The sequence below is a fragment of the Thioalkalivibrio sp. ALM2T genome, from assembly GCF_000381505.1.
Classification (GTDB): Bacteria; Pseudomonadota; Gammaproteobacteria; order Ectothiorhodospirales; family Ectothiorhodospiraceae; genus Thioalkalivibrio; species Thioalkalivibrio versutus.
Genome location: NZ_KB906562.1, coordinates 1 through 113,285, shown reverse-complemented (window position 1 = coordinate 113,285; position 113,285 = coordinate 1). Strand labels below are relative to the sequence as shown.

Annotated in this window: 107 protein-coding genes, 1 tRNA gene and 1 pseudogene (1 of these 109 running past the window's edge); 58 read left to right on the top strand and 51 right to left on the bottom strand. The window is 66.4% G+C overall.

Annotation, left to right across the window (positions count from 1 at the left end):
- From F816_RS0108855 to F816_RS0108805, 11 genes and pseudogenes are all read left to right on the top strand, one after another.
- A protein-coding gene (locus F816_RS0108855; RefSeq protein WP_019594436.1) for a GntR family transcriptional regulator crosses the window boundary here: on the top strand, window positions 1-319 show its 3' portion. The gene continues 473 nt to the left of window position 1, outside the view; 319 of the gene's 792 nt are visible here — the last part of the coding sequence; its start codon lies off the left edge, out of view; it ends in the stop codon at window positions 317-319.
- Window positions 316-2,061, top strand: a complete 1,746-nt coding sequence (locus F816_RS0108850) for a fumarate reductase/succinate dehydrogenase flavoprotein subunit (RefSeq protein ID WP_019594435.1) — start codon at window positions 316-318, stop codon at window positions 2,059-2,061. Before F816_RS0108855 ends, F816_RS0108850 begins: the two co-directional genes overlap by 4 nt.
- A gap of 12 nt (window positions 2,062-2,073) precedes the next feature.
- Window positions 2,074-2,307, top strand: a complete 234-nt coding sequence (locus F816_RS0108845) for a ferredoxin family protein (RefSeq protein WP_019594434.1) — start codon at window positions 2,074-2,076, stop codon at window positions 2,305-2,307.
- A gap of 11 nt (window positions 2,308-2,318) precedes the next feature.
- Complete coding sequence (locus tag F816_RS0108840; RefSeq protein ID WP_019594433.1) at window positions 2,319-3,278, top strand: HEAT repeat domain-containing protein; 960 nt, start codon at window positions 2,319-2,321, stop codon at window positions 3,276-3,278.
- 51 nt (window positions 3,279-3,329) lie between these two features.
- Window positions 3,330-3,653 (top strand): ferredoxin FdxA, encoded by a 324-nt coding sequence (gene fdxA, locus F816_RS0108835; RefSeq protein ID WP_019594432.1) that lies wholly within the window; start codon window positions 3,330-3,332, stop codon window positions 3,651-3,653.
- Window positions 3,654-3,659: 6 nt separating this feature from the next.
- On the top strand, window positions 3,660-3,884 hold the full coding sequence (locus F816_RS0108830) for a hypothetical protein (protein WP_026333209.1): 225 nt from the start codon (window positions 3,660-3,662) through the stop codon (window positions 3,882-3,884).
- Window positions 3,884-4,231: a gamma-butyrobetaine hydroxylase-like domain-containing protein gene (locus F816_RS0108825; RefSeq protein ID WP_019594430.1), complete on the top strand. Its 348-nt coding sequence runs from the start codon at window positions 3,884-3,886 to the stop codon at window positions 4,229-4,231. The genes F816_RS0108830 and F816_RS0108825 overlap by 1 nt, the downstream gene beginning before the upstream one ends.
- Window positions 4,232-4,236: 5 nt before the next feature.
- On the top strand, window positions 4,237-5,013 hold the full coding sequence (locus F816_RS0108820) for a ferredoxin--NADP reductase (protein ID WP_019594429.1): 777 nt from the start codon (window positions 4,237-4,239) through the stop codon (window positions 5,011-5,013).
- A 28-nt stretch (window positions 5,014-5,041) separates the two neighbouring features.
- Window positions 5,042-6,679 (top strand): annotated as a pseudogene (locus F816_RS0108815) (electron transfer flavoprotein-ubiquinone oxidoreductase); the annotation flags it as partial.
- A gap of 50 nt (window positions 6,680-6,729) precedes the next feature.
- The gene (locus F816_RS0108810; RefSeq protein WP_019594427.1) at window positions 6,730-7,479 is read left to right on the top strand and encodes an electron transfer flavoprotein subunit beta/FixA family protein; all 750 of its coding nucleotides are present in this window, start codon (window positions 6,730-6,732) and stop codon (window positions 7,477-7,479) included.
- A gap of 1 nt (window position 7,480) precedes the next feature.
- Window positions 7,481-8,458: an electron transfer flavoprotein subunit alpha/FixB family protein gene (locus F816_RS0108805; protein ID WP_019594426.1), complete on the top strand. Its 978-nt coding sequence runs from the start codon at window positions 7,481-7,483 to the stop codon at window positions 8,456-8,458.
- Between the two features lie 57 nt (window positions 8,459-8,515).
- Here the strand turns inward: F816_RS0108805 and F816_RS0108800 are convergent, their stop codons facing one another.
- Window positions 8,516-9,271 carry a GntR family transcriptional regulator gene (locus tag F816_RS0108800; protein WP_019594425.1) on the bottom strand — a complete coding sequence of 252 codons (756 nt, stop codon included), beginning with the start codon at window positions 9,269-9,271 and terminating at the stop codon, window positions 8,516-8,518.
- A gap of 437 nt (window positions 9,272-9,708) precedes the next feature.
- Between F816_RS0108800 and F816_RS0108795 the strand changes: the two genes are divergently transcribed.
- From F816_RS0108795 to F816_RS0108780, 4 genes are all read left to right on the top strand, one after another.
- Window positions 9,709-11,055 carry an ABC transporter substrate-binding protein gene (locus tag F816_RS0108795; RefSeq protein ID WP_019594424.1) on the top strand — a complete coding sequence of 449 codons (1,347 nt, stop codon included), beginning with the start codon at window positions 9,709-9,711 and terminating at the stop codon, window positions 11,053-11,055.
- A 177-nt stretch (window positions 11,056-11,232) separates the two neighbouring features.
- Window positions 11,233-12,105, top strand: coding sequence for a DMT family transporter (locus F816_RS0108790; RefSeq protein WP_019594423.1), 873 nt, complete (start codon window positions 11,233-11,235; stop codon window positions 12,103-12,105).
- Between the two features lie 315 nt (window positions 12,106-12,420).
- Window positions 12,421-13,071, top strand: coding sequence for a 2OG-Fe(II) oxygenase (locus F816_RS0108785; RefSeq protein ID WP_081622685.1), 651 nt, complete (start codon window positions 12,421-12,423; stop codon window positions 13,069-13,071).
- Window positions 13,072-13,387: 316 nt separating this feature from the next.
- Window positions 13,388-14,371, top strand: coding sequence for a DUF4382 domain-containing protein (locus tag F816_RS0108780; protein ID WP_038085658.1), 984 nt, complete (start codon window positions 13,388-13,390; stop codon window positions 14,369-14,371).
- 266 nt (window positions 14,372-14,637) lie between these two features.
- On the opposite strand, the gene F816_RS0108775 is transcribed toward F816_RS0108780, so the two are convergent.
- From F816_RS0108775 to F816_RS0108705, 15 genes are all read right to left on the bottom strand, one after another.
- Window positions 14,638-16,968 (bottom strand): S8 family serine peptidase, encoded by a 2,331-nt coding sequence (locus tag F816_RS0108775; RefSeq protein ID WP_019594420.1) that lies wholly within the window; start codon window positions 16,966-16,968, stop codon window positions 14,638-14,640.
- A 529-nt stretch (window positions 16,969-17,497) separates the two neighbouring features.
- A complete protein-coding gene (locus F816_RS0108770) occupies window positions 17,498-18,211 on the bottom strand; it encodes an outer membrane protein assembly factor BamD (RefSeq protein WP_196801681.1) in 714 nt (237 codons plus the stop codon).
- Window positions 18,187-19,005, bottom strand: a complete 819-nt coding sequence (gspN, locus tag F816_RS0108765; protein ID WP_019594418.1) for a type II secretion system protein N — start codon at window positions 19,003-19,005, stop codon at window positions 18,187-18,189. Before gspN ends, F816_RS0108770 begins: the two co-directional genes overlap by 25 nt.
- Window positions 19,006-19,273: 268 nt before the next feature.
- A complete protein-coding gene (gspM, locus tag F816_RS0108760) occupies window positions 19,274-19,768 on the bottom strand; it encodes a type II secretion system protein GspM (RefSeq protein ID WP_019594417.1) in 495 nt (164 codons plus the stop codon).
- Window positions 19,765-21,063, bottom strand: coding sequence for a type II secretion system protein GspL (gene gspL / locus F816_RS0108755; RefSeq protein ID WP_026333206.1), 1,299 nt, complete (start codon window positions 21,061-21,063; stop codon window positions 19,765-19,767). The genes gspM and gspL overlap by 4 nt, the downstream gene beginning before the upstream one ends.
- Window positions 21,064-21,110: 47 nt before the next feature.
- The gene (locus F816_RS0108750; RefSeq protein ID WP_019594415.1) at window positions 21,111-21,911 is read right to left on the bottom strand and encodes a general secretion pathway protein GspK; all 801 of its coding nucleotides are present in this window, start codon (window positions 21,909-21,911) and stop codon (window positions 21,111-21,113) included.
- Window positions 21,908-22,594, bottom strand: a complete 687-nt coding sequence (gene gspJ, locus F816_RS0108745) for a type II secretion system minor pseudopilin GspJ (protein WP_026333205.1) — start codon at window positions 22,592-22,594, stop codon at window positions 21,908-21,910. The genes F816_RS0108750 and gspJ overlap by 4 nt, the downstream gene beginning before the upstream one ends.
- Window positions 22,581-22,973: a type II secretion system minor pseudopilin GspI gene (gene gspI / locus F816_RS0108740; RefSeq protein WP_019594413.1), complete on the bottom strand. Its 393-nt coding sequence runs from the start codon at window positions 22,971-22,973 to the stop codon at window positions 22,581-22,583. Before gspI ends, gspJ begins: the two co-directional genes overlap by 14 nt.
- A 2-nt stretch (window positions 22,974-22,975) precedes the next feature.
- Window positions 22,976-23,548: a GspH/FimT family pseudopilin gene (locus tag F816_RS0108735; RefSeq protein ID WP_019594412.1), complete on the bottom strand. Its 573-nt coding sequence runs from the start codon at window positions 23,546-23,548 to the stop codon at window positions 22,976-22,978.
- 8 nt (window positions 23,549-23,556) lie between these two features.
- Complete coding sequence (gene gspG, locus F816_RS0108730) at window positions 23,557-24,027, bottom strand: type II secretion system major pseudopilin GspG (RefSeq protein ID WP_019594411.1); 471 nt, start codon at window positions 24,025-24,027, stop codon at window positions 23,557-23,559.
- A 2-nt stretch (window positions 24,028-24,029) separates the two neighbouring features.
- A complete protein-coding gene (gene gspF / locus F816_RS0108725) occupies window positions 24,030-25,259 on the bottom strand; it encodes a type II secretion system inner membrane protein GspF (protein WP_019594410.1) in 1,230 nt (409 codons plus the stop codon).
- Between the two features lie 266 nt (window positions 25,260-25,525).
- Complete coding sequence (gspE, locus tag F816_RS0108720; RefSeq protein WP_019594409.1) at window positions 25,526-27,082, bottom strand: type II secretion system ATPase GspE; 1,557 nt, start codon at window positions 27,080-27,082, stop codon at window positions 25,526-25,528.
- Window positions 27,083-29,002, bottom strand: coding sequence for a type II secretion system secretin GspD (gene gspD / locus F816_RS0108715; RefSeq protein WP_019594408.1), 1,920 nt, complete (start codon window positions 29,000-29,002; stop codon window positions 27,083-27,085). It lies immediately after the preceding gene.
- A complete protein-coding gene (gene gspC / locus F816_RS0108710) occupies window positions 28,999-29,883 on the bottom strand; it encodes a type II secretion system protein GspC (RefSeq protein WP_038085650.1) in 885 nt (294 codons plus the stop codon). The genes gspD and gspC overlap by 4 nt, the downstream gene beginning before the upstream one ends.
- Before the next feature lie 561 nt (window positions 29,884-30,444).
- Window positions 30,445-31,827, bottom strand: coding sequence for a VWA domain-containing protein (locus F816_RS0108705; protein ID WP_019594406.1), 1,383 nt, complete (start codon window positions 31,825-31,827; stop codon window positions 30,445-30,447).
- Window positions 31,828-32,563: 736 nt separating this feature from the next.
- On the opposite strand from F816_RS0108705, the gene F816_RS0108700 reads away from it, so the two are divergent.
- A complete protein-coding gene (locus F816_RS0108700) occupies window positions 32,564-32,992 on the top strand; it encodes a hypothetical protein (protein ID WP_019594404.1) in 429 nt (142 codons plus the stop codon).
- Between the two features lie 244 nt (window positions 32,993-33,236).
- Here the strand turns inward: F816_RS0108700 and F816_RS0108695 are convergent.
- From F816_RS0108695 to aroB, 7 genes are all read right to left on the bottom strand, one after another.
- Window positions 33,237-33,313 (bottom strand) — tRNA-Ile (locus F816_RS0108695).
- A 102-nt stretch (window positions 33,314-33,415) separates the two neighbouring features.
- Entirely contained in the window at window positions 33,416-35,365 is a 1,950-nt protein-coding gene (rpoD, locus tag F816_RS0108690; protein WP_255349501.1) for an RNA polymerase sigma factor RpoD, read from the bottom strand.
- 177 nt (window positions 35,366-35,542) lie between these two features.
- Window positions 35,543-37,324 carry a DNA primase gene (gene dnaG / locus F816_RS0108685; RefSeq protein ID WP_019594402.1) on the bottom strand — a complete coding sequence of 594 codons (1,782 nt, stop codon included), beginning with the start codon at window positions 37,322-37,324 and terminating at the stop codon, window positions 35,543-35,545.
- A 344-nt stretch (window positions 37,325-37,668) separates the two neighbouring features.
- Complete coding sequence (gene gltB / locus F816_RS0108680; protein WP_019594401.1) at window positions 37,669-42,132, bottom strand: glutamate synthase large subunit; 4,464 nt, start codon at window positions 42,130-42,132, stop codon at window positions 37,669-37,671.
- A 191-nt stretch (window positions 42,133-42,323) separates the two neighbouring features.
- Entirely contained in the window at window positions 42,324-44,204 is a 1,881-nt protein-coding gene (locus F816_RS0108675) for an SPOR domain-containing protein (protein ID WP_019594400.1), read from the bottom strand.
- Between the two features lie 11 nt (window positions 44,205-44,215).
- A complete protein-coding gene (locus F816_RS0108670; RefSeq protein WP_038085675.1) occupies window positions 44,216-45,385 on the bottom strand; it encodes a deoxyguanosinetriphosphate triphosphohydrolase in 1,170 nt (389 codons plus the stop codon).
- A 4-nt stretch (window positions 45,386-45,389) separates the two neighbouring features.
- Complete coding sequence (gene aroB / locus F816_RS0108665) at window positions 45,390-46,499, bottom strand: 3-dehydroquinate synthase (protein ID WP_019594398.1); 1,110 nt, start codon at window positions 46,497-46,499, stop codon at window positions 45,390-45,392.
- A 180-nt stretch (window positions 46,500-46,679) separates the two neighbouring features.
- On the opposite strand from aroB, the gene rpsU reads away from it, so the two are divergent.
- The 4 genes from rpsU (at window position 46,680) to hemE (ending at window position 49,927) form a co-directional block, all read left to right on the top strand.
- Entirely contained in the window at window positions 46,680-46,895 is a 216-nt protein-coding gene (gene rpsU / locus F816_RS0108660; RefSeq protein ID WP_018144550.1) for a 30S ribosomal protein S21, read from the top strand.
- Between the two features lie 39 nt (window positions 46,896-46,934).
- Window positions 46,935-47,381 carry a GatB/YqeY domain-containing protein gene (locus F816_RS0108655; protein ID WP_018144549.1) on the top strand — a complete coding sequence of 149 codons (447 nt, stop codon included), beginning with the start codon at window positions 46,935-46,937 and terminating at the stop codon, window positions 47,379-47,381.
- A gap of 75 nt (window positions 47,382-47,456) precedes the next feature.
- A complete protein-coding gene (locus F816_RS0108650) occupies window positions 47,457-48,863 on the top strand; it encodes an FAD-dependent oxidoreductase (RefSeq protein ID WP_019594397.1) in 1,407 nt (468 codons plus the stop codon).
- A gap of 8 nt (window positions 48,864-48,871) precedes the next feature.
- A complete protein-coding gene (hemE, locus tag F816_RS0108645) occupies window positions 48,872-49,927 on the top strand; it encodes a uroporphyrinogen decarboxylase (protein ID WP_018168288.1) in 1,056 nt (351 codons plus the stop codon).
- A 30-nt stretch (window positions 49,928-49,957) separates the two neighbouring features.
- Here hemE and F816_RS0108640 read toward each other — a convergent pair whose 3' ends face one another.
- Entirely contained in the window at window positions 49,958-50,587 is a 630-nt protein-coding gene (locus F816_RS0108640; RefSeq protein ID WP_019594396.1) for a hypothetical protein, read from the bottom strand.
- Complete coding sequence (locus F816_RS0108635; RefSeq protein ID WP_019594395.1) at window positions 50,588-52,966, bottom strand: penicillin-binding protein 1A; 2,379 nt, start codon at window positions 52,964-52,966, stop codon at window positions 50,588-50,590.
- A 143-nt stretch (window positions 52,967-53,109) separates the two neighbouring features.
- On the opposite strand from F816_RS0108635, the gene F816_RS0108630 reads away from it, so the two are divergent.
- From F816_RS0108630 to F816_RS0108605, 6 genes are all read left to right on the top strand, one after another.
- Window positions 53,110-54,177, top strand: coding sequence for a pilus assembly protein PilM (locus tag F816_RS0108630; protein WP_038085646.1), 1,068 nt, complete (start codon window positions 53,110-53,112; stop codon window positions 54,175-54,177).
- Window positions 54,174-54,737, top strand: coding sequence for a PilN domain-containing protein (locus tag F816_RS0108625; protein WP_018144543.1), 564 nt, complete (start codon window positions 54,174-54,176; stop codon window positions 54,735-54,737). The genes F816_RS0108630 and F816_RS0108625 overlap by 4 nt, the downstream gene beginning before the upstream one ends.
- Window positions 54,737-55,318 (top strand): type 4a pilus biogenesis protein PilO, encoded by a 582-nt coding sequence (locus F816_RS0108620; RefSeq protein ID WP_019594393.1) that lies wholly within the window; start codon window positions 54,737-54,739, stop codon window positions 55,316-55,318. The genes F816_RS0108625 and F816_RS0108620 overlap by 1 nt, the downstream gene beginning before the upstream one ends.
- Window positions 55,318-55,860 carry a pilus assembly protein PilP gene (locus F816_RS0108615; protein WP_038085642.1) on the top strand — a complete coding sequence of 181 codons (543 nt, stop codon included), beginning with the start codon at window positions 55,318-55,320 and terminating at the stop codon, window positions 55,858-55,860. Before F816_RS0108620 ends, F816_RS0108615 begins: the two co-directional genes overlap by 1 nt.
- A 19-nt stretch (window positions 55,861-55,879) precedes the next feature.
- The gene (gene pilQ, locus F816_RS0108610) at window positions 55,880-58,012 is read left to right on the top strand and encodes a type IV pilus secretin PilQ (protein WP_019594391.1); all 2,133 of its coding nucleotides are present in this window, start codon (window positions 55,880-55,882) and stop codon (window positions 58,010-58,012) included.
- 104 nt (window positions 58,013-58,116) lie between these two features.
- Window positions 58,117-58,659 (top strand): shikimate kinase, encoded by a 543-nt coding sequence (locus F816_RS0108605; protein WP_018144539.1) that lies wholly within the window; start codon window positions 58,117-58,119, stop codon window positions 58,657-58,659.
- Window positions 58,660-59,078: 419 nt separating this feature from the next.
- Here F816_RS0108605 and F816_RS0108600 read toward each other — a convergent pair whose 3' ends face one another.
- Both F816_RS0108600 and F816_RS0108595 read right to left on the bottom strand, forming a co-directional pair.
- Window positions 59,079-59,540 (bottom strand): nuclear transport factor 2 family protein, encoded by a 462-nt coding sequence (locus F816_RS0108600; protein ID WP_019594390.1) that lies wholly within the window; start codon window positions 59,538-59,540, stop codon window positions 59,079-59,081.
- The gene (locus tag F816_RS0108595) at window positions 59,516-59,926 is read right to left on the bottom strand and encodes a nuclear transport factor 2 family protein (protein WP_019594389.1); all 411 of its coding nucleotides are present in this window, start codon (window positions 59,924-59,926) and stop codon (window positions 59,516-59,518) included. The genes F816_RS0108600 and F816_RS0108595 overlap by 25 nt, the downstream gene beginning before the upstream one ends.
- Window positions 59,927-60,050: 124 nt before the next feature.
- Between F816_RS0108595 and F816_RS0108590 the strand changes: the two genes are divergently transcribed.
- Window positions 60,051-60,941, top strand: coding sequence for a PfkB family carbohydrate kinase (locus F816_RS0108590; RefSeq protein WP_019594388.1), 891 nt, complete (start codon window positions 60,051-60,053; stop codon window positions 60,939-60,941).
- 54 nt (window positions 60,942-60,995) lie between these two features.
- Here the strand turns inward: F816_RS0108590 and F816_RS0108585 are convergent, their stop codons facing one another.
- The 15 genes from F816_RS0108585 to F816_RS0108515 all read right to left on the bottom strand — a co-directional run bounded on the left by F816_RS0108585 (window position 60,996) and on the right by F816_RS0108515 (window position 72,530).
- Window positions 60,996-61,265 (bottom strand): HPr family phosphocarrier protein, encoded by a 270-nt coding sequence (locus tag F816_RS0108585; RefSeq protein ID WP_019594387.1) that lies wholly within the window; start codon window positions 61,263-61,265, stop codon window positions 60,996-60,998.
- The gene (locus tag F816_RS0108580) at window positions 61,237-61,662 is read right to left on the bottom strand and encodes a PTS sugar transporter subunit IIA (protein ID WP_019594386.1); all 426 of its coding nucleotides are present in this window, start codon (window positions 61,660-61,662) and stop codon (window positions 61,237-61,239) included. Before F816_RS0108580 ends, F816_RS0108585 begins: the two co-directional genes overlap by 29 nt.
- A gap of 51 nt (window positions 61,663-61,713) precedes the next feature.
- A complete protein-coding gene (rapZ, locus tag F816_RS0108575; RefSeq protein WP_019571649.1) occupies window positions 61,714-62,586 on the bottom strand; it encodes an RNase adapter RapZ in 873 nt (290 codons plus the stop codon).
- Window positions 62,587-62,593: 7 nt separating this feature from the next.
- Window positions 62,594-63,625 (bottom strand): HPr(Ser) kinase/phosphatase, encoded by a 1,032-nt coding sequence (hprK, locus tag F816_RS0108570; protein WP_018144532.1) that lies wholly within the window; start codon window positions 63,623-63,625, stop codon window positions 62,594-62,596.
- A gap of 48 nt (window positions 63,626-63,673) precedes the next feature.
- Entirely contained in the window at window positions 63,674-64,141 is a 468-nt protein-coding gene (locus F816_RS0108565; RefSeq protein ID WP_018168278.1) for a PTS sugar transporter subunit IIA, read from the bottom strand.
- A gap of 3 nt (window positions 64,142-64,144) precedes the next feature.
- On the bottom strand, window positions 64,145-64,483 hold the full coding sequence (hpf, locus tag F816_RS0108560; RefSeq protein WP_018144530.1) for a ribosome hibernation-promoting factor, HPF/YfiA family: 339 nt from the start codon (window positions 64,481-64,483) through the stop codon (window positions 64,145-64,147).
- A gap of 16 nt (window positions 64,484-64,499) precedes the next feature.
- Entirely contained in the window at window positions 64,500-65,984 is a 1,485-nt protein-coding gene (locus F816_RS0108555; RefSeq protein ID WP_019594385.1) for an RNA polymerase factor sigma-54, read from the bottom strand.
- Window positions 65,985-66,072: 88 nt separating this feature from the next.
- Window positions 66,073-66,843, bottom strand: a complete 771-nt coding sequence (gene lptB / locus F816_RS0108550) for an LPS export ABC transporter ATP-binding protein (RefSeq protein WP_019594384.1) — start codon at window positions 66,841-66,843, stop codon at window positions 66,073-66,075.
- Complete coding sequence (gene lptA, locus F816_RS0108545) at window positions 66,840-67,379, bottom strand: lipopolysaccharide transport periplasmic protein LptA (protein ID WP_019594383.1); 540 nt, start codon at window positions 67,377-67,379, stop codon at window positions 66,840-66,842. The genes lptB and lptA overlap by 4 nt, the downstream gene beginning before the upstream one ends.
- Window positions 67,360-67,941 carry an LPS export ABC transporter periplasmic protein LptC gene (lptC, locus tag F816_RS0108540; protein WP_081622683.1) on the bottom strand — a complete coding sequence of 194 codons (582 nt, stop codon included), beginning with the start codon at window positions 67,939-67,941 and terminating at the stop codon, window positions 67,360-67,362. Before lptC ends, lptA begins: the two co-directional genes overlap by 20 nt.
- Window positions 67,938-68,477, bottom strand: a complete 540-nt coding sequence (locus tag F816_RS0108535; RefSeq protein WP_019594381.1) for an HAD family hydrolase — start codon at window positions 68,475-68,477, stop codon at window positions 67,938-67,940. Before F816_RS0108535 ends, lptC begins: the two co-directional genes overlap by 4 nt.
- The gene (locus F816_RS0108530) at window positions 68,477-69,454 is read right to left on the bottom strand and encodes a KpsF/GutQ family sugar-phosphate isomerase (protein WP_019594380.1); all 978 of its coding nucleotides are present in this window, start codon (window positions 69,452-69,454) and stop codon (window positions 68,477-68,479) included. Before F816_RS0108530 ends, F816_RS0108535 begins: the two co-directional genes overlap by 1 nt.
- Complete coding sequence (locus F816_RS0108525; RefSeq protein WP_019594379.1) at window positions 69,451-70,428, bottom strand: calcium/sodium antiporter; 978 nt, start codon at window positions 70,426-70,428, stop codon at window positions 69,451-69,453. Before F816_RS0108525 ends, F816_RS0108530 begins: the two co-directional genes overlap by 4 nt.
- Before the next feature lie 57 nt (window positions 70,429-70,485).
- Entirely contained in the window at window positions 70,486-71,418 is a 933-nt protein-coding gene (locus F816_RS0108520) for an NAD-dependent epimerase/dehydratase family protein (RefSeq protein WP_019594378.1), read from the bottom strand.
- An 11-nt stretch (window positions 71,419-71,429) separates the two neighbouring features.
- On the bottom strand, window positions 71,430-72,530 hold the full coding sequence (locus tag F816_RS0108515; RefSeq protein ID WP_026333204.1) for an LLM class flavin-dependent oxidoreductase: 1,101 nt from the start codon (window positions 72,528-72,530) through the stop codon (window positions 71,430-71,432).
- A 393-nt stretch (window positions 72,531-72,923) separates the two neighbouring features.
- Between F816_RS0108515 and F816_RS0108510 the strand changes: the two genes are divergently transcribed.
- From F816_RS0108510 to hisC, 11 genes are all read left to right on the top strand, one after another.
- Window positions 72,924-73,571, top strand: a complete 648-nt coding sequence (locus tag F816_RS0108510; RefSeq protein WP_026333203.1) for a hypothetical protein — start codon at window positions 72,924-72,926, stop codon at window positions 73,569-73,571.
- Between the two features lie 81 nt (window positions 73,572-73,652).
- Window positions 73,653-74,486 carry an ABC transporter ATP-binding protein gene (locus F816_RS0108505; protein WP_038085638.1) on the top strand — a complete coding sequence of 278 codons (834 nt, stop codon included), beginning with the start codon at window positions 73,653-73,655 and terminating at the stop codon, window positions 74,484-74,486.
- Window positions 74,479-75,261 carry a lipid asymmetry maintenance ABC transporter permease subunit MlaE gene (gene mlaE, locus F816_RS0108500; protein WP_019594374.1) on the top strand — a complete coding sequence of 261 codons (783 nt, stop codon included), beginning with the start codon at window positions 74,479-74,481 and terminating at the stop codon, window positions 75,259-75,261. The genes F816_RS0108505 and mlaE overlap by 8 nt, the downstream gene beginning before the upstream one ends.
- A gap of 33 nt (window positions 75,262-75,294) precedes the next feature.
- Window positions 75,295-75,753: an outer membrane lipid asymmetry maintenance protein MlaD gene (gene mlaD / locus F816_RS0108495; protein ID WP_018144517.1), complete on the top strand. Its 459-nt coding sequence runs from the start codon at window positions 75,295-75,297 to the stop codon at window positions 75,751-75,753.
- A 25-nt stretch (window positions 75,754-75,778) separates the two neighbouring features.
- Window positions 75,779-76,447 carry a phospholipid-binding protein MlaC gene (locus F816_RS0108490; RefSeq protein ID WP_019594373.1) on the top strand — a complete coding sequence of 223 codons (669 nt, stop codon included), beginning with the start codon at window positions 75,779-75,781 and terminating at the stop codon, window positions 76,445-76,447.
- Window positions 76,444-76,761 carry a lipid asymmetry maintenance protein MlaB gene (locus F816_RS0108485; protein WP_019563233.1) on the top strand — a complete coding sequence of 106 codons (318 nt, stop codon included), beginning with the start codon at window positions 76,444-76,446 and terminating at the stop codon, window positions 76,759-76,761. The genes F816_RS0108490 and F816_RS0108485 overlap by 4 nt, the downstream gene beginning before the upstream one ends.
- A 101-nt stretch (window positions 76,762-76,862) precedes the next feature.
- Window positions 76,863-78,122 (top strand): UDP-N-acetylglucosamine 1-carboxyvinyltransferase, encoded by a 1,260-nt coding sequence (gene murA, locus F816_RS0108480; RefSeq protein WP_019594372.1) that lies wholly within the window; start codon window positions 76,863-76,865, stop codon window positions 78,120-78,122.
- Window positions 78,123-78,160: 38 nt separating this feature from the next.
- Entirely contained in the window at window positions 78,161-78,811 is a 651-nt protein-coding gene (hisG, locus tag F816_RS0108475; protein WP_018144513.1) for an ATP phosphoribosyltransferase, read from the top strand.
- Between the two features lie 11 nt (window positions 78,812-78,822).
- A complete protein-coding gene (locus F816_RS0108470) occupies window positions 78,823-79,890 on the top strand; it encodes a 3-deoxy-7-phosphoheptulonate synthase (RefSeq protein WP_018168264.1) in 1,068 nt (355 codons plus the stop codon).
- A 14-nt stretch (window positions 79,891-79,904) separates the two neighbouring features.
- Entirely contained in the window at window positions 79,905-81,206 is a 1,302-nt protein-coding gene (gene hisD / locus F816_RS0108465) for a histidinol dehydrogenase (protein WP_018144511.1), read from the top strand.
- The gene (hisC, locus tag F816_RS0108460) at window positions 81,203-82,297 is read left to right on the top strand and encodes a histidinol-phosphate transaminase (RefSeq protein WP_019594371.1); all 1,095 of its coding nucleotides are present in this window, start codon (window positions 81,203-81,205) and stop codon (window positions 82,295-82,297) included. The genes hisD and hisC overlap by 4 nt, the downstream gene beginning before the upstream one ends.
- A 450-nt stretch (window positions 82,298-82,747) precedes the next feature.
- On the opposite strand, the gene F816_RS0108455 is transcribed toward hisC, so the two are convergent.
- The 4 genes from F816_RS0108455 to F816_RS0108440 form a co-directional block, all read right to left on the bottom strand.
- Window positions 82,748-87,268 carry a DNA glycosylase AlkZ-like family protein gene (locus F816_RS0108455; protein WP_019594370.1) on the bottom strand — a complete coding sequence of 1,507 codons (4,521 nt, stop codon included), beginning with the start codon at window positions 87,266-87,268 and terminating at the stop codon, window positions 82,748-82,750.
- Between the two features lie 24 nt (window positions 87,269-87,292).
- On the bottom strand, window positions 87,293-87,595 hold the full coding sequence (locus tag F816_RS0108450; RefSeq protein WP_019594369.1) for a hypothetical protein: 303 nt from the start codon (window positions 87,593-87,595) through the stop codon (window positions 87,293-87,295).
- A gap of 64 nt (window positions 87,596-87,659) precedes the next feature.
- Entirely contained in the window at window positions 87,660-88,781 is a 1,122-nt protein-coding gene (locus F816_RS0108445) for an alkaline phosphatase family protein (RefSeq protein ID WP_231363395.1), read from the bottom strand.
- A 70-nt stretch (window positions 88,782-88,851) separates the two neighbouring features.
- Entirely contained in the window at window positions 88,852-89,175 is a 324-nt protein-coding gene (locus F816_RS0108440; RefSeq protein WP_018144506.1) for a BolA family transcriptional regulator, read from the bottom strand.
- 169 nt (window positions 89,176-89,344) lie between these two features.
- Between F816_RS0108440 and F816_RS0108435 the strand changes: the two genes are divergently transcribed.
- The 5 genes from F816_RS0108435 to F816_RS0108415 all read left to right on the top strand — a co-directional run bounded on the left by F816_RS0108435 (window position 89,345) and on the right by F816_RS0108415 (window position 93,761).
- Window positions 89,345-89,650, top strand: coding sequence for a hypothetical protein (locus tag F816_RS0108435; RefSeq protein ID WP_019594367.1), 306 nt, complete (start codon window positions 89,345-89,347; stop codon window positions 89,648-89,650).
- An 86-nt stretch (window positions 89,651-89,736) separates the two neighbouring features.
- Window positions 89,737-90,249, top strand: coding sequence for a YiiX/YebB-like N1pC/P60 family cysteine hydrolase (locus tag F816_RS0108430; protein ID WP_231363394.1), 513 nt, complete (start codon window positions 89,737-89,739; stop codon window positions 90,247-90,249).
- 98 nt (window positions 90,250-90,347) lie between these two features.
- Complete coding sequence (locus F816_RS0108425) at window positions 90,348-91,019, top strand: haloacid dehalogenase type II (protein WP_019594365.1); 672 nt, start codon at window positions 90,348-90,350, stop codon at window positions 91,017-91,019.
- Between the two features lie 95 nt (window positions 91,020-91,114).
- Complete coding sequence (locus F816_RS0108420; RefSeq protein ID WP_019594364.1) at window positions 91,115-92,284, top strand: GNAT family N-acetyltransferase/peptidase C39 family protein; 1,170 nt, start codon at window positions 91,115-91,117, stop codon at window positions 92,282-92,284.
- Complete coding sequence (locus F816_RS0108415; RefSeq protein ID WP_019594363.1) at window positions 92,277-93,761, top strand: RimK family protein; 1,485 nt, start codon at window positions 92,277-92,279, stop codon at window positions 93,759-93,761. The genes F816_RS0108420 and F816_RS0108415 overlap by 8 nt, the downstream gene beginning before the upstream one ends.
- 58 nt (window positions 93,762-93,819) lie before the next feature.
- On the opposite strand, the gene F816_RS0108410 is transcribed toward F816_RS0108415, so the two are convergent.
- Entirely contained in the window at window positions 93,820-94,365 is a 546-nt protein-coding gene (locus F816_RS0108410) for a glycine cleavage system protein R (RefSeq protein ID WP_019594362.1), read from the bottom strand.
- 348 nt (window positions 94,366-94,713) lie between these two features.
- Between F816_RS0108410 and F816_RS0108405 the strand changes: the two genes are divergently transcribed.
- Together F816_RS0108405 and F816_RS0108400 are read left to right on the top strand one after the other, a co-directional pair.
- Window positions 94,714-95,391, top strand: a complete 678-nt coding sequence (locus tag F816_RS0108405) for a c-type cytochrome (RefSeq protein ID WP_019594361.1) — start codon at window positions 94,714-94,716, stop codon at window positions 95,389-95,391.
- Window positions 95,388-96,389 (top strand): c-type cytochrome, encoded by a 1,002-nt coding sequence (locus F816_RS0108400; RefSeq protein WP_019594360.1) that lies wholly within the window; start codon window positions 95,388-95,390, stop codon window positions 96,387-96,389. The genes F816_RS0108405 and F816_RS0108400 overlap by 4 nt, the downstream gene beginning before the upstream one ends.
- Before the next feature lie 94 nt (window positions 96,390-96,483).
- Here the strand turns inward: F816_RS0108400 and F816_RS0108395 are convergent, their stop codons facing one another.
- Together F816_RS0108395 and F816_RS0108390 are read right to left on the bottom strand one after the other, a co-directional pair.
- A complete protein-coding gene (locus F816_RS0108395; RefSeq protein WP_026333202.1) occupies window positions 96,484-97,254 on the bottom strand; it encodes an SDR family oxidoreductase in 771 nt (256 codons plus the stop codon).
- Window positions 97,247-98,068, bottom strand: coding sequence for a TatD family hydrolase (locus F816_RS0108390; protein WP_019594358.1), 822 nt, complete (start codon window positions 98,066-98,068; stop codon window positions 97,247-97,249). The genes F816_RS0108395 and F816_RS0108390 overlap by 8 nt, the downstream gene beginning before the upstream one ends.
- A gap of 396 nt (window positions 98,069-98,464) precedes the next feature.
- Between F816_RS0108390 and pepN the strand changes: the two genes are divergently transcribed.
- On the top strand, window positions 98,465-101,098 hold the full coding sequence (gene pepN, locus F816_RS0108385) for an aminopeptidase N (protein ID WP_019594357.1): 2,634 nt from the start codon (window positions 98,465-98,467) through the stop codon (window positions 101,096-101,098).
- A 204-nt stretch (window positions 101,099-101,302) separates the two neighbouring features.
- Here pepN and F816_RS15140 read toward each other — a convergent pair whose 3' ends face one another.
- The gene (locus tag F816_RS15140) at window positions 101,303-101,545 is read right to left on the bottom strand and encodes a hypothetical protein (RefSeq protein ID WP_369773345.1); all 243 of its coding nucleotides are present in this window, start codon (window positions 101,543-101,545) and stop codon (window positions 101,303-101,305) included.
- Between F816_RS15140 and F816_RS14990 the strand changes: the two genes are divergently transcribed.
- The 5 genes from F816_RS14990 (at window position 101,435) to F816_RS0108360 (ending at window position 106,486) form a co-directional block, all read left to right on the top strand.
- On the top strand, window positions 101,435-101,815 hold the full coding sequence (locus tag F816_RS14990) for a hypothetical protein (protein ID WP_369773343.1): 381 nt from the start codon (window positions 101,435-101,437) through the stop codon (window positions 101,813-101,815). The two genes, F816_RS15140 and F816_RS14990, sit on opposite strands and share 111 nt — an antisense overlap.
- 147 nt (window positions 101,816-101,962) lie before the next feature.
- Window positions 101,963-103,684, top strand: coding sequence for a TolC family protein (locus tag F816_RS0108375; RefSeq protein WP_019594355.1), 1,722 nt, complete (start codon window positions 101,963-101,965; stop codon window positions 103,682-103,684).
- Window positions 103,684-105,093: a multicopper oxidase family protein gene (locus F816_RS0108370; RefSeq protein WP_019594354.1), complete on the top strand. Its 1,410-nt coding sequence runs from the start codon at window positions 103,684-103,686 to the stop codon at window positions 105,091-105,093. Before F816_RS0108375 ends, F816_RS0108370 begins: the two co-directional genes overlap by 1 nt.
- A gap of 109 nt (window positions 105,094-105,202) precedes the next feature.
- Window positions 105,203-105,574 (top strand): copper resistance CopC family protein, encoded by a 372-nt coding sequence (locus tag F816_RS0108365; protein WP_018952170.1) that lies wholly within the window; start codon window positions 105,203-105,205, stop codon window positions 105,572-105,574.
- Window positions 105,575-105,577: 3 nt separating this feature from the next.
- Complete coding sequence (locus F816_RS0108360; protein WP_019594353.1) at window positions 105,578-106,486, top strand: CopD family protein; 909 nt, start codon at window positions 105,578-105,580, stop codon at window positions 106,484-106,486.
- 322 nt (window positions 106,487-106,808) lie between these two features.
- On the opposite strand, the gene F816_RS0108355 is transcribed toward F816_RS0108360, so the two are convergent.
- On the bottom strand, window positions 106,809-107,930 hold the full coding sequence (locus F816_RS0108355) for a S1C family serine protease (RefSeq protein WP_019594352.1): 1,122 nt from the start codon (window positions 107,928-107,930) through the stop codon (window positions 106,809-106,811).
- Between the two features lie 42 nt (window positions 107,931-107,972).
- Here F816_RS0108355 and F816_RS0108350 point away from each other — a divergent pair, with 42 nt between their 5' ends.
- The 7 genes from F816_RS0108350 to F816_RS0108320 all read left to right on the top strand — a co-directional run.
- Complete coding sequence (locus F816_RS0108350) at window positions 107,973-108,722, top strand: Nif3-like dinuclear metal center hexameric protein (protein WP_019594351.1); 750 nt, start codon at window positions 107,973-107,975, stop codon at window positions 108,720-108,722.
- 316 nt (window positions 108,723-109,038) lie between these two features.
- On the top strand, window positions 109,039-109,641 hold the full coding sequence (petA, locus tag F816_RS0108345; protein ID WP_026287943.1) for a ubiquinol-cytochrome c reductase iron-sulfur subunit: 603 nt from the start codon (window positions 109,039-109,041) through the stop codon (window positions 109,639-109,641).
- Entirely contained in the window at window positions 109,641-111,050 is a 1,410-nt protein-coding gene (locus F816_RS0108340; RefSeq protein WP_019594350.1) for a cytochrome b N-terminal domain-containing protein, read from the top strand. The genes petA and F816_RS0108340 overlap by 1 nt, the downstream gene beginning before the upstream one ends.
- On the top strand, window positions 111,050-111,793 hold the full coding sequence (locus tag F816_RS0108335; protein WP_018176154.1) for a cytochrome c1: 744 nt from the start codon (window positions 111,050-111,052) through the stop codon (window positions 111,791-111,793). Before F816_RS0108340 ends, F816_RS0108335 begins: the two co-directional genes overlap by 1 nt.
- Window positions 111,794-111,899: 106 nt before the next feature.
- Window positions 111,900-112,526, top strand: a complete 627-nt coding sequence (locus tag F816_RS0108330; RefSeq protein WP_019594349.1) for a glutathione S-transferase N-terminal domain-containing protein — start codon at window positions 111,900-111,902, stop codon at window positions 112,524-112,526.
- Window positions 112,523-112,951 (top strand): ClpXP protease specificity-enhancing factor, encoded by a 429-nt coding sequence (locus F816_RS0108325; RefSeq protein ID WP_019594348.1) that lies wholly within the window; start codon window positions 112,523-112,525, stop codon window positions 112,949-112,951. The genes F816_RS0108330 and F816_RS0108325 overlap by 4 nt, the downstream gene beginning before the upstream one ends.
- A 112-nt stretch (window positions 112,952-113,063) precedes the next feature.
- Window positions 113,064-113,285: transposase family protein (locus F816_RS0108320; RefSeq protein WP_019594347.1), on the top strand; the 222-nt coding region annotated here is incomplete at its 3' end.

The window sequence follows — 113,285 nt, the reverse complement described above, 5'->3', positions numbered from 1 at the left end:
GGTCATGGTCAGCGAGAGCTTTCTGCCGCTCGCCATCGGGCGGCGCATATTCAGCCGTGACCTCGACATGGACACCCTGACGGTTCTCAAGGACCGACTGGGAATCGGCGTTCGAGGCGCCCGCATCGAGATCGAGGCGTGTCACCCGGGGCCGGCTGTCGGCGCGGCGCTCGCGCTGCCCGTACGCGCTTCCATCCTGAAACTCACGCGTGTCTTTATGGATCGGTCCGGCCGTCCATTTGACGTGGAATGCCTGTCGTTTCGCGAAGACACGTTCAACTGCAAGTTCCGTACGGATCCCAATGAGGAGTACCTATGAAAGTCAGCGAAATCAAAACAGTCGAGATGGATGTCCTGGTGATCGGCGGCGGGACCGGTGGGCCTCTGGCGGCGGTAACGGTCAAGGAGGAAAACCCGGAACTGGACGTGATGCTGCTGGAAAAGGCCAACGTAAAGCGCTCCGGGGCGATCTCCATGGGGATGGATGGCCTGAACAACGCCATCATCCCGGGCCGGGCCACGCCCGAGCAGTATGTAAAGGAGATCACCACGGCGAATGACGGCATCGTCCATCAGAAGGCCGTGCTGGCCTATGCCGAGCGCTCCTACGACATGATCCAGAAGCTGGACTCCTGGGGCGTGCACTTCCAGAAGGACGAGACCGGCGATTACGACGTGAAGAAGGTCCATCACATGGGGAGCTACGTGCTGCCCATGCCCGAGGGCCACAACGTCAAGAAAATCCTGTATCGGCGCCTGCGCCGTAACCGGGTCAAGGTGGAAAACCGCTATCAGGCTACCCGCCTGCTGAAAGATCGCGACGGCAAGATCGCCGGGGCCTTCGCGGTGAACACCCGCACCTCCGAGCCGATGCTGATCCGCGCCAAGGCCGTGATCATGGCGACCGGCGCCGCGGGACGCCTGGGCCTGCCCACCTCCGGTTATCTGTACGGCACCTACGAGAACCCCACCAATGTGGGCGAGGGGCATGCGATGGCCTATCACGCCGGCGCCGACCTGGCGAACCTGGAGTGTTATCAGATCAACCCGTTGCTGAAGGACTACAACGGTCCGGCCTGTGCCTACGTGACCGGCCCGCTGGGCGGCTACACGGCGAATGCCCAGGGCGAGCGCTTCATCGAGTGCGACTACTGGTCGGGCCAGATGATGCTGGAGTTCTACCGCGAGCTGGAAGGGGGCAAGGGCCCGGTCTACCTGAAGGTGGATCACCTCGCCGAGGAGACCATTCAGGAGATCGAGACGGTCCTGCATACCAACGAACGCCCGTCGCGCGAACGCTTCCACGCCGGACGCGGTACCAACTATCGCGAGCACATGCTGGAGATGCACATCTCCGAGGTTGGTTTCTGCAGCGGCCACTCGGCTTCCGGGGTGTGGATCAACGAACACGGCGAGACCACGGTGCCGGGCCTGTATGCGGCCGGGGACATGGGCTCGGTGCCGCACAGTTACATGCTGGGCGCATTCGTGTACGGCCAGATCTGCGGCGAGAGCGCGACGCGCTACGTCAGTGACTGGACCGACGCCCCGCTGGACGAGTCGCTGATTGCCGCGGAACTCGAACGCGTGATGGCACCGCTGAATGCCGAGGACGGCATTCCGCCGGAGCAGATGGAGTACAAGGTGCGCCGCCTGGTGAACGACTACCTGCAGCCGCCCAAGGTCACCAAGAAGATGGAGATCGGGCTCAGCCGCATCCTGCAGGTGCGCGAGGACCTGGCCAAGCTCCACGCCCGGGATCCCCACGAACTGCTACGAGCCCTCGAGGTGCATGCGATTGTCGACTGCGCCGAGATGGCGGCGCGCGCCTCGATGGCGCGCAAGGAATCCCGCTGGGGGCTGTACCACTACTCCATCGACTACCCCGAGCGCGACGACGAGAACTGGTTCTGTCACAGCCGCCTGTACAAGGGCGAAGACGGGTCCATGTGCACCGGCACGCGTGCGGTGGATCCCTACATCATCCCGCTGGATGACGACGAGCTGTCGGCCTACCAGTCCATGCGGATCGAAAACACCGATGAAGTCCCGGCTGAATAAAGGGGAAGTGACATGCCTGTAGCCAACCACAAGACGACCGTCCCGGTGGTGGTCGATGAAGAAAAGTGCATCGCCGACAAGGGTTGCCGGGTCTGCATCGACGTCTGTCCGCTGGATGTCCTGATGATCAACGAGGCCACGGGCAAGGCCCACATGCGCTACGACGAATGCTGGTACTGCATGCCGTGCGAGAAGGACTGCCCGACCGATGCGGTCACCGTGAACATTCCCTATCTGCTCAGCTAAAGGTGGACAAGATGAGCCAATACGACGATCCCGAACTGCAGGACATCGCGGACAAGTTGACCTCCGATGATGTGGAGATGCGCCGCGTGGGCGTCCTGGCCCTGGTGGACAGCGCCGAGCCCGAGGCCGCCGGTTTGCTGACCCAGGCCCTGAAAGATCCGGACCCGTCGGTCCGGCGCGAGGCCGCCAAGGTGGTGGATGAGTTCGAATCCGCCGACATCGCGGATGCCTTGCTGGCGGCGCTCGGCGATAGTGACGAGGCAGTGCGCAATGCGGCCGCCCATGCGCTGGCGGATCTCAAGGATACTGACGCGGCCCAGCCGCTTCTTGATGCCCTGCAAGGCAGTGACGACCCGTTCGTCATCGTCGGCATTCTGGGCGCGCTCAAGCCGATGCGGCTGGCGGAGAGCGGCGAGCCAGCCCTCGCCTTCCTGCAGCACACCGATGCCGGTGTCCGCCGCGAGGCGGTCTCGGTGCTCGGATGGCTGCGTTCACCCGCCAATCTTCCGGTCTTGATGGAACGGGCGCGCGAGGATGTCGATCCCGAAGTGCGGCGCGTGGCGGTAAGTGCCCTGTCGTACGGCGACCCGGACTCGATCGGTGGTGCGCTGCTCGCGGGGCTCCAGGACGAGAACTGGCAGGTCCGTACCGAGGCCGCTTCCATGATCGGCAAGCTGCGCTTGAAGGCCGCGCTGCAGACCCTGATCGAGGCCACTCGCGACTCGTTCTGGCAGGTGCGCGAGAAGGCGGTAGAGGCCCTGGGCACCCTGCGCGATCCGCAGGCGGTCGAGGCGGTTGGCGTGTGCACCGACGACCCGGTATCGAACCTGCGCAAGGCCGCCGTCGGCGCGCTGGGCGAGATCGGTGATTCGCGGGCGCAGGCGTACGTGGAAAGTGCGCTGGACGATCCCGACCCCGATGTCCGCAAGACCGCCTTGTGGGCCCAGTCGAAACTGCGCGTGGCGAGCTGATTCGCCGCGCGTTTTTCCCCGAGTGTGACCTGTAGCCGAACGGAGGCGACCGTGACCTACGTAGTGAACGAGAACTGTATCCGGTGCAAGTACACCGATTGCGTCGAGGTATGCCCGGCGGACTGCTTCCACGAGGGTCCCAACATGCTGGTGATCGACCCGGTGGAGTGCATCGACTGTGACCTGTGTGTCCCCGAGTGTCCGCCCGAGGCCATTCAGCCGGAAGGCGAGTTGACCGAGGATCAGCAGCATCTGTTGGCGCTGAACGCCGAGCTGGCGGGCCTGTGGCCCGTGATTACCGCGGCCAAGGACCCGCTGCCGGATGCGGAAGAGTGGATCGAACGCTCGGGCAAGCTGGCCGAGCTGGCACGCTGATTCGTTATGTCTCGTCTTGTCATTACAGGTTGGGCTATGCGGGGCGCATTTCTTGGCGCCTGGTTGACCGGTGTTGCGACGCTGCTCGGCGCGCGGCCGGTGGATGACCCCGAGAGCCCGTTGGTCTCGCCCCCGGTGAGCAGCCTGGCGATCGAGGAATCGGTGCTCGCGCAACTCGCGCGCACTTGCCCCGTGAACGGTGGCCCCCGGGCCAACAAGGAGATGGCGTGATGAACATGCAACCGCCGAACGAGATTCGCCTTCAAGGGAAGGAGGGCGCGGTCCAGTTTTGCTGGCCGTCCGGAGAGGTCACCGGCAAGCGCTTTGAGGCATTACGCCTGGCCTGTCGCTGTGCCCATTGCACCGCGGCGCGGCGGCGTGACGAGCCGGTTACCAATGCCGTGCAGGTGAAGGTGCTCGACATCGTCCCGTTCGGCGTGAGCGGGGTGCGCTTCGTATTCTCCGACGGCCACGAGCAGGGCATTTATCCGTGGCGCTACCTGTGGGAGATCAGCGCCCAGGCCCCGGCTCATTCAACCAATGATGGAAGCACAACCCGACTGGAATCTGGGAGGTAGACCCCATGGCAGCCTGTGACCCACAAGAAGTGCTGAGCGTGCACCACTGGAATGACACGTTATTCAGCTTCAAGACCACGCGCGATCCGGGCCTGCGCTTCGAGAACGGTCATTTCGTGATGATCGGCCTCGAGGTGGAGGGTAAGCCCCTGCTGCGTGCCTACAGCATCGTGAGCCCGAATCACGAGGAGTACCTCGAGTTCCTGAGCATCAAGGTGCCGGATGGCCCGTTGACCTCGCGTCTGCAGCACATCAACGAGGGTGACCAGCTCCTGGTAAGCCGCAAGGCGACTGGCACGCTGGTGATCCACGATCTGCTGCCGGGCAAAAACCTGTATCTGTTCGGTACGGGTACCGGACTGGCGCCCTACATGAGCATCATCCGCGATCCGGAGACCTACGAGCGTTTCGAGAAGGTCATCCTGGTCCATGGTGTGCGTTTCAAGAGCGAGCTGGCTTACCACCAGTACCTGACCGAGGAGCTCCCGAACCACGAATACCTCGGCGAGCTCGCGCAGGAGCAATTGCTCTATTACCCGACGGTCACGCGCGAGGACTTTGTTCACCAGGGCCGCATCACGGACCTGATCGAGAGCGGAAAGATGACCGATGACCTCGGCCTGCCGCGGCTCGATCCGGAACACGACCGCGCGATGATCTGCGGCAGTCCGGCGATGCTCGAGGACCTGTCGAACCTGCTCGATCAGATGGGGTTCACCGCCTCACCCAAGACGGGCGTGCCGGGTGAGTACGTGATCGAGCGGGCCTTCGTCGAGCAGTAGCCCATCCACGCCGACTGAGCGGGAGACCACCATGGAACGCGAGCAGATCGAAATGGATGTGGTCATCGTGGGCGCGGGTCCTTCGGGCCTCGCGGCCGCGATCCGGCTGCGCCAGTTGGCGCAGGACCAGGGCCGGGACGACCTCTCGGTCTGCGTACTGGAAAAGGGGCCCGAGGTCGGGGCCCACATTCTTTCCGGTGCGGTGATTGATCCACGCTCGCTGGACGAGTTGATCCCCGACTGGCGCGATCTCGGGGCTCCGTTGAAGACGCCGGCGGTCGACGATCACTTCCTGTTGCTGCGCGAGCAGGGAAGCCTGCGACTGCCCACCCCGGGCGCATTGCGCAACGAGGGCCACTATGTGGGTTCGCTGGGCAACCTGTGCCGGTGGCTGGGCGAGCAGGCGGAGGCGCTGGGGGTGGACATCTACCCGGGCTTCGCGGCGGCCGAGGTGCTCTATGACGAGCAGGGTTCCGTGCGGGGCGTTGCCACTGCGGACACCGGTTTGCAGCCGGACGGTAGACCCGGCCCGCAGCACGAGCCCGGTGTGGAGATCGTGGCGGGGCGGACCCTCCTGGCGGAAGGTTGCCGGGGTTCGCTGAGCCAGCAGGTGATTGCCGCCTACGAGCTGGATCGCGATGCCGATCCGCAGACCTACGGCATAGGCATCAAGGAGGTCTGGGAAGTGGACGAAGCGGTCCACCGCCCGGGCACCGTGGTGCATACCGTCGGCTGGCCTCTGGACGCCCGGACCTACGGCGGCGGCTTCCTGTATCACTTCGACGAGCGCCGCGTGTCCGTGGGGTTCGTGATCGGGCTCGACTACGCCAACCCGAACCTCTCGCCCTACCAGGAGATGCAGCGGTTCAAGACCCATCCGGAGATTCGCCGCCATCTAGAGGGCGGTCGCCGCCTGTCCTATGGAGCGCGAGCCTTGGTGGAGGGTGGGGTTCAGTCCTGCCCCAAGCTGGAGTTCCCCGGCGGGATGCTGGTGGGGGATGCCGCGGGCCTGTTGAACGTGGCCCGCATCAAGGGCACCCACACCGCAATGAAATCCGGGATGCTGGCGGCGGACGCGGTGTTCGAGCACTGGGCGAACGCATCCGAACCGATGGAGGCTACCGGTGTCGACCGGGCCCTTGCGGACTCCTGGGTCTGGTCCGAACTTCGGCGCGCGCGCAATATCCGCCCGGCCTTTGCCCGATGGGGCTTGTGGGGTGGGCTGGCGTATGCCGCCGCGGACACGTACCTGTTCGGTGGCCGTGCGCCATGGACGTTTTCCCAGCACGCGGATCACGACCAGCTGCAGCGACAGTCGGATGCCTCGCCCATCGAGTATCCGGCGCCGGACGGGGAGCTTACGTTCCCGTTGTTGTCATCGGTGCACCTGTCGAACACCAATCACGACGAGAACCAGCCCTGCCATCTGCGGCTGCGTGATCCCGACGTCCCGATCCAGGTGAACCTGGCCGAATTCGGGGCGCCCGAGACACGTTATTGCCCGGCGGGGGTGTACGAGATCGTCGACGGCGACCAGGGACCGCGCCTGCAGATCAACGCAGCGAACTGCGTGCACTGCAAGACCTGCGACATCAAGGACCCCACCCAGAATATCCAGTGGCAGGTACCGCAAGGCGGCGAGGGCCCGATCTATTCGGGCATGTAAGGCCTATCGAGGCCGTATGCCGGGCCGCAAAGTCAACGGGAGTGAATGCGATGAAAGTATTGGTCGGCGTAAAGCGAGTGATCGATTACAACGTGAACATCCGCGTGAAGTCGGATGGCAGCGGTGTCGAGACGGAAAACGTCCGGATGTCCGCCAACCCCTTCGACGAGATTGCGCTGGAGGAGGCCGTGCGCCTGAAAGAGGCCGGCGTCTGCAGCGAACTGGTGGCGGTGACGGTCGGTGATGAAGCCAGTCAGGAGGTCCTGCGCAGCGCCCTGGCGATGGGCGCGGACCGCGCGATCCGGATCGATGTGCCGGAATCGCCGCAGCCCCTGAACGTGGCCGCGCTGTTGGCTGCGGTCGCGCGCGAGGAGGCCGTCGACCTGGTGCTGCTTGGCAAGCAGGCGATCGACGACGACGCCAACCAGACCGGACAGATGACCGCTGCCCTCCTGGGCTGGCCCCAGGGCACCTTCGCGTCCGAGTTGACCATTGAGGATGGCCGGGCACGGGTGGCGCGCGAGATCGATGGCGGGCAGCAGACCGTCGAACTGGACCTGCCCGCCGTGGTGACGACGGACCTGCGACTTAACGAGCCCCGATTCGTGAAACTCCCCGCGATGATGAAGGCGAAAAAGCGTCCCATCGAGGAGCGCACACCCGAGGCCCTGGGCGTGGACATGCGCCCGCGGGTGGAGCGCATTGAAGTCACCGAGCCCGTCCCCCGCGACGCGGGCGTGAAGGTCGCGAATGTGGACGAGTTGCTCGACAAGCTACGCAACGAAGCGGGGGTGATCTGAGATGACGAACACGATACTGGTTGTAGCGGAGACGGCAGGGGAGACCCTGGCCGCCAGCACCTTGTCCACCCTGACGGCTGCCCGTGAACTGGACGGCCCCATCGACATCCTGGTTGCAGGTGCACGCCCCGCCGCGGCGGCCGAAAGCCTCGCCTCAATGGCCGGGGTCCGTCGTGTGCTGGTCGCCGAGGCGCCCCATCTGGCAGGCGGCCTTGCTGAGGATCTTTCTGGGTTGGTGGCCAGACATGTCGAGCACTACAGTCATGTGCTTGCGCCCGCCACCACGTTCGGGAAAAACCTGCTCCCCCGGGTGGCGGCGCTGGTCGACATCCAGATGGTCTCGGATGTCACCGTGATCCAGGACGCGGAGACGTTCGTGCACCCGATCTACGCGGGCAATGCCAACGAAACCTTGCGGGTGCTGGAGCCGTACAAGCTGTTGACCATACGCCCGACCGCGTTCGCCAAAGAGGCGGTGGGCGGCGGTGAGGGCCAGATTGAACGCATTGAGGCCGGCGAGGCCCACGGGCAAGCCCGCGAGGTCGAACTCCAACTCGACGAGTCGGACCGGCCGCAACTGGAATCCTCCGGGATCGTCGTCTCCGGTGGCCGCGCCTTCGGCAGTGTGGAGAAATTCCGTCTGCTGGAGGAGCTGGCGGCGGATCTGAACGCCGCGGTTGGTGCTTCCCGCGCCGCCGTCGATGCCGGTTATGCTCCCAACGACTGCCAAGTGGGACAGACCGGCAAGGTGGTCGCACCCGAGCTGTACATCGCGGTGGGGATCTCCGGAGCTATTCAACACCTTGCCGGGATGACGGGGTCCAAGGTCATCGTCGCGATCAACAAGGACCCCGACGCCCCCATCTTCGGTGTCGCCGACTATGGTCTGGTGGGTGACCTGTTCGAGATCCTTCCAGAGCTGCGCGAAAAGATGCGTTTGCTTCGAGGCGCGTCGAATCCCGAGCTCGCCGAGGCCTGACCCTTCAGGAAGCGAGCCCGGTGCCTGCAGGAAGCACTGCGGGCACCGGCCCCCGTGTCACGAGCGGTCGATCTCGAAGCGGTACTTGAACGAGTCGCCGACGAAGAACAGGAATTCGAAGTCGATCGGGCGCCCGGCCCGGTCGTGTGTAAGGCGCTCCACCTGCAGCACCGGGTCTGCTCCAGACAGTCCCAATTGTTCCTGTACTTCGTCGTTTGCGAGGCCGGCATCGATGCTGATGTTGGCCGCGCCCAGCGGGATGCCCGACAGGTTTTCCAGCAGCGGGAAGATGTCGCCGGAAAGGTCCTGGTTGAACAGCGGGCGTCCGACATCCAGGGGGAAATAGCTGATCTCCAGGGAGACCGGTACCCGGTTCAGATAGCGCACGCGTTTCACTTCCACCACGGAGCCGGTCTGTGCGCCACTGAGGTCGAGCGCCTCGCGCACGTTCTTGGGTGGCACGATCTCCTCGATTGATACGACCCGGGCCGTCGCCTCGTAGCCCTGGGCGGCCATGGCCTCGCCGAACCCTTCCAGACGGCGGACGTTCTGTACCGCCTTGGGTTTGCTGACGAAGCTGCCCTTGCCCTGCGAGCTGAAGATCAGTCCTTCGTTATGCAGGTCGCGAAGCGCCTGGCGGATGGTGATGCGGCTGACCCCAAAGCGGCGCGTGAATTCGCTCTCCGACGGAAGTTTCTGGTGCGGCTGATAGGTGCCGTCGAGGATCCGCTGACGCAGGGTTTCCTTGATCTGGACATAAAGTGGCTGCGGGGATTCCTGAAGCGTTTGGCGGTCCGGGGTGCTGGATTCCATGGGCGCGTCTCGTTCCTCGATTCAACTCATCATATCGTGTCATAGAAGGGGTGAGATGGGTAGTGGAACGAAGGATGTGGCGGGAAGACGAGACCCCGCAGCGGGGGGACTGCCTGCGACAGGTGTATTGCTTGTCATGATTGGGGGCGCTCGGTCCCGTGATCTGGCACTCCAATGGCGCAGGTATTCCCCAGGTTGGGGCGGTAGAGCAAGTGATGGCTGATACCAATGCATTGCGGATAGAGAGAGGTAACCAAGCAAAAACAATGAATTGAAGTTTATTTTCTCCCGAGTGACCGGTACGGCACGGAACCTGCTGCATATCCGGTAGATCAGTCATGGCCTGTTAGTACAGGCAAGTCCCCATGCAGGGGGCGATCGACTGATCAAACGTTGGATGCGCCATTTTGGCGGACACTCTTGAAGGGAGAAGAACCATGCGTTGGAAGCCAATCGTTGCCGGTGTAGCAATCGCGGCATTTTCCGGGGCTGCGGTGGCCGAGACGGTCCAGATCCGGGTCGGACACCAGAGTCAGGTTACCAATACGGTATCGGGTGGGGTCGTCATCGAACGCCTGCGTCTGTTCGAGGAACATTTGCCTACCGATGGCAAGTACGAGGATGTCGAGTTTGTCGTGCAGTACGCGGACTTCGATTCCGGGCCGCCGATTACCAACCGAATGATCGCGGGGCAGCTCGAGTTCGGCGTGATGGGGGACTATCCCCTGATCGTGAATGGCGCGACCTTCCAGAACACCGGTCGTGCCGAGTCCCTGTTCGTTGCCATGACCGGGTACAACGCCCGCGGTACAGGCAATGGCATCGTGGTCCCGGTCGATTCCCCTGCGCAGAGCCTGTCGGATCTCGCCGGCCAGCAGCTTTCGACGCCGTTTGGCAGTGCTGCCTGGGGCATGACCCTGGATGCACTGAGCCAGGCGGGGATCCTGGATGACATCCAGCTCCGCGACCAGGGCCCGCCGGTCGGGGTTGCGAATATTCGGACCGGTAACATCGATGCCCACTCGAACTTCACGCCGTGGTCCGAGGTAATGGAGTATCGCGGCTTTGGCCGCAAGGTGTTTGACGGTAGCGAAGTCGGCCAGCCGACGTTCCACGGGACCGTGGTCCGGGATGACTTCGCGGAAGAGCATCCGCGCGTGGTCGAGGCGTACATCGCCGCCACCATGGAGGCCCAGGAATGGATCATGGAAGACCCGATGCGGGCGGCGACCAAGCTCGAAGAATGGACCACCATCGAGAAAGAGGTGCTGTACCTGTACTTCAGCGAGGGGGGTATTACCTCGGTCGACCCGACCCTGAAGCCCGAGTGGGTGGATGCGCTCAAGTACCACCACGCGACGCTGCAGCGGGAACGCTCGGTCCCGGACCTGGACTTCGATCGCTGGGTGGATGACAGCTTTGTCCGCGCGGTCTTCGAGGCCCAGGGCAAGGACTATGAAGAGCAGCTGGGCAAGATCGTCCTGTCCGAGCCCGGTGCCCCCGGGTTCCCGCCGGCCGAGGTTTGGTTCGCCGAAGAAGGCATCGTGAAGTACGACTCCATCGGCGAGATGCTGGCCGCTGTGGAAGAAGCGGAGGACTCGGGCGTCGAGGTCCGCGCGACGTACGTATACGACCACGGTACGGGCCTCAAGCTGTTCGGTCACGTCGCCTCGTACGTCGAGACTGACGATGACTACGTGGCCTTCATGCGGGCCGGCGACGCCGAGCAATATGCCAGCGAAAATGGCGGTACACCTGTCGAACTCGCCGCCCTGCGTTACTAGACCTTCTATCCATTTTGCGGGTCATCCGACCCGTTTCTCTCTGAAAAAGCCATGGCCGATCGGCCATGGCTTTTTCATGCCTGGAGCGACGATGATCGTCTCCCTGTGGGCTTGGCCTCGAGCCTTGTGCCTTCCCATCGCTACTCGCCTTCCACGCTGCAAAGGAGCCTGACGCCGATGCGGGTCCGCGTTGTACTGCTGATGTCGTTGGCGCTCATTGCGTTCGCTGCCAATTCCGTCCTGACGCGCGCCGCGTTCACTTCGACGTCAATCGATCCCGTCAGCTTCACCGCTATCCGGCTCGTTTCCGGTGCGATCATCCTGTGGCTGATCGTTCGCGCCCAGCCGGCGCTTCCCGAAGGACGGGGCACTTGGGGTTCGGCAGTCGCGCTATTCGTATACGCCATCGCGTTCTCGTTCGCCTATATCGCCCTGACGGCAGCGACCGGTGCGCTGCTACTGTTCGGCGCGGTTCAGGTCACCATGGTCAGTTGGTACCTGGCGACTGGCGAACGTTTGACATTCCGCCAATGGACCGGCTTTTCCCTGGCACTCGCAGGGCTCATTTGGTTGCTGTCGCCTGGACTCTCGGCACCGCCACCGATCCCTGCTGCACTGATGATCGCGGCGGGTGTTGCCTGGGGTATCTACACGCTGCGGGCGAGCGGAAGCGGTGATCCCACCCGGGTGACGGCATCGAATTTCCTCCTGGCGAGCCTGCCCGCCCTGGTCGTAGTGATGGCGTGCATTCCAGGTGTCGTCGTGGACGGCTTGGGAGCTCTATTGGCCGTTTTATCGGGGGCACTAGCCTCCGGTCTCGGATACGCAGTCTGGTACGCCGCACTCAAGCTTATCCGGACCTCTACAGCTGCGGTTGCCCAGCTGAGCGTGCCCGTAATCACCGCCATCGCGGGAATCGGCCTTCTGGCAGAACCGTTAACCTTGCGTCTGGTGCTCGCCGGTATCGCCGTGCTGGGTGGTATTGCATTGGTGCTCGCAAAGCCAAAGAGGATGGGAAAATCCGAAAACCTGAAGTCAGAAGAGCTCTGAACGCTGGATGTCTCAGCGACTCTGAGAAACACCAACGAACCTCGCCGTCGGTGGTCATCCTTCCGGCCATTCTGGTGTATAAGCGATGGATGTGTTGGATGGCGGAGCAACAGGGACCTCGGTTCTTTTGATCCGCCATCCCGGGACCTCTGGCGTTTTTTGGACAGGGCAGGTATCGACCTGACTGATCGCACACCCCGTGCGGTGTTGGATATTGAACGAGGCTAAAAGGGTTTGAAGACTGAATTGGCGGCGCGTGCGCCCACAATGACGATCCCGCCGATAGCGGTGCCCGGTGGTATATCCCCAGCGTCAATGCCCGGGGAGGGCCAGCTCGACGCGGCTCCTGTTCCCGATTGGCTGGATCGGCTCGCCGCCGGAGAGCCCGTGGTTTGGCCACGATTCCTGGAGGCCGCTCAGGTCGACGCCCTGCGGGGAGAGCTCTATGCCCTGCGCGATGCGAGTAGCCTGCAACAGGCACGGATCGGCCGCGCCGGTGAACGCCATCGCGACCGGTCGACGCGAGGAGACTGGATCCACTGGCTGGACGGCGAGAGTGCGGCGCAGCAGGTTTTTATGGCGGCGCTGGACCAAGTGCGTCTAGAAGTGAACCGAGCGTTGGTCCCGGGGCTGTTCGAGACGGAATCTCACTTTGCCCTTTATCCACCTGGGGCCCATTACGCCCGCCATGTGGATGCGTTTCAGGCGGGTAACTGCCGTCGCTTGTCGCTGGTGTTTTACCTCAATCGCCACTGGCGTACCCGTGATGGTGGGGAGTTGGCCATCTACGACAGGGACGCGCGCGAGATCCAGCGCATCCAGCCCCGTGCCGGCACCTTGGTGATGTTCCTCAGCCAGGACGTGCCCCATGCGGTCCTCCCGACCCGCCGCTGGCGCGCCAGCATCGCCTCCTGGATGCGCGTACGCGATCCCGCAGGCCCTCTGGCCAGCCTTGACCGCTACTAACGTCATGTTTTTAATTGGGTCTTAATGAATTTCAGTGACGGTTTGTTCCTTGGTTCAGGAAAGTGCCGTGCGTGAGTTAGAAAACATCGTGTGGCGTGTATCTTGCTGATACGCCCGAATCGCACTAGCGACCCTGGGTAATGCCTTGCGGCCCGGCGCAGATCCTGGCGTTCGGGACCGAGTGGACCGATTCATGTGACGCCTTTCCGGTTTTCTGGTCTTGGTCTTTCTTCAAACGGCCTTGCGCCCCAATGAGCTCATCAAAGTGGCTAGGCTTTGATCGGACATCTTTGGATAAAGGGAGGCTGTGACGCACATGATGGGGAATTTCACGCGTTGGGTGGGCTTGGGGATTGCAACGGCAGGGCTCGTTGCCTGTGGCGGCGGCGGGAGCGGCGGTTCGGACAGTGGCGGGACCGGGCAGATGAGCCTGGCCGTGACGGATGCCCCGGTCGATTCGGCCAGCCGAGTAGTGGTCCGCTTTACCCATATCGAACTCCAGCCCTCCGACGGTGAACGCATTCGCATCGATCTGGGCGAGGACGAAGAGGTTCGCGAGATCGACTTGCTCACGTTGCAGGGCGAGGACTCCGAATTCCTGTTCGAGGACGAAGAGGTCCCCGCTGGTGAGTACGCATGGCTCCGTTTCCATCTGGAGGAGAGCGAGGAAGTGGTGGACTTCCCCGGCTCCCAAGGAGGCATCGCAACCACATCCTTCATCGAGTTCATGGATGGCAACGAAGACCGCCTGATCATCCCCGGGGGCAACCAGGCTGGGCTACAGCTCTCGGGTGGTTTCTCTGTTCCCGAGGATGGCGAGGTTTCGTTCACTGTGGACTTCGATCTGCGCAAGGCCATTGTTGAGGACTCGCGCGACGGTTTTCATCGCATGCGCCGCTCACTGCGGCTCGTGGACAACGATGCCGTGGGTGCCATCACCGGCACGGTCGACCCTACGTTGTTCCCTGACGATTTCACCTGTGAAGAGCGCGAAGAGGGGCTACACGCCTGTCCGGGTGCGGCGGTTTATGTCTTCGAGGGTCTCGACCGTGAGCCTCGGGATCTCCGCGACGACGATGACGATGCAGTGACCACGGCCAACGTGCAGTACCGCCATATAGAGGAGACCGGTGACTGGGAGTATCGCTACACTGCAGGCTTCCTGGAGGCGGGCGAGTATACGGTGGCCCTGACCTTCGAGGCCGGTGAGGACGATCCGGAAGAGGAGACGCCAATCGAGTTCGTCGATCAGGCCAATGCCGAAGTCGAGGCGGGCGAGACGACGGAGGTGAATTTCTAGGATCGCTCCTCACGACCGTTCGATTGGGCCCCGATTGTGGGCTCATCCCCTGCAGCAAGCAGAGGCAGGAAAAGGGGTGCCGGGCGAGAACCCGGCGCCCCTTGCTGTTTATGGGGGTGAATCGTCTTCGGCATCACGCTCCGAGGCTCCGGAAAGCCGTTCGCGAGTGAACAGTGGTTGTATCCATGGACCCACGGGACCCGGGCGCTCGGCGCTAGGGAAACACTGATCAATGAACGCGTTCGCGTTCATTGATCAGTGTTTCCCTAAAGGGGGAAGCCATCGTCTGTGAACGGTCGCCAGGCGATTTCGAAGTCGATGCTGGTACGGTCGCGATCGACCTGGAAGGTCTCTGGGACCCCATGGCGGGGCCAGGCTCCGCAGGCCTCGGCGCCGTGGCAAATCCGGTCGTCGCCCGCGATGTTGGTGCCCGCGACCACGCGGTATTCCCCGGGGGGCACTCCTTCGAAGCGATAGCGGTAGGTCCCGTACTCGAATTCCAGTGCCGTTTTTTCCACGACGCGATCGTCCTGATCGAGCAGCAGCACATATACCCGTCCCACGGTGTCGCGTTCCGGGTCGCGTTCGGCTACCCGGATGCCGACCGGGACATCGCGCGGGTCGGCATTTGCGGCGGTGATGCGCAAGCGAGATTCGTAATCGCCCGGACTCAGGGCATCCCGCTGCCCGAGCGCGCGGTACAGACCCAGGCCGTCTTCGGTGATGTCCTCCGGCTCCACGGTCAGCCATGTCGCTTGCGTGGCGATGCCTTCAATCTGCAACGAGCCATCGCCCCCGTTGCGCAGGCGCAGATCACGGCTCGTTCCCGTAAAGCCGAAGTTCAGCACTTCGGGGGTGACCGAGATCCGGGGCGCCAGTTCTCCCGAGCCGGTCCGATTCGCGATCGCCTGTACGGCTTGATACGCGTCGATTTCACCCCAGCCGGTTTCCAGATCCCAGCCTGCGGGTCCAAGGTCCCGGGTGAGCTCGCCCGATTCGAGGAGCTCCAGCAACAACCCCGGAGACAGCCCCGGATTCAGTGCGTGGCCGAGCGCAAGAACGCCGGATACCACTGCCGTGGACATTGACGTGCCCTGAAGGAATTCGTAGTCCGATTCAAGACCTCCGGCCGTGTCCTTGACCCAGGTGCTCAGGATGCCGTCATCGCGGCGATCGAACTGAAGGACACCCCCAGGGGCGACCAGGTCCAGGCGAGGACCATAGTTGCTGTACCAGGTACGTTCGCCATCGCGGTCCGTGGCGCCCGCTGCAAGTACCGATTCGTAGGCCGCGGGGTAACCGACCGTGCCGACTCCATCGTTGCCCGAGGACGCGACTACCAGGATCCCGAGCTCGCGCACCTCTCGGAAGAGGTCATCGGCCTCCGCGCTGTAACCACCGCCCCCAAGGCTCAGGTTGATGATATCGGCCGTTTTGTCGGGGACATTGCCGGAGTCGTTCGGCAGCCCGGCGGCGTAGCGAATCCCCTGTAGGGTGTCGTTCAGGGTCCCGGTTCCATTCAGTGTCCAGACAGGGAGGATATCCACACCCCAGGAGATACCGGCGACGCCGAGGCTGTTGTCGGTCGCCGCTCCGATGATTCCGGTGATGTGCGTGCCATGCCAGGAGCGATCGTCATCGCAGGTGCTGGCGGCCGGGTCGCAGACAAACCGCTGCGTCGGGAAGAGCCGGCCCTCGTCCAGGTCTTCGTGTTCGCGGTAGACGCCGGTGTCGATCACCGCCACGACGACCGCTTCATCCGGTGGCTGGCCGGTGGTGAGGTCCCAGGCTTGTGGCAGGTTGATTGCCTCGTGGAACCACTGTTGCGCCCAGCGCGGGTCGTTCGGCGTCAGCAGGGGGGTCATTCGGTAGTTGGGCGAGGCCGAAGCGATATCCGGTCTCGCGCGCAGTGCCTTGATCACGTGCAGGGTGTCATGGCGAGCGGCGTGTTCCGGGGTACGCCAGGCCACCGCGGGCGCGATCGAGGGTGCGCGCAGGCCCAAGGTGCTGATGACCGCCTCCGCTTGATTCTCGGGGATCCGCCAGAGCTGTTCCCGACCCGGGGCTCCGGAGGCCCTTTGCATGCCCATGTCGGCCGGGTTTATATCCAACGGGCCCATCTCGTCCGCGCTGCGCACCAGGACCTCGCCCGGTACAAAATCGTCTGCGACACGCAGGCTTGCCGCGTACGCGGGGTCGAGCATCTGCGAGGAGTCGAGACGCAAGTGATACGCGGACTGCCCCGAAAAGGCCTCCACCTGGACATAGTAGCGCCCGGCCTCGGGCGCGACGACGCGCTCGAAGCCATCGATGCCAATGGAGGCATCCACCAGGTTCCCGGCGTCATCGATCAGGTACAGGTCGAGATCGGCCTGCGATGGATCCGGAAACTCGAGCAAGGCCTGGTCACCCGCGTCGAACTCGGCCACGAACACGTCATTCGGGTCACCGGCCGAACCGAAGCGGCTGTCGGTCCCGGGGCTGGCCACAAACCCGCCGATGATGGCGGGCATGCGCACCGCTTGTGCATTGGCAAGGTCGTCGTTGCTCGAGATCCGGCTGCCCGGGTCGTTCGTATTGGAGTCGACATGGTGCAAGGCCTGAACCTCAAGGCTCCCGGAAACCACAAAGCCCCCGCCTCCGGAGCCGGACGATCCGCCGCCCCCGCATCCGATGGTCAGAAGCGCCGAGCACAATGCCAGAGCGGCCCATGCAAGAGCTGGGTTCGTCCTTTCTCCTGGACCCTGGCGAAGCAACTCACCAGTTGATGGTCCGAATAGCTGCTCCGCTTTCAAGAGTTCCTCCAGATCGCCAGAATGCCCGAGGGCAGCAGCGAATTCGAAAGGCGCGCTATTCCGCGATGTTGGCGCGGGCCGTACACCGAACCCTCCTCATGGGTCGCTCGCCGATCAGAAGGGAAGCCGGTTATCGACCAAGAGTCGCAGGTCCGAGGAGGATGGGGCCGTCAACCCTGCCCGATGCAGTCTTTTTCGATCGGTATCGGGTGCGAGGGGTGTGTGCTGTGAGGGCCCTGCCTGGGCATTAGGCATGGTGATGCCATGCTCGGCCAAGACCACGTGGGTCTTTCCGGGGGCAATGGGAGCAGTCCCCCGGGTGTTCGGACGCTCAGTCTGGGGCGGTGTCTTCGTCGTTCGAGGTGTCCAGGCGCTCGGCTGCGGTCTGGCCGGCCGTTGTTCCTGGGTAGTAGTCACGCACGTATTGCACTCTGGCCAGGGCCTCTTCGCTGCGTCCTTCCGCAGCCGCCTGATCCGCAATTTGGAGTTCGATGTCGGCCAGGTTTTCGCGCAGGCGGGCGAGGCGCGGAGCAACGGATTCCGTGTATTCCGACATGGGGTGGTCGTTGAGGAAGGCAGCCAGTTTCAGGAAGACCTGGCGACCCTGTTCACTGCGCTGCTTCGGCGGCGCGGACGAGGCCCGGTTCCACGTTCCCAGATGCGCCAGGGCCCCGAGATACGCGGCATAGTCGATATCCGGATGTTTCGGGTTTTCCTGGTGGATGGCATCGGTGAGGTTGCGGGTGCGCGCGAATTCCCCGCGCTGCAGGCATACCCGGGCGACCGACAGACGGATGTCGACCGCGGCGGGCGTATCGCCCGCGTCCAGCGCACTGTAGGCCGCACGGCAGTCCCCGCGCTCCAGGGCATAGCGGATATCCTCTGCCGGGCGCTCGGACCCGTTTGGCGGGGTGGTGGCACACCCCGCCAGGATCAGGCCGAACAGTGCGCCGGCCGTCAGCGCGGCGGTCGGGGAGGCATGCCGGACCCGGCGGGGGGGTATCGCGGTTTGTTTGGGTGTCACGGAGCTGATCCTGCGGTCCATAGATACCGTCCCTGATCGTCACGACGAAGATTATTATCGAGTAGGCGCTGGATCGCGGCATCGGCGTGGGCGCGCGGGTCCAGCAAAACCCGCGCATCCATGCCCGGAGGATCCGTGCGCAGGTCCAGGCGCATTGTGCCGGTGATCCCCAACTCGGCATCCGGGGAGCCATCCAGGTCGATTCCCAAGCGCTGGTCCTCTTCGCGCAGGGTGGCGCGTTGCTCGCCCAGGGGCAAGGGTTGGGGGAGTCCCGCGGCTGCTTCCTGCCAGTTGACCCGGCCTGAGGCGTGTTTCACCGCTCCGTCCCGCTGGATGCGGAGGTGCAGGCCGCTCGTCTGCAGCCGACCGTCCAGAACGAGGGGAATGCCGGTGTCCCACTGATGCAAGGCAGCAGCGGGCAGGGAGCCTTCAACCCCGGAGAGCTGTACGCTGTCGAGCCCAAGCCGAATCCCGCCACGGAGTTCGCCGCCGCCGGGCGGGACCCAGTGGATGTCCGCGCCCAGCCCGCCGCGAAGAAGCTCGCCGGGCCGCACATCCCAGTGCAGCCGGCCCAGTGGCCCCACCGGCGATTGAAGCCCCTCGACGCTTCCCTGCCAGATGGACCCGTGGACCTGTTCCCAGGTGATCGTTTCCGGTAGCCCGCCCCACCGCTCGGCGGCCGCCAGCGCGACGGAGGCTGGCGCGCGCACGACCAGTGCAAGCAGCAGGACGAAAAAAAAGAGCGCCCCCAGCGCGAACCATGCAGGGCGATCCCGGTGGTGTTCGTCGACGTGGTTGTCGGCGGCGCTGGTCACGCTAGTGGTCCTTCAATGTGATCATTACGGGTTCAGCGTTTCGGTGGCGTTTCGCTGCAAGGCGCGGTGTGCGGGCAATGGCCGTAGCCCTTGGCAAGCGCCGCAACGCCGCAGCGGAGCGCCACCGAAACGCCCGAAGGGTTGGTCTGTCAACGTCCATGGCAGCGTCCCGGCTCTTGTAAAGGGCTAAGGCCATTCACCGCGCGCCGCGCCTTGCCCTGGACGATGACAGACCAACTGAACCCGTAATGGTCATATTGAAGGACCACTAGGGCTCACGGGTCAGGAAGAGTTCGGCATTGATGCGCCCCGGCTCGACGACGCGTTCCAGCAAGATGCGTCCGGGGGCGACGCCGTCTTCGCGTTCCAGTTCGCCGAGCCAGCGCATCAGGTCGCTGTAGGGCGCCCCTTCGAGGTGTACGGTCACGCCGGCCTCGCCAGGACGCGCGCGCGCCAGGTATTCGCCTAGACCGAAGGCCCGCGCGGAGGCATCCACGTGGGCGATCAGCGAGCGGCCTTCAAGGCGCGGTTGCCGATTGTCCTGTGTCGGTTCGCGGCTACGGGCGGTCGCGACTTCGGGGGCATTGGCCTGCATCCAGGCCAGCTCCGCGCGCGCCTCGGCGAGCCGGTCGCGGGACTGTTCGCGGCTTTCCAGCAGGGGCTCGACGACCCCCAGGAACACGACCGCGATCAGCAGGACCAAACCGCCTGCCAGCAGGATCCGTTGCTCGCGTGTCTGCAGGGCGTCCCAGTAGGCCTTCATGGTTCTTTCTCGATGGTCATGCGTGCCCGGACACCCTGCTCGCCGGTTTCGGCCGAGACGATCCGGACACGCGCGGTCATGGCTTCGCGCAGGCCCTCGCGCAACTGTTCCAGTTCCGCGATGCCGCTGCCCTCCAGCTCGAGCTCGAGGCGATCTGGGTCACCCCGCAGGCGATGCAGGGTGAGGTCGCGCGCGGCGAGGCCCTCCATGATGCTGGCAAGGGCTTCGCCGAGCGGGCTGTGTACCGTCGCAGTAGTCGTGTCCGGTCCGGCCTGTCCCAGCAGGCTCTCGAACTGGGCCACGGGGTCGACCATGCGGGCCTGCGGCAGGGTTTCCTCGAACAGGGCCGCGATGTCCCGTTCGGTCGCCCGGTATTCCCGCTCGAGCTGCCTGACCTCCAGCCACACGGACCCAAGCCAGACTGCGGCCAGCACGAGCGCCAGTGCTGCCGGTGCGCGCCATGGTGCGGGAAGGGCGCCGAGCGAGGTCGGGCTTTCGGCGGGCGATGCGAAGTCGAAGGCCAGTGCAGCCCGCACGGCGCGTTGCAGCTCGGGCGGCGGGAGGCTACCCGATTGCACCCCGGCCAGCAGGAGTTCGAGGACGTCGCCGGACCATTCGGGTGGGGGCTGGAGGGGTGCGCGTGGGTCGGGTTCGGCGGACGGATCCACCACATGAACCGCAGCCTGGGGAGACTGCGTTTCGTTGACGCTGGTGTCGTCGGAGGCCGTGGTGACGGCGGAGCGCTGCTGCAACCACCAGCTGGCGACTTCCCGGGGCATCGCGAGGGGTTCGGCCTCGGGAGAAAGCACGATGCTGCGTTGCGTTCCCGAGAGCAGGAAGACCTGATCGCCCGGGTCCAGGCTTCGCAGTAGCGCAAGGTCCGGGATCATGTGCGATACGCGGATGCCGTGCTCGCGAAGCCAGTCTTCCCAGCGGTCCAGGTCTCGATGCGCGACCACGCCGGCCAGGGTCTCGATGCCGTGACGAGGGCCGGCAACGATCCTGAGCTGTTCCAGATCCTCGCTGAGGCGGTCCTCCAGGGCGAACGGCAGCGCGCGGCGACGCACGCGCCCCGACTTCCCGGGCACGAACACCCGATGGAGCGGCACGCGTTCCCCGGGGAGCAGCGCAACCGCATGGTCGTCCGCGGCGAGCAAGGCGCGCAGCTCGTCCGGCGCCGCCTCGCCGTGATCCACGAGCGCTCCGTTTCTGCGTAGCCGAAGCCAGCGCACCCGAAGCGGCGTGTCCGCGCCGAGCATTTCGGGTTCTGGCAGCTGGAAGAGGAACCAGTTCATGCCGAGTCCGGTGAGTGAAAGGCGTCTGCAAGCATCCGGTTTTCTTGTCAGGGTTCGCAGGGAGCGTGTTCGCGAAGAATGGTACGCCCGTTGGGGCCATCGAGGATCGCGCAGTGAAAATAATCCCGTCCGGCGATGCGGACAACCAGTTGCAGACGGAAATAGCGAATGTCGCGGCTCTGTTCGGTCGCCTGACCCGGCGCCGCGGTGGTGACGGGGTCCGGGGCGCGATCCATGTCGATGGCGTTGTCCGTGCCCGGCCGGGCCACGACCCAGGGCGCCAGTGCCTGCCAGAGGTCCGGATCGAACCCGTGTACCTGGAGCAATTCCGACGCGAGGCGCATCGGGCGGTTGCCGCTGAGCCGGGGCGGTTCCAGGCCGCGGTAAATCGGGTCGTCCGTTTCCGGGTTCATCCAGTCGTGTACGGCGACCGCCAGGCGCTGGGCGTTACCGGATTGACTCTCGGTTGCCGCGATGGCCTGTTCGATCAGGCCGGCGAAGGCCTCAAGGGGTGGGTCATCGGCGCGTCCGAGACTGTTGAGGTTGAAGCGGCAGTGAAGATTCTCCAGGCGGGCGCGCACGCCGACACCTTCCAACTCCAGTGGCAATGTCGGAGACGCGCAGCCCTCCCACGGCAGGTCATCGTAGTTTGGCAGCCTTTCCAGCATGTGCAGCGCGACGGTTTCGGCCCCCTGGGTGAGGTGCCGCGCCCGATCCTGGTCCTGGATGGTGGCCGCGCGGAAGACCTGCTGATTGTCACGCATGGTCATGGTGACCGCCGTTACGCTGGCGATCGCGACCACCAGCAGGGCGGTGATCAGCGCGGCACCTGAATTTCTCCCCTTCACCGGGCACCCGGCAGGGCAATGCGGCGCTCGACGGGTCCGAGCCCCGGCACGACCAGGCGGACGATCACCTGCGCCGGTCGGCGGTCGCCGGCATCCAGCGGCGGCCAGCTGTCGGTGACCTCCTGGGTGTCGCCATCGACAAAGTCGAAGCGGATCTCCAGTTCATCGCCTGAGTTCCGCGCCATCCGGCCGTTCGCCGTGGACGCTCTCCCGGCATGTGCGCCCCGGCCCAGAAACAGGCGCACCTGCTCGGATTCCGGCAGGGCACCGTCCAGCACCGGCCAGGTAACCCGTTCCAGCCCCCGGTCACTGACTCTCCAGGCGACCCGCGCCAGGCGGCCGTATTCTCCGCTTCCCGCCCGTACCAGCTCCAGTTGTCGCGGGTCCGTGACCGGGCTGTAACGCAGGGCCGGGAGGCGGTCGCCGTAGCCGTCGCGGGGGTGCAGCTCGATGCTGTGGCGTAGGTCGCGTTCCAGCACGGCCAGTGTGACCTGAAGCTCCGCCAGGCGCTGGCTCTGGGCTTGCGTGGCATGGTCCGCCATCAGCACTGCCCGCAGTCCGCCGATGGCCAGCACGCCAACGGTGGCGAACACGGCCACGGCCACGAGCAGCTCCAGCAGGGTAAAACCGCGCGCGGCGCCCGATGCACATGACCGCCGTGCCGGCACGTCAGGGCAATGCATAGCTGGTTGCCTGGGCGAGGGGATGGTCGGGGTCTCCATCGAGCAGCCACACCCGGACCTCGATACGGCGAACCGTCGGCAGCTCGAGCGGGGCGTCGATCACCGTATCGGTGATCTCGATGCGGGCCTCCCATTCGCGGTCCGCGAGTGTGGACTGAATGCGCTCGGTGCCGACATCGACTCGCCGCAACCCGGCCTCGTAGTCGGCGAGCAGGTTGCTGGCCACCCATCCGGCCAGCGTGCGTTCCTGCAGGTAGGCGGTATTGCGCGCGTGTTCGCTGCCCGCCTTGATGAGGGCCCCGAGGGCGACGCCCAGCACCACTAGGGCAATCAGGACCTCGAGTAGCGTGAATCCGCGCCGTGCGCCGCGTGCCAGCATGGCTAGTTGGGGTGTCCCGGGCGGGCCATCAACAGGTGGCGGGGCTCGCCGCCAACCGGTGGCGGGTGCTCGAAGGCCTGAATGGGTTGGCCCTGCTCGACCCGGAGCACGAGACCGCTTTGCCCGTCGGGGTGTTCCAGCACCAATTCGAAGGGTTCGATGTGTCCGCTGCTACTGATGGCGATGCGGTTGTGTTCCGGGCCTTCGCGGAGGCTGCTACGCCGCCCGTCCACATAAAGCCGTGGCTGCAGCCCGTGTTGCCGGAAGTCCCGCGGACCCAGCGGCCCCCGCTCGATCGGTGTCCAGGTGACCTGGGCATCGTCGATCCACTGGCGCTCCAGAATGACCAGCCCCTCAGTACCTATGCCGATGGACAGCGCCTGGCCGGTCAAGAGGGTGTGGTCCCGGGCGAGTTCGATCTGGCCCGCCAGCTGGCGGGCGGTCTGTTCGAGGCTCCGGCTGCCCAGCTGGCTCATGGACAGCACGCCGATGCTGGCCACCACGCCGATGATGAACATTACGACCAGCAGTTCGATCAGGGTAAAGCCGGTGGGGCGTGCGTGGCGGGTCGCCATGGGTGTCTTCAGAATTCGTCCATGTTCCAGTTGCCGATCTCGCCTTCGATGCCGTCGCCTCCACGGCGGCCGTTGGCGCCGTAGCTGAAGACGTCGAAGTCGCCATGTCGCCCGGGGTTCAGGTACTGGTACGGGTTGCCCCAGGGGTCGCTCGGCAGGCGGTCCATGTAGCCGCCCTGGCGGTACTGGGGGGCTTCCGGCCCGCTGCGCGGGCGTTCCACCAGCGCATCCAGTCCCTGGTCGGTGGTCGGGTACTGGAAATTGTCCAGACGGTAGAGATTCAGGGCGCTTTCCAGGGTGCGGATATCCTGCTTGACCTTGGTGATCCGGGCATCGTCCGGGCGATCCATCACGCGGGGCACCACGATGGCCGCGAGGATGCCGAGGATGACCACTACCACCATGATCTCGATCAGGGTGAAACCTCGGGCACCGCGGAATCCGGTACGCGCAAGGCAGGCAGAGCGGGGTTCTTGCATGGTCAATTCACCAGCTGGTTGAGTTCGAAGATCGGGAGCAGGATGGCGAGGACGATGGTCAGGACGATGCCGCCCATGGTCAGGATCAGCAAGGGTTCGAACAGCCCCATGCTGATACTGATGCGGGATTCGACCTCTTGTTCCTGGGTCTCGGCGGCCCGCTCCAGCATCTCGGTGAGCCGCCCGCTGGACTCGCCGCTACGGATCAAGTGTACGGTGATCGGCGGGAAGTATCCCGTCTCTTCCAGGGCCTGCCCGATGCTGCGGCCCTCGCGGATTCGCAGCGCGGCATCCTCCACCGCGGCGCGCATGGGGCGGCTGTCGATGACCTCGGCGCCGGTTCGCAGCGCATCCAGGAGTGACACCCCGCTGGCGGACAGGATGCTGAGGGTGCGTGCAAACCGGGCCGTGTTGAGCCCCCGGACCAGGCGCCCCACGAGCGGGAGGCGCAATACTAGCCGGTCGAAGCGCATGCGCGGCCCGGGTTTGCGCAGCCACTGGGCCAGCAGTGCCACGAGCACGCCCAGGGCGATCAGCGCGTACAGACCATAGGTTCGCAAAAGGTCACTGGTGCTGATCAGCATGCGGGTCAGGGTGGGCAACTGCTGGTCCAGGCCCTCGAAGACCTGGACCACTTCGGGTACGACATAGACGACCAGGCCCACGGTCACGCCAAGGGCCACCAGGGTCAGGATGACCGGATAGATCAGGGCGAGCATGACCTTTTGCCGCAACGCGTGGCGATTCTCGAGGTATTCGGCCAGGCGTTCCAGTACCAGGTGCAGGTGCCCGGAGGCCTCGCCGGCCGCGACGGTGCTGCGGTAGATCTCGGGAAACGCGCGCGGAAATGCGCCCAGCGCCTGGGCCAGCGAGTGCCCCTCCATGACCCGGGTGCGCACGGCACTCAGGATGTTGCGCACCTTCTGCTTTTCGGACTGGCGGGCAACGGTTGCCAGCCATTCCTCCACCGGCAGGCCGGCGCGCGCAAGCGTGGCCATCTGACGTGTCGCGAGCGCGAGGTCGAGGGCGCCGATGCCGCCGGCCCCGCCGCGTCCCGAGTGGGTCCGGGTACCCCGGGTGGCGGCCGAGGATTCGCCGATTTCGAGCAGATCCAGTGGGGTCAGGCCTTCGCTGCGCAACTGCGACCGGACGCTCCGGGCGGTATCTCCCTCGGTGACGCCCTTGCGCGTTCGGCCGGCTGCGTCCAGCGCCTGGTATTCGAAGGCGGGCACCTAGTGGACCTCCAAGGTGATCACTACGGGTTCAGTTGGTCTGTCAACGTTCAGGGCAAGGCGCGGCTCGCAGTGAATGGCGTCGCCCTTTACAAGAGCCGGAACGCGGCCATAGGCGTTGACAGACCAACCCTTCGGGCGTTCCTGTGGCGCTCCGCTGCGGCGTTGCGGCGCTTGCCAAGGGCGACGGCCATTGCCTGCGCACCCCGCCTTGCCGCGGAGCGCCACAGGAGCCCTGAACCCGTAGTGATTACCTTGGAGGTCCACTAGCCCGCCTCGGTGACGCGCAGCATTTCCTCGAGGCTGGTCGTGCCGTCGAGAACCCGCCGGCAGGCATCGGCGCGGAGACTCACGCTGTTCTCGCGGGCGGCCTGCACCATGGCCTGTTCACTGGCATTGTCATGAATGAGCGTGCGCAGGCGTTCGTTCACCTCCACCAGCTCATAGATGCCGGTCCGGCCGCGATAGCCGAGATCGTTGCAGCTCGGACAGCCGTGCGCCCGGTAGAGGGTGGGAGGTGCCGTCGAGGCTACGCCCAGCAGTTCGCATTCCCGTGGCGATGCCGGGTGGGGTTCGCGGCAGTCCTTGCACAGGACCCGTACCAGCCGCTGGGCGAGAATCCCGTTCAGGGTCGAGGAGAGCAGGAAGGGCTCCACGCCCATGTCGCGCAGGCGCGTGATGGCCCCGATCGCGGAGTTGGTGTGCAGGGTGGAAAAAACCAGATGCCCCGTCAGGCTCGCCTGCACCGCGATCTGGACGGTATCGACATCGCGGATCTCGCCGACCATGACGACATCCGGGTCCTGGCGGAGGATGGCCCGCAGCCCGCGGGCGAAGGTCATGTCGATACGGCTGTTGATCTGGGTCTGTCCGATCCCGTCGAGGTAGTACTCGATCGGGTCCTCGACGGTCAGGATATTGCGGCTGCGGTCATTGAGCCGGGTCAGCGCTGCGTACAGCGTCGTCGTCTTGCCCGACCCGGTCGGGCCGGTGACCAGCACGATCCCGTGCGGCCGCGTGACAATCCGTTCGAGGGTGTCACGGGTATCCGGATCCATGCCCAGGTGGGTGAGGTCGAGGCGACCGGCCTGCTTGTCCAGCAGCCGCATCACCACGCGTTCTCCGTGGCCCGAGGGCAGGGTGGAGACGCGTACGTCCACCGCGCGACCGGCGACCCTGAGGGAGATGCGTCCGTCCTGCGGCAGTCGCTTCTCCGCGATGTCCAGCCGTGCCATCACCTTGATGCGCGAGACGATGAGGGATGCAAGCCCCGCGGGCGGGGTCAGAATCTCGCGCAGGACGCCGTCCACGCGCAGTCGGACGGCCAGGCGGCTCTCGAAGGGCTCGATGTGGATGTCCGAGGCGTTTTCCCGTACCGCCTCCGTCAGCAGCGCGTTGATGAGCCGGATAATCGGGGCATCGTCTTCGGCCTCCAGGAGGTCCTGCGGCTCGGCGAGGGATTCCGCTACGCTCGAGAGGTCGAGGTTGCCATCCAGCTCCTCCATCGATTGCATGGCGCGCGAACTGGAGGATTCGTAGCGCTCGCGCAGCCGCTGCTCGAAGGTCTTGTCATCGACGGTTTCCAGGTTCAGCGGCTCGGGGCTGCGCCGGCGCAGTTCCAGGAGTCCTAGCGGATCGGCGTCGTGGCGCAGGAAGATCTGGCGTTGGCCCGCGACCAGATCGCCGGGCACGGCGCCGACCCGGCGCGCGAAGGTGTAGCTCACGGCGAACGTACCGGTCACCGGTGTCCCGGTCGCGTTCGGGATGTCCGCTACGGGTTCCCGGGTCGGCCCCGCGCTCATGGCCGGGGTGCCCTCGGCCATTCAGTCGCGATGGCCATGGACATCTTCGAAGCTGGGCGGGAGCTGGGTCAGGCGCTCCCATTCCGGCAGGACCGGGCTTCTGCGCTGCTGGGTGCGCGCCTGCTCGCGCAGTTGCTCGCCGCGGATAAAGCTGTACTTCTCGCTGGTTAGCTCGGCGCCGCGGGCGCTGTCCCGGACGATGCGCGGGTGCAGGAACACCATCAGGTTCCGTTTCTCGGTCTGGTTGCGATCCGCCCGAAAGAGTCGTCCAATTCCGGGGATGCTGCCTAGCCCGGGAACGCGCGCCTCGCTGTCCGTTTGCTGTTCTTCAATCAGCCCGCCGAGCACCAGCATGTCGCCGTCATCGATCAGGACGTGGGTCTTCAGTGTCCGGGTATTGGTAATGAGATCGGCCGCGTCGGAAGTACCCGGCGCCAACTGCGAGACCTCTTGCTCGATCTCCAGGCGCACGGCATTGCCCTGGTTGATCTGCGGCCGCACGCGAAGCTTCACCCCGACGTCCTCGCGACGAATCGTGTCGAAGGCCTGGCCCGAATCCTCGATCGAGCGTCCGACGATGAACGGCACGTTCTGGCCGACCACGATCTCGGCTTCCTCGTTGTCCAGCGTCAGAAGACTGGGGGTGGACAGGATGTTGCTGGAGGTGTCGCGTTGCAGCATGTTGACCAGAGCTGCGATCCGCGTGCTTCCGGTCGACCCCACGCCCCCGGCGGTCAGGCCGTCCCCGATGTCCGGGGGAGAGGACACGCTCCCGTCCAGGAACCCCTCCACGCCGGCAGCGAGTTCGAGGATCCCGCGTGAGCCGGCGCCGGAAAAGTTGAGGACTCCGGCCCCGCTATTTCCGATCGCGCCCCACTGCACGCCGAGATCCCGCACGCGATCCGACGAGACCTCCGCAATGACGGCTTCGACCAGGACTTGCGCCCGGCGGATATCGAGCTGCTCCACGATGATGTCGAAGTCGCGGATGAAGTCGGAGGGGCCGTAGGTCACCACGGCGTTTGTGGACTCGTGTGCCTCGATGTGGATGCCGCTTCCGCTCCGTGCGTCGGGGTCGATATCCGGGCTTTTCTCGGCGATGTTGCGCAGCAGTTCGGCAACCTCCTCGGCCCGCGCATACTTCAGGTAGTGCACGCGTGCGTTCCCTTCTTCCATCTCCCGGTCAAGCTGGGCGATGAGCCCGCGCAGGCGCAGGCGAGACTCCTCGCGCCCGGAGAGGATGATGGCGTTGCTGCGGCGATCCGCGAGGACCTGGGGTGTGGCGAGCTCTCCCGTGCCCTCCCGGGCCAGAACCTGCAGCTGCTCGGCGAGTTCCCCGGCGCGGGCGTGCCGCAGTTCAATGACCTCGAAGTCGTCCGCGAAGGGCAGGTCCATGCGTTCGACGAGGGCGCGGATGCGATGCACGTTGCTGCGCGTATCCGAGATCAGCAGCGTATTGGGCTCGGTCGCCGCAGCGAGATGTCCCCCTTGCGGGATCAGCGGGCGCAGGACGGGGACGAGCTGGGCGGCAGAAACATGTCGCAACGCGATCACGTGGGTGACGATGCTTCCGCCACGCACATCCGCGTCCGGTTCGGCCTCGATATCGAGGACCGTGGGAGTATCCTGCTTGGCCTGGGCATCGGGCACGATGCGCGTGGAGGATTCGCCCGGAATGGCCGCGAATCCGTGGATCTTTAGGATGTCGTGGAACAGATCCATCAGCTCGTCCCGGGGCACGGGGCGGCTGGAAATGACCGTGATGTTGCCGCGCACCCGTGGGTCCACGATGAAATTGGTCCCGGTTTCCTCCGACACAAGATCGATCAGGTTGCTGATGTTGGTGTCGCGAAGATTGAGCGTCAGCTCGTCCGCCGCGACGGCCCCCGCTGCGCAGAACAGGGACAGTGCGAGGGAAAAAAGGCGGAGTCGGAGGCTCATTCGGTTAACTCGATGGTTAGCGGCAGGGTCTGCCCGTCACGTTCGATGGTGATGTTCACCCGGTCGGAGTTGCCGAGTCCAGAGAGGATCTGTTCGGGGTCTTCGATGTCGCGCACCTGCTGCCCCTGGACCGAGGTGATGATGTCCCCTTCCTGTAGGCCGGCGCGTTCGAACTCGCGTTGGTTGCGCGTCGGGGTGACTCGAATACCCAACAGTGCGCCATCCCGCAGTACGGGCTGGGCACGCAGCGAATTCATGGCGCGCTGCGGGTCCTCGAGCCAGCGGGAGCGGCTGATGTTAGCCGTGATCGGCGCCGGTGAGCCGGCGGGTTGCGATGGTCGCTGATCGGTATCGGAGCGGCCGCCATCGACTCGCAGTTCGTCGCCCCGCGGGAGCCGTAGGGTCTCCAGTCGGCCTTCGCGCTCCAGGATGACCCGGTCCGCGTGTACCTGGTGCAGCGTCGCCAGCTGGTTCCCGATGGTGTCGCCCACGTGGTAGAGCTCGACATTGGACCTCCCTGCGGAAATGATCGCGCTGCCGTTGCCCTGCCCGGTTGCCAGGATGCCGAGCAGCTCCAGACTCAGGCGGGTCTCCGGCGCGTTCTCGATGGCCTGTTGGCCCGCTTGCCGGGGGCTGCCGAAGGGAGTGAATTCGGCGCTTCGGGCAAACCCGGACCGAGGAGGGGCATCGGCTGCGGGAGACGTGCTGGGGCGATTGGCGGTTGCCCGTTCCGCGTGGACCGTGGTGCCCGACGGGTACGTGTATCCCGGAACGGCGATCGACCAGACGAGACCCGCGATCAGCCATGCCGTGACCGCCAGCAGCCCGGCACTGAGGATCCAGAGCGGGAGTAACGGCACAAGTCGGGGCGAAGGTGGCATCGTCAACGGCGTTCGCGGTTTATTCGGTTGGCTGGCCCCGGCGGTTCTCGCTAGGTCGAGTCGGATCGGCGTCTTGAAATAGGGCCTGGGGGAACACGGTTTAATGTACCCGTTCGCGTGGATGCCCCTGATTCCCCGATCCTGCATTGCTCAGCATGCCGTTTTCGCCAAGTGGGGTCGAGTCCCGGGCCATGCGGCTTCCGGTTTTCCGGAGACGCCCCGCGCCCGTGCGCGGAGGCGAACGCCCCGAAGGCGCGAAGGTGTCGTGTCTTGCGGCTCCCAAGTCGATTGCTCCCGGTGAAGTCCACGTTTGGATGCCGGCTGCTGCCGGGGCTGCCATCGGATTCGGGAACAGGGGCTGCGCCCGGTCTGGAAGTGGGCGTTCGTCGTGACGACCATGGGATAAGGCCGCGCCGGCCGGTGGATGGAGCCACCTGGACCGGCGGCTCCATCCATCGCGTCCGGACGCGGCCTGGTTGACGGACATCACCGACGACATCAGCTTCTTCTGCAACGAGTGTCGTCCCTGCACCGAAAATGGGTTTCAGGTGAATGCCGCAATTACGGTACCGAACAAGCCTGAATGGTCTTGTCCCCGTCTGCCTTGAGCGTCTCACCGTACTTATCGACGTACTCTACGGTGACCCCAAGTGAGGATCCTTCTTTACCTGAGAGGCCGTCGAAGTCGATCACATATTGATATTTGAAGAGCAGGCTGGCCAATTGCTGAAAGACCTGTTGGAGGTTGGCGTCACTCGTCGGCTGGTAGAACAAGCCGCCCGTGCCGTCCGCGAGCCTTTGTAGTTCATCTTCCTGAGCTTCCTGCAGGAATTCGCCGAACCCGATGGTGAAGACGGGGATATCCGCCCCTAGGGCCTGAGCGATAGCGTCTGCCAGCGCGGCCTCCGTGTCGTCAACAATAGTATCTTCGCCGTCGGTCAAGGCGATGACGGCCTTCCTGTCGTGGGTGCTGTTTGCGGTATCGAATCGCTGGATGGCTTCCACGGTTGCGTCGTAGAACGCGGTGTCCCTGTCGAGGGCGGGCGGATTGTTGATTGCGGCCTTCAGTATGTCCTTGTCGGAAGTGAATTCGGTCGTCATGGCCTGGACGTCGTCGGCGTACTTGATGATGTCCGCGTCATCGTTGTCCTTCATCGCGTTCACCAGCGACGTCGCGCCCGCCTCCATGTTGTCTACAGCATCGGGGAAGTCGGTGATACTGCCGCTGTAGTCCATCGCGATGCTGAGAGAGAGGTTGATGTCGCCGACCTGTCCGACGTCTATGACGTCGAGCGGGTTCGACGCTGGCCCGGATTCGAGTTCCACAAGAGTGAAATGGCTTTCATTCAAGTGCGAGATTGGGAATTTAGCCTGGTCCGTGACGGACACAAAGGCTTGAAAAGCTTGAGGGGCGGGAAGGGCGCAGTCATTGACCTGGTTGACGGTGACGTTGATCGACTTGATTGGTTCGTAGGTGCCGGCCAGAGTGCTCCCGACCGTGCGGATGTTGGGGTTATCGCTCTCCGCGATCAATAAGCCGTCGAACTTGCCGACATGCAGTGGTAAATGCTGTGTTTTGAATTCGACCACAACGGTGCAGCTGTCGCCGGGTGCGAGGTCAAATGGGCGCGTTCCGCAGGGGGCGCTGCCGCCCGATCTGTCCAGGAAAAACGCATCGAAGTTATCCCGGCGAACCCTGATGTCTTCGATGTTGTAGGACGTCGTTCCTTCGTTGCGGATGATGAATTGTCGAGGGAGCGCTTGATCCTCGTTGCCTTCCGTAATGGTCCCGAAATCGAAACGCTCCGGGATCACCGTGATCCCGGTTTCCGGTGTGTTGCCACTGCCGCCGCTGCCACCACCACCACCGCAGCCAATCAGGCCGATTGACGCTGCCAGCAGGGCTGGTACCAGGAGTCGGGACTTTCCGTATTCAAGCGTCATGGGTTTGTTTCTCCATCGATGGGCGGGGTGACCGGGTCGGTGCCCTGCAAGGGTTGCGGGCGCCGGGAACGGTCAGGCGGCGAGTGGGGTTGTCCGCCGGGAACCTGTTCACGGAGAAAATCTAGTGGAAGAACGAGAACTGGGTCCGTGCGGTGCCGAACATAGGCGACCCGTCCGTGCCAGAACCCCTGTCGTCCGGAGGGCTCCCTTCTGCTCAAGAATAGTGATGAATGAACGCCGTGGAAGGCATCCCGTTACCCCCTCGTTAACGCGCCGGGGTCCCGGAAGCGGGGTCCTACCCCGTTTAAGCGGATACTTGCCCGGTAGATCGCTTCGGCAGGCACTTGTTGTGTGCCGCCGCGGCGGCCGGATGGGCGCCCCTGCACTGTCATCCCGGCCGGAGCGAAGCGAAGAGCCGGGATCGCCCCCGTCGGGGCAACCCCAGCCGCCAAGATTCCGGATAACCGCTACGCGGTTTCCGGGATAACGAAGCAGGAGGCGCGTGGAGCCCTGGAGCGCGTTTCGACGGTCGGGTGTTGTGCGCACCCGGGCCCGCACGGCCCCTCGATCTGGCTGAACCTCGTGGCTCATCAGGTGCATCATTGACCTGAGGGCGACTTGGCCCTCATCGCATATCCGCCCGCATGGATAACCCCTCGGCTGACGGGGCCGCCGTGGCAATCTCAAGGGGGGTCTCGTAGTCTTCCCGGCTCATCCATTCCGCGCTGGAGACATCGTGGCCAACATCCTGAACCCGTACGCTGACGAGCAGCCCGAGTCGAAGCACATCGTGCTACGTGCCCGCAGTGGCCAGGCGGTCTCCGCCAATTTCACCCTGCAGGATCGGCGCGGGCGCGAAAGCGCGGCGGAATACCTGTTTCATCTCTATTCCACCATCAAGCAGAAGATGGGCGAACCGGTCCTGGATACTGCTGCACCATCGCCGGACGATCAGACCGCCATGCAGCGACTGATCCTGTACTCGGCCGGAGCCCACGACACCATGTTCGGCACCTTCAATGCCTCCGGTGCCTCCTCGGAGATGCCCGAGGAGGAGCGAAACGAGTTCGTGGAGATCTTCCTGCTGGCCAGCGCCACGGTCATCGAGGGACAGCGCATTACCGTCGACCTCCAGCGCGGTCTCATCACCGCCGAGGCGCCCTGAGCGCAACGTCCCGCGCGGGGTCGCCGCCGCGCAGCGGGGATTGCCCGTGCAGATGGGCATGGCTGCATGCCCGCTCGTTTCAGAGACGGCCTTGTGCCGTAAATCTCGGATGGGAGGGGTAGGCCCGGTTGGGTGGAGGCCGGTCGCGTAGCGACGCGAAGCCTGCCTTCGCGAGGCCGGAACGGCGTGCGCCGGCAGGCGCGCGACTGGGATAGTCCGACCCGTCCAGCAGGAGCGAAGCGAATGGTGGGCCCGGTCGGACTCGAACCGACGACCAAGGGATTATGAGTCCCCTGCTCTAACCAACTGAGCTACAGGCCCGTATTCGGGGGCGTACAAACGACTGCGGCGCCATTCTACCCGCAAGGGGAAGATGGCGCCGCATCGCTAGGTCGGGTTCCGGCCGCCGGGCCGGGACGCCGGTTACTCGGCGTCGGTGTAGGTGCGCAGCAGTTCGGCGCGGGTCGGGTGGCGCAGCTTGCGCAAGGCCTTGGCCTCGATCTGGCGGATGCGCTCGCGGGTGACGTCGAACTGCTTGCCGACCTCCTCGAGGGTGTGGTCGGTGTTCATGTCGATGCCGAAGCGCATGCGCAGGACCTTGGCCTCGCGCGGGGTCAGCGTGGACAGGATTTCGCGGGTGGCCTCGGTGAGGCTCTCCTGTGCGGCGGAGTCGGACGGCGAGGCGACCTTCTCGTCCTCGATGAAGTCGCCCAGATGCGAGTCTTCGTCGTCGCCGATCGGGGTCTCCATGGAGATTGGTTCCTTGGAGATCTTCAGTACCTTGCGGATCTTGTCCTCGGGCATCTCCATGCGCTCGGCCAGCTCTTCCGGCGTGGCCTCGCGGCCCATCTCCTGCAGCATCTGGCGGGAGACGCGGTTGAGCTTGTTGATGGTCTCGATCATGTGCACCGGGATGCGGATGGTGCGCGCCTGGTCCGCGATGGAGCGGGTGATCGCCTGGCGAATCCACCAGGTGGCGTAGGTCGAGAACTTGTAGCCGCGGCGGTATTCGAACTTGTCCACGGCCTTCATCAGGCCGATGTTGCCTTCCTGGATCAGGTCGAGGAACTGCAGGCCGCGGTTGGTGTACTTCTTGGCGATGGAGATCACCAGGCGCAGGTTGGCCTCGACCATCTCCTTCTTGGCGCGACGGGCCTTGGCCTCGCCGATCGACATGCGGCGGTTGATCTCCTTGATCTCGGAGATGTTCAGGCTGGCCTCGCGCTCGATCTCGGCCAGCTTCTTCTGCAGGCGAACGATTTCTTCTTCGTGCTGGGCCAGGGCGTTGGTGTATTTGCCCTTGGCCTTGCAGGCTTCCTTGATCCAGTCGAGATTGGTCTCATTCTTGGGGAAGCTGTCGATGAAGGCCTTGCGTGGCATCTGGGCCTGCTCGACGGCCAGCGCCATGATGCGGCGCTCGTGGCGGCGGACCTGGTCGATGCTGCCGTGCAGCTGGGTGGTCAGCTGGTCGACCATGCGCGGGATCAGCTTGAACTCCATGAAGTATTTGGCGGTGGCCTCGCGCGCGAGGGCGTAGGCCTCGCGGTTGCCCTTCTCGAAGGCCTTGTGCGCCTTGGCGTGCAGCTTGCGCAGCTTTTCGAAGCGCTCGCGCGCCTCTTCCGGATCCGGGCCGGTGTCCACCGGCTCGGCGGCTTCTTCGTCTTCTTCGGCGTCTTCCACCTCGTCGACGATCGCATCCAGTTCGGCGCTGGCCTGCTGCTCGGCGGCGGCCGCCGCAGCCGCCTTCTGTTCGTCCTGGGCCTTCTGGGCCTGCTCCGGCGTCACCAGGCCACGGGCCACGGCCTCACCGTTGGCGTGATCATTCGGGTCGATGAAGGAGACCACCAGGTCGGTCAGGCGGCCATTGTTCTCGACGATCCGGTCGTATTCACGGATCAGCCGTTCGATCGCGCCCGGGTGGTGGGCGAGCGCGAACAGGACCTGCATCAGGCCCTCTTCGATGCGCTTGGCGATGCGGATCTCGCCTTCGCGGGTCAACAGCTCGACCGTGCCCATCTCGCGCATGTACATGCGCACGGGGTCGGTGGTGCGGCCGAAGTCGCTGTCGGCGGAGGCGAGCGCCGCCACGGCGTCCTCGGCGTCGTCGTCGGCCGAGACCGAACCGTCGGACAGCAGAAGGCTGTCGGCGTCCGGGGCCTGCTCATGCACCGCGATGCCCATGTCGTTGATCATCGCAATGATGTCCTCGACCTGGTCGGAGTCGATGATCGAGTCGGGCAGGTGATCGTTTACCTCGGTATACGTGAGGTATCCCTGCTCCTTGCCCTTGGCAATCAGTTCCTTGAGCTGGGATTGCTGCTCTTCACGATTCATTGCGGTCGTACTCCGAGGTGCTTGTTTGAGCCGTGGCAAGACGGCTCAAGGAAAGTGGGACGCAGAAAAATCAATCCTACATTGTAGCAGAAGATTCTTATATTGCCGGTGGCCTGATGGATTCTCGGGTCAAGGCTGGGTCGCGACCCAGCTCTGGGGCGACCTCCTTGACCGCTATGTTGAGGGCGAATCCGGGCGCTTCAAGCCCCGGTGACGCTATTTGGGCAGGTCGAACCGCTGCAACTGCTGGGTAAGACGGGCGAGCTCGGCGCGTTGTTCCGTTCCGAGTTCGGAACCGGGGCGAGTCAGTTCACGAATTCGCAATCGATAGTGCTGACGCAGGAGCTGGCGGGCGCAGTCCAGCGCCGTCTGGCGGGTGACCGCTGGCTCGCCGTCGTTGAGCTCCTGGTGGGCCAGGGCCATGAGTCGCTGAAAGTGGCGCTGGTCGCGAAAGCGCTCCAGCAGGCCGGCCGTGTGGCGTCCAGGGCTCTCGTCCAGGGCCGCGAGGACATTGCGCAGGGTATCGGCGGCCGCTCCGGGCAGCTCGACGACCTGGCGGAACTCGGGCTGTGACCAGTCCAGTTCCGGGTGTTGCAGGACGCGTGCGAGCAGGGCACCCCACAAGGCCGGGGCGCTCTCGCCGCGCACGGGCGCACGGCCGCCGGGGGTGGCGGGGAGCTCGTGACCCGGGCCCGGTTCAGGGTTGCGGGCAGGCTGGGGGGGCTGTTCCGACAGGACCTGTTCCAGTCGTTCCTGGCTGAGCCCCGTCTCCTGTCCGATGCGTTCGACCAGTTGGTCACGAAACAGCGGATCGCGGGCGGTGGCGACCCGCTTCATCGCCGCGTGGGCGAAGCGGGTGCGGCCTTCGGCGGTGTCGGTGGGGTGCTCTTCGCGTTGCAGGCGCATCAGCGTCTCGGACAAGGGTAGGGCGCCGGCGAGGCGCTCCTCCCAGCCGGCCAGGCCGTCGCGCAGGACGAGGCTGTCGGGGTCGTCGCCCTCCGGCAGGAACAGCACGCGCACCTCGCGCAGGCCCTGGATCGCGGGCAGCGCCTCGCCCAGCGAGCGCCAGGCGGCGCGGCGGCCGGCGGCATCGCCATCGAAGCAAAGGGTGATGCGCGAGACTTGGCGGAACAGGCTGTCCAGGTGGGCGCGGGTGAGCGCTGTGCCCATGCAGGCCACCGCGCGGTGAAAGCCGGCGCGGGCCAGGCCGACCACGTCCATGTAGCCCTCGACCACCACGATGTCGTCCAGCCGGGTGCCGGCCTTGCGCGCCTCGAACAGGCCATAGATCACCTGGCCCTTGTGGAAGACCTCGCTCTCCGGACTGTTCAGGTATTTCGGTTCGCCGTCCTCGATCAGGCGCCCGCCGAAGCCCGTGATGCGCCCGCGCCGGTCGCGGATCGGGAACATGATGCGCGCGCGGAAGCGCTCGCGGATGCCACCGTCGTCGCGCCGCGCGGCCAGACCGGAATCCACAAGTTGCTGCGGAGTGAAGCGTGGCTTGAGCGCCTCGATCAGCCCCGAGGGCGGGGCCCAACCGACCTGGTAGTTGCGCGCGGTGGTGCCGTCGATGCCGCGGTTCTTCAGGTAATCGACGGCCTTCGGGGTCTGGCGCAGTTGCTGTACGTACCACTCGGCGGCCGCGTCCAGCGCGTCATACAGCGGGGCATGGGCCTCACGCCGGTCGTCATCCCCGGCCTCGCGCGGGACCTCGAGACCGGCCTGCTCGGCCAGTTGCTCGATCGCCTCGGGAAAGCTCAGGTTCTCGTACTCCATCAGGAAGCTGATGGCCGTGCCGTGCGCCCCGCACCCGAAGCAGTGATAGAACTGCTTTTGCGGGGAGACGTAGAACGACGGGGTCTTTTCGCCGTGGAACGGGCAGCAGGCCGCGAACTCGCGCCCGGCCTTCTTCAGGCTGACGCGACGCTGGATGACCTCGACGATATCGCTGCGTTCCAGCAACTCGTCGATGAATGCCTGGGGGATAAGACCTGCCATGGGGTTGCTGCGTGTTCCTCGGGGACGTGCCGATTGTCAGGTTCGCATGATAGCCCAGCGCCTCGCCATGGCACCTCCATTGCGAGGCCTATGCACCTCGTCATCCCGGAAACCGCGTAGCGGTTATCCGGGATCTCGCCGGGGGTTGCACGTCGGTTGGTGCCAGGGTCTGGAGATCCCGGCTCTGCGCTTCGCTGCGGCCGGGATGACGAGGTGGTGTAAACGTCCGGGTGGACGGAGTGTGGGGGCGGCGCTGTGCACTTCGCAATGGTGGGGCTTGCTGGAAGGCGCAAACAAAACGGGCCCCGTGAGGGGCCCGAATCGTAGTACTGCCGGATGGCGGGTCAGGCGGCCTGGCGCAGGTTGGCCAGCAGGCCTCGCAGTTCCGAGGCCTTGGGCTTCACCAGCCAGAACGAGCCCTGGTAGTCGTCGAAGCGTTCCAGGATTTCGCGGCCCCAGGCGCTGTCGGTCTCGTGCACGAACTCGGTGATGAGTTCCTCCAGGTAGTTCCGGTGCGCCTCCATGTCCTCGATGTCGAGGCGATGCAGGTCGATCAGCTCGTTGTTGATGCGGTCGGGGAAGTCGTTCTCCCGGTCCAGCACGAACGCGAAGCCACCGGTCATGCCGGCGCCAAAGTTGATGCCGGTGTTGCCCAGCACCACCATCACGCCGCCGGTCATGTACTCGCAGCCGTGGTCGCCGATGCCTTCCACCACCGCAAGCGCGCCGGAATTGCGCACCCCGAAGCGCTCGCCGCACTGGCCGGCCGCGAACAGCTTGCCGCCGGTGGCGCCATACAGGCAGGTGTTGCCCATGATGGTTGTGTCCTGGCTGGCGAAGCTGGAGCCCTCCGGCGGACGGATCACCAGCTTGCCGCCGGTCATGCCCTTGCCGACGTAATCGTTGGCGTCCCCTTCCAGGTACAGGTGCAGGCCGCCGGCGTTCCAGACACCGAAGCTCTGACCGGCCGTGCCCTGCATGCGCACGGTGATCGCGGCGTCCGCCATGCCCTGATTGCCGTGACGCTTGGCAATCTCTCCGGACAGCCGCGCGCCGATCGAGCGGTCGGTGTTGGCCACGTCGAAGTGGTATTCGCCACCGGCCTTGCTCTCGATGGCCTGGAGCATCTCCGCGACCATCTTCTCGGCCAGCTCGCCCTTGTCGAACGGTTCGTTCTTCGGCGCCTTGCAGAAACGCGGCTTGTCGGCCAGGTCGCCGCTGGCCAGTAGCCCGTTCAGGTCCAGGTGCTGCTGCTTGGGCGTCTCGCCCGGCAGGATCTCCAGCAGGTCGGTGCGGCCGATCAGGTCGGTCAGGCTGCGCACACCCAGCTTCGCCATCCATTCGCGGGTCTCGCGGGCGACGAACTGGAAGTAGTGCATGACCATCTCGGGCAGCCCGATGAAGTGGTTCATGCGCAGCACCTTGTCCTGCGTGGCCACACCCGTTGCACAGTTGTTCAGGTGGCAGATGCGCAGGTACTTGCAGCCCAGCGCCACCATCGGGCCGGTGCCGAAGCCGAAGCTCTCGGCGCCCAGGATCGCGGCCTTGATGACGTCCAGGCCGGTCTTCAGGCCGCCGTCGGTCTGCAGGCGGACCTTGTCGCGCAGGTCGTTGCCGCGCAGGGTCGCGTGGGTCTCGGACAGGCCCAGCTCCCACGGGGTGCCGGCGTACTTCACCGAGGTCAGCGGGCTGGCGCCAGTGCCGCCGTCGTAGCCAGAGATGGTGATCAAGTCGGCGTAGGCTTTCGCCACGCCGGCGGCGATGGTACCGACCCCGGCCTCGGAGACCAGCTTCACCGAGACCAGCGCATCCGGGTTGACCTGCTTGAGGTCGAAGATCAGCTGCGCCAGGTCCTCGATGGAGTAGATGTCGTGGTGTGGTGGCGGCGAGATCAGGGCGACCCCGGCATTCGAGAAGCGCAGCTCCGCGATCATCTTGTTGACCTTGTGCCCCGGCAGCTGGCCACCCTCGCCGGGCTTGGCGCCCTGGGCGACCTTGATCTGCAGGACCTCGGCGTTGACCAGATAGTGCGGGGTTACGCCGAAGCGGCCGGAGGCCACCTGCTTGATCTTGGACATGCGCTCGGTACCGTAGCGGGAGACGGCCTCGCCGCCTTCGCCGGAGTTGGAGCGTCCACCGAGGCGGTTCATCGCGGTGGCCAGGGCCTCGTGGGCCTCGGGCGACAGCGCACCCAGGCTCATGCCGGCGGAGTCGAAGCGCGGCAGGATGTCGGCCTCGGGCTCGACCGCGTCAAGCTCGATCGGCTCGATGTCGTCGCGGACCTTGAGCAGGTCGCGCAGCACGGTCACTGGGCGTTCGTTCACCAGTTCCGCGTATTCCTTGTAGATCCCGTAGTCACCGGACTGCACCGCGCGGTGCAGGGTCTGGATCACGTCCGGGTTGTAGGCGTGGTACTCGCCGCCGTGGACGTATTTCAGCAGACCGCCCTGGCCGGCGCTCTTGCGCGGGTTCCAGGCACGCTTCGACAGTGTCTCCAGATCCGCCTGAATGTCGGCGAAGCGGGTGCCCTGGATGCGGCTGGTGGTGCCCTTGAAGCAGGTCTCCACGATTTCGTCGGACAGGCCGACGATCTCGAACAGCTGCGCGCCGCGGTAGCTGGCGATGGTGGAGATGCCCATCTTGGACAGGATCTTGAACAGGCCCTTGTTGATGCCGCGGCGGTAATTCTGCGCCAGGGTCAGCGGGTCCGCGTTCGGGATCTCGCCGGACTGGCACATGCCGTGCAGCGCCGAGTAGGCCAGGTACGGGTAGATCGCGGTGGCACCATAGCCCAGCAGTACCGCGAAGTGGTGCGGGTCGCGCACGGTCGCGGTCTCGGCGACGATGTTGGCGTCGGTGCGCAGCTTGGCGCCGATCAGGGCATGGTGAACCGCGCCCACGGCCAACGCGGCCGGGATCGGGCGGCGTTCCGGGTCGATGCCGCGATCCGACAGGACCAGCACCACGGCACCGTCGCGCACGGCCTCGACCGCGTGCTCGGTCAGGGCCTTCACGGCGTCCTCCAGCGAGCCGGAGTGGACGTCGTAGTTGAGGTCCATGCGCTCGACGCGGAAGGCGTCCTCGGTCTGGTTGCACAGCTCGCGGAACTTGGCCTCGGACAGCACCGGGGAGTCCGACACCAGGCGATGGGCGTGGTCCGGGGTCTCCTCGAACAGGTTCTGCTCGCGGCCGAAGCAGGTCTCCAGCGACATCACGATGCTCTCGCGCAGCGGGTCGATCGCCGGGTTGGTGACCTGGGCGAACTGCTGGCGGAAGTAGTCGTACAGCGAGCGGGTGTGCTGCGACAGCACCGCAAACGGGGTGTCGTCGCCCATCGAGCCCACGGCCTCCTGGCCCGCCTCGGCCAGGACGCGCAGGATCTGGTCGCGCTCCTCGAAGGTGACGTCGAACAGCTTCTCGTAGGTCTCGAGGCGTTCCGGCGGCATCGGCTCGCCGGAGAACAGCTGGTTGTCGTCCAGCTGGCTCTTCAGGTGCTTCACGTGGGCGCGCAGCCACTGGCGGTAGGGCTGGCGGGTGCGGTTGATGCGGTCGATGTCCTCGGGCTGCAGCAACTCGCCGGACTCGGTGTCCACCGCGAGCATCTGCCCGGGCTTCAGGCGGCCCTTGGTGACCACGTCCTCGGGGGCGTAGTCGTAGACGCCGATCTCCGAGGCCAGGGTGATGTGGCGGTCCTTGGTAATCACGTAGCGCGCCGGGCGCAGGCCGTTGCGGTCCAGGGTGCAGGCGGCGTAGCGGCCATCGGTCAGCACGATGCCGGCCGGGCCGTCCCAGGGCTCCATGTGCATGGAGTTGTATTCGTAGAACGCGCGCAGGTCGGAGTCCATGTGCGCGACGTTCTGCCACGCCGGCGGGACCAGCAGGCGCATTGCGCGGAACAGATCCATGCCGCCGGCTAGCAGGACCTCCAGCATGTTGTCCAGGCTCTGCGAGTCGGAGCCCTCCAGGTTCACCAGCGGTTCCAGCTCGGCCAGTTCCGGCAGCTTCTCGGTGGCGAACTTGTGCTGGCGCGCGACCGCCCAGTTGCGGTTGCCCTGCACGGTGTTGATCTCGCCGTTGTGGGCGAGGAAGCGGAACGGCTGCGCCAGGCCCCACTGCGGGAAGGTGTTGGTGGAGAAGCGCTGGTGGAACACGCAGATTGCCGTCTCCAGTTCCGGGCGCTTCAGGTCCGGGTAGAACACCGGCAGGTTGGCCGGCATCACCAGACCCTTGTAGGAGAGCACGTGCGCCGACAGGCTGGGCACGTAGAACACCGGGTCGTCGCCCATCGCGATCTCGGCGCGGCGGCGCACCACGAACAACGCGCGTTCGAAGTCGGCCGCGTCCATGTCCGCCGGGGCATTGATGAACACCTGCAGGATGTGCGGCTGGCTCTTCATCGCCTCGGCGCCGCAGGCGTCTTCCGGATTGACCGGCACCTCGCGCCAGCCGGCAAGCCGGAGCGGGCCGCGCTCGATGGCGCTCTCCACGGCGGCGCGGGTTTCGGCGATCTTTGCCGGGTTGATGAACGCGATGCCGGCGGCGAAGCGCTCGGCCAGTTCGATGTTCGACTCGGAGGCGAGGGTGCGCAGGAAGGCCTCGGGGGTCTTCATCAGGAGCCCGCAGCCGTCGCCGGTCTTGCCGTCGGCTGCGATCGCGCCGCGGTGGGTCATGCGTTCCAGGGCCTTGATCGCGGTGTCGACCACCCAGTGGCTGGCTACGCCATCCATGTGCGCAATGAGGCCGAAGCCGCAGTTGTCGCGCTCGAATTCGGGGCGGTAGAGGGTGCCGTTCAGTTGGTTCTGTCGCATTGGTCAACTCCGGTCGCAGCGCGCGGGGCCGTACGCGGGCGCGGTACGTTGGTCAGGGCCGTCCCTGGAAAAAGAACACGGAAAAAGGCGCAGGAATATAGCCGAACCGTCATTCTCCCGGCAAACCGGGGCCGGTCAAGAAGACACGACATCGACGCAGGTTAAGTCGTGGTGACCAAGCAGCGCGGGGATCAGTCGCGCACGGCGTTCTGGACCGAGCCGATGGAGCGGATCCAGGGTTCGTCGCGGCGCACGGCGGCGGGCAGGTCCTCCGCGGCGCGCTGGGCGGCGGCCCGGTCGGGGAAGACCCCGGCCAGGATGACCACGAATTCGCGGTTGTTGACGCGCGTTGGGATATAGCGGATCCCGCCCAGGTCGTGCTGATCGGCATAGGCCCGTGCGGCCCCCATGTTCGGCGCGGCCAGCAGCTGGATGGTCGTGGCGCCTCCGTCCTGGTCGTTCAGCCAGGCGCGGTCGTTGCGCAGGCGCTCGGCGTCGGCATCCTCTGCGGCCGGCTCTTCGGTGGCGGGTTCCGGCTCGGGCGTGGGCGCGGGTTCGGGTGCTGGTTCAGGCTCCGGCTCCGGCGTGGTTTCTGGCTCGGCCTGCGGTTCGGATGCGGGCGCCGGCTCCGCGGGTTCCGCTGCCGTCTCGGGTTCGGGCTCGTCCGCGGCCGGGTCCTGGGTGGCGGTCTCCCGCTCGGTCGGTTCGGCTTCGGCCGGAGGGGGCAGGTCCAGTGGGTCGGCCACGACGACCTCGTCGTCGGTGGTGGCTTCCGGCCCCTCGGGCGCGGGTTCCGGCTCGGCCTCGGTGATGCGCGGCTCGGGCAGGGGCAGTTCGATGATCTCGCTATCGGTCGGCGCGGATTCCGTCTCCAGCAGTTGCCAGGCGACCGGGGCGGCGATGCCCAGGGCCACGGTGATGGCTACTGCTGGGACGAACCAGCGCTGGTTCCAGAAGGCGACGTTCTCCGCCGCCGGCGGCTCCGGGATGCGGTGATCGGCGTCGATGCCGCCCGGCTTGCCCGTTGGCGCATCGGTGGCTGCCTCGCGGGGCGGGTCGGGCGTCGGATTGGACGCGGCGAGGGCCTCGGCCGCCGGGGTGAAGCGGTCGTCGTCCGGGGCGCGGCTGGCGCGGATGGTCGGCTCCGGGGGCGTCTCGCGCGCCGGCTCGGCCTCGCGGGTGGAGGGGGTGAGCGTGGGCTCCCCCTCTTGCGGTTCCATGTCGGTTTCTGTCTCGGCCGCGTCGCCTGCGGCCACCCCCGGGGCAGTGCTGCCGGCGGCTGTGGCTGTGGCTGTGGCTGCGGCACCGGTCCGGCGCTCGCTGCGGCACTGGCGTTCGAGGAAGCTGTTGGCCTCGCGGTTGAGGTTGCCGGGCAGGCCCTGACTGGTGGTCTGCAGGTGATGGATGGCGTCGGCATCCAGCAGGCGATCGGGGTCGGCCAGGCCCGCGGCCTGCAGGCGGTGGCGCAGGTAGGCCGCGGTCTGCTCCAGGTTGAACGCGCGCAGGCTGACGCGGGTGACCTGGTCCTCGTCGGAGGGGTCGGGGAGGTAGAGGCGGCGGCGCAGTAGTCCGCTGGAGCCGACCAGGATGATGCGCGGGGCGCGGCCCTGCCTGGCAAGGATCTCGCTGCGCATGCGCATCAGGTTGTTGACGATGTCGGTGCCGACCAGGTGCGCGTCATCCATCGCGATGACCGGGTCGACGCCTTCGGCGACGCGGTCACCGAGGAGTTCGGTCAATGGGCGATCGGGGTCGTCCGCGTTCTGCGAGCGCAGGTAATTGCGGATGGTGTTGTCCACCGACTCGAACTGGGTGTTGATGCGCGCACGGAAGGCGATCAGCTCGAACGGGTCGGGCAGCATCGCCAGCAGCCGCATCAGCTGGAGGCTGCGGCCGGAACCGTTCTCGCCGGTCATCAGCACGACTGCGCCGGGGCCGTTCAGGGCAGCCCGCGCGGACTCGAGCAGGCCGTCCAGCAGCGGGTCGCTGTAGATGAAGGTCTCGTCGGGCGCGTCGTCAAACGGCGGCGCGTGCAGGCCGAGGTGTTCCAGGCATTGTTCGGAAAGCGCCATCGAATTCCTTTTCAGGTCAGCGTGCCCAGGTCGAACAGGCGGTGGTGTTCACGGATGGCGTGGCGGTCGGTCATGCCGGCGATGTAGTCGGCGATGGCGCGTTGCGGCCCGTGCGAGTCGTGGGTGGCCATCTCGTCGGCATGCCGCTGGTAGTGCTCGGGCATCAGGCGTGGCTCCGACTCGAATGCGGCAAACAGATCGTGGATCAGCTGGCGGGCCTTGTGCATTACCCCGTGGACCTGATGGTGATGGTAGAGGTTTTCGCGCAGGAAGCCCTTGAGCTCGCGCGCCTGTTCCGCCATCTGCGGGCTGAAGCGGATCAGGGCCTCGCGGGCGCGGCGCACGTCGTCGGGGGTTTGCGGGCGCTGGTGGTCGATCGCGGCCTGGCTGGTCTCGATCAGGTCGCCGACCAGGGCGTCGATCATGCGCCGGACGGTCTCGTGCTGGATGCGACGGGGGTCCAGGTTCGGATACCGGGCCTGGACCGTCTCGCGGCAGTCGCGGAACAGGGTGACCTCGGCGAGGCCGTCCATGGTGAGCAGCCCGGAGCGCAGGCCGTCATCGACGTCGTGATTGTTGTAGGCGATTTCGTCGGCGACGTTCGCGAGCTGAGCCTCGAGGCTCGGCTGTTCCTTCTGCAGGAAGCGCACCCCGATCTCGCCCAGCTGGCGCGCCTTCTCGGGTGCGCAGTGCTTGAGGATGCCCTCGCGGGTCTCGTAGGTGAGGTTGAGGCCATCGAAGTCGGCGTAGTGGCGCTCCAGCAGGTCGACGATGCGCAGCGACTGCAGATTGTGCTCGAAGCCGCCGTGCTCGCGCATGCAGGCATTCAGCGCGTGCTGTCCGGCATGCCCGAAGGGGGTGTGGCCGAGATCGTGCGCAAGCGCGACGGCCTCGGTCAGGTCCTCGTTCAGTTGCAGGGCGCGCGCGATGGAGCGCCCGATCTGCGCGACCTCCAGCGAATGAGTCAGGCGGTTGCGGAACAGGTCGCCCTCGTGGCTGATGAAGACCTGGGTCTTGTACTCCAGCCGGCGAAAGGCGCTGGAATGCACGATGCGGTCGCGGTCGCGCTGGAAATCGCTGCGGTGACGCGGCGCGGCCTCGGCCTGGGCGCGGCCGCGCGAACGTGCGGGATCGCAGGCGTAGGGCGCCAGGCCCGGGGCGGCCGCGCTGGGGGTTGCCATGATTTCAGGCGACACGGACATGCTCGTGCAGGGTGTCGTCCAGGGCGTCCTGATCGAACGCGTCAGTGAGGACGGCTTCGCCAATGCCGCGCAGCAGTACCAGGCGCAGGCGGCCGCTGGCGACCTTCTTGTCGATCGCCATCAGTTCGCGGAAGCGGTCCGGGGTCACCGCCCCCGGCGGCTCCAGGGCCAGGCCTGCGCGCTGGATCAGGGCCTCGGCGCGTTCGCGACCCGCGGTATCCAGCCAGCCCATGCGTTCGGACATGCGTGCGGCCATGGCCATTCCGGTGCCCACGGCCTCGCCGTGCAGCCAGGCGCCGTAGCCCATGCCGGCCTCGATCGCGTGGCCGAAGGTGTGGCCCAGGTTGAGCAGGGCGCGAATGCCGCCCTCGCGCTCGTCGGCGGCGACGATCTCGGCCTTGCAGGCGCAGGAGCGACGGATGGCGTAGGCCAGCGGTTCGGGCTCCAGTGCGCGCAGGGCGTCGATGTGTTCCTCCAGCCAGGCGAAGAATTCGGCGTCGCGGATCAGGCCGTACTTGATCACCTCCGCCAGGCCCGCCTGGAGCTCGCGCTGGGGCAGGGTCTTCAGCGTGTCGGTGTCGATGACGACGGCGCGTGGTTGATGGAAGGCGCCGATCATGTTCTTGCCCAGCGGGTGATTGACACCGGTCTTGCCGCCAACCGAGGAGTCGACCTGGGCGAGCAGGGTGGTTGGGACCTGAACGAAGTCGATACCGCGCTGGTAGATTGCGGCGGCAAACCCGGCAATATCCCCGACCACGCCGCCGCCCAGGGCGACGATGCGGCTGCCGCGATCCAGGCGCGCCTCCAGCAGCCGGGTCAGGATGGTCTCTACCGTCGCGAGGGTCTTGTGCTGTTCGCCGTCGGGCAGTTCGATCCATAGCGGGTCGCTGCTGATGTCGCAGGCGGCGAGGTTCCGGCGCAGGGCGTCGCCATACAGCGGCCCGACCGTGGTGTTGGTCACCACGGCGATGCGCCGGCCGTGCAGTGCCGGCCGGAGCCGCTCCGGTTCGCCCAGCATGCCCGGCCCGATGTGGATCGGGTAGCCGCGTTCGCCCAGTTCTACGTTGAGACTTTCCATGCCCGCCATCATAGCGTGCGGGCCGACGGCGGCGTAAGCCGGGCATTCCGCATGGTGCGGATCGCTTCACGGACTTTTGCAATTGGCGCCGGTTGGATTACCATAGGGAGTTCTGCATGGTCGCCCGGAGTGTTTGGCGGCCGGTTTTGTTATTTTTGATCGAGATGATCCTGCATCCGTTTCGGAGATTGTATGCCGCACGTACGAATTCGTGAGAACGAGCCCTTCGAGGTCGCCCTGCGCCGTTTCAAGCGCACCTGCGAGAAAGCCGGCGTGGTCGCGGAAGTCCGCCGCCGTGAGTACTACGAGAAGCCGACCACCGAGCGCAAGCGCAAGGCCGCTGCCGCGGTGAAGCGTCAGCTGAAGAAGAATTCCCGCGACATGACTCGTCGGGTGCGTTTGTACTGAACCCCGTCCGGGTGGCTGCCCGGACCCGAGGACCCAAAGATGTCGCTCAAGGCCCGGTTGCAGGATGACGTCAAGCAGGCCATGCGGGCCCGGGCCAAGGACCGCCTGGCTGCATTGCGCATGATTCAGGCCGAGGTATCGCAGTTCGAGGTGGACGAGCGGCGCGAGGCCGACGACGACACCGTGCTGGCGATCCTCAATCGCATGCTCAAGCAGCGGCGTGATTCCATCGATCAGTATCAGAAGGGCGGTCGCGAGGACCTCGCCGAGCGCGAGGCCGCCGAGGTCGTCATTATCGAGGAATACATGCCCGAGCCGCTGGATGCGTCCGCGCTGGACCAGTTGGTGAGCGAGGCGATTGCCGAGACCGGAGCCAGTGCCCCGGGTGACATGGGCCGCGTCATGGGGGTGCTGAAACCCCGGGTCTTCGGGCGTGCGGACATGGGCCAGGTGAGCCAGAAGGTCCGCGCCGCCCTGCAGGGCTGACTACGGGCCGGATCCCGGCCGAACTCCCCGGGCCCATCGCGGCCCCTATCCCGATTTCGTCGGAGCGAGTGTTCCATGGCTTCCAATCCGATGCAGTTCCTGGACCTCCCGCGCCAGGACCCCCAGAAGACCCCCGCCGAGATCCGGATCCACGAATTCGGCGAGATCATTGGTCAGTTCGATCCCGCCACGGCCGGTCAGCAGGCCGGCCGTTGCCTGGCCTGTGGCAATCCCTATTGCGAATGGAAGTGCCCGGTCCACAACTTCATCCCTAACTGGTTGAAGCTGGTGGAGGAGGGCAATCTGTTCGCGGCCGCCGAGCTTTCGCACAAGACCAACTCGTTGCCCGAAGTCTGTGGCCGCGTATGCCCGCAGGATCGTCTGTGCGAGGGGGCCTGCACCCTGAACGACGGCTTCGGCGCGGTCACCATCGGCTCGGTCGAGAAGTACATCACCGACGAGGCCCTGAAGGCCGGCTGGCGCCCGGATCTGTCGGACGTCACCCCGACCGGCAAGCGTGTCGCGGTGATCGGCGCCGGGCCCGCCGGATTGGGCTGCGCGGACATCCTGGCGCGCAATGGCGTGCAGGCAGTGGTGTATGACCGCTATCCGGAGATCGGCGGCCTGCTAACCTTCGGCATCCCGCCGTTCAAGCTGGAAAAGCACGTGATCCGCACTCGCCGCGAGATCCTCGAGGGCATGGGCGTCGAATTCCGTCTGAATATCGAGATCGGCCGCGACGTGGCGATGGACGCCCTGCTGGAGGAATACGACGCCGTGTTCCTCGGCATGGGCACCTACACCGCGATGCAGGGCGGCTTCCCGGGCGAGGACCTGCCGGGCGTTTATCCTGCTCTGCCGTTCCTGATCTCCAATATCCGCCAGGTGATGAACTGGCCGCAGGAAGAAGGCCACGAGTTCATCGACATGGCCGACCAGCGGGTGGTCGTGCTGGGTGGCGGCGACACCGCGATGGACTGCAACCGCACCTCGATCCGCCAGGGCGCGGCATCGGTGACCTGCGCCTACCGCCGTGACGAAGACAACATGCCCGGTTCGCGCAAGGAAGTGGTGCATGCGCGCGAAGAGGGCGTGCACTTCGAGTTCAACGTGCAGCCGGTGGAGATCGTCGGCGATGGCAAGGTCGAGGGCGTGAAGGTCGTGCGTACCCAGATGGGCGCCCCGGACGAACGTGGCCGCCGCCGTCCCGAGCCGGTCCCCGGCTCCGAACACGTAATCCCGGCCGACCGGGTGCTGATCGCCTTTGGCTTCCGTCCGTCCCCCTCCGACTGGTTTGCCGACTACAAGATCGGCATCGACGAGGGCGGCCGCGTGCAGACCGCGGGCGAGCATGCCTTCCAGACCGGCAATCCGAAGGTCTTTGCTGGCGGCGACATGGTGCGCGGCTCCGATCTGGTGGTCACCGCCGTCTTCGAGGGCCGCGAGGCCGCCGAAGGCATCCTTGAATACCTCGGCGTTTGAGCCTTTCGATGTCCCAGAACCTGAAGAACGACCTCCTGCTGCGAGCCCAGCTGCGTGAACCGGTGGAGCGTCCGCCGATCTGGATCATGCGCCAGGCCGGGCGCTACCTGCCGGAGTATCGCGAGACCCGCGCCCAGGCCGGCAGCTTCATGAGCCTGTGCCAGAACCCGGAGCTGGCCTGCGAAGTCACCATGCAGCCACTGCGCCGGTTTCCTCTCGATGCGGCGATCCTGTTCTCCGACATCCTCACCATCCCCGACGCGATGGGGCTGGGTCTGTATTTCGAGACGGGCGAGGGCCCACGTTTCCGCGAGCCGGTGCGTACGCTGGAGGCGATCGAGAACCTGCCGGTGCCGGACCCGGAGCAGGAGCTACGCTACGTGATGGACGCGGTGCGCCTGATCCGCCGTGAGCTGGACGGCCAGGTCCCGCTGATTGGATTTGCCGGCAGCCCATGGACCCTGGCGACCTACATGGTCGAGGGTCAGGGCTCGCGCGACTTCGCCGAGACCAAGCGCCTGATGTACGGCGAGCCGCAGGCGATGCACGCCCTGCTGCAAAAGGTCGCCACCGCGGTGACCGATTATCTGAACGCGCAGATCCGCGCCGGCGCCCAGTCGGTGATGATCTTCGACACCTGGGGTGGTTCGCTTACTCCGCGGGCCTATCGCGAGTTCTCGCTGGCCTACATGCAGCGCATCGTCGATGGTCTGATCCGTGAAAACGATGGCCGCCGCGTCCCGGTGACGCTGTTCACCAAGGGTGGCGGGGCCTGGCTGGAAATGATGGCGGATACCGGGGCGGATGCCCTGGGGCTGGACTGGACCATCGAGATCGCCGAGGCTAGCCGCCGGGTCGGCGATCGCGTTGCGCTGCAGGGCAACCTCGATCCGTCGGTGCTCTACGCACCCGAGGCTGTCGTCCGCGAAGAGACCCAGCGGGTGCTGGATGGTTTCGACCGCGACACCGGTCATGTCTTCAATCTTGGCCACGGCATTCATCCGGGGATCGACCCGGAGCGGGTCGCCGCGATGGTGGACACCGTCACCAACTACCGACGCTAGTCCGCCCGGCGCGAGCGCACGGCCCGGTTATTATTCCGCCGTGGCCGCCGCCTCTTCGGCGCCGGCATCCGCCAGCATCTTCTCTACGTCCGCGCGGGTTGCGCGTTGCATCGGGCGGCCGTCCACCGGCGACGGTGGCGCCTGGCGCAGGCCGTCCAGCGGGAATACCGTGAGCTCAACATCGGTGTCGCCCGGTCCGCGGAAGGCGAGGAAGGGGATGCGCTGTTCGCGCCCCTGCCGGCTGCGGTAACGGCGCTCGCCGGTCTCGCAGTGAATCCCCCGATCCCCCATCTCCAGGATGACCTCTTCCACTGTCTCGGCGAAGGCATGCAGGTTGATCAGCGGTTGCGATTCCACTAGCCCTTGAAGGAGCGGGCCGACCAGCCGCGGTTCCAGGTGTTCCAGGCGTTCCATCACGACCAGCGCCGCTTCCAGGCGGCTGCGGTAGGCGGCGCGGCTGGTGGGGCTGGCAAACAGCCGGCTGCGTTCGATGGCGGCGTCCTGGATCTCCAGGTTGCCGGGCATGTCTTGTCGGGCGTCCACGCCCAGGTGTTCCGCGGCTTTCCGCTTGGCCAGGCCGAAGTCCCGGATGCCGTCGTCGAGCATGATGCGAGCGGCTTCCTGGGCCAGCTCCTGGCGCGCGCGCGAGGGGCTGGCCATTTAAAAGACCAGTTCGGGTTGCTGGTTTCCGCTGCTGCCGTTCTCGCCGTTCCCCGGAATGACGTGTCCGCGTTCCGGGATCTGGTGCGGTAGCAGCCACTGGTTGCGCGCGCCCGGGGCGTCGTCGCTGGGGGCGCGCTGGCCGTTCGGCAGGATGGCGACTCGCACCAGGTCGTTGGGGCGTTCCACCGGCCGTTCCGGCTGGTCGGCCAGCACGCTGCCCATGAAGCGGGTCCAGATTGGTAGGGCCGCGCGACCGCCGCTTTCGCGCCGACCCAGCTCGCGGTTGTCGTCGAAGCCGATCCAGGCGGTTGCGACCAGCTCCGCGTTGAACCCGGCGAACCAGGCATCGCGGTAGTCATTGGTGGTGCCAGTCTTGCCAGCCAGGTCGGACCGGCCCAGTTCCATGGCCCGCCGGCCGGTGCCGGATGTGATGACGCTGCGCAGCATGTCGCTCATCTGCCAGGCGACACCGGGATCCAGGACCGGTACCGGATCCGTGTACTGCAGCGGGCCGCTGCTGGCGACCAGCGGCAGATCCTGTCCCTTCGGGTTTGTGCAGGGCGCGGGGCAGGCTCGTTCGGTCGGTGCCTCGTACAGGGTCTCGCCGTCCGCCGTCTCGATGCGGGCGATGATCCAGGGGCTGTTCAGGCGGCCGCCGCTGGCGAACACGCCATAGGCATTGTTCAGCTGCAGCGGGGTGAGGGAGCCGGTACCCAGGACCATGGACAGATTGTTCGGCTGCCTTTCGAGGTCCAGGCCGAAGCGCGTCAGTTCCTGGTGCACGTTTCCGGTGCCCAGGCGGTCGAGCAGGCGAATGGAGGCCAGGTTACGGGAATTCGCGAGTGCCTCGCGCAGGGTGGTCTCGCCATGGAAGCGCCGCGAGTAGTTCTGCGGGCGCCATTCGGCCCCCAGGGCGGGGTCGTTGAAGACCATCGGCGCGTCAATCACGGTCCCTTCGGGCCGGTGGCCCTCGCGCAGGGCCAGGGCATAGACCAGCGGCTTGAACGCGGATCCTGGCTGGCGTTGCGCCTGGGTCGTGCGGTCGTAGCGGTTTTCAAAGAAGTCGAACCCACCGGCCAGTGCCAGGATGGCGCCGTCCTCAGGGGCCTGGGCGATCACGGCGCCGGTGACTTCCGGCTTTTGCGCCAGGCGCCAGCGGCCGTCGGTATAGGGACGTATACGGATCACGTCGCCGCGTTCGAGCGCCGGTGATCCGGCCCATTCGCGGTCTTCCGGCAGGACTTCCAGTTCGCCAATGCGGCCGCCGTCAACGCGCAGTACCCCGGCGTCGCCCTGCCCCAGGACGACGGCCGGGAACAGCAGCCTTCCGTGCACCCCGATGGCCATCAGCGCGCGCTCGCGTGCCTCGGCGTCCTCCAGGGTATTGCCGGGAAGACGCATTTCGGGACCGCGAAAACCGTGACGCTCGTCATATTCCAGCAATCCTTCGCGCAGCGCCTGGTTGGCCGCTTCCTGCTGTCGGGAGTCGATCGTCGTATGCACCTGCAGGCCGCGTCGGTAGGCGTCGTCACCCCACAGGTTCACGACCATCTGGCGTGCCATTTCGGCGACCCAGTGGGCATCAATCTCGGTGGCTGTGGTGTGGCGTTCCGACAGCACCGGGCGCTCGATGGCGGAGGCATAGGCCTCCTCGTCGATCACGCCGGTTTCCAGCATCCGCCGCAGTACGTAGTTGCGGCGGATCTCGGCCCGTTGCGGGTTGCTTACAGGGTTGGTGGTCGATGGCGCCTTGGGAAGGGCGGCGAGCGTGGCAATCTCGTCCAGTTCCAGGGCATCCAGCGAGCGGCCGAAATATACCCGCGAGGCCGCCTCGATCCCGTAGGCGCGTTGCCCCAGATAGATCTTGTTCAAATATAGCTCGAGGATCTCGTCCTTCTCGAGTTCCTGTTCCAGGCGGATGGCCAGGAAGATCTCGCGCAGCTTGCGTTCGTAGGTCCGCTCGCGTGTCAGGAAGATATTGCGCGCGAGCTGCATGGTGATGGTGCTGCCGCCCTGGCTGCGCTCGCCGCCGGTGGAGATCACATTCAGTCCGGCGCGGGCGAGGCCCATGATATCCACGCCCGGATGGTCATAGAAGCGCTCGTCTTCCGCCGCAATAAAGGCATCGCGGACTTGCTGCGGAATCGCGTCGATCGGGACGGGAATGCGCCGTTCTTCCGCGAATTCACCCATAAGGCGGCCATCCGCACTGCGGACCTGCAGTGGAGTCTGCAGACGCACATCGCGCACGGCGTCGGCCTCCGGCAGGCTCGGCGCGTAGTAAACATAGAGAGCGGCCGCCGCGATGGACAGGCCGATTCCGGCTGCCAGCATCAGGGCCAGCAGCGCCGTAATAATCTTAAGGAGCGGATTCATGACAGCAAAAAAAGTGAGGCCAAGATGAGAAGTCGCTTTCAAAGCGACTTGCAACCCTGAAGTCGCGGTGTATATTGTGAACCAGCTAGCATACGTGATTGTAACGCTACCAGTTACTTTCGTCGGGGTATACAGGGGGATGTGTGCTGAGTCTCGGAAAATCCAAACAAGGGGTCCTGGGCGTGGATATCAGCTCGGCAGCCGTCAAGGTGCTGGAGCTGACGCGACAGGGTAAGGGCTTTCGGGTCGAGGCCTTCGCGGTCGAACCGCTGCCCGATGGGGTGATGGTCGACAAGGTCTGTCAGGACACCGAGGCCGTGGGCAATGCCCTGGCACGGGCCGTTAAGCGCTCGGGCACGCGGCTGAAGCAGTGCGCGATGGCCGTTCCCTCCTCCGCCGTCATTACCAAGACCATCCAGATGTCGGCCGCGCTGGGCGATGCGGAGCTCGAGGGCCAGGTCTTCGTGGAGGCGGATCAGTACATCCCCTACACGCTTGAAGAGGTCAACCTGGATTTCCAGGTCCTCGGCAAGAACGAGAAGAACCCCGAGATGGTCGATGTCCTGGTGGTCGCTTCGCGCCGCGAGAACGTGGACTCGCGCGTGGCCATTGCCGAGGCGGCCAAGTTGACCCCCGAGCTGATCGACGTCGAGGCATACGCGATCGAACATACCGCCGAGCGCCTGATGGAGCAGGTCCCCGACCGCGAGAGCAAGCCGATCGTGGCGGTCGTGGATGTCGGCTCTTCGGTGACTGCCGTGTATGTCGTCAGTCAGGACGAGGGCGTGGTGTACACCCGCGAGCAGAATTTCGGCGGCCGCATGCTCACCGAGGAAATCATGCGGCGCTACAGCATGAACTATCAGGAGGCCGGCTCCGCCAAGATGAGTGGCGACCTGCCGACCGACTACGCAAGCTCCATCCTCGAGCCCTTCAAGCAGACCATGGTCGACCAGATCCAGCGGCTGCTGCAGTACTTCTACGTGACCCGCCCGCAGGACACCATCGATCACATCCTCCTGGGTGGCGGCTGTGCGGCCATACCGGGCGTGGACGAACTGCTCGAGGAGGCCGCCGGCACGCCGGTATCGATCGCGAACCCGTTCCGCGGGATGGCGTTGGCCAAAAGGGTCAACCAGGAACGTTTTGCCAATGATGCCCCGGCGCTGATGACGGCCTGTGGCCTGGCCGTGCGGGGGTATGCGTCATGATCTATATCAACCTCCTTCCCTGGCGCGAGAAGGCACGCGAACAGCGGCGCAAGCAGTTCTTCGCCGCGGTTGGTGGCGCCGCGGTGGTCGGCGTCCTGCTCGCCTTCGTTGGCTACAGTTTTATCGGCGCGTTGATCGACCACCAGCAGTCGCGTAACCAGATGCTGGAAAGCGAGATCCGCGAACTGGATCGTCAGATCGCCCGGATTCGCGATCTCGACGAACAGCGCGAGGCCCTTATTGCCCGAATGGAAGTAATCCAGACCCTGCAGGCGCAGCGGCCCGAGGCCGTGCATCTCTTCGATCAGCTGGTCGAGACCCTGCCCGATGGTACCTACCTCAACGAGGTCCGCCAGGAAGGCGAGAATGTGCGCCTGGTCGGGCGCTCCGAGTCCAACACCCGGATCTCCGCGTTGATGCGCCGGATCGATGGGTCGCCCTGGTTGGGCAGTTCCAACCTGCAGATTATCGAGACCCGCGAGGAGGGTCGCCTCCAGGTGCGTGACTTCCGACTGGATGCCACACAGACCCGGCCGGATGCCGCAGAGGGGGATTCCTGATGGATCTCAATGAACTCAAGCAGGTCGACTTCAACAACATCGGGGAAGCCTCCTGGGGCGTGAAGGGCCTGATCCTGGTCGTGATTGTCCTGGCCATCCTCGGCCTGTCCTATTACCTCTTCATCGGCGATCAGCGGACAGAGCTCGAACGCGCGGAGAGCCGCGAACTGCAGCTGCGCGGCGAGTTCGAGGACAAGCAGCAGCGGGCTGCCAACCTCCAGGCCTACGAGGACCAGCTGGAGGAAATGGAGCGCATGTTCGCCTCGCTGCTCGAGCTGTTGCCCAGTAGTGCCGAGATCCCCAGTCTGCTGGTCGATGTCTCGCAGACAGGGTTGCAGGCGGGTCTCGAGATCGAGCTGTTCGAGCCGCGCGGCGAGAACCGCCGCGACTTCTACGCCGAGGTCCCGATCCGTCTGCGCGTCCGGGGCGATTACGAGGATCTCGCGGAGTTCGTCAGCGGTGTCTCGGCCCTGCCGCGCGTGGTCACCATGCACAACATGCATATCCGTCCGGGCGCTTCCGACAACGACCTGCTGATGGATGCGGTCGCTCGCACCTATCGCTACCTGGAGGAGAACTGATGAGGCATTCTTCCATGCGAGCGGTATGGCCGGGACTGGCCACCGTCCTGATGGGCGGGGTCCTGCTGTCGGGCTGTACTCAGGACAACCGTGACCTCGAGCAGTACATCGCCGAGGTCAAGGAGCGCCCGGGGAGCGGGATCGAGCCGATCCCCACCCTGGAGCCGCACGAGCCCTATCTCTATCCGGGGCATGCCCGGTCGCCGTTCGACTCGTCGGTAATCGCCCAGCCGGAGCTCGCCGCAGCCGAGGGGCAGCCAGGAGACGCCGAGATTGATCCTGACCGCCCGCGCGAGTTCCTCGAGGGCTTTCCGCTGGATTCGCTGCGGATGGTCGGGTCGCTGGAGCAGCATGGCGTGCGCTACGCCCTGGTCCGGACCCCGGATCGAGGGGTCCAGCGCGTCACTGCGGGCAACTATATGGGCCAGAACCACGGGGAGATCATCGAGATCACGCCGACCCAGATCCGGCTGGTCGAGATCGTGCCGGATGCGTTCGGCGGTCACGTGGAACGTGAAAATTCGGTGGCGCTGACCGACTAGCGGTTTGGGGGAGAAGAACATGATGACGAGCATTCGCCGCAAGGTCGGCACAACCAACAGGGGATTCAACATGGGTTCTTCCATGCGCGCTTTCGCAGGCACGGTCATTGCCGGCCTGCTGTTCATGGTGTCCCAGGGGGTGGCTGCCACCGAACTGGAAGAGATCCGGGCCGGCAGTCTGAGCGGTGACCGGGTGCAGGTGAACCTGCGCTTCTCGGAGACGCCGCCCTCCGATATTCGCGCCTTTGCGATTGATTCACCGCCGCGCATCGCGTTGGATCTGCCCAATGTCGGCAATGCATTGCCGCGGCGCGAGACGGACCTGAATGTGGGCCCGGTGCTCCGGGCGAGCACGGTCGAGGCGGGCAACCGCACTCGCGTGGTGCTGAACCTGACTCAGGCCTCCGAGTACCAGACTCGAGTCGAGGGCAATAATCTCATCCTTACGCTGGGCCACGGGGTTTCCGAGGCGGATGCACGCACCCAGCAGGTCGTGGATCGTGCGGGTGAACCCGCCGCCACGACCCGCAGCGCCCGACCCATGGAGATCACGGGTATCGATTTCCGGCGGGGCAGCGAGGGCGAAGGTCGAGTCGAGGTGGATCTCTCCCGCTCTGGCGCCGAGATCAACGTGCGCGAGCAGGCCGGCCGCATCGAGATGACCTTCCCGCGCGCGATGGTCGACGAGGCGCTGGAACGTCGTCTCGACGTGGTCGATTTCGCCACGCCGGTGCACACGATCGACACCATCGCCGAGCGCAATCGTGTCCGCATGGAGATCGAGGCGCGCGGCGAGTACGAGATCATTTCCTACCAGAGTGATCGCCAGTTCGTCCTCGAGGTCGCCCCGATTTCCGAGGCCGAGCGCCAGGCCCGCGCACGGGAGGAAGAGGAGTACGCCGGCGAGCGCCTGTCCCTGAATTTCCAGGACATCGAGGTGCGCTCCGTTCTGCAGTTGCTGGCGGATTTCACCGATCTGAACATCGTGGTCAGTGACACGGTGGGTGGCAACATCACCCTGCGCCTGAACAACGTCCCCTGGGACCAGGCGCTGGATATCATCCTGCGTGCCCGCGGGCTCGACAAGCGGATGGACGGCAATGTCCTGTACGTCGCCCCCAGCGAGGAGATTGCGGCGCGTGAACGCCTGGAGATGGAAGCCGAGCGTGACCGCCAGGAGCTGGAGCCCCTGCGCACGGAGTTCGTGCAGATCAATTTCGCCCAGGCCGAGCAGATCGCGTCCCTGATTCGGGGCGGTGATGGAGGCGAATTCCTCTCGGAACGTGGCAGCATCACCATCGACACGCGCACCAACACCCTCCTGGTGCAGGATACCCAGAGCCGGATCGAGGACGTCCGTCGCCTGGTCTCCACACTGGATGTCCCGGTGCAGCAGGTCCTGATCGAGACCCGCATTGTGATCGCTGAAGATACCTTCAACCGTGAGCTGGGTGCGCGTTTTGGCATTAGTGCGACCCGGGGGAGCGATCGACGTACCTCAGCGGGCCTGTCCGGATCGCTGGAGGGCTCCGACAGTGCACTGGGTACCAGCCCCGGAGATATGGGTGGCCTTGCCATTGGCGATCGGCTGAACAGCTCGCTGCCGGCCGGTGGCAATGCCGGTCAGGCAGGGCTGAGCATCCTGCGCAGTGGCGTGTTGCTCGACCTGGAACTGTCCGCGCTGCAGGTGGAAGGTCGCGGCGAGATCATCTCCAGCCCGCGTGTGATCACCGCCAATGGCCAGACGGCGACGATCAAGCAAGGTGAAGAGATCCCGTTCCAGGAGGCCACTGCATCCGGCGCGACTTCGACCCAGTTCATCGAGGCCGTGCTGTCGACGGAAGTGACGCCGCAGATCACGCCGAACGGCAACGTGATCCTCGACATCAAGGTGACAAAGGACGAGCCCAGCCAGCGCGTGATCCTTGGGGTGCCGGGGATCAACAAGCGCGAGGTGGAGACCCAGGTCTTCGTGGGCAACGGCGAGACCGTGGTTCTGGGCGGTGTGTACGAGATCGACAGCCGCACCAACCTCGAGAAGGTGCCGTTCTTCGGGGACATCCCGTTCCTCGGAAACCTGTTCCGTAATCGTTCTACCGAGAACACCAAGGCGGAATTGTTGATCTTCGTGACGCCGCGCGTACTCGACTGAGCGCAAGGTGTAGCGTCGGGGATTGCCCCGATGGGTTCGATCTCGAAAGCCGGGGCCTGTCCCCGGCTTTTCTTTGGGGGGCCCAGCCAGTAGCCTTGGCGCCCATGCAGAACATCGTACTGGTAGGCCCGATGGGGGCCGGCAAGAGCACAATTGGGCGCGGCCTCGCGGGGCTGTTGCGTCGGCCGTTCTTCGATACCGATCAGGAGATCCAGCGGCGTACCGGCGTGGATATCCCGACCATCTTCGAGTTCGAGGGCGAGGGCGGTTTTCGCAAGCGCGAGACGGCGATGCTGGAGTCGCTCCTGCAACAGGAGGGCGCGGTGATTGCCACCGGCGGGGGGATTGTCGAACGCCCGGAGAACCGGGAACAGCTGCGCGATCAGTTCGTGATCTACCTGCGGGTGCCGGTGGAGGAGCAGTTCCGGCGGACTCGCCGCAACCGCAAGCGCCCGCTGATCGCGGAGGCCGCGGACCCGAAGGCCCGCCTTCAGGAGTTGTTCGCGGTCCGTGATCCGCTCTATCAGGAGGTCGCGGACCTTACGCTGGAGGGAAAGGGGCGGCGGGTCCGCGATGCGGTCAAGGGGGTATGCGCCGCCCTGCAGGTGCAGCGCCCCGACCTGTGTCAGCCGCGTTCCGAAGGTTAGGTTTGTCGACCGCGAAGCGCACGCAGAAGGGTAAGGGCGGTTGAACCACGAGAAGGCGCGCCGTCACCAGAAGGGGCGCCTTCTCGTGGTTCACCAAACCGGCGTGGCCGCGGTTCGTCTTCCCGGAAACGATACCTCCCTGGTCATCCCGGAAACCGCGACGCGGTGATTCGGGATCTCGTCGGGGGCTTGCACAGCGTCGGCGGCAGATCCTGGAGATCCCGGCTCTTCGCCGGGATGACGGGGTAGCCGGGATGAGCGGGTACAGCGAGCAGGATGCGGTTGAGCGCAGCGAAACGCATCAGTCCGGGAACCGGCAAGCCCCTGGGCGCGACACGATGCGATTTGCTGCGCTCATCACATCCTACCCTTCTTCGTTGTGTCGTCTCCGTGTGCTTCCTGGTGGAACAGGTGCATCGCTAATGGCGGGTGTTGCCGCCGCCATCGGGCACGAACATGCCGTCCTGCGATGGCGGTGAGCGGCGCCCGTGCGAGGCATGGTGAAACAGCAGGCGCCAGCCCGTGTCCAGCCAGCGCCAGGTCTGGCTGATCAGGATCGTCCCGGTGGGCGTGACGTCGCCCGGTCGCGTGATCGCCTCCTCGATGACCAGGCTGATGATCTCCCCGGTCTCGTGGCGCCCCACGATCTTCGGTTCGATCCCGATATTCAGTTCACGCGCGAAGACCAGTAGCCAGCTCTCCATCACCTCGGCCACGCCCCGGTGGGCGCGCGGGCTGCCCGGGTGGATGCAGACGATGTCGGGACGCTCGCCCCAGAGGCGCATCATCTGTTCGATATCGGCGGCACGAAAGGCGGCGTAATACGCCTCGACGCAGCCATCGGCATCCGTCGCCATCAGTGCACGCCCCCGGTGGGCCATTCCGGCGTGGGTTCCGGGTCCGGGCTGGCGTGGTGGAGCACCATGCGCCAGCTTTCCCCATCATGGCGGTAGCCATTGGTCGCCAGCATGACGCCGCGCCGTTCACCCTGGACATACAGGTTTTCGCGCAATACGTGGAGGACGAGGTCTTCGCCCGGGATGGCGGTCACCTGGGTTCGGTGTACGATCACCCCGCGCATTCCGGGCAGGATGTCGTCCCAGCTTTCCAGGATGATGTCCGTTCCCTGCAGGCGTTCGCCACCTGGGTGGATGCAGACACACTCGGCACTGTCGTGCCAGATTTCGCGCATGCCTTGTGCATCGCCTGCCTGAAAGGCCGCGTAAAAGGCGGCTTCGGTGGATTCGGGAGAAGGGAACGTGGCCATACCGGTCGGGGCCTCCTGAGACAGAGGGCTTATTGTCGCAGGAGCATCCGCGGATGACGAATATGCGAGATGACGTAATGGGCGCGACCCGCCAGAATGGCGCTCCTTCATCACGGGAGCCCGTATGGCACGTATCCTCGCGACTGGCATTGTCACGCTCGATCACACCCTCGATGTTGCGGCCTTCCCGGCCGAGGACGACGAGGTCCGGGCGCTCGCCAGCACCACCCAACCCGGAGGCAACGCGACCAACACTGCAACGATCCTGGCGCAGTTCGGCCACCGCCCGGGTCTGGCCGCGGTCATCGCCGAGGGTGCGGCCGGGGATGCCTTGAGCGAGTCCCTGGAGGTGCACGGACTGGATGTTCGCCACTGCGTGCGCCGGCCCGGCGCGACGCCGACCTCCCATATTTTGCGCTCGCGGGCCACGGGCAGTCGCACCATCGTCCATCACCGCGACCTGCCCGAACTCGAGGTGGAGGATCTCGCAGGTGTGCCCTGGCCGGAATATGACTGGCTGCACTTCGAGGGGCGTAACCCGGGGGCCCTTGCGTCCATCCTGCGGGCGGTGCGCGAGTGCATCTTTGATCAGCCGGTGTCGCTGGAACTGGAAAAGCCTCGGCCAGGGCTCGACGCATGCCTGGACCATGCCGATGTCCTGATGCTCTCGCGCGAGTGGGCGGCGAGCGTGGCGGACACCCCCGAGACCGCGCTGCAGCAGCTTGCCGAGCGTTTCCCGGATCGTATCCTGACCGTCACGGCCGGGGCCGCGGGGGCCTGGATGGCCGCGCGGGGCGAGATCCACCATTGTGAAGCGACGCCCGGACTGCGGGTGGTCGACAGCGTGGGCGCGGGGGATACTTTTAATGCCGGGCTCATTCACGCGCTGGTCTCCGGGGAGCCCCCGGAGCAGGCCTTGACGGCCGCTGTGCGCCTGGCGGAGCGCAAGCTCGAGCAGGTTGGCCTTGACGGGCTGGGTAACGCGGACTCCGACCCGGGAGCGTGGCCCGGATAGCCCCCACAGGGGGATGGTGGTCGTTGACCGGGGCGCGCGGGGCTCTTCGGAGGGTCAGGCCTCTTCGCCGAAACGATCGGCAACCAACTCTGCGAGTGCATCCAGCGCCTCCGGCGCATCCTTGCCTTCGGCCTCGATGGTGATCTCGCTGCCCTGGGCGGCGGCCAGCATCATCACGCCCATGATGCTCTTGCCATTCACCTCCTGCTGGTTGCGGGAGACGGAGACATCCGCGGCGAACTGGCTGGCCAGGCTGACGAACTTGGCCGCGGCGCGCGCGTGCATCCCCAGGCGATTAACGATGGGGACTACGCGCTGCGGCATCGCTGCACTCCTGATCGCAGAGGAGAATCCCGTCATGGCCGCCGGACAGGGCCTTGTTGACCAGTTCGGTCAGGGGGAGGTGTTGATAGTTGAGCACGCGGATGAGCATCGGCAGGTTGGCGCCGGCGATCACGCGGGCGTTTGCACCGCGGGCGACGCGAATCGCAACGTTGGAGGGTGTGGAGCCAAACATGTCGGTCAGAACGAGCACCCCCGAGCCGCTGTCGAGGGTCGTCAGGCGCTCGCGGGCGCGGGCCAGGACCTCGTCGGGGTCGTCGTTCTGGGACATCGCCATGGACTCGCAGTCCTCGGGCAGGCCCCCGAGCATGCTCTGCGCGGTCTGCAGCAGGGTATCGCCCAGGTTTTGATGCGTGATCAGAATGAGACCAACGCCCATGGATCTGCTCCGATTGCGGGTTCCAGAAGGCCCTCGCCCCGCGTCCAGTGGTTACTGTTTCCCCAGCTCGCGGTGACGGGTGCTAACAGTAACATGTTCCCGGTCCTGCCACGCCTCCGCAAGCCGCTCCACCAGATACACCGAGCGGTGTTGCCCGCCGGTACAACCGATGGAGACGGTTACGTAGCTGCGGTGATCGTCCAGCAGGCGCGGCAGCCACTGCGACAGGAAGCCCTGGATGCTGTCGAACATGGCCGCGACCTCCGCGTGCCGCTCAAGGAACTCGCACACGGGCGGGTCGCGACCGGTCAGGGCGGCCAGATCGCTTTCGTAGTGCGGATTGGGCAAGCAGCGCACGTCGAACACGAAGTCGGAATCCAGCGGCGCGCCGTGCTTGAAGCCGAAAGACTGGAACTGCAGGGATAGCTCGTGTTCCCCGCGCTCGCCTATGCGGTCGCGCAGGGTGCGGGCCAGATCGTGCATCGACAGGCGCGAGGTATCGACTGTCAGGTCGGCCTCCGCGGCCACATGGCCCAGCCACTCGCGTTCGCGGTCGATGGCCTCGACCAGTGGCACGCCGTCGCGCGCCAGCGGGTGGCGCCGGCGGGTCAGGTGGTAGCGCCGCAGCAGCACCTCGCTGGCCGCCTGCAGGAACAGGACCTCCACTTGAACCCCGTCCGCCCGTAATTGCGCCAGGAGATCGGAGAACCCCTCCAGGGCCTCCAGGCCGCTGCGTACATCCACGCCCACGGCCAGATGGCGGTCGGTCTCGGTGTCGTAGTGGCCCTGCCGGACCTGATCGATCAGGTCCGGCAGCAGCGGCAGCGGGAGGTTGTCGACGCAGAAGTAGCCGGCATCCTCCAGGGTGTGCAGGGCCACGGTCTTGCCGGACCCGGACAGGCCACTGACGATTAGCAGGCGCATGGCCGATTCAGCCCTCCGGGTCCGGGTTGGGGACCGTAGTGGCGGGCACCGCGCGATGGTAGGGCGGCTCCTCCGTCTCGCCGCTCATCTGGCGGCGCTGGCGTGCGCGCAGGTCGTCGCCAGCGATATAGCCCTGCATGTGCAGCATGTGGTTACGCACGGCCGCCTCGATCATCACCGCGATGTTACGCCCCGGCGCGATCGGCAGGCTGATCAAGGGGACGCGCAGGCCGAGGATGTCGATCTCGCCGCGGCGTCCGTTCAGCCGGTCATCGGGGACCGGCGAGGGTTCGCCATGATCGCGCAGGTCGATGATCAGGCGCAGGTACTTGCCGCCCTTGATCGCGGAATCGCCGTACATGGCGCGGATGTTGAGCACCCCAAGACCGCGCACCTCGAGCAGGTCCTGGAGCAGGGCCGGGCAATGGCCGCGCACGATGTCGGGCGCAATGCGCGCGAACTCGGGGGCATCGTCGGCGATCAGGCGATGCCCGCGCGAGATCAATTCCAGCGCGACTTCGCTCTTGCCGACGCTGGAGGCGCCGCTGATCAGCACCCCGATCCCGAGGATCTCCATGAACACGCCGTGGCGCACCTCGAAATGGGCCAGGCGCTGCTGCAGGAAATAGCGCAGCAGCGAGATGATCTCGTGACTGCTGGTGCTGGAGCACAGGATCAGCGGCAGCGCCTCCTGTGGGGCGTCGGGCATCTCCGAGAACGGACAGGTGTCCTCGGCGAAGATCACCGCGGTGGTCCCGGTGCGGGCCATCTCCAGGATCAGGTCGTTGCACTGGGTGGCGCTGAGACTGGAGATATAGCGGGCCTCGAAGTCGCCGATGATCTGGATGCGGTTGGGCCGGATCAGGTTGAGATGGCCAGCCAGTGGCAGGTCGTCCCCGTCGTCGCCGACCAGCTTGCGGTCGGGTGCTGCATGTTCGCCGTGTACAAAGCGAAGATCCAGGCGGTTTCCCATGGCCTGGATCAGGCTCTCCACGTTGATGTCGCGGGCGATCCCGCCTTCTCCCAGCGCCTCGTTCATGGCAGACGCTGCGCGTCGGAATCGCGGCTGGAGGCGGGTTCCACGAGCTTAGTCCTCGCTGAAGCGGCGCACGAGTTCCTGTTCCAGGGCCGCCGCATCCCCGGCCCGGCGCAGCGCTCCGATGGTGTCTGGCTGCGACAGGCCGCGGGCGAGTTGGGCCAGCAGGTCGAGGTGGTCGCCGGTGGCGGCCTCCGGGACCAGCAGTGCGATCAGGATATCGACCGGCTCGTGATCCATGGCGTCGAAGTCGACGCCCTTTTCCAGGCGCAGCACGGCCACGCGCGGCGCCTCGAGATCGGCCAGGCGGCCATGGGGAATCGCAACCCCATGGCCGAGACCGGTGGATCCGAGTTTTTCGCGTGCGGACAGGGCCTCGAAGATCGCGTTACTCCCCGGTCCCGTGCCGTCACCTCCGCCGGCGAGGAGGTCCGCCAGAGCCTCCAGGGCCCGTTTCTGGCTGGAGCACTCGGGTTGCAGGCCAATGCGCTCGGAGGTGATCAACTCGGCAATCGTCATGGATCAGGAGGCCTGCTCGCGGTTGCGCTGGGCACCTTCGGCGCGGTGGTGGTCCTTGACCTTTTCCTTGTGCTTGATCAGCTGACGGTCGACTTTGTCGATCAGCGCGTCGATCGCGGCGTACATGTCCTCGTGAGAGGCCTCGGCGTGGATGTGATTGCCGCTGACCTGGAGATTCGCTTCGGCCTGGTTGTGCTGATTCCGGGTCTTCTCGTGGGTCAGCACGACGTGGACGTCGATGACCTTGTCGAAGTGGCGCTCCAGCTTCGCGAATTTCTCGTTGACGTAGTCGCGCAGGGCGTCGGTGATGTCCACGTGGTGGCCGGTCAGGTTGATCTGCATGGTCAGGACTCCTTGGTTACTTGCTGCCGGTGGGCATCGAGGCCATCTGCCGGCGTTCGCTGGATGAAGGGATGTGCATCGCCTCGCGGTACTTGGCCACGGTGCGGCGCGCTACGTTGATGCCCCGGTCCGACAGGACCTGGGCGAGCCGGGCATCGCTGAGCGGCTTGTTCGGGGGTTCGTCGCCAATCAATTCGCGAATCATGGCACGGATGGCGGTGGCGGAACACTCGCCGCCATCGTTCGTGCCGACATGGCTGGAGAAGAAATACTTGAACTCGAAGACCCCGCGCGGGGTATGCATGTATTTCTGCGTGGTCACCCGCGAGATGGTCGATTCGTGCATCTCCAGGGTCTCGGCAATGTCGCGCAGGATCAGAGGCTGCATCGCGACGTCGCCATGCTCGAGAAAGCCCTGCTGGCGGTGGACGATCGCCTCGGCGACCCGCAGCAGGGTGTCGTTGCGGCTGTGCAGGCTCTTCAGGAACCAGCGTGCCTCCTGCAGCTGATCACGCATAAAGGCGCTGTCGCGGGCATCCGAGACCTGGCGCACCATGCCGGCGTAGAGATCGTTGATACGGATGCGCGGTGCGATCTCCGGATTCAGCTCCACGCGCCAGCCCTCGGCGCTATGGCGCACATAGACATCCGGGACTACGTATTCCGAGGTGGCGGAACTGATCTGCGCGCCCGGGCGCGGGTTCAGGGTGCGGATCAGATCCAGCGCGCGGGCCAGTTCGTCCGGGTCGCGTACGCCGGACTGGCGCTGCAGGGCCTTGTAGTCGCGCTTGCCCAGGCTGTCCATGCCGTGTTCCAGGATCGCCCGTGCGGCCTCGCGGGCCGGGGCGTCCGGGGCCAGTTCGCGTAGCTGGATCTCCAGGCACTCCCGCAGGTTGCGCGCACCGACCCCCAGCGGGTCGCACTGCTGAATCCAGTGGAGGACTGCCTCGACCTCGTCGACGCCGACGGTTTCATCCTCGCCGCGGCTGATGGTCTCGGCCAGGGTGTCGAGGTCGCCCTCGAGATAGCCGTCGGGGCTGATGGCGTCGATCAGGGCTGCCCCGATGCGCTGGTCGCGGGGTGTCAGATGGCTCAGGTGCAGCTGCCACAGCAGGTGATCCTGCAGGCCCTCACCGTCGTCGTCGCTGGTGTTTTCCAGCGGGTCGCGGTCATCCACGCCCTTGTTGGGTGTCGGGGCCGGCTCGTAGATGTCGTCCCAGCGGCTGTCGGTCGTCAGTTCCTCGGGGATTACGTCATCGCTGGTAGTGGTGGCCTCCATGCGATCGCCTTCCACCAGCTCGCCGTCCTGGTTCAGACGCTCGGTATCGGCCTCGGACTCTTCGTCCTCGACCTGTTCGAGCATGGGATTACTCTCCAGCGCCTGCTGGATCTCCACTTGGAGCTCGAGCGTGGACAGCTGCAACAGGCGGATCGCCTGCTGCAGTTGCGGCGTCATGGTCAGCGTCTGACCCAGCTGCAGATTCAGGCCGGGTTTCAGCATCGGGTATGCGGGGCGAGGGTGGGCATTGGTGGAATCTTAAAGCCTGCCTTGTGGTTTGTGCACCGACCGGGCCGCATGTGGGGCGCTTTCACAGGCGGAAGTTCTCGCCGAGATAGACCCGGCGCACCTGGGGATCGGCCAGCAGCTCGTCCGGTGTCCCGGCGGCCAGCAGGCGGCCTTCGCTTAGAATATAGGCCCTGTGGCAGATGCCGAGGGTCTCGCGCACGTTGTGATCGGAGATCAGTACGCCGATGCCGCGCTGGGCGAGATGCCGAATCACGTCCTGGATATCGCCGACCGAGATCGGATCCACCCCCGCAAAGGGTTCGTCCAGACAGATGAAGCGCGGATCCCCGGCGAGGGCGCGGGCGATCTCGGCGCGGCGCCGTTCGCCGCCGGACAGCGCGATGCCCGGGCTGTGGCGCACGGTCTCGAGCTGAAACTCCTCGATCAGGGCGTCGCCAATGCGGCGGCGCTCGTGGCGATCGAGTCCGGGGCGCAGTTCCAGCACGGCCTGCAGGTTGTCCCACACGCTCAGGCGGCGGAAGATCGAGGCCTCCTGCGGTAGGTAGCCGAGGCCGGCGCGCGCGCGCACGTGGATGGGGGCGCGGGTGATATCGCGCTCGCCCAGGGTGATGCGCCCGGCATTGGGGCGGATCAGCCCGACCAGGCTGTAGAAGCAGGTGGTCTTGCCGGCCCCGTTCGGGCCCAGCAGGCCGACCACCTCGCCGGGTGCGAGGTCGACGTCCACTTGGTCCAGCACCGTGCGCTGGCCGTAGCGCTTGGTCAGCTCGCGTCCGATCAGGCGGTCGTTGGTTTGTGCCGGTGTGGCGGATGGGCTGGGAGCGACTGCGTTCATTCGTCGTCGCGCGGCTGGATGGTGATGCGCACGCGCTCGCTGGCGCCTTCGCCGCGTTCGGCCTCGATTACGTCGGTCGTCAGGTCGTAGGTGATGCGCTTGCCGCGCGCCTCCTCGCTGGTGGTGATCACATGGGCCTGGTCGGTGAGGATCATGAGGTCTTCATTCAGCAGGTAGTCGATGCGCAGGGCGGTGGCAATGCGCATCTCTCCGGTTTCCGGATCGGGTGATTCCAGGCGTGCCGGCTCGCCGTGGGCCTCCATTTCGTAGGGGCGGCGATCGCGGGTGCGCACGTAGACCTTGTCGGCCTCCAGGGTCATGTCGCCGCGGATCACGATCACGTCGCCGGTGTAGGTCCCCAGCCCCTGGCGTTCGTCCATCTCCGCGCGGTCGGCAGTGATCTCCACCGGCAGTGCCGGGCCCGAGCCCTGCTGGGCGATCGCGGGCGTGGCCAGCAGCACGAGCAGCAGGAGCGCCGCCACGCGGGCACCCGGCTGGGCCGGGCGGTGGCGAAGGCTATGGGGATTCGGGGTCATGCGCGGGATCCTCCTCGCTCGTCTCGCTGTAGAGCGAGTACACGTCATGGAACAACTCTATGGTATCCCCTCGCGAGTCCACGCGCAGACCGGTGCCGCGCTGGAACAGGCCCGGCTGGTTCAGGGTGGAAAGGGCATCCGAAGTGGCGACCATGGTGTCGGTGGCGACGCGAACATCCCGCGAATCGATGATGGTCTCCACGCGTTCGCCGTGGGGCGGCTGTACGCCGTGGGTGGGGCCCACCAGGTCCAGGGTCGCGGCGGCCGGTTGATGCAGCGCGGCGGGGGCAGTCCAGCGCCATTCGATACCGCCCTCGGCGAACAGGTCGAGGTCCGGGTCGTCCACCCATTGGGGGCCATCACGTCCAAACTCGCGCAGGCGGGTGCCGCGCAGACGATGGCTCAGCTCGCCGTCGTCGCCGGTGGCATGCAGGGTGAAGCCGTCAATCTGCAGCGTGACCTCGCCCTCGGGCGGACTTACCTCGGCCTGCGCCAGGGGCACGGTCGCGAATGCGAGCACGGCCAGGGTCCATCCGACTTGGCGGCGAGTCCTTTGGCTCATCCGTTCAGGTAGGTCTCGAACAGCGCGTCGAGCCGACCCTGCGCGGCCAGCAGGCCCTCGCAGGCCTCGCGCACGGCCCCGCGCCCGCCATGGGCCTCGGTCACCCACTGGGCATGCTGGCGCACCAGCGGGTGGGCGTCGCCGACCGCGATCCCGAGGCCGACCCGCTGCATCGCCGGAAGATCCACGATGTCGTCGCCCATGAAGGCCGCTTCGGCGCGGTCGTGGCCTGTGCGCTGCAGCAGTTCGTGCAGGGCCTCGCCCTTGTCGCGGCGGCCCTGGATCAGGTGTTCCACGCCCAGGTCGCGCATGCGGTGCTCGACGACCCCGGAGGTGCGCCCGGTCAGGATGGCGATCTCGATGCCGCCGTCCAGGGCCAGACGGATACCGTGGCCGTCGCGGCTGTTGAAGGCCTTGTACTGCGCGCCGTCGTCGCCGAGGAACAGGCTGCCGTCGGTCAGCACGCCGTCCACGTCCAGGATCAGCAGGCGAACGGCCCGCTGCTGGGTGCGCAGAGTGGCGGCATCCAGGTTCATCACGCCACCCCGGCGCGCAGCAGGTCGTGCATGTTGATCACGCCGACCAGACGGTTTTTGGCGTCGGTGACCGGAAGGGCGTTGATGCGCCGGCTCTCCATGGTCTCCAGGGCCTCCACCGCCAGCCAGTCAGGCTGCGCGGTGTGGCCGCCGGTGGTCATGGCCTCGCCGATGGTCAGGCCGTCCAGGCTGTGCCCGGCATCCAGGGTGCGCCGCAGGTCGCCATCGGTGAACACGCCCTGGATCTCGTCGTCGGCGCCGGCCACGATCACCAGTCCCAGGCCCTTGCGGGTGATCTCGAACAGGGCGTCCTTGAGCGGGGCCTCCGGGGTGATGCGCGGGATCGCATCATCGGTGTGCATGATATCGGCGACATGCACCAGCAGGCGCCGGCCAAGGCGGCCGCCGGGGTGCGAGCGGGCAAAGTCGTTGGCGGTAAAGCCGCGTGCATCCAGCACCGCGACGGCCAGGGCATCGCCCATCGCCAGCGCCGCGGTGGTGCTGGAGGTGGGAGCCAGCCCCAGCGGGCAGGCCTCGCGCTCGACGCTGACATCCAGGTGTACGGTGGCATCCGCGCCGAGGCGCGATCCGGGGTTGCCGGTCATCGCGATCAGCGGTACGCCCAGGCGCCGGATCAGCGGCAGGATGGTGATGATCTCGTCGGTCTCGCCGGAGTTCGATAGCGCGATGACCACGTCCTCGCGGGTGATCATGCCGAGATCGCCGTGGCTGGCCTCGCCCGGATGCACGAAGAAGGCCGGCGTGCCGGTGGAGGCCAGGGTCGCGGCCAGCTTGCTGCCGATGTGCCCGGACTTGCCCATGCCGGTGACGATCACGCGGCCCTGGCACGCGAGGATGCAGCGGCAGGCCTCGAGGAAGCGGTCGTCGATGCGCTGGGCGAGGTTGCGTACGGCCTCGGCCTCGTCATTGAGGACTGCCAGGGCGAGGTTGCGGGTGGTTTCGGGGTTGAAGTTCATGCGGTTGCCGTGATTCCCAAATACACAAGGTAGCTTGCGAAGGCGATGAGGAGAAGGGCGCCCTGCCAGCGCCGGATCTGTCCGCGGCGGCCTAGCGCGATCAGGAACAGCGCCACGGTCAATGCCAGCATCACCGGATAGTCGCGCGTCAGCACATCGGCGTCGATTGCCAGCGGCGCGATCAGGGCCGGAACGGCCAGTACCGCGAGCAGGTTGAACAGGTTGGAACCGACTACATTCCCGATCGCCAGTCCGGCCTCGCGGCGGAAGGCGGCGACCACCGAGGTCGCCAGCTCCGGCAGGCTGGTGCCCACCGCGACAATGGTCAGCCCGATGACCAGGTCGCTGACCCCCAGTTGTTCGGCGATTTCGACGGCCCCCCAGACCAGGGCCTGGCTGCTCGCCAGCAGGAGCAGCAGCCCGAACACGAGCCAGGCGATCGCGGGCCCCAGTCGGTCGCCCTCCGGGATCGTTTCGACCATGCCGCGTACGACCGTGGGAGTGTCCTCACTCGGGGCCTGCTGCGCACGGCGGGCGGTCAAGGCCATCCAGACCGTGAATGCCACCAGGCCGCCGAGCAGGACGCTGCCCTCTGGTCGGCCCAGTTCGCCGTTTATCAGCAAGAGCAGGACGCCGAAGCTGACCAGCAGGAGGATCGGCAGTTCGCGCCGAACCATGCCGCGCCCGATCGCCAGCGGCGCGACCAGGGTCGCGGCCCCCAGCACCAGCGCGATGTTGGCGATGTTCGAGCCGATGGCGTTGCCCACGGCCAGCCCCGGGTTGCCCTGCAGGCTGGCGAGGATCGAGACCACGATCTCCGGTGCCGAGGTCCCGAAGGCGACGATGGTCAGGCCGATGATCAGCGGGCTGACGCCCAGGCCGCGGGCCAGGGCCGAGGCGCCGAACACGAAGCGGTCGGCACTCCAGGTCAGCAGGATCAGGCCGCCGATGATGGCAACAACGGGTAGCACCATGGACAGTCGGGTCCGGGGAGGGTCAGGCCCGGGATTGTAGCCGATTGGGTAGCGGTTTCAGCAGCGCAGACGTTCCAGGCACCCGGCGGTGGTCACCTGCGGTGTCCAGCCGAGCTGCTCGCGGGCGCGGGTGCAGTCCAGTACCAGCGGGCCGTCCAGCCCGCGGACCCAGCCGGGGTCCCCGGCGCGGGCGGTCAGGCGCCAGGCCAGCGGGTGCAGGGTGCGGATCAGCCGCAGTGGCACCGGGATCCCCCAGCGTCGCTGGTGGCGCGCCATCGCCCGTAGCGACCAGGCAGGTTCGGCCCCCAGGTTGAAGATCCCCTCGGTGCGAGTTGTGATGCTGCGCACGATCGCGGCGGCGGCATCGTCCTCCCACAGGATCTGCACTGGCTGTTCGCCCCCGGCGGGATACAGCCGCCCGCGGGCGATCTGCAGCAACAGTGGGTGGGCGTTCGGGCCGACGATCGCGGGCGGGCGCAGGAGGGTCACCTGGCACTCGGGGTGTTCCCGGGCGAGCGCGAGCAGGGCCTGCTCCACGGCGACCTTGTCTTCGGCATAGGGGAAGCGCGGCCGGGTAGGATGGTCCTCGCGGAGCGGCTGCGGGCTGTCCGGCCAGGGGCCGTAGACCGCCGCGCTGGACAGGAACACGATGTGGCGCACACCGGCGGTCACCGCCGCGTGGAACACCTGCTGGCTCAGGGCGACATTCTGCTGGCGGACCCAGGTACGGTCATGCCGGCGGCGGCCCCCGTGACCGCCCATCAACTGAAAGGCCAGGTGCACCAGGGTGTCCACCCCGGCCAGGTCCTCCGGCTGGAGCTGCGCCAAGTCGAGTACCCGGGCCTCGATAACGGTGCCGTTTTCGGGCGGAGGCAGCGCTGGCGCGGCCCGGTCCAGGGCGAGGATGTGTTTAATCGTCGGCGCGTGTGTCAGGGCGGGCACCAGGACTTGCCCCAGGCGTCCGGCGGCGCCGGTCACGGCGACGTGCATCCGTGTTTCGCTCAGGTCGCGGTGCGGGCGACGGTGGCCGGGGCGGGGTCGGCGAACGCGGGCATGACCTCTTCCGCGAAGCAGTCCATGGACTCCTCGGCCAGCGCATGCGGAACGGCCCCGGCGCCGAAGGCGAGCAGGACCTGGTCGACCCCGGCTTCGCGCAGGCCCTCGATGCGTTCACGACATTCGGCGGGGGTGCCGACGAGGGTCATGCCCAGCATGTCGAGGACCTTCAGGTTGATCCCGGCCTTGATCAGGTGGCGGAAGCGGCCGAGCGAGCGGTAATAGTCGTAGCCCTCGATCAGGCGTTCCAGCACCGGCAGGGTCTGCTGGAACATGTGGCGGTAGAACCACTCGAAGGCCGGCTTGGCCTCGCGCCGGGCGCGCTTGCCGTCCGGCAGGCACAGGACCCCAAGCGTCATGCCGACCCGGGGCGGGTGGGTGATGTCCGTGCGCGTCGTGTCCCAGGCCTCGTGGTACAGGCGGATGTCCTCGCGGATCATCTGCCACGGCTTGAATGGCCCGGCCAGCGCGCCGATGCCCTGCTGCGCCGCCCAGGTAAAGGACTCCGGGCTGACCGCGGCAGTCCAGATCGGTGGGTGCGGGGTCTGTACCGGGCGCGGCATCACGGGCACGTCGTCCAGGTGATGGAACGGCCCGTCCTGGGTGATGCGGCCGGTGGCGAAGGCCTGGCGTAGCGCATCCAGCCCGGCATCGACCCGCGCGCGGGACTCGCTCATCTCGGCCCCGAATGTGGCATATTCGCGCGGCGAGAAGCCACGCCCGATGCCCAGATCCAGGCGTCCGTCAGAGAGCTGGTCGAGCATGCCGACGCGCTGCGCCACCCGCAGGGGGTGATGGTAGGGCAGCGGGACCACGCCCAGGCCCAGGCGCAGGCGTTTGGTGCGCTGACTGGCCGCGGCCAGCACCAGGTCCGGCGCGGTGGAGTGGGAAAACTCCGGCATCAGGTGGTGCTCCACCAGCCAGGCGGTGCCGAAGCCGAGATGATCGGCGCGCTCCCACAGGCGCAGGGTGTTCTCCAGGACCTCCGCTTCGGAGGTCTGCAGGAAGTCCGGTACCGAGAGCTCGTGGAACAGGTCGAAACGCATGGCGCCAACTGTGCCGCGCGCACGCAGGCGATACAAGCAATCCGCGCTAGGGAAACACTGATCAATGAACGCGTTCGCGTTGGTACCCCAGGTTTTCCGAGACAAGGCGCGTCGTGCAACAGGTAGTGGTTCTACCTGTAAGCGGCGCAACGCAGGATCGGGGAACCTGGGGTGCCAACCCCGCACGTTATTGAAAGGAGGGGCTCGGCAGCTTTTGCGCGCGCACAGCGTTGCGGCTCCCTTGTGCAGAGTGACTGCACGGCAGTCGCCGCGCCTTGTTCGCACGCAAAAGCGACTCGAGCGCGAACGCGTTCATTGATCAGTGTTTCCCTAGGGAGACGCGAATTCATTCGAGTCTCCCCAGGATGCGGTTACGCCGTGGAGGAACAGGGCATGTCGAAGGATCAGGAAGCGTGTGTATTGCAGGCGGCCGGGGTTGCGGGTCCCGGCGAGGACTGGTGGGAGCGCTTCTTCCCGGAGGACCTGCCGCCGGAATGGCAACTCGAGTACTACACCCATCATCACAGCCGGTTACTGCTGCCGGCTGCGGTGTGGACTGCGGCCGACCCGGTCTTCGGTGACTGGGCCGAGGCGGTGCCGCCGGCCCTGCGCCTAACCCTTGAATGGCCGCCCGATCTCGCGCCGCAGGTGGGTGCCGAGCGGGTGCGGGTGCTGGCGGACGCCATCGGCGAAGGCCTGCAGGCGGTGGTTCCGGGACCGATGGAGCCGGCGCAGCTGCAGGCGATGCGGGTGGCGCTGGATGCGGTTGGGCTCGCCCACGCAAGGGTCTACGGCGCGGGCGAGCCGCGCACGCTCGCCCGCGCCGAGGCGGCCTGGTTTTATCCACCTCTGGATTCGGATGTTGCAGGCGGGGCCTGGCAGGTCGTGCCCCAGGCGGGGCTGGACGCGCCAGGTTGGCGGGCGCTGGTGGAGGCACTGAGTCAGGCGGGTGGCACCGGAGAGATCCCGGTATTCCTGCGCGCACGGCCAGAACGCTTGTCCGACTTCCGAACCATCGCCGCGTTGCTGGGTTTGGGATGAGCGCCGCACCCGACCGTTTGACGCTCTCCCGGCTGGCGGCCAGACTCCCATGTTCCGTGGGCCGAACGGCGAGGAGCGCGCGTGGCTGAGCCGGCAGTGGAAGACAGTCCGCACATCGTGATCGAGAACCTGTGCTTCCGGCGCGGGCGCAAAATGATTTTCGATGACCTGTCGATGCGCATCCCGCGCGGGCAGGTGACGACCGTGATGGGGCCCAGCGGCAGTGGCAAGACCACGCTGCTGCGCCTGGTCGGCGGTCAGTTGCGTCCGGACAAGGGCCGCATCTGGGTGGACGGCCAGGAGGTCGCGAAGCTCTCCACCCGGCGGCTGTACGCGCTGCGCAAGCGCATGGGCATGCTGTTCCAGAGCGGTGCGCTGCTGACGGATCTCTCGGTATTCGAGAACGTCGCCTTCCCGCTGCGCGAGCACACCGACCTGCCGGAGGACGTGTTGCACGCGCTGGTGCTGCTGAAGCTGGAGGCGGTGGGCCTGCGCGCGGCGCGCGACCTGGACCCGGCCACCCTGTCCGGTGGCATGGCGCGGCGTGTCGCGCTGGCGCGGGCCATTGCGCTGGACCCGGACCTCATTTTGTACGACGAGCCGTTCACCGGGCTCGATCCGATCACCATGGGCCAGATCGTCAGCCTGATCCGCCGGACCAATCAAAGCCTGGGGCTTACCAGCGTGCTGGTCTCGCATGACGTGACCGAGGCGATGGCGATCTCCGATCAAGTGGTGCTGATCGCCGATGGCCGGGTAGTGGATGCCGGGCCGCCGGACGAACTGGAGGCGCGCGCCTCCGACTGGAGCGCGCAGTTCCTGCAGGGTCGCCCGGACGGGCCGGTGCCGTTTCATTACCCGGGGGCGTCCTATCGCGACGACCTGCTGGGACAGGGAGAACGTCGCGATGACTGACGCGATCGCCTCGCTGGGCCGGACCACCATCAACGCCCTGACGGTGTTCGGTCGGGCATTCATCTTTCTGATCCGGGTGCTGGCGAGCCTGGATGTCGTCATTCGCCGCTTCGGCCTGACGCTGGTTCAGGTGTACTCGGTGGGCGTGCGTTCGCTGCTGATCATCGTCGTATCCGGGCTGTTTGTCGGCATGGTGCTGGCGTACCAGGGCTACATCACGCTGGTGAACTTCGGGGCGGCCGAGGCCCTGGGCGGGGTGGTGGCGCTGTCGCTGGTACGCGAACTGGGGCCGGTGGTCACCGCGCTGCTGTTCGCCGGGCGCGCCGGCTCCGCGCTGACCGCGGAACTGGGGCTGATGAAGACGACCGAACAGCTCTCGGCGATGGAGATGATGGCGGTGAACCCCTATCGCCGGATTTTCGCGCCACGCTTTGTGGCCGGGTTTCTCTCCATGCCGCTGCTGGCCGCGATCTTCAGCGCCGTGGGCGTGATGGGCGGCTACCTCGTCGGGGTGGGGCTGCTGGGCGTGGACAGCGGCGCCTATTTCTCGCAGATGCAGTCGGTGACCGACTGGAACGAGGATGTGCTCTCCGGCGTGATCAAGAGCATCGTGTTCGGCTTCGTGGTGACCTGGATCGCGGTGTTCCAGGGCTTCAATGCGCAGCCGACGTCCGAGGGCATCTCGCGCGCCACGACCCAGACGGTGGTGGTGTCGTCGCTCGCGGTGCTGGGCCTCGATTTCATCCTGACCGGGCTGATGTTCGGCGCGGGCTGACCAGACAATGTTTACCCAGGACAGGTGGCAATAATGAAGGTACGTTTCTTCGAACTGGCGGTCGGTGTCTTCGTGCTCCTGGGTATCGGGGCGCTGTTCTACCTGGCGGTGCAGGTGAGCAACGTGACCGACTATCACGACCGTGACACCTATACGGTGAGCGGATACTTCGACAACATCGGGGGTCTCAAGACGCGTGCCCCGGTCACGGTGTCGGGTGTGCGCATCGGGCGAGTGGCGGATATCCGTTACGATCCGGAACGCTTTCGTGCCGAGGTGACCCTGGCGATCCGCTCGGAGCACGACTACCTGCCGATGGACACCCAGGCCGCCATCCACACCGCGGGGCTGCTGGGTGAACAGTACATCGCGCTGGAGCCGGGTGGTGACTACGACACCCTGCAGGAAGGCGACGAGCTGATGTTCACCCAGTCGGCACTGGTGCTGGAGAACCTCATCGGTCGCTTCATGACCAACATGGGTAGTGACTGATCTACCCAAACCGGGAGCAAGAGACATGAAATGGTTGCATGAACGAATCCTGATCCTGCCGCTGGCGCTGCTGGTCCTGATCTTGGCGGCTCCCGCCCAGGCCGAAGAAAACCCCGCCGAGCTCATCAAGCAGTCGATCGACGCGGTCTACGAAAAGCTGCGCGCAAACGAGGCGCGGGCGCAGGAAGATCCTGACTTCGTGATCGGCGTGATCGAGGAGGAAATCCTGCCCGGCGTGGATATCAACGGGATGGCCCGCCTGGTCCTGGCACGCCACTGGCGCGATGCCAGCAGCGAGCAGCAAAACCGCTTCGCCGAGGCCTTCAAGAACACGCTGCTGCAGGCCTACGGGGTGCAGCTGGCCGATCATCTGGATAAGGACGTGCGCGTAATCGAGCGGCGCTCGCGCCAGGACGAGCGCATGGCCGTGGTCGCCACCGAGGTGGTGATGGGCTCCGGCCAGTCGAACATCCAGGTCAACTACCGTCTGCGTCCGGTGAATGGCGAATGGAAGGTCTTCGACGTCGAGGCCGAGGGGCTCAGCTTCGTCGGCAACTTCCGCACTCGCTTTAACGAGGAGATCAACCGCGATGGCCTGGAGGCGCTGATCGAGCGCCTGGAAGATGGCGACGAGGCGCTGATCGAGGATGCCGTGGGCGACGTGACCCCTGACAACGGGGCTGGGGACCGGTGAGCGACGCACAGATCCGGGCGGATGAAGGTGGTTTGGTCGTCAGCGGGCCACTGACCTTCGCGACGGTGGCCGGGCTGGAGGCACGGGCCCGCGGGCTGACGGCGCATCTCCCGGAACACGCTCGGGTGGATCTGACGCAGGCGGGTCGTATCGACAGCGCCGGCGTGGCGTTCCTGGTCATCCTCTGGCGTCGCGCCCGCGAGCAGGGCCGCACCCTGGTCTTCGAGCCCCTCCCCGAGGGGTTGCGCCCGTTACTGGAGTTGTACGACCTGGAGTCGATTATCACCGACTCCGCCGCCCGCTCCGTCGCCTGAGTCGTGCCGGCGGCGGGCGAACGGGCGAGCCTGGCGCGGATTCGTTATCATGGCGCGTTTCGCCGAACCACGGTCGGTTCGGCGGTCAATCCGGGCATCCCATGGACAAACTGATCATTACCGGAGGTCGCCGACTCGAGGGTCAGGTCTGGATCTCCGGGGCCAAGAACGCCGTGTTGCCGATCCTGTCCGCCACCTTGCTGGCGGACGGGCCGATGACCATTGGCAACGTCCCGCATCTGCAGGACGTGACCACCACCATGGAGCTGCTCGGCCGCATGGGCGTCAGCCTTACGGTTAACGAGCGCATGCGCATCGAGGCCGACCCGACCACGCTGACCCAGTGCGTCGCCCCGTACGACCTGGTAAAGACCATGCGCGCCTCCATCCTGGTGCTGGGGCCGCTGCTGGCCCGCTTCGGCGAGGCCGAGGTCTCCCTGCCGGGTGGCTGCGCCATCGGTTCGCGCCCGGTGAACCTGCACCTGCGGGGTCTTGAGGCCCTGGGGGCCGAGATCGAGGTCGAAGGCGGCTACATCCACGCTCGCGCGGATCGCCTGAAGGGCGCGCGCGTGGTCTTCGACCAGGTGACGGTAACCGGTACCGAGAACCTGTTGATGGCGGCCACCCTGGCCGAGGGCGAGACCCTGATCGAGAATGCCGCGCGCGAGCCAGAGGTCATCGATCTGGCGGACTGCCTGACCGCGATGGGCGCGAAGATCCAGGGTGCCGGCACCGACACCATTCGGGTGCAGGGCGTGGAGCGCCTGCACGGCTGCGAATACGACGTGATGCCGGACCGTATCGAGACCGGCACCTTCCTGGTCGCCGCCGCGGTTACCCGTGGGCGCGTGCGTTGCCGCAATACCCGCCCGGAGCTGCTGGACGCGGTGTTGGCCAAGCTGGTCGAGGCCGGCGCGCGCATTGAGACCGGGCCGGACTGGATCGAGCTGGATATGGAGGGCCGCCGTCCGAAGGCGGTGAACCTGCGCACCGCGCCGTTCCCGGCCTTCCCGACCGACATGCAGGCGCAGATGATGGTGCTGAACACCGTGGCCGAGGGCACCGGATCGGTCGTCGAGACGGTGTTCGAGAATCGCTTCATGCATGCGCTGGAGCTGCAGCGCATGGGCGCGCACATTACCATCGAGGGCAATACCGCGATCGTCGAGGGCGTGGAAAAACTGGTCGGTGCGCCGGTGATGGCGACTGACCTGCGTGCCTCGGCCAGCCTGATCATCGCCGGCCTGGTGGCCGAGGGCGAGACCGAGGTGGACCGCATCTACCACATCGATCGCGGCTACGAATGCATCGAGGAAAAACTGAGCCAGATCGGCGCGACGATTCGTCGCGAGCCGGTCTGAAGCTGCGACTCACACGGAACCGGACGAACGCCTGACCCATGATGGACCCCAACGCCCTGACCATCGCCCTGTCCAAGGGCCGCATCCTCAAGGATACCCTGCCGCTGCTTTCCAGCGCCGGGATCGAGCTGCTGGAGGATCCGGACGAGACGCGCAAGCTGATCCTCGACACCAACCGCGAGGATGTGAAGATCGTGGTGGTGCGCGCGACCGACGTGCCCACCTACGTGCAGCACGGCGCGGCGTCCATCGGCGTGGCCGGAAAGGACGTGCTGATGGAGCACGGCGCGGCCGGGCTGTACGAACCGCTGGATCTGCATATCGCCGAGTGTCGTCTGATGCTGGCGGGGCGCCCGGGCCAGCAACCGGACCCGCAGCAACGCCTGCGCATCGCCACCAAGTTTGTGAACATCACGCAGAACTACTTTGCCCAGCAGGGCCGCCAGGTCGATATCATCAAGCTCTACGGCTCGATGGAACTGGCACCGCTGGTGGGTCTGGCCGACTACATCGTCGACTTGGTGGATACCGGCAACACCCTCAAGGCCAACGGCCTGGAACCGCTGGAACTGATTACCCCCATTAGTTCCCGGTTGATCGTGAACCAGGCAGCCATGAAGATGCGACATAGAACCATTCAAAATCTCATCGAGGGCCTGCGGGAGGCCGTCACCCCCGCGACGACGTAATCGAGAACACCATGACCGCCGATACCGACGACCTGCGAATCCGCGAAATCCAGGAGGTGTCCGCCCCGGACACCGTACGCGATGAACTGCCGATCACCGATGCGGCGGCCAACACCGTGTTCGAGGCCCGCCAGGCCTGCCATCGCATCCTGCGCGGCGAGGATGACCGCCTGCAGGTGATCGTCGGCCCCTGCTCGATCCACGACGTGGACGCCGCGCTGGACTATGCCGATCACCTGAAGACCCTGCGCGAAGAACTCTCCGACGCGCTGCATATTGTGATGCGGGTGTACTTCGAGAAGCCGCGTACCACGGTTGGCTGGAAGGGTCTGATCAATGACCCCGATCTGGATGGCAGCTTCCATATCAACAAGGGCCTGCGTGTGGCGCGCGGACTGCTGCGCGATCTGGCGGTGAAGGGCATGCCGGCGGCCACCGAATACCTCGACCTGATCAGCCCGCAGTACATCGCGGACCTGGTCGCCTGGGGCGCGATTGGTGCGCGCACCACCGAAAGCCAGGTGCACCGCGAGCTGGCCTCCGGTCTGTCCTGCCCGGTGGGCTTCAAGAATTCCACTGATGGCAGCCTGCGCGTGGCGATCGACGCGATCCGTTCTGCCTCGCGCCCGCATCACTTCCTGTCGGTGACCAAGTCGGGCCGCTCGGCAATCTTCTCCACCACCGGCAACGACGACTGCCACATCATCCTGCGCGGCGGGAAGCAGCCGAACTACGACGCCGCGAGCATCGAAGAGGCCTGCAAGGAACTGCGCATGGCCGAGCTGCCGGAGTCGGTGATGGTGGACTGCAGTCACGCCAACAGCCGCAAGGACCCGAAGCAGCAGATCGAGGTCGCGCGTGTGCTGGGCGAACAGATTGCCGGCGGCGATCGGCGCATTATGGGCGTGATGCTGGAGAGCCACCTGACCGGTGGTCGCCAGGACATCCTGCCCGGCAAGCCGCTGCAATATGGCCAGAGCATCACCGATGCCTGCATGGGCTGGGACGACAGCGAGGCCACCCTGCGCCTGCTGGCCGATGCCGTGCGCGCGCGCCGCAAGGCTGCCGTACCCGCCTGAACGAGGAGCCCGACATGCCATCCATTGCCCGACTCGATACCCAGCAGCCCGATTTCGATCAGGCCCTGGAGAACCTGCTGTCCTGGGAATCTGTTGCCGACACCGGCGTGCGGGACGCGGTGGACGAGATCCTCGGCGCGGTGCGCACCGAGGGCGATGCCGCGGTGCTTCGTTACACCGCCAAGTTCGACCGGCTCGACCGCGCCGCAGTCTCCGATCTTGAGATCCCCCACGACCGCTTGCAGGCCGCCCTGGAGTCGATCCCGGCGGAGCAGCGCAAGGCCCTGGAGATGGCCAGCGCACGCATCCGCCGCTACGCCGAGCACCAGCTCATGCGGGACTGGGACTTCACTGACGAGGACGGCACCGTTCTCGGCCAGCGCGTGACCGCGCTGGACTCGGTGGGCCTGTACGTTCCCGGGGGCAAGGCGGCCTATCCGTCCTCCGTGCTGATGAACGCCATCCCGGCCAAGGTCGCCGGCGTCGAGTTGCTGGTCATGGTCGTGCCCGCCCCGGGCGGTGAGCTGAACGATCTGGTGCTGGCCGCGGCCGCCGTGGCCGGCGTGGATCGCGTGTTTACCGTGGGGGGCGCCCAGGCCGTGGCCGCGCTGGCCTATGGCACCCAGACCATCCCGGCGGTGGACAAGATCGTTGGTCCCGGCAATATCTTCGTGGCTGCGGCCAAGCGCGAGGTGTTCGGCACCGTCGGCATCGACATGATCGCCGGTCCGTCCGAGATCCTGGTGGTCTGCGACGGCGAGACCGACCCCGACTGGATCGCGGCCGACCTGTTCTCCCAGGCCGAGCACGACGAGCAGGCCCAGTCCATCCTGCTGTCCTGGGACGACGCGTTCCTGGATCGCGTGGCCGAGGCCATGGACCGCCTGCTGGAGGAGATGCCGCGCGCCGAGATCATTCGCACCAGCCTCGACAAGCGCGGCGCGCTGGTGAAGGTGCGCGACTCGGCCGAGGCCGTCGCGGTCGCCAACCGCATCGCCCCGGAGCACCTGGAGCTGTCGGTGGCCGACCCGCAGGCGATGCTGGATGCCGGGCTGCGCCACGCCGGCGCGATCTTCATGGGCCGCTATACCTCCGAGGCCCTGGGCGACTACTGCGCCGGCCCCAACCATGTGCTGCCGACCTCGCGTACCGCGCGCTTCTCCTCGCCGCTGGGCGTGTACGACTTTCAGAAGCGTTCGAGCATCATCCACTGCTCGGCCGAGGGTGCGGCCAAGCTGGGCGAGACCGCCGCGGCGCTGGCCCATGGCGAGGGCCTGACCGCCCACGCGCGCTCCGCCGAACTGCGTAGTCGATGACCGCCCGCGCGACCCGGACCCCGGACGCCCTGATGCGCCCGGAGGTGCTGGTGCAGCCGGCCTACCAGGTGGCCGACGCGACCGGCCTGATCAAGCTGGACGCGATGGAGAACCCGCATCCCTGGCCGGGGGACCTGGAAGACGCCTGGCTGGCGGCCCTGCGCGATCCGCAGCTGAACCGCTATCCCGACGCCCAGGCACTGGGTCTGGCCGCACAGGTGCGCGCCGCCCACGGTGTGCCCGAGGCCGCCGGATTGATGTTCGGCAATGGGTCGGACGAACTCATCCAGATCCTGATCACGGCGGTGGCGGGTTCCGGGCGTCCGGTGCTGGCGCCGGAGCCGACCTTCGTGATGTATGGCGTGCTGGCCCGAGCGCTGGGGGTGCCGTTCATCGGTGTCTCCCTGAACGCGGACTTCACCCTGGACCTCGACGCGATGCGCGCGGCGATGGCCGAGCACAACCCGGCGCTCTTGTTCCTCGCCTACCCGAACAATCCGACCGGGACGCTGGACGACGCCGCGACCGTACAGGCCATCGTCGACGAGAACCCTGGGGTCACGGTGGTCGACGAGGCCTACGCCCCGTTCGCCGCGCACAGCTTCCTCAAATGCGTCGGCGAGGATGACGGCCTGATGGTGATGCGCACGGTCTCCAAGCTGGGGCTGGCCGGTGCACGGCTTGGCTATCTGGCAGGCACGCCGGCCTGGATCGATGCGCTGGATCGCCTGCGTCTGCCGTACAACATCAATACCCTGACCCAGCGCTCGGTGGCCTTCGCCCTGGAGCACCGTGAGGCGCTGGACACGCAGGCGCGCGGGATCATCGAGGAACGCGACCGCCTGAGCGAGCGTCTGACCGGGACGACGGGGGTCGAGCAGGTCTTTCCCAGCCAGGCGAATTTCATCCTGTTCCGGGTGCGCGCCGGGGCGGGGCATGCGACCTTCGCCGCCCTGCGCGACGCCGGGATCCTGATCAAGGACGTCGGCCGGGCGCATCCGCTTCTCGCGGACTGTCTGCGCGTGACCGTCGGTCGCCCCGACGAAAACGACGCCTTCCTCGCCGCGCTGGGGCAAGCCCTCGCCGCCTGACGCTTTTCTCCAGCGCCGCGTCTTTTGGTTGCACCACAGAGTGCACAGAGGACACGGAGAAATTCGTGAAGTGGTTTCCGGAACGGGCTAAGCGGATCGCAAAGGGGGTCTTGCCATCGCGGAAGACGCGGCGAGATCGGATGAAGGCGGGGCACCAGGCCCGGTTTTCGTTCGCCCTGTCCCGAACTCGGAAAACCGGAGGTCATCCCGGCCGCAGCGCAGGGCAGCGAAGAGCCGGGATTTCCGACGCAAGTCCTGCCCCCCACGTTCGGCCGGGTCACACCGCGGAGATCCCGGATAACCGCTGCGCGGTTTCCGGGATGACAAGGGGGCGCTGCCGGGCCGGTGCGCAAGAGCGGCGGTACCCCCTGACAGCCCTGCGCATCTTTCCGTGGCCTCCCGTGCCCTCTGTGGTGAAGGGCCTTTCCTGGCTCTTTCCCGGTGTGGGTCTCAGCGCCGGCCGGCGGGCGGTTCCAGGCGCAGGCCGCGGACCTCGCCCATGGCACCCCCGGTACGCAGCGCGGCGGCAAACGGGGACTGGCGGGCGGGTTCGCCGTTGATGGTCTCGATGGTGATGCCGCGGCGTTTGGGCAGCCAGCGGCTGCCGGCGAGCTGACGGGTAGCCTCGGTGACCAGCGCGGCGTGTTCCTCCGCGGTGTCGATGCCGGGGATCGCCTCCCAGATGAACAGCTGGCGGCCGGAGGCGGCGAGATACAGCAGCGGCTGGCCGCCAGCCAGCGCGACCAGGGCCCCGGCCACGCGGCGCAGGCGGCCCTCCGCGGACTCCGGCGGCTGTGGCCAGGGCAGGAGCTGGCCCCAGGGATTGGCCGGGTCGACGCTGGCCAGCCACTGCGGCTCGGGGGTGGCGTCGGTCGTGCGTTCCAGCGCGCGCAGGCGGTCCACCGCGCCGGCACGCGCGAACTGGGCGCCGGTCAGGCCCTCGACGAAGTGGCCGCGGCGCAGCTTGCCGGCATCCTCCATCGCACGGTAGACGGGATAGACGCGGCCGAAGCCGCCTGGCAGCCCCTCGGCGCGCGCCATCTCGCGGCTGACTACGCCGTAGCGCGCCAGCAGGTTCTCGGCCTGATCGCGGGCGCGTTCCGTCAGCGACACGCCGGGATCGATCAGGTCGGCCACCCGTGACCAGCGCCCGCCGGCCAGGCCCTGGCCCGGGCGCCGCCGGCCGCGCGAGCTGGGCTTACGCTGGCCGAGGCTGCGCAGCGGGGCAAAAGTGTCATTGGTGATCTGCCCGGCCCAGACCCGATCCCAGATCGCGGCCTCGATCATGTCCTGGCGGGCGTCCGGCTGCGCCTCGCGGGCCGCGCGTTCCAGCTCCATGTAGAAGCAGGCGCCGCGCCGGTCCAGGGTTTCCAGGATGGCTTCGGCCAGCGGGTCGTCGCGGGCCGGTGTCTCCGCCTCGGGCGTGTCGGGTTCCAGCAGCACCATCGCCTGTTCGCGGCGCAGGAAGCGGACACGCCCGTCGCGCGGGCCCAGCGCGCCGCTGCCGATCCAGACGAACTCGCCGGAGGCGGTGATGCGGTCCAGCGCGTCCAGCGAGAAGTCACGCACCCGCATCGGCAGCACATGGGCGGTCCAGGCCGACCAGGGCAGGGCGACGCCTTCGAGCTGCGTGAGCACCTCGCGCAGGGCGCCGATGCCCGACCCGGGCTCGTTCAGGCCCTGCCAGGCGGGCAGGAAGCGGCCCAGCGCGCGGGCGTCCGCCGCCGCCGCCTCGTCGCGCAGGCGGGCCAGGGTGCGGCGCTTCAGCCGGCGCAGGATGTCCAGCTCGCACCAGTCCTCGCCCTGGCCCTGCGGGCGGATCTCGCCGCGCAGCAGCACGCTGGCACTCTCCAGCGCCTCCAGCGCCGGAAGCAGCGCGCCGGGCGCGAGGCCGTAGCGAACGCCCAGGTCCTCGACGCGGAATGGCCCATGCGTGCGGGCGTAGCGGCGCAGCAGCTGTTCCAGCGGGCGTTGCGGCGGTTCGAGGAAACCGGCGGGCAGGCCGGGTGGTGGCACGACCCCGAGCGCGTCGCGAAAGAGGGCGGCGTCCTCGGCGGCGATCCAGCGCGGCTCGCCGGCGATCCGGACCTCGACCGCACGCAGCCCGTCGGCCAGGGCCTGTAGCCAGGGTGCGGGGTTTTCGGCCGCTGCGGCTTCGATCTCCTGCCGCGTCAGGTCGCCGCGCCGGCGCAGCAGGTCATGCAGCTCGTCGGCGTCGCGGACCTGTGTGGCCTTCGTGGTGTGCGCCAGTTCGGCCTCCAGCTCGGCCAGGGCATCGGGGTCAATCAGCTCGCGCAGCTCGGCCTGGCCCAGCAGCTCGGCCAGCATCCCGCGATCGAGCGTGAGCGCCTGCGCTTTGCGTTCGGCCATCGGCGCGTCCTGCTCGTAGATGTAGGCGGCGACGTAGGCGAATACCAGGCTGCGCGCGAACGGCGAGGCACGCGGCGTTTCCACCTCGTGCACGCGGATGTGGCGCTCCTGCACGCCGCGCAGGATCTCGCGCAGGGCGTCCAGATCGAACACGTCGGCCAGCACCTGGCGGTAGGTCTCCAGCACCACCGGGAAGTTCGCGTATTCGCGCACCGACGCGAGCAGCTGCTGCGACTTCAGGCGCTGGGCCCACAGCGGCGTGCGCTGGCCCGGGCGGTTGCGCACCAGCAAGAGCGCCCGCGCCGCGTTCTCGCGGAAGGCGCTGGCGAACAGCGTGGAGTGACCCAGCTCGCGGGTGACCGCCTCTTCCAGCTCCTCCGGGTCCGGAAACAGACTGTCCAGTTCGGGCAGGTCCTCGCTATCCGCCAGGCGCAGCACGATGCCGTCGTCGGTGTACATCACCTGCACCTCGAAGCCGGAGGTGCTGGTCAGCGCCCCCTGCAGGGCCAGCGCCCAAGGGGCGTGCACGCGGGCGCCGAACGGGGTCAGGATGCACACGCGCCAGTCGCCGACCTCGTCGCGGAAGCGCTCGACCACGATGCGCTTGTCCGACGGGAGCTGCCCGGTGGCCTCGCGCTGTTCGTCGATGTAGTCGCACAGCGTCTCGACGGCCGCCTCGGACAGCGGGGCGTGCGCCTTCAGCCAGGCGGCGCGCTCGGCGCGGTCCATGCGCGCCAGGCGTTCGGTGGCCGCACCGATCGCCTGGCCCAACTGGATCGGGCGGCCGGGGCCGTCGCCATGCCAGAACGGCAGCTTTCCGACCTCGCCGGGGGCGGGGGAGACCAGCACGCGGTCGCGGGTGATCGCCTCCACGTGCCAGGTGCTGGCGCCCAGGGTCACGTTCTCGCCGGTCTTCAGCTCGAACACCATCTCCTCGTCCAGCTCGCCGATGCGCGGGCCGCCCTCGCCGACATGCACGCCGTACAGGCCGCGGTCGGGGATGGTGCCGGCGTTCAGGCGCGCGGCCAGCGCCGCGCCCCGGCGCGGGGTCAGCTCGTCACGCGCGCGGTCCCAGGCGACCCACGGGCGCAGGTCGGCGAAGTCGGTGCTGGGATAGTGGCCGGAGAGCATGTCCAGGGTCGCCTCCAGCAGCGGGCGCGACAGTTCGCGCCAGGGTGCGGCGCGGCGTATCAGCGCATGCAACTCGTCCACCGCGCGCGGGCGTTCGCAGACCATCGCGACGAGCTGCTGGGCGAGCACGTCCAGCGGGTTGTGCGGGGCATGGATGGGTTCCAGCGCGCCGACCTGCATGCGCTCGCCAATCACCGCGCATTCCAGCAGGTCGCCGCGAAAGCGTGGCAGCAGCAGCGAGCGCGAGACCTGGCCGACCCCGTGCCCGGCGCGTCCGGCGCGTTGCAGGCCGCGGGCAACCGAGCCGGGGGATTCCACCATGATCACCAGGTCCACGGCACCCATATCGATGCCCAGTTCCAGCGAGCTGGTGGCGACAATGCCGCGCAGGCGCCCGGTCTTCAGGCGGCCCTCGATCTCCGCGCGGCGCTCGTGGGAGACGCTGCCGTGGTGAGCGGCGACCAGGTCCTCCCGTTTGTCGGCGGCTTCGGGCTGCTGTTCGCGCCAGGCGTCGTTGATGCGCTGGACCAGGCGCTCGCACAGCCCGCGACTGTTCACGAACACGATGGTCGAGCGGTGTTCCAGGATCGCGGCCAGCAGGCGCGGCTCCAGGCGCGCGGCGCGGTCGCCGCCCCCACTCGGGGGTGGTCCGGTGCCCTGGCCGTAGACCGCACCGAGGATGGAGCCGGACGGGATGGTGTTCGCGCCTTCGGAGGGTTCGATGGTGGGGGGTGCGTGTGCCGCTGGCGGCTCCTCCGGGGCGAGGATCTCGAGATCCAGGCGTGGGGCCTCGGCGGCGTCGATCACCTCCACCTCGCGGTCGCCGCCGAGGAAGCCGCGCGCGACCTCCACCGGGTGCACGGTTGCGGAAAGCCCGATGCGCTGCGGGTCCCGGCCGCAGCGCTCGGCCAGGCGTTCTAGCGACAGGGCCAGGTGCGCGCCGCGCTTGTTGCCGGCCAGGGCGTGCACCTCGTCGATGATCACCGTGTGGATGGATTCGAGGTTCTCCGCGGCCTTCGAGCCCAGCAGCAGGTAGAGCGACTCCGGCGTGGTCACCAGGATGTCGCCGGGTTCGCGCGCCTGGGCACGGCGCTCGGCCTGTGGGGTGTCGCCGGTGCGGATGTGCACCACGGGTTCGTGGGCCGACTCGTCGCCCAGGCGCGCGGCGGTCCGGGTGATGCCGGTCAGCGGCGCGCGCAGGTTGCGCTCGATGTCGGTGGCCAGTGCCTTCAGTGGCGAGATGTAGAGCACCGAGTAGCCGGTGCGGGGTTCCGGGGCCGGCTCGCCGGTCAGGCGGTCGATTGCACTCAGGAACGCGGCAAGGGTCTTGCCGCTACCGGTCGGGGCGATCAGCAGGCAGTGGTGGCTGGCGCGGATCGCGGGCCAGCCGCGGGACTGGATGGGAGTGGCCTGCTCGAAGGCCTCGCGAAACCAGGTGTCGGTCGCGGGGCGAAAGGGCGTGACCGACATCGGCTGGGGCCCCGAGCTGGCGGCTCAGGCGTGGCCGACGGTGCTGTCGGTGGTGGCGTGGAAGTAGTCGCTGTCGCGCGCCAGCTCGTCGATCAGCTCGTGCAGCATGGCCAGCCGGCTTTCGGCATCCGCGAACGGGGCGCAGTCCTCGCACAACGGGTCGCCGCAGGGCTGGCGGCTGTACAGCCAGAAGTGGATCGCACCGGCCAGCAGGCCGTCGGCAACGTCGCCGGTCTCGTCGGCCTGGCCGTCATCCGCCAGGCGGTTGGCCAGCTCGATCAGGTGCTGGGCGGCGTTGTTGTAGGTCTGGTCGGTGGTGTCGTTCATGGGGTCTCGGGCCAGTCTTGTTTAGCCAGCGCCAGTCAGTTTGACTGACACAGAACCCGGCAGTTTACCGCGACTGGCCGATATTCCGAAGAAACAGGGGAATATGCCGCTCCTCCGGGGACAGGCCGCCGTGTGCGCCAACGAAGAACGGCCCCTCGTCGTCGGCCGGCGGGTCCACCAGGTAGGCGTCCTCGACCGGCAGCAGCAGGTAGTCGCCGGCCCGCGCGCGCAGTTCCGGGTGTAGCGGCTCGGGGCCGAGGGTCCCGTGGCCCAGCCACTCGGCCTGCGGGATGGCCAGGACATCGTCACCGAACGCCCGCTCCAGTGCCTGCAGGAAGTTAGCGTGCTGTCCGGTTCGGATGTGGGCGAGGGCGGCGCGTGGCTCGCCGGTCAGGCGGTGGCGCAGGCAGGCCTGCACCGCCGGGTGCTCGCGCAGGTCCAGGCGGCGTTCCATCGTGCGCATGCCGTGGTCGGCGGTGGTCAGAAACACGCTCTCCGGGCGCTGGATCTGCGCGCAGGTGGCGGTGTAGGCCAGGTCCAGCTGTTTCAGGTGGCGCTCCACCTCCGGGCTGTCCGGGCCGTATTCGTGGCCCAGATGGTCCAGCTCCGACCAGTAGACGTAGGTGAAGTGGGGTCCCGGCGTCGCGTTCACATGCGCGGCCACCCGCGTCGGCAGCTCGGAGAGGTCCTCGAAGCCAATGAAGTCGGCTCCGCGGCTCATCATGCGGTTGTAGGGTGTGCCGCCGATCCATTCCGGGCCGATGAAGGTCATGCCGCAGTCAAGCCGGTCGCCCAGGCGGTCGGGCTGCACGCGGCCGGTCAGCTCGCGGTAGCCGAGCGTGGCCGGGTGGTCGTCGGCGCCGCGCTCCTGGCCCATCAGTACCGTAAGGGTGCGTTCGGCGGCCGCCAGGCGGGTATGCCAGCCGAGCAGGCCATGCCGTGCGGGGTGACGGCCGGTCAGGATGCTGGTGATCGCGGTGGCCGTAGTGCTGGGAAACACAGTCTCCAGGTCGGTCACGTGGTCCGCGCCCAACAACGGCGTGTGGCGGCGGTAACGGGCGGCAAAGCCGTCGATGAGCCAGAGTACGATATGGCGGTCCGGGCCCAGGTGCTCGGAGACACCCGCTAGCGGCGGGTGCGAGGCCGCCGGGTTCAGGCTCGCCTCGATTTGGCCGAGCAGGTCCATCAGCCCGGGCGATTCCAGCCGCGCGCGCAGGATGGTGTCCACGGCGGAGTGGGCGGTTGCCGACAAGACGTCAGGCCTTCGCGCCGCCGTCGCCACCCATGCAGGGCGGGGAATCGGCCACCTTGCCGGCGCGTTCGAACCACTGGTCCGGGTCCAGCGTATGCAGCGCCAGGGCGTGGATGCCCCCGGCCAGCTCGTCGGCCAGGGCCTGGTTCACCAGCCGGTGCCGCGCGATCAGCTTCTGGTCGCGAAAGGCCTCGGATACCACGGTTACCTTGAAGTGCGACTCCGAACCCGGCGGTACGTTGTGCATGTGGCTCTCGTTCACCACCTCCAGATGCTCGGGCGCAAAGCGTTCCTCCAGCTTGGCGGTGATCTGTTCCTGCATGCTCATGTCCCGGCTCCCGCGAATGATGGTGTGTTACGTACGAGCCACTAGTCTGCCTTGATGCGCCGCCATGTCCAGATCCGCCGTCCGCGCGACGGGCGTTGCCGGCCTTCGGACAAACACCCCTTTCGGGAGGGGTATACTCCCGCGCTCATTTTCGTGACAGGGAAGCATGATGACGTTTTCAGTGATGCGGATGGCCGGTACGAGCCTCCTGGGGATGCTGGTGATCACACTGGCTGGTTGTTCTTCGCCGCGGGCGGACTTTGAAACGGCCTGTATCGAGAACTCGGGAGATACGGAGGGCTGCACGTGTGCGGCCGAGCGTCTCGACAACAACCTCGACCGGAATCAATACGCCCAGTTGGTTGAGCTGATGCAGGATGGCGGTGCGACCATGAGGGAGGTCGAACAGGCGGTCGATGCCGAGGTCATGGAAGAGCTGATGATTGCCGGCAAGCAGTGCAACACCGGTATGTAATCCTGCAGTCCCTCCGGGCGGTCTTGCTGGGGTTATGGCTGGCGGTGCCGGTGGCTGTACAGGCGGAAGTCCGCCGCGGGGCGGACATGACGCCCGCTACGGGCGATATCGTCCTGCGCGCCGGCAATGGCGCCTGGGCCTTTCTGGCGCGGCGATTCTCGGAGTCGGATCCGCGCTGGAGCCATGCGGGGGTGATCCTCCTTGAAGGTGAAACTGTGAGGGTCGTTCACATGGACGGCTCGCCGGCCGGGGGCGAGATTCGTGCCGACTCGCTGGAGACCTTCAGCGCGGGCCCACAAGCCATGCAGCTGGTGCGCACGGGCCTGGACGCCGCACAACGCCGGCGCGTCGGAGACTGGCTGGCCGGGCAGCTGGCGCGTGGGACACCCTTTGACACCCAGTTCCGTCTGGAAGACGACTCTGCGCTCTATTGTTCGGAGCTCGTATGGCGAGCCCTTGAACACGTGGACACGGCCCTGGACCAGGCGGACCTGCCACGGATGGCCGGTCGTTCGTATATCCCGGTGGATCGGCTGCTGCAGTTGGGGGATGCTGGACCGGTGCCCGGCCGGGGTACTCCGGTCCCTGCAGTCCGGTGAAACGCGCGCAGTTTCTGGAAGAGTGAGTGACTTGTCGGAGGTTGTCCGGGCGGACTGCAGCGCCGCCGTGCACAGCCGATAGAGATTACGGAGGGCGTATGGGGCAGACGCTGGCGTTCGATATCTATGGGACGTTGATCGATCCCCAGGGCGTTGCTGCGACGCTGGAGGGCTGGTTTGGCGAACAGGCCCCTGTTTTAGCGCGTGCCTGGCGCGAGAAGCAGCTCGAATACACCTTCCGGCGTGGTCTGATGGGGGCGTATGCGGACTTCGATACCTGTACCGAGCAGGCGCTGCGCTATTGCTGTCAGGCGTTGGATATCGAGCTCGACCCTGAGCAGGAGGTGGAGTTGTTGCAGCGCTATCGCCAGCTCCCCGCCTTTACCGATGCGGCTCCGGCCCTGGATCGCCTGCGCGCGGACGGCCACCGCCTGTTCGCATTCAGCAACGGCAGGGCCGAGACGGTGGATGAGCTGCTGCGCCACGCCGGTCTGGACGATCGCTTCGAGGATGTCGTCAGCGTGGACGAGATCGGCTGTTTCAAGCCCGATCCACGGGTGTACCGGCATTTCCTCCAGCGGGCGAATGTATTGCCGATGGATGCCTGGCTGATCTCGGGCAACCCGTTTGACGTGATCGGCGCGCAGGCCGCGGGTATGCGCACGGCCTGGCTCGACCGGGCGGGGCAGGGGCTGTTCGATCCCTGGGGCGGGGAACCCACAGCTACCATCCGGGACCTGGACGAGCTGACCGGCGCGCTGGGTTTGTAGCGGCCGCGACCTCGGCAAGCATTCCCGTTGCAACGCGCTATTCGCACGCGGTGGTTGCGCTACGATGGAGATCGGGCAGCCGCCGGGAGAGGAGCGTGAGCCAGCAGGTCAAGCAACGGGTCGCGCCCGCAGTCGAATTGCCCCCGATCCGTCCCGCCACGCTCGAGGATCTGGAGGCGCTGGTGGCGCTGGAACAGGCGGCGTTCGAGGTCGATCGCATTTCGCGGCGGCAGTTTCGCTATCTCCTCACGCGCGGGCACGCGGCCACGCTGGTGGCAGAGGGGCCCGGCGGTGAGGGACCGCTCGGCTACGTGATGCTGCTGTTCAGCCGGGGTACGTCGCTGGCGCGGCTGTACTCGATCGCGGTCAGCGAGCGTGCGCGTGGCCGGGGCCTGGGGCGGCGCCTGGTGGAGGCGGCGGAGGATGTGGCGCGGGAGCACGGCCGGACCGATCTGCGTCTGGAGGTGCGCCGCGACAACGCGCCTAGTCAGGCGTTGTTCCGCGGGCTGGGTTACCGCGATTTCGGCACCATCGATGATTACTACGAGGACCACATGGATGCGCTGCGGCTGCAGAAGTCGCTGGCGCCCGGTCCCGATCCGGCGCTAGTGCGCGCACCGTACTACGCGCAGACGCTGGAGTTCACCTGCGGCCCGGCCGCGCTGATGATGGCGATGCGCGCCATCGACCCGGCGCTGAAGCTGGACCGGCGTCTGGAGCTGCGCCTGTGGCGTGACGCCACCACCATATTCATGACCTCCGGCCACGGCGGTTGCGGTCCCTATGGGCTGGCGCTTGCGGCCGCCCATCGCGGGTTCGAGGTGGAACTGCTGGTGCGCGATCGTGGCGTGGCGTTTGCCGATTCGGTGCGCAGCGTGGAGAAAAAGGAGGTCATGCAGCTGGTTCAGGAAGAGATGATCGAGGAGCTGGAGCAGCTCGGGGTCCCCGTGGTGCATGGTCCGGTGAACGTGGCCCAGCTGGCGGCACGCTCTGCCGAGGGCGGGGTGCCGGTGGTGTTGATCAGCAGCGTACGGCTGTACGCCGAGCGCTTCCCGCACTGGGTCACGGTCACCGGGTTCGACGAGCGTTTTGTCTACGCGCACGACCCGTTCGTGGACGCCGAGCAGGGCGAGCGCGCGCTGGATTCGGTAAACATGCCGATCGCGCGCGCGGACTTCGAGCGCATGGCGCGCTATGGGCGCGCGGGGTTGCAGGCGGCGGTGATCGTCGGCCCGCGCAAGACGCCAGGGGTGGCGCATGCCTGAGCACCGTATCCTGGTCGAGCGCCGCGCGGACTGGAAGCCGCACTTCCCCGACCTGCCGGTGATGACCATCGACGACTACCTGCGCGGCCCCGCCGTCGACGACCCCGCCAACCTGCGGGTGATCAACCTGTGCCGTAGCCAGCGCTACCTGTCGGCGGGCTACTACGGCTCGCTGCTGGCGGAGGCGCGTGGGCATCGGGTGATCCCCAGCGTGCGCACCCTGCAGGACCTGTCGCGCAAGTCGATCTACAGCCTGGATACCGAGGAGCTGGACGAGCGCGTCGCGCGCGTTCTCGGGCGCAGCCGCCAGGGCGTGCAACCGGAGCGCGTGGAACTGACCGTGCTGTTCGGCCAGTGTGCCGAGCCGGCACTGCAGGCGATCGCCGGGCAGCTGTTCGCCCTGTTCCCCGCGCCGATGTTCCGGGTGGAGTTCCGGCTGCAGGGCCAGTGGCAGATCCATGCCCTGCGCCCGTTCGCGCTCAACGCGCTCGAGCCCGAGCAGGAGCCGGCCTTCTTCGTCGCCCTGGAGCGCTACCTCTCGAAGCCCTGGCGTCGCCGGCGCGGGGCCCGCAGCGCGCGCTACGAGCTGGCCATTCTGTACAACCCGGACGAGGCCATGGCCCCGTCCACGCCGGCCACGCTCAAGCGCTTCGCCCGCGCCGGACAGGAGCAGGGGATGGATGTCGAGCTGATCCAGGCGCGCGACCTGCCGCGGCTGGCGGAGTTCGATGCCCTGTTCATCCGCGAGACCACCGCGATCGACCACTACACCTACCGCTTCGCGCGCAAGGCCGAGGCCGAGGGCATGGTGGTGATCGACGATGCCGACTCTATCCTGCGCTGTACCAACAAGGTCTACCTGGCCGAGCGCCTGGCCGCCCATCGCGTACCCACGCCGAAGACGGTGATTCTCAACCGCGAGACCATCCTGCGCGCGGAGGAATCGATCGGCTATCCCGTGGTGCTGAAGATCCCGGACGGCAGCTTCTCGCGCGGCGTATTCAAGGCGAACGACCGCGGCGAGCTGGAGTCCATCGCCCGGCGCCTACTCAAGGAGAGCGATCTGATCCTCGCCCAGGAGTTCGTCTATACCGAATTCGACTGGCGCATCGGCGTGCTCAACCGCCGGCCGCTGTACGCCTCGCAATACCTGATGTCGCGCAAGCACTGGCAGATCGTCAACCACGACGCCAAGGGTGGCCCGCGCGAAGGCGGCTTTCGCACCCAGGCCCTGGAGGATGTGCCCGCCGCGGTGGTCAAGACGGCCGTCAAGGCCGCTAACCTGATTGGCGATGGCCTTTACGGCGTCGACCTCAAACAGACCCCGCGTGGCGTGATGGTGATCGAGGTGAACGACAACCCCAACCTCGACGCCGGCATCGAGGACAAGGTCCTCGGCGAAGCCCTCTACGCCACCCTGATGCAGGATTTCGTCCGCCGCCTGGATGCCGCCCGCCGCCACCGCGCCGCACCCTGACGCCGCCTCTCGGCGCGCTTTTTACGGGCAAGGGGTATAGAGCTTGTTCGGGTCCACGTCAGGCGGCGGTTTCGGGTGTCTCGTGTTGCGGGTCGTGGAGTTCGAGATCGACCATCAGTTCGTTGGCCAGTGCCTCGAGGGCGTCCTGCAGGGTGTCCAGATCCAGGTCCTCGGGGACGCCGAGCTGCGCCTGCGCGTGGAACATCGGCTCGCCGGTCATTGAGCCCGGTTTGCAGGCCGTATCCAGGGTTTCCACGCTGACCCCGTGGCGCGAGAGGATGGCGGTGATGTCCTGCACGATCCCCGGTCGGTCGTGTCCGACCAGATCGAGCATCACGTAGTGCCAGGGCGGCGCCGGAAGCTCTCTCCCGCGCTGGATCTGGACCTGTAGACCGTCTCCCTCCAAATCGCGCAGAGCCGCCTCCAGCTGGTCCGCGGCATCCGCCTCGGCCTCCAGTAGCACGACCCCGGCGAACTGACCGGCCAGCTGCGCCATGCGGCTCTCCAGCCAGTTGCCGCCCGCCGCCCGCGCCCGGGCCGCCACCGCGCTGACCAGCCCCGGCCGGTCCGGCCCGATCACCGTCAGAATCACCGAAGTCTTCATGCTTTATCTCCCTGTTCCAGTTGCGATCAGACGGGCCATGCTACGGCATGGTTCCGGTTCGTAGGTACCGCGGCACTTTGGGACCCTTGCCGGCACTTGCGCAATTCGGAGCCACTTCAGCCAATAGCCGGGGAGGTGCGGTTCAATGTACGCCTTGGCGTAGGTCCGTGTGTGGGAGAGGTTTGATCTGCATCAAGAACCCGGTTGTCTCTAACCGCGGGACGTATCCTTTATGCTGAGTTGAGAATATTCTTAAGTTGTTATTCCTGGGTCCGCACGATGATTGGGGCGACCGTTCGGTGACTCCTCATTTCGGCGCGTAGCGGCTCATGACCAAGGACAGCACATATGAAAAAGAAACAGCTTGCCGGAGGGTTGGCCCTCCTCCTCGGCCTCGGCCTCGCGGGGACGCCGGCACTGGCCGTCGACGGCCTCGAAGGTGATCCGCAGCGCGGGGAGGGGCTGACGCAGACCTGCGTTTCCTGCCATCAGGCCGATGGCTCCGGGAAGAACGTTCCGGGAGGCGAATCCTGGCCGCGCCTGGCCGGTCTGTCCGCAGGCTATATCGCGCGGCAACTGAAGGATTACCAGGAAGGCCGCCGCCAGAACAGCACCATGGCCGCGTTCGCCAGTATGCTGGATGATCAGGCTGTAGCCGATGTCGCTGCGTACTATGCCCAGCTTCCGGTTACCCAGGCCGAGGGGGGCGACGACGTGGATGACGCCACCCTGGCGCGCGGCGAGGAGCTGGCGCGGCGTGGGGACTGGAACCAGTACATCGTCAGCTGCCAGACCTGCCACGGCCCGGGCAATGCCGGGGCTGGGGATGTGTTCCCGGGCATCGCGAGTCAGCATGCCGGCTATATCACCGGGCAACTGCGACAGTGGCAGGAGGGCGCGCGCGACAACGATCCGCAGGGCCTGATGGCGGCGATCGCCAAGCGCATGAGCGATGAGGACATCCGGGCAGTCTCGGCCTGGCTGGCCCGTCAACGTGTCACGTCGGCACAAGGGGATACGGAATGAAGATTCGCAAGCTCACGCTGACGACGGGCGCGGCCGTCTTGCTGGCCGGTGCAGCGAGCGCTGCCTGGGACGAATACAAGCCCCTGTTCGCCCTCGGTTATGCCGAGCCGGAGGAGGGCCAGCTCGTTCATATCCCGCCGACGCTTCAGGATCTCGAGGATGCCCCCATGAGTCCCGAACTCAAGGACGTGGTCCGACGCGGTCATGACCTGTTCGTCGATACCCAGCAACTGCGCGGCCAGCATGTGTTCAACGACATGAATTGTGCCAGCTGCCACATGGATGCCGGGCGCCAGCCGTTCAGTGCCGCTTTGTGGCCGGCCGCGATCACGCTGCCGGACTACCGCGGCAAGAACTGGCAGGTGAACAGCCTCGAGGAACGCGTGGTCGGCTGCTTCACCTACTCCATGAATGGCGACCCGCCGGAGTACGGCAGCGACACGATGCTGGCCATCACTACCTACATGCAGTGGCTGGCCAAGGGTGCGCCGGTTTACCCGGATCAGGAGATCTACGGACGTGGCTATGGATCGGTGCCCGAGCCGGAACAGGAGCCTAACTACGAGCGCGGCAAGGAGGTCTATGCACAGAGCTGTGCGATCTGCCACGCAGAGGCCGGTCAGGGGCTGAAGCAGGACGGCCAGGTGGTCTTCCCGCCGTTGTGGGGGGATGGTTCCTACAACTGGGGTGCCGGGATGTCGCGGATCAATACCTCGGCGGCCTTCATCAAGCACAACATGCCGCTGGGCCAGCCGAATTCGCTCAGCGACCAGGAGGCCTGGGATGTGGCGTTCTACATGAACAGTCACGAACGCCCGCAGGATCCGCGCTACACCGGTGATGTCCACGAGACCCGCGAAAAGCACGCCAATTTCCACGGGCGCACCCTCTACGGGACCGTGCGCGAGGTGGACGGGCACTTGCTGGGTGATCACGACAACACCGGCGAGAAGGACTTCCTGCGCCCGGAGATCCTCCGCTCGCGTACCTTCGACTGACGCGATCGCCTCCCGGCTGATTCACTGGGAGGCCGTCAACGCCCTGGAACGCGGGTCGTTCCGGGGCGTTTTCGTTTCCGCTTTTGGGCGGGGGTCAGTCGGTGTAGATCATGCGGCGGGTCATGCCGCCGTCGGCGGTCCAGATCTGGCCGGTGACGAAGCCGGCGTCCGGCCCGAGCAGGAAGGCGGTGAGGGCGGCGATGTCGGCGGGCTGGCCGACGCGCCCGGCCGGGTGCTGGGCGTGGTCCTGTGCGGACAAGGGTTCGGCCTGTTGCTGGTCGGGGCTGCGGGCTTCGATCCAGCCGGGGCGGATGGCGTTCACGCGGACGTCCGGACCGGCGCTGATGGCCAGGGCGTGGGTGAAGGCGTCGAGGCCGCCCTTGCTGGCGGCGTAGGCCTCGGTGTGCGGCTTCGACTCCAGGGCGCGAGTCGAGCTGATGTTCACGATGGCCCCATGGCGGCGGCGCAGCAGCGGCAGGGCATGCTTGCCAAGCAGGAAGGCACCGGTGAGGTTGGTGTCCAGCCAGCGCTGCCAGTCGGCCAGGTCCAGTTCTTCCAGTGGCCCGGAGTGCGGGTCGCTGATGCCGGCATTGTTGACCAGCGCATCGAGTCCGCCGTGCCATTCCTCCGTGCGCCGAATGGCTTCGCGGACCTGTTGCTCGTCGCGGACATCCAGCGTCATGGCTCGGGCCGCCGGCCCGAGGCGTGCGGCGGCCTGTTCGCATTCGGCGCCGTCGAGGTCGGTCAGTACCACCTGCCAGCCATCCTGCACCAGGCGCCCGGCGATGCCGAGGCCGATCCCGCGCGCGGCGCCGGTGACCAGCGCCACCCTTGGCGTCGGGTCGTTGTCCGGTGTTTCAGACACCGGCGGTTTCGGGGAGGTTATAGAAGGCGCGGGCGGTGGCGGTGGTGTGGGCGGCGAGGTCTTCCGGGGTCTCGTCGCGCAGTTGGGCCACGTATTCGCCGATGTGGGGGAGGAAGGCGGGTTCGTTGCGCCGGCCGTTGCCGATCTTCTTGCCGGTGCCCTTGGGCAGGCTGCGCGGCAGGAGGTAGGGGGCGTCGGTCTCGATCATCAGGCGGCCGCGCGGGATGCGCGGAACCAGCGGGTGCAGGTGGTGGCCGCGGCGTTCGTCGCAGACCCAGCCGGTGATGCCGATGTGGCAGTCGAGGTCGAGGTATTCGGCCAGGGCGTCGGCCTCGCCGGTGAAGCAGTGCACCACGGCCGCCGGAACCTTGTCGCGCCAGCGGCGCAGGATCTGGGCGAAGTCGTGGTGGGCGTCGCGTTCGTGCAGGAACACCGGCAGGCCGAGGTCGGCGGCCAGCTCCAGCTGGGCCTCGAAGGCGATGCGCTGCTGCGGGCGCGGCGAGTGGTCGCGGTTGTAGTCCAGACCCATCTCGCCCATGGCGACCACGTTGGCGTCCGCGCGGGCGAGGTCACTGAACCGGGCGGCGATCGCGTCGGTCCACTGTTTGGATAGATGTGGATGCACGCCCAGGGTGGCGCGGCAGCAGTCCGGGTAGCGGTCGGCGATCTCCAGGCACTTTTCACTCTGGTGGGCGTCGGCACCGGTGATCAGCATCCAGGACACGCCGGCCTCGCGGGCGCGCTCGAGGACCTCGTCGCGTTCCTTGTTGAAGGATTCGTGGGTGAGGTTGAAGCAGATATCGATCCATTCCATGCGCGGTATGCTAACGGATTGGACGCGTGGTGCCAGATCCCGGGCCTGTCATTGCGAGATGCCGTCGGTGCCGTGGCACAAAAGCTCGAAGCGCGTTGAACGGCCGCGGGCCGGCCCGAAGGGCGGGCCGATCGGTCTGCCAGCTTGGGGAGATTGCCGCGGCGCCTTCGGCGCCTCGCAATGACGGGGGGCCAAGCAGCGTCATCGCGAGGAGCGTAGCGACGTGGCGATCTGTGGGGGTGGCCCCGGCCGGGACGGAGAAACGTGGGGGTTGCGGATGGAGGTTGCCGCGGCCCCTGCGGGGCCTCGCAATGACGGGGTCCTTGTCCGGGTTTGGGGTATGGACCGCGTGGGCGTGATACGTGTTGAACGGTTATTGATGATTTGGAGTTTGGAATGCGTGATGCGAGCCCCCTGGCGGTTTATCTGAACGACTATCAGCCGCCGGCGTTTGTGGTGGAGAGCCTGGAGCTGGACTTTGATCTGGCGGCGGCAGCCACCGAGGTGACGACGCGCATGGCGGTGCGGCGCAACCCGGAGGCGGTGGAGCCGGATGCGCCGCTGCGCCTGTATGGCGATGGCGTGGAGCTGGTCTCGTTCACGGTGGACGGCGCCAAGCCGGCCGAGGGTTTGCTGGAACAGGATGCCGAGGGGCTGCTGCTCCACGGCCTGCCGGAGGCCGCGCGGCTGGAGATCGTCAGCCGTTGCCACCCGGAGCAGAACACCGCGCTGGAGGGCTTGTACGCCTCCAGCGGCAACCTCTGCACCCAGTGCGAGCCGGAGGGCTTTCGCCGCATCACGTTCTTTCCCGATCGCCCGGATGTGCTGACCACCTACCGCGTGCGCCTGGAGGCGGATCGGGCGCAGTACCCGGTGCTGCTGGCCAACGGCAACCGCGTCGAGGCCGGCGAACTGGACGGTGGCCGGCATTACGCCGTTTGGGAGGATCCGTTCCTGAAGCCGTCGTACCTGTTCGCGCTGGTCGCGGGGGATCTGGCCTGCCAGCGCGACACCTTCACCACGATGTCCGGGCGCGAGGTTCAGCTTGAACTGTACGTGGAGGCGCACAACGCCGATCGCTGCGATCACGCGCTGGCCTCGTTGCAGCGCGCGATGCGCTATGACGAAGAGGCCTTCGGCCGCGAATACGATCTGGATGTGTACATGATCGTCGCGGTGGACGACTTCAACATGGGGGCGATGGAGAACAAGGGGTTGAACCTGTTCAACGCCAAGTACGTGCTGGCCAGCCCCGACACCGCCACCGACGACGACTTCGTCGCCATCGAGTCGGTGATCGCCCACGAGTACTTCCACAACTGGTCGGGCAACCGCGTCACTTGCCGCGACTGGTTCCAGCTGTCGCTGAAGGAGGGGCTCACGGTCTTCCGTGACCAGGAGTTCACCACCGACTGCACCCTGTTCGGCGTGAAGCGCATCGACGACGTGGCCATGCTGCGCGCCTTCCAGTTCCCCGAGGACGCCGGCCCGCTGGCGCACCCGGTGCGTCCGGACCACTACGCCGAGATCAACAATTTCTACACCCTGACCGTGTACGAAAAGGGCGCGGAGCTGATCCGCATGCTGCGCACCCTGATCGGGCGCGAGACCTTCCGCCGCGGACTGGATGTCTACTTCGAGCGCTTCGACGGTCAGGCGGTGACCACCGACGACTTCGTGGCGGTGATGGCCGAGGTCAGTGGTCGCAACCTGACCCCATTCAAGCGCTGGTATACCCAGGCCGGCACCCCGCGGGTAACGGCCGCGACGTCGATTGACGGCCCCGGTGGCCAGGCGCGCATCACGCTCACGCAGGAGACGCCGCCAACTCCAGGGCAGGAGCACAAGGAGCCTGTGGTGATCCCGATGCGGGTGGCCTTTCTGGATGCCGAAGGACGGCGCATCACGGCCCACCAAAAGGGCGGTGAGGTGCAGGACGAGTGGGTGCTGGAGCTCAGCGAGGGCGAGCAGACCTTCCGTTTCGAAGCGCTGTCCGACTCGCCAGCCGCGATCTCCTGGCTGCGCGGCTTCTCCGCCCCGGTGATCCTGAACGCCAACCAGGGCGTGGACGAGTTGGCCCATCTGCTGGCCTATGACGACGACGCCTTCGCCCGCTGGGAGGCGGCGCAGACGCTGTTCCGCCGTGCGATCCGGTCACGCATCGAGCACGATGCTGCCGACACCGCGCTGGAGGCGGCGATCGAGCATGCCCTGGCGGCGCTGTTGCGCGACGAGGCGATCGAGCCGGTGCTGCTGGCGACCATCCTGCAGCTGCCGCCGACCCGCGAGCTGGCCGAGCTGTTCGAGCGCGTGGATCCGGTGCGCCTGCGCAACGAGCGCGATGACCTGGAGAAGCGCCTGTACATGCCGCTGACCGAGGCGATGCAGCAGATCCAGCCGAAGCTGGATGACGTCGACAACGGTGCATTCACCGCCGCGGCCATGGGCCGGCGCCAGCTGCGCAACCGCCTGCTGGCGCTGCGCGTCGCCGCGCGCGACCAGGCCGCGGTGCCGGAGGCCCTGGCGCAGTATCAGAAGGCGCGCAGCCAGACCATGCGCATGGGTGCGTTGAATGCGGTCAACGAGCTGGACCACGAGGCGCGCCAGGTGCTGCTGGCGGACTTCGAACAGCGCTACCGCGACGACCCGCTGGTGCTGGACAAGTACTTCGGGCTGCAGGCGGGCAGCCAGGTCGCCGGCGGTTTCGCGCGCCTCGACGCCCTGCTGGAGCATCCCGGTTTTCGCTGGACGAATCCGAATCGCGTGCGCGCGGTGCTCGGACCGTTCATGGCGCGCAACGAACGCCACTTCCACCAGGACGATGGCGAGGGCTACCGCCGCATGGGCGCCTTCGTCGAGAAGCTGGATGCGATGAACCCGCAGACCGCCGCGCGCCTGGCTCAGCCGCTGACGCGCTGGCGCAAGGTCGACACCGCCCGTGGCGAGCAGATGCGCGCGGAACTCGAGCGCCTCGCCGGGCTCGAAGTCTCGCGCGACCTGCGCGACGTAATCGAACGCGCGCTGGCGTAGGAGGCCAGCCCTCTCGCCGATCCGGCGCCGGGGCTTGGTCCGGGGGTTGCCGCGTCGCCTTCGGCTCCTCGCAACGACGGGGCTGGAAGCTCGTCATCGCGAGGAGCGAAGCGACGTGGCGATCTCCGTGTGCGGTCCCGGTGCGGGTCCGTTCGAACGTCGGGGTTGCGTCCGCAGGTGGCTGTGGGTTGTGGTAGGTTGATGTCAGGTTATAGGGGGCGCGACGCCCCTCGAGACGAGGTTCGGACCGACGTGAAGCGAGTCTTCTACCGACTGCTGTGCTGGATGCTGGTGCTGGCGATTGCCGGCCTGCCGGCGCTGGCCGCGGCCGTGGGTATGGAAGACGGTCACGCCGGGCACGCGATGCATGGTGCCCAGTCCAAGGGCGACGCCGAGCACGGGGCCCACGATCACGGGCACGACGCTGCCCATGATCACCATGCGCATGGCGACCGGGCGGGCCACGCCGCGTCGCCGCATCATGGTTCGGACCATGCGCCTTCGTCGGGACATTCCCAGGCCAGCGAGCTACTTGCACATGCCGATTGCGTGGATGCGGCTTGTCTGGCTGCCTGCGCCGCCTGTAGCCACTGTCAGGGCATGCCGTCCATCACCGGCATGAGTGTCGTGGCGACTGAAGTGCCGGGCGCAAGCCTGCATTCCTTCCAGAGCGGTCCTTCCACGGCCGCGTTGCACCGCCCTCCAATCCTCTCCTGATCCCGTAATGCCGGCCGTTTGGCCGGTTCCTGCCCGAGTGCTGCCTGGGTGCCCCCGGCAGCGGGTAGAAAGGCCGTGTCGTGCGCTTGCGCGCGGTTCGGAATCGAATACGGAATCAAGGAGATTTTCACGATGCGAGCAACCCGATTGCTGCTCCCCGTGGTGTCGGTACTGTTTCTCGCCGGGTGTGCGGTTACCGCGCCCGAGCTGGACCGGTCCGATCTGATGGAGGACCTCTCGGTGCAGGGGATCGACCTGCCCGAGTCGGAGATGCCCCGACCCTCCGGCGAGCTGACGCTTGACGAGGCCATTCACCAGGCCATCTGGCGCAACCCGCGCATGCAGCAGGCTTATGCCAAGCTGGATCTGACTGCGGCCGACGTGGTCGAGGCCTCCCAGTTTTCCAATCCATCGCTGTCGCTGTCGGTCATGCGCCCCGAGGGTGGCGGTGGCAACGAGTACGGCGTTGGCCTGGCCTGGGGGGTCTCCGGGCTGCTGATGCGCGGCGCGCGCCAGGAGATGGCGCGGTCTCACTGGGAATCCACCCGTCTGCAACTGGCCGAGGGGATGGTCGCGTTGGCCAGTGACACCGAACGCGCCTGGTATGACGCGGTGGCCGCGCGCCAGCGTGCCGAGGTGCAACGCCTGGAGAGCCGGGCCGCGGACCTGGGCGCACGTTTGGGCGAGCGCTTCTATGACGCCGGCAATATCTCGGACCTGCAGCGCGCCCACCTGCGCATCCGGGCGGCCGAGTCACGGCTTAAGCTCGAGGATGCCCGCCAGCGCGAGCGCGAGGCGCGGCTGCGTCTGGCGCATTTGATGGGGCTGCCTGGCGAGGTCGATGACTGGGAGCTTCCGAAAGAGCTGCCGCTGCCGCTGGCAGAGCTCGAGGAGCGTCAGGCCCTTGTGGACCAGGCGCTGGAACAGCGCCTGGATCTGCGCGCCCTGGATCATGCCCTGGATGGGCTGACCGAGGGCGTGGCCCTAGTGCGGCGTTACCGCTGGATGGGGGATATCGAACCGGGGCTGGAGTTCGAGCGTGAGGGTGACGGGACCCGCCTGTGGGGTGGGGGTATCTCGTTCACGCTGCCCATCTTCAACCAGAACCAGGCCGGTATTGGCCGCGCCGAAGCACGGCTGGCGGACGGCGAGGCGCGGCGCGAGTCGCTCGTGCAGGCGGTTACCAATGATGTGCACCAGCACTTCGAGCGTCTGGCCCACCACCGCAACCGTTTCGGTGTGCTGCAGGACGACCTGCTGCCGGCTCGCGAGCTGGCGACCGAGCGGCTCCAGGAACGCGTGAACTTCATGTTCGACGACGTGTTCGACCTGCTCGCGATCAAGCAGGAGGAGCTGGCCGACTGGCAGAAGACGGTCGCGGCCCTGGGTGACTACTGGCAGGCCCGCGCCGCGCTGGCGCATGCGGTGGCCGGCGAGTTGCCGGGCGGCGAGCCGGGCAGCGCCGGAACTTTCGGGACTGCCCAGCTGGAGCACGAGCCGACGGCCATGGACCACGGGTCCATGGGGCATGGCGATCACGGTGCCATGGATCACGGAGGCCATGGAGGCATGGATCATGGCGACGGCGATGAAGGGCATTCCGGTATGGACCACGGGGATCACGGGGCCCATGACGATATGGATCATGGCCAAGGCCACGAAGGCCACGAAGGCCACGAAGGCCATGAAGGCCACGAAGGCCATGAAGGCCACGAAGGCCACGAAGGCCACGAAGGCCATGAAGGCCACGAAGGCCACGAAGGCCATGAAGGCCACGAAGGCCATGAAGGCATGGATCACGATGACCACGGTCAGCAGGACCAGGACCACCGCGATCATTCCAACCACGGGCATGGAGGGCATCACTGATGAAGCGCCGTAACTTTCTGATTGCCGCCAGCGCCCTGCTGCCGGCGACCACCCTGACACGGGTGATGGCCGAAACCGGCCACGAGCACCACAACCAGGGCGATCACACGCCGGGCGAACGCACCGAGCAGGGATACATGCCGGTGCACACGCCCAATGGCTGGACCCTGCCCTACACGATGAACGACGGGGTGAAGGAGTTTCACCTGGTGGCCGAGGAGATCGAGCACGAGTTCGCGCCCGGTTCGGTGGCGAAGTGCTGGGGCTACAACGGCACCACGCCGGGGCCAACGATCGAGGCGGTGGAGGGCGATCGTGTCCGCATCTACGTGACCAACCGGCTGCCCGAGTACACCTCGGTGCACTGGCACGGCATCCACCTGCCCTCGGGAATGGACGGGGTGAAGGGGGTGACCCAGCCGCCGATCCATCCGGGCGAGACCTTCGTCTACGAGTTCGAGCTGAACCAGCACGGCACGCATATGTATCACCCGCATGCCGACGAGATGGTGCAGATGGCGATGGGGATGATGGGCATGTTCATCATCCACCCGAAGGACGGCGAGATCGAGCCGGTGGATCGCGACTACGCGATCCTGTTGCACAACTGGGGCCTGCATCCCGGTACTCGCACCCCGGATCCGTCGATCATGGTGGACTTCGACCTGTGGTCGATGAACTCCAAGGTGTTCCCGGCCATCGACTCGCTGGTGGCGAAGACCGGCGAGCGGGTGCGTATCCGCATGGGCAACCTGTCGATGTGGAACCACCCGATGCATGTGCACGGGGTGTCATTCGAGGTGACCGGCTCCGATGGCGGTCGCTGGCCACGCAACCAGTGGCGCAAGGAGACCACCGAGATCGTGGCGGTCGGGCAGACGCGCGATGTCGAGTTCGTTGCGCCACCGGGCGACTGGGCGTTCCACTGCCACATGTCGCACCACACGATGAACCCGATGGGCCACGGCATTGCCAATCCGCTAGGCGTGGATCAGTCCGGTATCGAGGAAGAGATCCGCTCGATCCTCCCCGGCTATATGGCGATGGGCGAGCACGGCATGGCCGACCACCAGGAGCATACCGACAGCGGTCACATGACCGGCCCGGAGAACACCCTGGCGATGGCCATGGGGCAGGGCCCGTTCGGCAGCATCGGCATGGGCGGGATGTTCACCCTGATCAAGGTCCGCGATGACCTGGAGCCGGGCGATTTCCGCGACCCCGGCTGGTATTGGCACCCGGAGGGCGAGGTCGCCTGGATGGTCAGCGATGACCCCGACTTCGGCAACCCGGTGCGCCGCGGCAAGCTCGCCGGCGAGGGCTCGGATGCGCTGCCGACCCCCAGCCGTGAAACGAACGGCCATGGTGGTCATGGCGGTCACGGGGGGCATGGAGGCCACGACCACTAGTCGCCGATATGGAACCGGCCGGAGGGCCCAGTTGGGCCCTCCGTTTTTCCAACCCATGTTTCAACGCAACAAACATTTGCAACACAGAAAAATGACAAGAGGACACGACATGCAGACCAAGAACACGATTCACAACACGACCCGAGCCGCCCTGGCGGCCCTGCTGCTGGCCCTGGCCATGCCGCTGCTGGCCCATGAGGGCGATTTGGGCAGCACGCCGGAGGATGGCGCCACCGTGCAGGGCTCGCCGGAGGCGATCGGCATCGAGTTCGATGGCGCGATGCGCATTACCCAGTTCGACGTGACCGGCCCCAACGGCCGTGTGAGGATGGCGAATCGGCCGGGCAACGAGCCGACCGAGCGCTACTTCGTGGAACCTGCGGAGCCGCTTCCGGCCGGTAGCTATCAGGTGCGCTGGCGTGGTCTGGCGCGCGACGGGCACATGATGTCCGATGGCTTCCGCTTCACGGTGGAGGACTGATCCATGGCCTGGATGTCGGCACTCGCCGGGGTGGAGGCCTGGACCGTTGCGATGATTCTCGCCACGGCCGGGTTCTACCTCGGGGCCCTGCTGGCGACCGGGGCGGTGCTGTTTCGCCTGGTGTTTCCGGATCTGCCCGATCCGGATCGCCGGGTGCTCGCCCGCACGGGGGCGGTCGCGGCCTGGGTGGCGATCGCCCTGGCCATGCTGCAGTGGCTGTTGCAGGCCGGGTATCTCGGGGGCGGCACTATCGCCTCCGCGATGGACCCCATGCTGCTGGGGATCGTGTTCGAGGGCGCGCAGGGCACCCGCTTGATCCTCGCGGTGACTGGCCTGCTACTGGTCCAGGCGATCCTGCTGGATGCCCGGCGTCTGCCAGGGGTGGGCTATGGCCTGAGCCTGGCCGGGGTGCTGTTGGTGATGTTCGCCTTCGTGCAGGTGGGCCATACCGTGGACGAGCCTCGTGTTCTGCTGGCCGGCTTGCTGATCGTGCATCTGCTGGCAGCCGCCTTCTGGGTTGCGTCGCTGGCGCCGCTGTACCGGTTGGCCGGGCACCCACCCGCGGCTGCCGACGCCGCGCGTATCCTCGCTCGTTTCGGGCAGGTCGCGATGATCGGGGTTGGGCTCCTGGTGCTGGCGGGACTGGTTCTCGCCTGGTGGTTGCTGGGTGGCATCACGCCGTTACTGACCACTGGCTATGGCCAGTTCCTGATCGGCAAGGTGCTGATCGTCGCACTGCTCCTGCTGCTGGCGGCCGCGAACAAGTGGCGTCTGGTGCCCGCCTTCGAGCGCGGCGAAGCGGGAGCACCGCGGCGTCTGCGGCGCAGCATTGCGCTGGAGGGTGCCCTGGTGGCGTTGATCCTGCTGCTGACCGCGGTACTGACCACGGTCAGCTCGCCGGCCAACGGCTGAGAAAGGCCCCGGGTGGGTGTTGCCTAGGGAAACACTGATCAATGTACACACTCGCGTTGGTACCCCAGGTTTTCCGAGACAAGGCGCGTCGTGCAGCGGGTGGTGGTTCTACCCGTAAGCGGCGCAACGCAGGATCGGGGAACCTGGGGTGCCAACCCCACAACCTATTGAAAGACGGGGCTCGGTCGCCCGTTGTTGTCGAAAACGGGCGCGCGCACGGCGTTGCGGCTCCCTTGTGCAGAGTGACTGCACGGCAGTCGCCGCGCCTTGTTCGCACGCAAAAGCGACTCGAGCGCGAGCGTGTACATTGATCAGTGTTTCCCTAGATCGGGCGCTGGACGACAGTCGCCGAGAGTTCGATGTCCTCGCCCTCACGCTGGATGCGGATGTCCAGGGTTGCGCCCGGCGCGGTGCGGGCGATCGCGTTGAGGGCCTCGCGCGGGGTGTTCACGCTGCTGTCGTCGAGGTGGGTGATGACGTCCCCCGGGCGGATGCCGGCGTCTTCGGCAGGGCCTTCGCGCAGGATGCCCGCCACCAGTACGCCGCGCGGGGCATCCAGGCCGAAGGATTCGGCCAGTTCGCGGTTCATCGCCTGGACCTCGATCCCCAGCCAGCCGCGGGCGACAAAGCCCTGTTCGATGATGTCGGTCATCACGCTGCGCGCCAGGTCCACAGGGATTGCGAAGCCGATGCCGTGGGAGCCGCCGGAGCGCGAGAAGATCGCCGTGTTGATGCCGATGACCTCGCCGCGGGCATTGATCAGCGCGCCGCCGGAATTGCCCGGGTTGATGGCCGCGTCGGTCTGAATGAAATCCTCGAAGGTGTTGATGCCGAGCTGGTTGCGTCCGGTGGCGGAGACAATGCCCTGGGTCACGGTCTGGCCGACCCCGAACGGATTGCCAATGGCCAGGACCACGTCGCCCACCTGCAGGTCGCTGGAGTGACCCACCGTGGCCACGGCCAGATTCGGCACCCGCACGCGCAGCACGGCGAGGTCGGTGTCCACGTCGATGCCGATGATCTCGGCGGGATGGGCCTCGCCGCCGGGCAGCACGATGGCGATGGCATCGGCCTCCTCGATCACGTGGTGATTGGTCAGCACGTGCCCCTGATCGGTCATGATGACCCCGGAGCCGAGGCTGGACTGTTCCTGCTCGCCCGGTGGCAGTTGCTGGCCAAAGAACTCGTGCAGGCCGAAGCCGGACGGGCGGTCGATGGTGCGCGAGGTCATGATGTTGACGACCGCGGGTGCGGCGCGGCGTACGCCGTCGGCATAGCTGGCCGGCGCCCCGGTTGCGGCAGGCGCAGCCACCGGCTCGGCGACCCGCAATTCCGCACCTGGGTCGCCGCGGCCGAGGATCTCGGGGAAGAACACTGCGATCACCACCGCTAGGGCGATACCGGTCAGCGCAGCTTGCAGCAGGAAGCGGGAGAAATTCACCATATGCCGAATATACCGAATCATCGCTCAACAGGGGATCCCGCCGTGGTCGATCGTGACGAACTGATGCAGGCACTCAATGCGGAACTCGAACCGGAGCGCTTCCGCGACTACTGTCCAAACGGGCTGCAGGTCGAGGGACGGCGCGAGATCCGCCGGATCGTCAGCGGGGTGACCGCCTCGCTGGCGCTGGTGGAGGCGGCCGTGGCGACCGGGGCCGACCTGATCCTGGTGCATCATGGCTACTTCTGGAAGGGCGAGCCGCAGGAGGTGACCGGCATGAAGCGGGAGCGCTTGCGGCAGTTGCTCGCGCACGACATCAATCTGGTGGCCTACCATCTGCCGCTGGATGCCCATCCGGCACTCGGCAACAATACCCAGCTGGCGGGACGCTTGGGGTTCGCGATCGACGGCGTACTGCGCGAGGACGGTGTCGGCCAGATCGGAACCCCTGCCCGACCGCTGTCGGCGCCGGACATGCAGGCGCACATCAGCAACGTGCTGGGACGCGAGGCCCTTTGCGTGGAGGCCGGCGATCACCCGATCCGGCGCATCGCCTGGTGTACCGGCGGGGCGCAGTCGCTACTGACCGAGGCGGCGGCCCTGGGGGTGGATGCCTATGTCAGTGGCGAGATCTCCGAACAGACAACCCACGAGGCGCGCGAGCTTGGGGTGCATTACTTCGCCGCCGGGCACCATGCGACCGAACGTTACGGGGCCCTGGCCTTGGGGCAGTGGTGCGGGGAGCGTTTCGGCCTCGAACACGAGTTCATCGAGATCGACAATCCCGCCTGAGCGATGGCGCCCTCACGGGCCGCGCGCTGCGAGATTGTGGTGCAGAATGTGCGGTTTCGGGGCGTTGGCAGCGCCCGGAACAAGCAAATTTATAATCAACTGCTTATAAGGTTTTCGGGGGCGTGAGACCGAGTGCAATGCTCGGTCTTAAGGCGGCAATCTACTTGACCTTATTAGCGTGTTCGGGAATTCTATCGCATTTTACAGCCCGCCCAGATGGGTATTCGCGCGTGCGGCAAGCCCCTTCGCGTATCAGCCGCGCCTTCCTTTGCGGCCGCGGGAACACGATTTCAACACGTTGTTTGGAGAGACAAACATGGCAAACCAAGGCGTAAACCGAGGCCGTCGCCGGTTCCTCGTCGCCGCGACATCCGTCGTAGGCGGAGCCGGGGTCGCCGCAGTCGCGGCCCCGTTCCTGGCGTCCTTGCAGCCCAGCGCGCGCGCTCAGGCAGCCGGGGCCCCTGTCGAGTTCGACGTGGCCGCTGTCGAGCCGGGTCAGCGTGTCAGCGTCGAGTGGCGCGGCCAGCCGATCTGGGTGGTGCGGCGCACCGACGAGATGGTTGCCGGTTTGGCCGAGGTGGCCGATCGCCTGCGCGATCCCGACTCCGAAGTGGAAAGCCAGCAGCCGGAATATGCGCAGAACGAGTACCGCTCGCGCAAGCCGGAGATCCTGGTCGTCATCGGTATCTGCACCCATCTGGGCTGCTCGCCGAGCTACCGCCCGGAGATCGGCGATCCCGAGATGGGTTCCGACTGGCAGGGCGGCTGGCTGTGCGGCTGCCACGGTTCGCGCTTCGACCTGGCCGGTCGCGTGTACCGCAACATGCCCGCGGCGACCAACCTGGTGATCCCGCGGCACATGTATCGGAACGATACCTTGCTAGTCATTGGTGAAGATGAAGACGGGGAGGCGATCTGATGGCCAGCAATCCTGATACCAAGATCCAGGGCGGTGTGCTGGGCTGGGTGGACGCCCGCTTCCCGCTCTCCCAGATGTGGAACGAGCATCTGGCGCAGTACTACGCACCAAAGAACTTCAACTTCTGGTACTTCTTTGGATCCCTGGCCCTTCTGGTGCTGGTCATCCAGGTGGTCACCGGCATCTTCCTGACCATGTTCTACAAGCCCGACGCCGAACTCGCGTTTGCGTCGGTCGAGTACATCATGCGTGATGTGGAGTGGGGCTGGTTGATCCGCTATATGCACTCCACTGGCGCCTCGATGTTCTTCGTGGTCGTCTATCTGCACATGTTCCGGGCATTGCTCTACGGCTCCTACAAGAAGCCGCGCGAGCTGATCTGGATCTTCGGTGTGCTGATCTACCTGGTACTGATGGCCGAGGCCTTCGCCGGCTACCTGCTGCCGTGGGGTCAGATGTCCTACTGGGGTGCGCAGGTCATCGTGAACCTGTTCCAGACCATCCCGTACATCGGGCCGGACCTGGTGACCTGGATTCGCGGTGACTTCCTGCTGTCCGACGCCACGCTGAACCGCTTTTTTGCACTGCACGTGATTGCCCTGCCGCTGGTGCTGATCATGCTGGTGGCCGCGCACATCATCGCGCTGCACGAAGTGGGTTCCAACAACCCGGACGGCATCAACATCAAGGACCACAAGGACGAGAATGGCATCCCGAAGGATGGCATCCCGTTCCACCCCTACTACTCCGTGAAGGATCTGGTGGGCGTCGGCGTGTTCCTGATGGTCTTCGCCGTGATCATGTTCTTCTTCCCGACCGGTGGTGGCCTGTTCCTGAAGGCCGACAACATGATCCCGGCCGATCCGCTGGTGACCCCGGACCTGATTCCGCCGGTCTGGTACTTCACCTCGATGTACTCGGTCCTGCGTTCGGTGCCGGATCCGTTCCTGGGCGTGATGGCGATGGGCGCCGCGGTGGTGATGCTGTTCTTCATCCCCTGGCTGGATCGCAACCCGGTCCTGTCGATGCGCTATCGCTCGTTCGCGGCCAAGTTCAACCTGGCGGTGTTCGTGGTGGCCTTCGTGATCCTCGGATGGCTGGGCCTGCAGCAGGCCACCAGCGAGGTCAGCGAGATGAGCCTGCGTTTCTCGACGGTCTACTTCGCGTTCTTTTTCGTGCTGTGGTTCCTCAGCAAGGAACGGTCCATGTTCTTCAGCCTGATCGCGTTTGCCGTGGTGGTGGGTATCTACTCCTTCTACGACATCCTGCGCTTCGACCCCGATAGCGCGGGCCTGCTGATGTGGTCCTGGCTGATTCCGACCGTGTATCTGTTCGTGACCATGGTGGTCCCTGCCTTCGCACGTGGCCTGGGCCGTGACCGTGCCGTTCCGGAAAGGGTGACTTCGTAATGAAAACGCTGATTGCAACTACAGTTCTGGCCGCTGCGGCTCTGTTCACCGTCCCGGCCGCCTCGGCGGCCGGGTACGACGGTGACCTGGAGAAGGCCAACATCGACGTGAGCAACGAGGCCTCGTTGCAGCGCGGTGCCAACCTGTTCATGAACTATTGCATGGGTTGTCACGCAACCGAGTACATGCGCTACAACCGCGTGGGTCGCGATATCGGCCTGACCGAGCAGCAGGTGGAGGAGAACTTCATCTTCATCACCGACGAGGCCGGTGATCCCGTTGGTGTCGGTTCGCTGATGACCAACGCCATGGGCGAAGACTATGGCGAAGAGGCCTTTGGGGTCGTCCCGCCGGACCTGACCATGACCACGCGTATCAATGGCGAGGACTGGGTTTATACCTTCCTGAAGAGCTTCTACATCGACGAATCGCGCCCGCTGGGTGCGAACAACGAGGTGTTCGACAATGTCGGCATGCCCCACGTCCTGTGGGAACTGCAAGGCTGGCAGGAAAAGGTTGTCGACGAGGATGGTAACGAGCGTCTCGAACTGGTGCGCTCCGGCCAGATGACGCCCAGCGAGTACGACCGGGCCGTGCGCGACATCGTGACCTATCTCTCGTACATGGGTGAGCCGATGCAGCTGGACCGTCAGCGAATTGGCCTTTATGTACTGATTTTCCTCGGGATCTTCACGATTCTCGCCTACTTCTTGAAAAAGGAGTACTGGAAAGACGTACACTAGGCGGCATGAACCGTAACCGGCGCGCCGATCAGGGATGATCGCGCGCCGGTGTTATTGACCGTCTGCCCGGCACCGGAAACCATTCGGCCGGGCTAGGGAGAAAGCCATGGCGCTGGTCGCCAACCGTCGTTCCGTTATGACCCTGTTTTCTGCTCACGACTGCGTGCGTTGCCACCGGGTGCGCATCATCCTTGCGGAGAAGGACATCGCCGTGGATGTCGTCAATCTCGGGCCCGATGAGCTGCCCGAGGATCTCTCCGACCTGAACCCGTACAACGAGGTTCCGACCCTGGTGGATCGCGACCTGGCCCTGTACGGCACGCACGTCATCACCGAGTATCTGGATGAACGCTTTCCGCATCCGCCGCTGATGCCGGTGGATCCGGTCTCGCGGGCGGCCGCGCGGCTGGCGCTTTATCGCGTGGAGCGTGACTGGTACGAGGGTCTCGATGCCGTCAACCAGGCCTCCGGCTCCGCTTTGACCAAGGCGCGCAAGATCCTGCGCGAGAGCCTGGTCAGCTCGGCCGAGATCTTCGAACTCAAGCCGTATTTCCTGAGTGACGAGTTCTCGATTGTGGACTGCGCCATCGCCCCGGTGATGTGGCGGCTTCCCGCCGTGGGCATCGATCTGACGGCGTTGCCGCAGGCGATTCAGGAATATGCCGATCGCGTCTGCAAGCGTGAATCGTTCCAGGTGAGTCTGACCGAGGCTGAGCGCGAGCTGCGCCTGTGACTTCGTCGCGCCCCTATCTGCTCCGGGCTCTGTGGGAGTGGGTTACGGATAACGGCTTCACGCCGCATCTCCTGGTCGACGCCACAGTCGAAGGGGTGATCGTTCCGGAGGCGTTCGTCGACCAGGGCAAGATCACGCTCAACGTCGGTCCGACCGCAGTGCAGGCCCTGAACATCGGTGACGAGGCGGTGGCCTTTTCGGCCCGGTTCGCGGGCAGCCCGATGGATGTCTTTGTGCCGATGCAAGCAGTGCTCGCGGTCTACGCGCGCGAGAACGGTCAGGGGATGATGTTCGGCAGCGAACCGGGTCCGGGTCCCGAGGACGACGGTCCGGGCACGCCTCCGGACGGCTCTGGTGATGACGGGGGCGGGGAGGATTCGCCGGCCCCGAAGCGCAAGGGTCCGGCACTGAAGGTCGTGAAGTAGGGCCCCTTCCGGGGCCCTTTTCTTTGGTTCATCGAAGGATACCGGGGAGGTGTTCGACCGCTGAAGGGCATCGTAGTCTCACGTGGAGCCAGGAAGGACACGGGAGAGAGCGATGCTGGACAAGAAGACGTTGCAGAAGCTGGGCGGCTGGGAAGGCTATCGGCTGGAGCGTGCAGTTTGGCCGGAGGAGGCCGGCGGCACGCTGGAGCTGCACCTGAAGCCGACGCGGCAGTGGATGCACTGCGAACGCTGCGGTCATCGGACCCGGCAGGTGCACGAGACGACGCTGCGGCGGGTGCGGGATCTTCCTCTGTTTGAGTACCGGGTGGTACTG

Bases quoted from the DNA above. Each gene is read 5' to 3' on its own strand.
- pepN (WP_019594357.1), top strand. From the start codon at position 98,465: ATGCGTGATGCGAGCCCCCTGGCGGTTTATCTGAACGACTATCAGCCG.
- F816_RS0108390 (WP_019594358.1), bottom strand. From the start codon at position 98,068: ATGGAATGGATCGATATCTGCTTCAACCTCACCCACGAATCCTTCAAC.
- F816_RS0108590 (WP_019594388.1), top strand. From the start codon at position 60,051: ATGGCACGTATCCTCGCGACTGGCATTGTCACGCTCGATCACACCCTC.
- F816_RS0108410 (WP_019594362.1), bottom strand. From the start codon at position 94,365: ATGAAGACTTCGGTGATTCTGACGGTGATCGGGCCGGACCGGCCGGGG.
- F816_RS0108810 (WP_019594427.1), top strand. From the start codon at position 6,730: ATGAAAGTATTGGTCGGCGTAAAGCGAGTGATCGATTACAACGTGAAC.
- murA (WP_019594372.1), top strand. From the start codon at position 76,863: ATGGACAAACTGATCATTACCGGAGGTCGCCGACTCGAGGGTCAGGTC.
- F816_RS0108735 (WP_019594412.1), bottom strand. From the start codon at position 23,548: ATGGCGACCCGCCACGCACGCCCCACCGGCTTTACCCTGATCGAACTG.
- F816_RS0108625 (WP_018144543.1), top strand. From the start codon at position 54,174: ATGATCTATATCAACCTCCTTCCCTGGCGCGAGAAGGCACGCGAACAG.
- F816_RS0108655 (WP_018144549.1), top strand. From the start codon at position 46,935: ATGTCGCTCAAGGCCCGGTTGCAGGATGACGTCAAGCAGGCCATGCGG.
- F816_RS0108535 (WP_019594381.1), bottom strand. From the start codon at position 68,477: ATGAACCTGGATGCCGCCACTCTGCGCACCCAGCAGCGGGCCGTTCGC.
- gspM (WP_019594417.1), bottom strand. From the start codon at position 19,768: ATGAAGGCCTACTGGGACGCCCTGCAGACACGCGAGCAACGGATCCTG.
- hisD (WP_018144511.1), top strand. From the start codon at position 79,905: ATGCCATCCATTGCCCGACTCGATACCCAGCAGCCCGATTTCGATCAG.
- F816_RS0108850 (WP_019594435.1), top strand. From the start codon at position 316: ATGAAAGTCAGCGAAATCAAAACAGTCGAGATGGATGTCCTGGTGATC.
- rapZ (WP_019571649.1), bottom strand. From the start codon at position 62,586: ATGCGCCTGCTAATCGTCAGTGGCCTGTCCGGGTCCGGCAAGACCGTG.
- F816_RS0108620 (WP_019594393.1), top strand. From the start codon at position 54,737: ATGGATCTCAATGAACTCAAGCAGGTCGACTTCAACAACATCGGGGAA.
- F816_RS0108600 (WP_019594390.1), bottom strand. From the start codon at position 59,540: ATGGCCCACCGGGGGCGTGCACTGATGGCGACGGATGCCGATGGCTGC.
- F816_RS0108555 (WP_019594385.1), bottom strand. From the start codon at position 65,984: ATGCTGAAACCCGGCCTGAATCTGCAGCTGGGTCAGACGCTGACCATG.
- gltB (WP_019594401.1), bottom strand. From the start codon at position 42,132: ATGCGACAGAACCAACTGAACGGCACCCTCTACCGCCCCGAATTCGAG.
- hisC (WP_019594371.1), top strand. From the start codon at position 81,203: ATGACCGCCCGCGCGACCCGGACCCCGGACGCCCTGATGCGCCCGGAG.
- F816_RS0108800 (WP_019594425.1), bottom strand. From the start codon at position 9,271: ATGGAATCCAGCACCCCGGACCGCCAAACGCTTCAGGAATCCCCGCAG.
- hpf (WP_018144530.1), bottom strand. From the start codon at position 64,483: ATGCAGATCAACCTGACCGGCCACCACGTGGACATCACCGACGCCCTG.
- F816_RS0108515 (WP_026333204.1), bottom strand. From the start codon at position 72,530: ATGCGTTTCGACCTGTTCCACGAGCTCTCGGTACCGGACTTCCTGCAG.
- F816_RS14990 (WP_369773343.1), top strand. From the start codon at position 101,435: ATGGAAGACGGTCACGCCGGGCACGCGATGCATGGTGCCCAGTCCAAG.
- dnaG (WP_019594402.1), bottom strand. From the start codon at position 37,324: ATGGCAGGTCTTATCCCCCAGGCATTCATCGACGAGTTGCTGGAACGC.
- F816_RS0108455 (WP_019594370.1), bottom strand. From the start codon at position 87,268: ATGTCGGTCACGCCCTTTCGCCCCGCGACCGACACCTGGTTTCGCGAG.
- F816_RS0108530 (WP_019594380.1), bottom strand. From the start codon at position 69,454: ATGAACTTCAACCCCGAAACCACCCGCAACCTCGCCCTGGCAGTCCTC.
- gspJ (WP_026333205.1), bottom strand. From the start codon at position 22,594: ATGCATTGCCCTGACGTGCCGGCACGGCGGTCATGTGCATCGGGCGCC.
- F816_RS0108490 (WP_019594373.1), top strand. From the start codon at position 75,779: ATGAAATGGTTGCATGAACGAATCCTGATCCTGCCGCTGGCGCTGCTG.
- F816_RS0108340 (WP_019594350.1), top strand. From the start codon at position 109,641: ATGGCCAGCAATCCTGATACCAAGATCCAGGGCGGTGTGCTGGGCTGG.
- F816_RS15140 (WP_369773345.1), bottom strand. From the start codon at position 101,545: ATGCGCATGGTGATCATGGGCAGCGTCGTGCCCGTGATCGTGGGCCCC.
- lptA (WP_019594383.1), bottom strand. From the start codon at position 67,379: ATGACCCCGAATCCCCATAGCCTTCGCCACCGCCCGGCCCAGCCGGGT.
- gspL (WP_026333206.1), bottom strand. From the start codon at position 21,063: ATGAACTGGTTCCTCTTCCAGCTGCCAGAACCCGAAATGCTCGGCGCG.
- F816_RS0108605 (WP_018144539.1), top strand. From the start codon at position 58,117: ATGCAGAACATCGTACTGGTAGGCCCGATGGGGGCCGGCAAGAGCACA.
- hprK (WP_018144532.1), bottom strand. From the start codon at position 63,625: ATGAACGAGGCGCTGGGAGAAGGCGGGATCGCCCGCGACATCAACGTG.
- F816_RS0108370 (WP_019594354.1), top strand. From the start codon at position 103,684: ATGAAGCGCCGTAACTTTCTGATTGCCGCCAGCGCCCTGCTGCCGGCG.
- F816_RS0108430 (WP_231363394.1), top strand. From the start codon at position 89,737: ATGACGCCCGCTACGGGCGATATCGTCCTGCGCGCCGGCAATGGCGCC.
- F816_RS0108425 (WP_019594365.1), top strand. From the start codon at position 90,348: ATGGGGCAGACGCTGGCGTTCGATATCTATGGGACGTTGATCGATCCC.
- pilQ (WP_019594391.1), top strand. From the start codon at position 55,880: ATGATGACGAGCATTCGCCGCAAGGTCGGCACAACCAACAGGGGATTC.
- F816_RS0108635 (WP_019594395.1), bottom strand. From the start codon at position 52,966: ATGAATCCGCTCCTTAAGATTATTACGGCGCTGCTGGCCCTGATGCTG.
- F816_RS0108795 (WP_019594424.1), top strand. From the start codon at position 9,709: ATGCGTTGGAAGCCAATCGTTGCCGGTGTAGCAATCGCGGCATTTTCC.
- F816_RS0108405 (WP_019594361.1), top strand. From the start codon at position 94,714: ATGAAAAAGAAACAGCTTGCCGGAGGGTTGGCCCTCCTCCTCGGCCTC.
- F816_RS0108675 (WP_019594400.1), bottom strand. From the start codon at position 44,204: ATGGCGCTTTCCGAACAATGCCTGGAACACCTCGGCCTGCACGCGCCG.
- F816_RS0108335 (WP_018176154.1), top strand. From the start codon at position 111,050: ATGAAAACGCTGATTGCAACTACAGTTCTGGCCGCTGCGGCTCTGTTC.
- aroB (WP_019594398.1), bottom strand. From the start codon at position 46,499: ATGATGGCGGGCATGGAAAGTCTCAACGTAGAACTGGGCGAACGCGGC.
- F816_RS0108805 (WP_019594426.1), top strand. From the start codon at position 7,481: ATGACGAACACGATACTGGTTGTAGCGGAGACGGCAGGGGAGACCCTG.
- F816_RS0108445 (WP_231363395.1), bottom strand. From the start codon at position 88,781: ATGGACCTGCTCGGCCAAATCGAGGCGAGCCTGAACCCGGCGGCCTCG.
- F816_RS0108615 (WP_038085642.1), top strand. From the start codon at position 55,318: ATGAGGCATTCTTCCATGCGAGCGGTATGGCCGGGACTGGCCACCGTC.
- F816_RS0108470 (WP_018168264.1), top strand. From the start codon at position 78,823: ATGACCGCCGATACCGACGACCTGCGAATCCGCGAAATCCAGGAGGTG.
- F816_RS0108415 (WP_019594363.1), top strand. From the start codon at position 92,277: ATGCCTGAGCACCGTATCCTGGTCGAGCGCCGCGCGGACTGGAAGCCG.
- F816_RS0108565 (WP_018168278.1), bottom strand. From the start codon at position 64,141: ATGACGATTGCCGAGTTGATCACCTCCGAGCGCATTGGCCTGCAACCC.
- petA (WP_026287943.1), top strand. From the start codon at position 109,039: ATGGCAAACCAAGGCGTAAACCGAGGCCGTCGCCGGTTCCTCGTCGCC.
- F816_RS0108435 (WP_019594367.1), top strand. From the start codon at position 89,345: ATGACGTTTTCAGTGATGCGGATGGCCGGTACGAGCCTCCTGGGGATG.
- gspD (WP_019594408.1), bottom strand. From the start codon at position 29,002: ATGAGCCTCCGACTCCGCCTTTTTTCCCTCGCACTGTCCCTGTTCTGC.
- F816_RS0108780 (WP_038085658.1), top strand. From the start codon at position 13,388: ATGATGGGGAATTTCACGCGTTGGGTGGGCTTGGGGATTGCAACGGCA.
- F816_RS0108830 (WP_026333209.1), top strand. From the start codon at position 3,660: ATGTCTCGTCTTGTCATTACAGGTTGGGCTATGCGGGGCGCATTTCTT.
- F816_RS0108520 (WP_019594378.1), bottom strand. From the start codon at position 71,418: ATGCACGTCGCCGTGACCGGCGCCGCCGGACGCCTGGGGCAAGTCCTG.
- F816_RS0108640 (WP_019594396.1), bottom strand. From the start codon at position 50,587: ATGGCCAGCCCCTCGCGCGCGCGCCAGGAGCTGGCCCAGGAAGCCGCT.
- F816_RS0108845 (WP_019594434.1), top strand. From the start codon at position 2,074: ATGCCTGTAGCCAACCACAAGACGACCGTCCCGGTGGTGGTCGATGAA.
- F816_RS0108450 (WP_019594369.1), bottom strand. From the start codon at position 87,595: ATGAACGACACCACCGACCAGACCTACAACAACGCCGCCCAGCACCTG.
- F816_RS0108355 (WP_019594352.1), bottom strand. From the start codon at position 107,930: ATGGTGAATTTCTCCCGCTTCCTGCTGCAAGCTGCGCTGACCGGTATC.
- F816_RS0108365 (WP_018952170.1), top strand. From the start codon at position 105,203: ATGCAGACCAAGAACACGATTCACAACACGACCCGAGCCGCCCTGGCG.
- F816_RS0108770 (WP_196801681.1), bottom strand. From the start codon at position 18,211: ATGGACCGCAGGATCAGCTCCGTGACACCCAAACAAACCGCGATACCC.
- F816_RS0108595 (WP_019594389.1), bottom strand. From the start codon at position 59,926: ATGGCCACGTTCCCTTCTCCCGAATCCACCGAAGCCGCCTTTTACGCG.
- rpsU (WP_018144550.1), top strand. From the start codon at position 46,680: ATGCCGCACGTACGAATTCGTGAGAACGAGCCCTTCGAGGTCGCCCTG.
- F816_RS0108330 (WP_019594349.1), top strand. From the start codon at position 111,900: ATGGCGCTGGTCGCCAACCGTCGTTCCGTTATGACCCTGTTTTCTGCT.
- F816_RS0108360 (WP_019594353.1), top strand. From the start codon at position 105,578: ATGGCCTGGATGTCGGCACTCGCCGGGGTGGAGGCCTGGACCGTTGCG.
- gspC (WP_038085650.1), bottom strand. From the start codon at position 29,883: ATGCCACCTTCGCCCCGACTTGTGCCGTTACTCCCGCTCTGGATCCTC.
- F816_RS0108585 (WP_019594387.1), bottom strand. From the start codon at position 61,265: ATGCCGCAGCGCGTAGTCCCCATCGTTAATCGCCTGGGGATGCACGCG.
- mlaD (WP_018144517.1), top strand. From the start codon at position 75,295: ATGAAGGTACGTTTCTTCGAACTGGCGGTCGGTGTCTTCGTGCTCCTG.
- F816_RS0108525 (WP_019594379.1), bottom strand. From the start codon at position 70,428: ATGGTGCTACCCGTTGTTGCCATCATCGGCGGCCTGATCCTGCTGACC.
- F816_RS0108705 (WP_019594406.1), bottom strand. From the start codon at position 31,827: ATGACGCTTGAATACGGAAAGTCCCGACTCCTGGTACCAGCCCTGCTG.
- F816_RS0108785 (WP_081622685.1), top strand. From the start codon at position 12,421: ATGCCCGGGGAGGGCCAGCTCGACGCGGCTCCTGTTCCCGATTGGCTG.
- hisG (WP_018144513.1), top strand. From the start codon at position 78,161: ATGATGGACCCCAACGCCCTGACCATCGCCCTGTCCAAGGGCCGCATC.
- F816_RS0108650 (WP_019594397.1), top strand. From the start codon at position 47,457: ATGGCTTCCAATCCGATGCAGTTCCTGGACCTCCCGCGCCAGGACCCC.
- lptB (WP_019594384.1), bottom strand. From the start codon at position 66,843: ATGAACGCAGTCGCTCCCAGCCCATCCGCCACACCGGCACAAACCAAC.
- F816_RS0108820 (WP_019594429.1), top strand. From the start codon at position 4,237: ATGGCAGCCTGTGACCCACAAGAAGTGCTGAGCGTGCACCACTGGAAT.
- F816_RS0108510 (WP_026333203.1), top strand. From the start codon at position 72,924: ATGTCGAAGGATCAGGAAGCGTGTGTATTGCAGGCGGCCGGGGTTGCG.
- F816_RS0108400 (WP_019594360.1), top strand. From the start codon at position 95,388: ATGAAGATTCGCAAGCTCACGCTGACGACGGGCGCGGCCGTCTTGCTG.
- hemE (WP_018168288.1), top strand. From the start codon at position 48,872: ATGTCCCAGAACCTGAAGAACGACCTCCTGCTGCGAGCCCAGCTGCGT.
- F816_RS0108790 (WP_019594423.1), top strand. From the start codon at position 11,233: ATGCGGGTCCGCGTTGTACTGCTGATGTCGTTGGCGCTCATTGCGTTC.
- lptC (WP_081622683.1), bottom strand. From the start codon at position 67,941: ATGAGCCAAAGGACTCGCCGCCAAGTCGGATGGACCCTGGCCGTGCTC.
- gspG (WP_019594411.1), bottom strand. From the start codon at position 24,027: ATGCAAGAACCCCGCTCTGCCTGCCTTGCGCGTACCGGATTCCGCGGT.
- F816_RS0108840 (WP_019594433.1), top strand. From the start codon at position 2,319: ATGAGCCAATACGACGATCCCGAACTGCAGGACATCGCGGACAAGTTG.
- F816_RS0108670 (WP_038085675.1), bottom strand. From the start codon at position 45,385: ATGGCAACCCCCAGCGCGGCCGCCCCGGGCCTGGCGCCCTACGCCTGC.
- F816_RS0108580 (WP_019594386.1), bottom strand. From the start codon at position 61,662: ATGGGCGTTGGTCTCATTCTGATCACGCATCAAAACCTGGGCGATACC.
- gspE (WP_019594409.1), bottom strand. From the start codon at position 27,082: ATGGCCGAGGGCACCCCGGCCATGAGCGCGGGGCCGACCCGGGAACCC.
- F816_RS0108825 (WP_019594430.1), top strand. From the start codon at position 3,884: ATGAACATGCAACCGCCGAACGAGATTCGCCTTCAAGGGAAGGAGGGC.
- mlaE (WP_019594374.1), top strand. From the start codon at position 74,479: ATGACTGACGCGATCGCCTCGCTGGGCCGGACCACCATCAACGCCCTG.
- gspI (WP_019594413.1), bottom strand. From the start codon at position 22,973: ATGCTGGCACGCGGCGCACGGCGCGGATTCACGCTACTCGAGGTCCTG.
- F816_RS0108440 (WP_018144506.1), bottom strand. From the start codon at position 89,175: ATGAGCATGCAGGAACAGATCACCGCCAAGCTGGAGGAACGCTTTGCG.